The sequence below is a fragment of the Dongia sp. genome, from assembly GCF_041909655.1.
Taxonomy (GTDB): domain Bacteria; phylum Pseudomonadota; class Alphaproteobacteria; order Dongiales; family Dongiaceae; genus Dongia.
Map to the genome: position 1 here is coordinate 515076 of NZ_JAYRDA010000001.1, position 113729 is coordinate 628804.

General features: G+C 62.2%; 104 protein-coding genes, 2 tRNA genes and 1 other RNA gene (2 of these 107 cut by a window edge). 61 read left to right on the forward strand and 46 right to left on the reverse strand.

Annotated features, from left to right (window positions below; genetic code table 11):
* On the forward strand, window positions 1-1423 hold the 3' portion of the coding sequence (locus tag ACE3PR_RS02260) for an NAD(P)/FAD-dependent oxidoreductase (RefSeq protein ID WP_374367696.1). 41 nt of this gene lie to the left of the window's left edge; 1423 of the gene's 1464 nt are visible here — the last part of the coding sequence; the start codon falls outside the window, past its left edge; it ends in the stop codon at window positions 1421-1423.
* Window positions 1420-2814: a sensor histidine kinase gene (locus ACE3PR_RS02265; protein WP_374367698.1), complete on the forward strand. Its 1395-nt coding sequence runs from the start codon at window positions 1420-1422 to the stop codon at window positions 2812-2814. The genes ACE3PR_RS02260 and ACE3PR_RS02265 overlap by 4 nt, the downstream gene beginning before the upstream one ends.
* A 6-nt stretch (window positions 2815-2820) precedes the next feature.
* On the opposite strand, the gene ACE3PR_RS02270 is transcribed toward ACE3PR_RS02265, so the two are convergent.
* From ACE3PR_RS02270 to ACE3PR_RS02305, 8 genes are all read right to left on the reverse strand, one after another.
* Window positions 2821-4008: a class I SAM-dependent rRNA methyltransferase gene (locus tag ACE3PR_RS02270; RefSeq protein ID WP_374367700.1), complete on the reverse strand. Its 1188-nt coding sequence runs from the start codon at window positions 4006-4008 to the stop codon at window positions 2821-2823.
* A gap of 51 nt (window positions 4009-4059) precedes the next feature.
* Window positions 4060-5841, reverse strand: a complete 1782-nt coding sequence (gene ggt / locus ACE3PR_RS02275) for a gamma-glutamyltransferase (RefSeq protein WP_374367702.1) — start codon at window positions 5839-5841, stop codon at window positions 4060-4062.
* 63 nt (window positions 5842-5904) lie between these two features.
* Window positions 5905-6735 (reverse strand): ABC transporter permease, encoded by an 831-nt coding sequence (locus ACE3PR_RS02280; protein WP_374367704.1) that lies wholly within the window; start codon window positions 6733-6735, stop codon window positions 5905-5907.
* A 7-nt stretch (window positions 6736-6742) separates the two neighbouring features.
* Window positions 6743-7981, reverse strand: a complete 1239-nt coding sequence (locus ACE3PR_RS02285; RefSeq protein WP_374367706.1) for an ABC transporter permease — start codon at window positions 7979-7981, stop codon at window positions 6743-6745.
* Between the two features lie 84 nt (window positions 7982-8065).
* Window positions 8066-9109, reverse strand: coding sequence for an ABC transporter substrate-binding protein (locus ACE3PR_RS02290; protein WP_374367708.1), 1044 nt, complete (start codon window positions 9107-9109; stop codon window positions 8066-8068).
* A 178-nt stretch (window positions 9110-9287) separates the two neighbouring features.
* The gene (locus ACE3PR_RS02295) at window positions 9288-10382 is read right to left on the reverse strand and encodes an ABC transporter ATP-binding protein (RefSeq protein WP_374367710.1); all 1095 of its coding nucleotides are present in this window, start codon (window positions 10380-10382) and stop codon (window positions 9288-9290) included.
* Between the two features lie 239 nt (window positions 10383-10621).
* Window positions 10622-11845, reverse strand: a complete 1224-nt coding sequence (gene hemA / locus ACE3PR_RS02300) for a 5-aminolevulinate synthase (RefSeq protein WP_374367712.1) — start codon at window positions 11843-11845, stop codon at window positions 10622-10624.
* A gap of 1 nt (window position 11846) precedes the next feature.
* Window positions 11847-13232, reverse strand: a complete 1386-nt coding sequence (locus ACE3PR_RS02305; RefSeq protein ID WP_374367714.1) for an aspartate aminotransferase family protein — start codon at window positions 13230-13232, stop codon at window positions 11847-11849.
* 174 nt (window positions 13233-13406) lie between these two features.
* On the opposite strand from ACE3PR_RS02305, the gene dapB reads away from it, so the two are divergent.
* A complete protein-coding gene (dapB, locus tag ACE3PR_RS02310; protein WP_374367715.1) occupies window positions 13407-14222 on the forward strand; it encodes a 4-hydroxy-tetrahydrodipicolinate reductase in 816 nt (271 codons plus the stop codon).
* On the opposite strand, the gene ACE3PR_RS02315 is transcribed toward dapB, so the two are convergent.
* The 3 genes from ACE3PR_RS02315 to ACE3PR_RS02325 are packed head-to-tail and all read right to left on the reverse strand — an operon-like array spanning window position 14219 to window position 18466.
* A complete protein-coding gene (locus ACE3PR_RS02315) occupies window positions 14219-15019 on the reverse strand; it encodes a ferritin-like domain-containing protein (protein WP_374367716.1) in 801 nt (266 codons plus the stop codon). The two genes, dapB and ACE3PR_RS02315, sit on opposite strands and share 4 nt — an antisense overlap.
* The gene (gene bcp, locus ACE3PR_RS02320) at window positions 15019-15486 is read right to left on the reverse strand and encodes a thioredoxin-dependent thiol peroxidase (RefSeq protein ID WP_374367718.1); all 468 of its coding nucleotides are present in this window, start codon (window positions 15484-15486) and stop codon (window positions 15019-15021) included. Before bcp ends, ACE3PR_RS02315 begins: the two co-directional genes overlap by 1 nt.
* Window positions 15476-18466 (reverse strand): bifunctional [glutamine synthetase] adenylyltransferase/[glutamine synthetase]-adenylyl-L-tyrosine phosphorylase, encoded by a 2991-nt coding sequence (locus ACE3PR_RS02325; protein WP_374367719.1) that lies wholly within the window; start codon window positions 18464-18466, stop codon window positions 15476-15478. The genes bcp and ACE3PR_RS02325 overlap by 11 nt, the downstream gene beginning before the upstream one ends.
* Window positions 18467-18601: 135 nt before the next feature.
* Here ACE3PR_RS02325 and ACE3PR_RS02330 point away from each other — a divergent pair, with 135 nt between their 5' ends.
* Entirely contained in the window at window positions 18602-21838 is a 3237-nt protein-coding gene (locus ACE3PR_RS02330) for an AsmA-like C-terminal domain-containing protein (protein WP_374367720.1), read from the forward strand.
* Window positions 21839-21866: 28 nt separating this feature from the next.
* The gene (locus ACE3PR_RS02335) at window positions 21867-23525 is read left to right on the forward strand and encodes a bifunctional UDP-sugar hydrolase/5'-nucleotidase (RefSeq protein ID WP_374368077.1); all 1659 of its coding nucleotides are present in this window, start codon (window positions 21867-21869) and stop codon (window positions 23523-23525) included.
* Window positions 23526-23593: 68 nt separating this feature from the next.
* Here the strand turns inward: ACE3PR_RS02335 and ACE3PR_RS02340 are convergent, their stop codons facing one another.
* From ACE3PR_RS02340 to ACE3PR_RS02355, 4 genes are all read right to left on the reverse strand, one after another.
* The gene (locus tag ACE3PR_RS02340; RefSeq protein WP_374367722.1) at window positions 23594-24391 is read right to left on the reverse strand and encodes a xanthine dehydrogenase family protein subunit M; all 798 of its coding nucleotides are present in this window, start codon (window positions 24389-24391) and stop codon (window positions 23594-23596) included.
* Between the two features lie 14 nt (window positions 24392-24405).
* Complete coding sequence (locus ACE3PR_RS02345; RefSeq protein ID WP_374367723.1) at window positions 24406-26781, reverse strand: xanthine dehydrogenase family protein molybdopterin-binding subunit; 2376 nt, start codon at window positions 26779-26781, stop codon at window positions 24406-24408.
* A gap of 2 nt (window positions 26782-26783) precedes the next feature.
* On the reverse strand, window positions 26784-27254 hold the full coding sequence (locus tag ACE3PR_RS02350; protein WP_374367724.1) for a (2Fe-2S)-binding protein: 471 nt from the start codon (window positions 27252-27254) through the stop codon (window positions 26784-26786).
* A 201-nt stretch (window positions 27255-27455) separates the two neighbouring features.
* A complete protein-coding gene (locus ACE3PR_RS02355; RefSeq protein WP_374367726.1) occupies window positions 27456-28082 on the reverse strand; it encodes a carbon monoxide dehydrogenase subunit G in 627 nt (208 codons plus the stop codon).
* A 113-nt stretch (window positions 28083-28195) separates the two neighbouring features.
* Between ACE3PR_RS02355 and ACE3PR_RS02360 the strand changes: the two genes are divergently transcribed.
* Window positions 28196-28657: a DUF192 domain-containing protein gene (locus ACE3PR_RS02360; RefSeq protein ID WP_374367728.1), complete on the forward strand. Its 462-nt coding sequence runs from the start codon at window positions 28196-28198 to the stop codon at window positions 28655-28657.
* Window positions 28658-28663: 6 nt separating this feature from the next.
* On the opposite strand, the gene ACE3PR_RS02365 is transcribed toward ACE3PR_RS02360, so the two are convergent.
* From ACE3PR_RS02365 to ACE3PR_RS02380, 4 genes are all read right to left on the reverse strand, one after another.
* Window positions 28664-29320 carry an O-methyltransferase gene (locus ACE3PR_RS02365; protein ID WP_374367729.1) on the reverse strand — a complete coding sequence of 219 codons (657 nt, stop codon included), beginning with the start codon at window positions 29318-29320 and terminating at the stop codon, window positions 28664-28666.
* Between the two features lie 13 nt (window positions 29321-29333).
* On the reverse strand, window positions 29334-29564 hold the full coding sequence (locus tag ACE3PR_RS02370) for a hypothetical protein (RefSeq protein ID WP_374367730.1): 231 nt from the start codon (window positions 29562-29564) through the stop codon (window positions 29334-29336).
* Window positions 29565-29751: 187 nt separating this feature from the next.
* A complete protein-coding gene (locus ACE3PR_RS02375) occupies window positions 29752-31134 on the reverse strand; it encodes a glutamine synthetase family protein (protein ID WP_374367732.1) in 1383 nt (460 codons plus the stop codon).
* A 36-nt stretch (window positions 31135-31170) separates the two neighbouring features.
* Entirely contained in the window at window positions 31171-32535 is a 1365-nt protein-coding gene (locus tag ACE3PR_RS02380; RefSeq protein ID WP_374367734.1) for an aspartate aminotransferase family protein, read from the reverse strand.
* Window positions 32536-32678: 143 nt separating this feature from the next.
* Between ACE3PR_RS02380 and ACE3PR_RS02385 the strand changes: the two genes are divergently transcribed.
* Both ACE3PR_RS02385 and ACE3PR_RS02390 read left to right on the forward strand, forming a co-directional pair.
* Entirely contained in the window at window positions 32679-33449 is a 771-nt protein-coding gene (locus ACE3PR_RS02385) for an SDR family NAD(P)-dependent oxidoreductase (RefSeq protein ID WP_374367736.1), read from the forward strand.
* Window positions 33450-33543: 94 nt separating this feature from the next.
* Window positions 33544-34206, forward strand: a complete 663-nt coding sequence (locus tag ACE3PR_RS02390; protein WP_374367738.1) for a phosphoribosyltransferase — start codon at window positions 33544-33546, stop codon at window positions 34204-34206.
* Here the strand turns inward: ACE3PR_RS02390 and phnN are convergent.
* The gene (gene phnN / locus ACE3PR_RS02395; protein ID WP_374367740.1) at window positions 34203-34757 is read right to left on the reverse strand and encodes a phosphonate metabolism protein/1,5-bisphosphokinase (PRPP-forming) PhnN; all 555 of its coding nucleotides are present in this window, start codon (window positions 34755-34757) and stop codon (window positions 34203-34205) included. The two genes, ACE3PR_RS02390 and phnN, sit on opposite strands and share 4 nt — an antisense overlap.
* 149 nt (window positions 34758-34906) lie before the next feature.
* Between phnN and ACE3PR_RS02400 the strand changes: the two genes are divergently transcribed.
* Both ACE3PR_RS02400 and ACE3PR_RS02405 read left to right on the forward strand, forming a co-directional pair.
* Window positions 34907-36400 (forward strand): thymidine phosphorylase family protein, encoded by a 1494-nt coding sequence (locus ACE3PR_RS02400; RefSeq protein WP_374367741.1) that lies wholly within the window; start codon window positions 34907-34909, stop codon window positions 36398-36400.
* A gap of 65 nt (window positions 36401-36465) precedes the next feature.
* Entirely contained in the window at window positions 36466-37305 is an 840-nt protein-coding gene (locus ACE3PR_RS02405) for an SDR family oxidoreductase (protein ID WP_374367742.1), read from the forward strand.
* On the opposite strand, the gene ACE3PR_RS02410 is transcribed toward ACE3PR_RS02405, so the two are convergent.
* Together ACE3PR_RS02410 and ACE3PR_RS02415 are read right to left on the reverse strand one after the other, a co-directional pair.
* On the reverse strand, window positions 37250-38173 hold the full coding sequence (locus ACE3PR_RS02410; RefSeq protein ID WP_374367744.1) for a DMT family transporter: 924 nt from the start codon (window positions 38171-38173) through the stop codon (window positions 37250-37252). The two genes, ACE3PR_RS02405 and ACE3PR_RS02410, sit on opposite strands and share 56 nt — an antisense overlap.
* Window positions 38174-38288: 115 nt before the next feature.
* Window positions 38289-38741: an Lrp/AsnC family transcriptional regulator gene (locus ACE3PR_RS02415; protein WP_374367746.1), complete on the reverse strand. Its 453-nt coding sequence runs from the start codon at window positions 38739-38741 to the stop codon at window positions 38289-38291.
* A gap of 108 nt (window positions 38742-38849) precedes the next feature.
* Between ACE3PR_RS02415 and ACE3PR_RS02420 the strand changes: the two genes are divergently transcribed.
* Window positions 38850-40073: an MFS transporter gene (locus ACE3PR_RS02420; protein ID WP_374367748.1), complete on the forward strand. Its 1224-nt coding sequence runs from the start codon at window positions 38850-38852 to the stop codon at window positions 40071-40073.
* On the opposite strand, the gene ACE3PR_RS02425 is transcribed toward ACE3PR_RS02420, so the two are convergent.
* The 5 genes from ACE3PR_RS02425 to ACE3PR_RS02445 all read right to left on the reverse strand — a co-directional run bounded on the left by ACE3PR_RS02425 (window position 40043) and on the right by ACE3PR_RS02445 (window position 44283).
* The gene (locus ACE3PR_RS02425) at window positions 40043-40333 is read right to left on the reverse strand and encodes a DUF1330 domain-containing protein (protein WP_374367749.1); all 291 of its coding nucleotides are present in this window, start codon (window positions 40331-40333) and stop codon (window positions 40043-40045) included. The genes ACE3PR_RS02420 and ACE3PR_RS02425 overlap by 31 nt on opposite strands.
* Before the next feature lie 29 nt (window positions 40334-40362).
* The gene (locus ACE3PR_RS02430; RefSeq protein WP_374367751.1) at window positions 40363-42585 is read right to left on the reverse strand and encodes an LPS-assembly protein LptD; all 2223 of its coding nucleotides are present in this window, start codon (window positions 42583-42585) and stop codon (window positions 40363-40365) included.
* 224 nt (window positions 42586-42809) lie between these two features.
* Window positions 42810-43628 carry an SDR family NAD(P)-dependent oxidoreductase gene (locus tag ACE3PR_RS02435; protein WP_374367753.1) on the reverse strand — a complete coding sequence of 273 codons (819 nt, stop codon included), beginning with the start codon at window positions 43626-43628 and terminating at the stop codon, window positions 42810-42812.
* Window positions 43612-44094 (reverse strand): MarR family winged helix-turn-helix transcriptional regulator, encoded by a 483-nt coding sequence (locus ACE3PR_RS02440; RefSeq protein WP_374367755.1) that lies wholly within the window; start codon window positions 44092-44094, stop codon window positions 43612-43614. The genes ACE3PR_RS02435 and ACE3PR_RS02440 overlap by 17 nt, the downstream gene beginning before the upstream one ends.
* Window positions 44095-44193: 99 nt before the next feature.
* Window positions 44194-44283, reverse strand: a tRNA-Ser gene (locus ACE3PR_RS02445).
* A 142-nt stretch (window positions 44284-44425) separates the two neighbouring features.
* Between ACE3PR_RS02445 and ACE3PR_RS02450 the strand changes: the two genes are divergently transcribed.
* From ACE3PR_RS02450 to rsfS, 9 genes are all read left to right on the forward strand, one after another.
* On the forward strand, window positions 44426-45445 hold the full coding sequence (locus ACE3PR_RS02450) for a hypothetical protein (protein WP_374367757.1): 1020 nt from the start codon (window positions 44426-44428) through the stop codon (window positions 45443-45445).
* A gap of 151 nt (window positions 45446-45596) precedes the next feature.
* Window positions 45597-45911 (forward strand): 50S ribosomal protein L21, encoded by a 315-nt coding sequence (rplU, locus tag ACE3PR_RS02455; protein ID WP_374367759.1) that lies wholly within the window; start codon window positions 45597-45599, stop codon window positions 45909-45911.
* Window positions 45912-45946: 35 nt separating this feature from the next.
* The gene (rpmA, locus tag ACE3PR_RS02460) at window positions 45947-46219 is read left to right on the forward strand and encodes a 50S ribosomal protein L27 (RefSeq protein WP_374367761.1); all 273 of its coding nucleotides are present in this window, start codon (window positions 45947-45949) and stop codon (window positions 46217-46219) included.
* A 100-nt stretch (window positions 46220-46319) separates the two neighbouring features.
* A complete protein-coding gene (locus ACE3PR_RS02465) occupies window positions 46320-46754 on the forward strand; it encodes a bleomycin resistance protein (RefSeq protein ID WP_374367763.1) in 435 nt (144 codons plus the stop codon).
* Window positions 46751-47809, forward strand: a complete 1059-nt coding sequence (gene obgE / locus ACE3PR_RS02470; RefSeq protein WP_374367765.1) for a GTPase ObgE — start codon at window positions 46751-46753, stop codon at window positions 47807-47809. The genes ACE3PR_RS02465 and obgE overlap by 4 nt, the downstream gene beginning before the upstream one ends.
* Window positions 47810-47844: 35 nt before the next feature.
* On the forward strand, window positions 47845-48987 hold the full coding sequence (proB, locus tag ACE3PR_RS02475; protein WP_374367767.1) for a glutamate 5-kinase: 1143 nt from the start codon (window positions 47845-47847) through the stop codon (window positions 48985-48987).
* A 10-nt stretch (window positions 48988-48997) separates the two neighbouring features.
* Window positions 48998-50281 carry a glutamate-5-semialdehyde dehydrogenase gene (locus tag ACE3PR_RS02480; protein WP_374367770.1) on the forward strand — a complete coding sequence of 428 codons (1284 nt, stop codon included), beginning with the start codon at window positions 48998-49000 and terminating at the stop codon, window positions 50279-50281.
* A 2-nt stretch (window positions 50282-50283) separates the two neighbouring features.
* Window positions 50284-50907 (forward strand): nicotinate-nucleotide adenylyltransferase, encoded by a 624-nt coding sequence (locus tag ACE3PR_RS02485; RefSeq protein WP_374367772.1) that lies wholly within the window; start codon window positions 50284-50286, stop codon window positions 50905-50907.
* 93 nt (window positions 50908-51000) lie between these two features.
* A complete protein-coding gene (gene rsfS, locus ACE3PR_RS02490) occupies window positions 51001-51609 on the forward strand; it encodes a ribosome silencing factor (protein ID WP_374367774.1) in 609 nt (202 codons plus the stop codon).
* Here rsfS and ybaL read toward each other — a convergent pair.
* Window positions 51606-53318: a YbaL family putative K(+) efflux transporter gene (ybaL, locus tag ACE3PR_RS02495; RefSeq protein WP_374367777.1), complete on the reverse strand. Its 1713-nt coding sequence runs from the start codon at window positions 53316-53318 to the stop codon at window positions 51606-51608. The genes rsfS and ybaL overlap by 4 nt on opposite strands.
* A 211-nt stretch (window positions 53319-53529) precedes the next feature.
* Here ybaL and ACE3PR_RS02500 point away from each other — a divergent pair, with 211 nt between their 5' ends.
* Window positions 53530-54420 (forward strand): DMT family transporter, encoded by an 891-nt coding sequence (locus ACE3PR_RS02500; RefSeq protein ID WP_374367779.1) that lies wholly within the window; start codon window positions 53530-53532, stop codon window positions 54418-54420.
* Window positions 54421-54517: 97 nt separating this feature from the next.
* Entirely contained in the window at window positions 54518-56104 is a 1587-nt protein-coding gene (locus ACE3PR_RS02505) for a peptide chain release factor 3 (protein WP_374367781.1), read from the forward strand.
* A gap of 9 nt (window positions 56105-56113) precedes the next feature.
* On the opposite strand, the gene ACE3PR_RS02510 is transcribed toward ACE3PR_RS02505, so the two are convergent.
* Complete coding sequence (locus ACE3PR_RS02510; protein WP_374367783.1) at window positions 56114-56410, reverse strand: DUF2218 domain-containing protein; 297 nt, start codon at window positions 56408-56410, stop codon at window positions 56114-56116.
* Window positions 56411-56424: 14 nt separating this feature from the next.
* Window positions 56425-57027: a PadR family transcriptional regulator gene (locus tag ACE3PR_RS02515; RefSeq protein ID WP_374367785.1), complete on the reverse strand. Its 603-nt coding sequence runs from the start codon at window positions 57025-57027 to the stop codon at window positions 56425-56427.
* A 169-nt stretch (window positions 57028-57196) separates the two neighbouring features.
* On the opposite strand from ACE3PR_RS02515, the gene ACE3PR_RS02520 reads away from it, so the two are divergent.
* Window positions 57197-57400, forward strand: coding sequence for a heavy-metal-associated domain-containing protein (locus ACE3PR_RS02520; RefSeq protein ID WP_374367787.1), 204 nt, complete (start codon window positions 57197-57199; stop codon window positions 57398-57400).
* On the opposite strand, the gene ACE3PR_RS02525 is transcribed toward ACE3PR_RS02520, so the two are convergent.
* The 4 genes from ACE3PR_RS02525 to ACE3PR_RS02540 are packed head-to-tail and all read right to left on the reverse strand — an operon-like array spanning window position 57397 to window position 61855.
* On the reverse strand, window positions 57397-58038 hold the full coding sequence (locus tag ACE3PR_RS02525; protein ID WP_374367790.1) for a putative metalloprotease CJM1_0395 family protein: 642 nt from the start codon (window positions 58036-58038) through the stop codon (window positions 57397-57399). The genes ACE3PR_RS02520 and ACE3PR_RS02525 overlap by 4 nt on opposite strands.
* A gap of 43 nt (window positions 58039-58081) precedes the next feature.
* Window positions 58082-59140: an ABC transporter ATP-binding protein gene (locus ACE3PR_RS02530; protein WP_374367792.1), complete on the reverse strand. Its 1059-nt coding sequence runs from the start codon at window positions 59138-59140 to the stop codon at window positions 58082-58084.
* Window positions 59128-60864 carry an ABC transporter permease gene (locus ACE3PR_RS02535; protein ID WP_374367794.1) on the reverse strand — a complete coding sequence of 579 codons (1737 nt, stop codon included), beginning with the start codon at window positions 60862-60864 and terminating at the stop codon, window positions 59128-59130. Before ACE3PR_RS02535 ends, ACE3PR_RS02530 begins: the two co-directional genes overlap by 13 nt.
* Window positions 60854-61855: an ABC transporter substrate-binding protein gene (locus ACE3PR_RS02540; protein WP_374367796.1), complete on the reverse strand. Its 1002-nt coding sequence runs from the start codon at window positions 61853-61855 to the stop codon at window positions 60854-60856. The genes ACE3PR_RS02535 and ACE3PR_RS02540 overlap by 11 nt, the downstream gene beginning before the upstream one ends.
* A gap of 169 nt (window positions 61856-62024) precedes the next feature.
* Here ACE3PR_RS02540 and ACE3PR_RS02545 point away from each other — a divergent pair, with 169 nt between their 5' ends.
* Window positions 62025-63113: an MBL fold metallo-hydrolase gene (locus tag ACE3PR_RS02545; protein ID WP_374367798.1), complete on the forward strand. Its 1089-nt coding sequence runs from the start codon at window positions 62025-62027 to the stop codon at window positions 63111-63113.
* Entirely contained in the window at window positions 63110-63643 is a 534-nt protein-coding gene (locus ACE3PR_RS02550) for a histidine phosphatase family protein (protein WP_374367800.1), read from the forward strand. Before ACE3PR_RS02545 ends, ACE3PR_RS02550 begins: the two co-directional genes overlap by 4 nt.
* Before the next feature lie 3 nt (window positions 63644-63646).
* On the opposite strand, the gene mtgA is transcribed toward ACE3PR_RS02550, so the two are convergent.
* Entirely contained in the window at window positions 63647-64372 is a 726-nt protein-coding gene (gene mtgA / locus ACE3PR_RS02555; protein WP_374367802.1) for a monofunctional biosynthetic peptidoglycan transglycosylase, read from the reverse strand.
* Window positions 64373-64500: 128 nt separating this feature from the next.
* Here mtgA and ACE3PR_RS02560 point away from each other — a divergent pair, with 128 nt between their 5' ends.
* Window positions 64501-64983 (forward strand): MmcB family DNA repair protein, encoded by a 483-nt coding sequence (locus ACE3PR_RS02560; protein WP_374367804.1) that lies wholly within the window; start codon window positions 64501-64503, stop codon window positions 64981-64983.
* Between the two features lie 6 nt (window positions 64984-64989).
* Here ACE3PR_RS02560 and ACE3PR_RS02565 read toward each other — a convergent pair whose 3' ends face one another.
* The 3 genes from ACE3PR_RS02565 to ssrA form a co-directional block, all read right to left on the reverse strand.
* The gene (locus ACE3PR_RS02565) at window positions 64990-65205 is read right to left on the reverse strand and encodes a hypothetical protein (RefSeq protein ID WP_374367806.1); all 216 of its coding nucleotides are present in this window, start codon (window positions 65203-65205) and stop codon (window positions 64990-64992) included.
* A gap of 506 nt (window positions 65206-65711) precedes the next feature.
* Window positions 65712-66227, reverse strand: a complete 516-nt coding sequence (locus ACE3PR_RS02570) for an SspB family protein (RefSeq protein ID WP_374367808.1) — start codon at window positions 66225-66227, stop codon at window positions 65712-65714.
* A 130-nt stretch (window positions 66228-66357) separates the two neighbouring features.
* Window positions 66358-66725: a transfer-messenger RNA gene (gene ssrA, locus ACE3PR_RS02575) on the reverse strand.
* Between the two features lie 127 nt (window positions 66726-66852).
* Here ssrA and thyX point away from each other — a divergent pair.
* Window positions 66853-67791, forward strand: coding sequence for an FAD-dependent thymidylate synthase (gene thyX, locus ACE3PR_RS02580; RefSeq protein WP_374367810.1), 939 nt, complete (start codon window positions 66853-66855; stop codon window positions 67789-67791).
* Window positions 67784-68356 carry a murein L,D-transpeptidase family protein gene (locus ACE3PR_RS02585; RefSeq protein WP_374367812.1) on the forward strand — a complete coding sequence of 191 codons (573 nt, stop codon included), beginning with the start codon at window positions 67784-67786 and terminating at the stop codon, window positions 68354-68356. Before thyX ends, ACE3PR_RS02585 begins: the two co-directional genes overlap by 8 nt.
* On the opposite strand, the gene ACE3PR_RS02590 is transcribed toward ACE3PR_RS02585, so the two are convergent.
* Both ACE3PR_RS02590 and ACE3PR_RS02595 read right to left on the reverse strand, forming a co-directional pair.
* Window positions 68357-69556: an aminotransferase gene (locus ACE3PR_RS02590; RefSeq protein ID WP_374367814.1), complete on the reverse strand. Its 1200-nt coding sequence runs from the start codon at window positions 69554-69556 to the stop codon at window positions 68357-68359.
* The gene (locus ACE3PR_RS02595) at window positions 69553-71514 is read right to left on the reverse strand and encodes an acetoacetate--CoA ligase (RefSeq protein ID WP_374367816.1); all 1962 of its coding nucleotides are present in this window, start codon (window positions 71512-71514) and stop codon (window positions 69553-69555) included. Before ACE3PR_RS02595 ends, ACE3PR_RS02590 begins: the two co-directional genes overlap by 4 nt.
* A 177-nt stretch (window positions 71515-71691) precedes the next feature.
* Here ACE3PR_RS02595 and ACE3PR_RS02600 point away from each other — a divergent pair, with 177 nt between their 5' ends.
* Together ACE3PR_RS02600 and ACE3PR_RS02605 are read left to right on the forward strand one after the other, a co-directional pair.
* Entirely contained in the window at window positions 71692-72681 is a 990-nt protein-coding gene (locus tag ACE3PR_RS02600) for a DMT family transporter (protein WP_374367818.1), read from the forward strand.
* Window positions 72678-73562 carry a DMT family transporter gene (locus ACE3PR_RS02605; protein WP_374367820.1) on the forward strand — a complete coding sequence of 295 codons (885 nt, stop codon included), beginning with the start codon at window positions 72678-72680 and terminating at the stop codon, window positions 73560-73562. The genes ACE3PR_RS02600 and ACE3PR_RS02605 overlap by 4 nt, the downstream gene beginning before the upstream one ends.
* Here ACE3PR_RS02605 and ACE3PR_RS02610 read toward each other — a convergent pair.
* On the reverse strand, window positions 73559-73930 hold the full coding sequence (locus ACE3PR_RS02610) for a YkvA family protein (RefSeq protein WP_374367822.1): 372 nt from the start codon (window positions 73928-73930) through the stop codon (window positions 73559-73561). The two genes, ACE3PR_RS02605 and ACE3PR_RS02610, sit on opposite strands and share 4 nt — an antisense overlap.
* A 155-nt stretch (window positions 73931-74085) precedes the next feature.
* On the opposite strand from ACE3PR_RS02610, the gene ACE3PR_RS02615 reads away from it, so the two are divergent.
* On the forward strand, window positions 74086-74757 hold the full coding sequence (locus ACE3PR_RS02615) for a tetratricopeptide repeat protein (RefSeq protein WP_374367824.1): 672 nt from the start codon (window positions 74086-74088) through the stop codon (window positions 74755-74757).
* Between the two features lie 10 nt (window positions 74758-74767).
* Here ACE3PR_RS02615 and ACE3PR_RS02620 read toward each other — a convergent pair whose 3' ends face one another.
* Entirely contained in the window at window positions 74768-75730 is a 963-nt protein-coding gene (locus ACE3PR_RS02620; RefSeq protein WP_374367826.1) for a GlxA family transcriptional regulator, read from the reverse strand.
* 90 nt (window positions 75731-75820) lie between these two features.
* Here ACE3PR_RS02620 and ACE3PR_RS02625 point away from each other — a divergent pair, with 90 nt between their 5' ends.
* Complete coding sequence (locus ACE3PR_RS02625; protein WP_374367828.1) at window positions 75821-76264, forward strand: DUF488 family protein; 444 nt, start codon at window positions 75821-75823, stop codon at window positions 76262-76264.
* Between the two features lie 12 nt (window positions 76265-76276).
* Window positions 76277-76873 carry a LysE family translocator gene (locus tag ACE3PR_RS02630; protein ID WP_374367830.1) on the forward strand — a complete coding sequence of 199 codons (597 nt, stop codon included), beginning with the start codon at window positions 76277-76279 and terminating at the stop codon, window positions 76871-76873.
* A gap of 3 nt (window positions 76874-76876) precedes the next feature.
* Here the strand turns inward: ACE3PR_RS02630 and ACE3PR_RS02635 are convergent, their stop codons facing one another.
* From ACE3PR_RS02635 to ACE3PR_RS02645, 3 genes are all read right to left on the reverse strand, one after another.
* The gene (locus ACE3PR_RS02635) at window positions 76877-78844 is read right to left on the reverse strand and encodes an ATP-binding protein (RefSeq protein ID WP_374367832.1); all 1968 of its coding nucleotides are present in this window, start codon (window positions 78842-78844) and stop codon (window positions 76877-76879) included.
* An 80-nt stretch (window positions 78845-78924) separates the two neighbouring features.
* The gene (locus ACE3PR_RS02640) at window positions 78925-79344 is read right to left on the reverse strand and encodes an OsmC family protein (protein WP_374367833.1); all 420 of its coding nucleotides are present in this window, start codon (window positions 79342-79344) and stop codon (window positions 78925-78927) included.
* Between the two features lie 21 nt (window positions 79345-79365).
* A complete protein-coding gene (locus ACE3PR_RS02645) occupies window positions 79366-80481 on the reverse strand; it encodes an Mrp/NBP35 family ATP-binding protein (RefSeq protein ID WP_374367835.1) in 1116 nt (371 codons plus the stop codon).
* 255 nt (window positions 80482-80736) lie between these two features.
* Here ACE3PR_RS02645 and hflK point away from each other — a divergent pair, with 255 nt between their 5' ends.
* From hflK to ACE3PR_RS02660, 3 genes are all read left to right on the forward strand, one after another.
* Window positions 80737-81912: an FtsH protease activity modulator HflK gene (hflK, locus tag ACE3PR_RS02650; RefSeq protein WP_374367837.1), complete on the forward strand. Its 1176-nt coding sequence runs from the start codon at window positions 80737-80739 to the stop codon at window positions 81910-81912.
* Window positions 81909-82793: a protease modulator HflC gene (gene hflC / locus ACE3PR_RS02655; RefSeq protein ID WP_374367841.1), complete on the forward strand. Its 885-nt coding sequence runs from the start codon at window positions 81909-81911 to the stop codon at window positions 82791-82793. Before hflK ends, hflC begins: the two co-directional genes overlap by 4 nt.
* 185 nt (window positions 82794-82978) lie before the next feature.
* On the forward strand, window positions 82979-84478 hold the full coding sequence (locus ACE3PR_RS02660; RefSeq protein ID WP_374367843.1) for a DegQ family serine endoprotease: 1500 nt from the start codon (window positions 82979-82981) through the stop codon (window positions 84476-84478).
* Window positions 84479-84481: 3 nt separating this feature from the next.
* Here the strand turns inward: ACE3PR_RS02660 and serB are convergent, their stop codons facing one another.
* The gene (serB, locus tag ACE3PR_RS02665; protein WP_374367845.1) at window positions 84482-85387 is read right to left on the reverse strand and encodes a phosphoserine phosphatase SerB; all 906 of its coding nucleotides are present in this window, start codon (window positions 85385-85387) and stop codon (window positions 84482-84484) included.
* On the opposite strand from serB, the gene miaA reads away from it, so the two are divergent.
* From miaA to ACE3PR_RS02790, 25 genes are all read left to right on the forward strand, one after another.
* Window positions 85386-86396 (forward strand): tRNA (adenosine(37)-N6)-dimethylallyltransferase MiaA, encoded by a 1011-nt coding sequence (gene miaA, locus ACE3PR_RS02670; protein ID WP_374367847.1) that lies wholly within the window; start codon window positions 85386-85388, stop codon window positions 86394-86396. The genes serB and miaA overlap by 2 nt on opposite strands.
* Window positions 86397-86510: 114 nt before the next feature.
* Window positions 86511-88271, forward strand: a complete 1761-nt coding sequence (locus ACE3PR_RS02675) for an acetolactate synthase 3 large subunit (protein WP_374367849.1) — start codon at window positions 86511-86513, stop codon at window positions 88269-88271.
* 92 nt (window positions 88272-88363) lie between these two features.
* Complete coding sequence (ilvN, locus tag ACE3PR_RS02680) at window positions 88364-88864, forward strand: acetolactate synthase small subunit (protein ID WP_374368079.1); 501 nt, start codon at window positions 88364-88366, stop codon at window positions 88862-88864.
* Window positions 88865-88925: 61 nt separating this feature from the next.
* Window positions 88926-89945, forward strand: a complete 1020-nt coding sequence (gene ilvC, locus ACE3PR_RS02685) for a ketol-acid reductoisomerase (protein ID WP_374367851.1) — start codon at window positions 88926-88928, stop codon at window positions 89943-89945.
* Window positions 89946-90073: 128 nt separating this feature from the next.
* Window positions 90074-90610, forward strand: a complete 537-nt coding sequence (locus ACE3PR_RS02690; protein WP_374367853.1) for a PAS domain-containing protein — start codon at window positions 90074-90076, stop codon at window positions 90608-90610.
* Between the two features lie 388 nt (window positions 90611-90998).
* Window positions 90999-92042, forward strand: a complete 1044-nt coding sequence (locus tag ACE3PR_RS02695) for a rod shape-determining protein (protein WP_374367855.1) — start codon at window positions 90999-91001, stop codon at window positions 92040-92042.
* 193 nt (window positions 92043-92235) lie between these two features.
* Window positions 92236-93138, forward strand: a complete 903-nt coding sequence (mreC, locus tag ACE3PR_RS02700; protein ID WP_374367857.1) for a rod shape-determining protein MreC — start codon at window positions 92236-92238, stop codon at window positions 93136-93138.
* Window positions 93135-93653, forward strand: a complete 519-nt coding sequence (locus ACE3PR_RS02705; protein WP_374367859.1) for a hypothetical protein — start codon at window positions 93135-93137, stop codon at window positions 93651-93653. Before mreC ends, ACE3PR_RS02705 begins: the two co-directional genes overlap by 4 nt.
* Window positions 93654-93662: 9 nt before the next feature.
* On the forward strand, window positions 93663-95585 hold the full coding sequence (mrdA, locus tag ACE3PR_RS02710; protein WP_374367861.1) for a penicillin-binding protein 2: 1923 nt from the start codon (window positions 93663-93665) through the stop codon (window positions 95583-95585).
* 39 nt (window positions 95586-95624) lie between these two features.
* Window positions 95625-96788, forward strand: coding sequence for a rod shape-determining protein RodA (gene rodA / locus ACE3PR_RS02715; protein WP_374367863.1), 1164 nt, complete (start codon window positions 95625-95627; stop codon window positions 96786-96788).
* Window positions 96789-96924: 136 nt separating this feature from the next.
* Window positions 96925-97000 (forward strand) — tRNA-Lys (locus ACE3PR_RS02720).
* A 156-nt stretch (window positions 97001-97156) separates the two neighbouring features.
* On the forward strand, window positions 97157-98728 hold the full coding sequence (locus ACE3PR_RS02725; protein WP_374367865.1) for a rhodanese-like domain-containing protein: 1572 nt from the start codon (window positions 97157-97159) through the stop codon (window positions 98726-98728).
* A gap of 87 nt (window positions 98729-98815) precedes the next feature.
* The gene (locus tag ACE3PR_RS02730; protein WP_374367867.1) at window positions 98816-99880 is read left to right on the forward strand and encodes an ABC transporter ATP-binding protein; all 1065 of its coding nucleotides are present in this window, start codon (window positions 98816-98818) and stop codon (window positions 99878-99880) included.
* A 54-nt stretch (window positions 99881-99934) separates the two neighbouring features.
* Window positions 99935-100939: an extracellular solute-binding protein gene (locus ACE3PR_RS02735; RefSeq protein ID WP_374367869.1), complete on the forward strand. Its 1005-nt coding sequence runs from the start codon at window positions 99935-99937 to the stop codon at window positions 100937-100939.
* Between the two features lie 26 nt (window positions 100940-100965).
* Window positions 100966-102690, forward strand: a complete 1725-nt coding sequence (locus ACE3PR_RS02740) for an ABC transporter permease (RefSeq protein ID WP_374367871.1) — start codon at window positions 100966-100968, stop codon at window positions 102688-102690.
* Between the two features lie 258 nt (window positions 102691-102948).
* Window positions 102949-103722, forward strand: coding sequence for an FCD domain-containing protein (locus tag ACE3PR_RS02745; RefSeq protein WP_374367873.1), 774 nt, complete (start codon window positions 102949-102951; stop codon window positions 103720-103722).
* A 179-nt stretch (window positions 103723-103901) separates the two neighbouring features.
* Window positions 103902-105317: an MmgE/PrpD family protein gene (locus tag ACE3PR_RS02750; RefSeq protein ID WP_374367875.1), complete on the forward strand. Its 1416-nt coding sequence runs from the start codon at window positions 103902-103904 to the stop codon at window positions 105315-105317.
* A 27-nt stretch (window positions 105318-105344) separates the two neighbouring features.
* Window positions 105345-106451, forward strand: coding sequence for an AbrB family transcriptional regulator (locus ACE3PR_RS02755; protein WP_374367877.1), 1107 nt, complete (start codon window positions 105345-105347; stop codon window positions 106449-106451).
* 30 nt (window positions 106452-106481) lie between these two features.
* Window positions 106482-107564 (forward strand): isocitrate/isopropylmalate dehydrogenase family protein, encoded by a 1083-nt coding sequence (locus ACE3PR_RS02760; RefSeq protein WP_374367879.1) that lies wholly within the window; start codon window positions 106482-106484, stop codon window positions 107562-107564.
* Window position 107565: 1 nt separating this feature from the next.
* Window positions 107566-108642, forward strand: a complete 1077-nt coding sequence (locus tag ACE3PR_RS02765; RefSeq protein WP_374367881.1) for a tartrate dehydrogenase — start codon at window positions 107566-107568, stop codon at window positions 108640-108642.
* A gap of 12 nt (window positions 108643-108654) precedes the next feature.
* The gene (locus ACE3PR_RS02770; RefSeq protein WP_374367883.1) at window positions 108655-109773 is read left to right on the forward strand and encodes a mandelate racemase/muconate lactonizing enzyme family protein; all 1119 of its coding nucleotides are present in this window, start codon (window positions 108655-108657) and stop codon (window positions 109771-109773) included.
* A 13-nt stretch (window positions 109774-109786) separates the two neighbouring features.
* Entirely contained in the window at window positions 109787-110956 is a 1170-nt protein-coding gene (locus tag ACE3PR_RS02775) for a mandelate racemase/muconate lactonizing enzyme family protein (RefSeq protein ID WP_374367885.1), read from the forward strand.
* 77 nt (window positions 110957-111033) lie between these two features.
* Window positions 111034-111804 (forward strand): sulfite exporter TauE/SafE family protein, encoded by a 771-nt coding sequence (locus tag ACE3PR_RS02780; RefSeq protein ID WP_374367887.1) that lies wholly within the window; start codon window positions 111034-111036, stop codon window positions 111802-111804.
* 128 nt (window positions 111805-111932) lie between these two features.
* On the forward strand, window positions 111933-112715 hold the full coding sequence (locus ACE3PR_RS02785; RefSeq protein ID WP_374367889.1) for a phosphosulfolactate synthase: 783 nt from the start codon (window positions 111933-111935) through the stop codon (window positions 112713-112715).
* A 4-nt stretch (window positions 112716-112719) separates the two neighbouring features.
* Window positions 112720-113729, forward strand: the 5' portion of a protein-coding gene (locus ACE3PR_RS02790; protein WP_374367891.1) for an MmgE/PrpD family protein. The gene runs 385 nt beyond the window's last position; the window shows 1010 of its 1395 coding nt (coding positions 1-1010); its start codon is at window positions 112720-112722; its stop codon lies beyond the right edge, outside the window.

Sequence of the window (113729 nt, forward strand, 5' to 3'; positions counted from 1 at the left end):
GTTGTCCGCGGATATCTGTGTAATTGGGGCTGGCGCCGGTGGGCTGACGGTCGCCGCTGGTGCGGCGCAATTGGGTGCCAGGGTCATCCTGGTGGAATCCGGCGCTATGGGCGGCGATTGCCTCAATCACGGCTGCATTCCCTCGAAATCCCTGCTGGCGGCGGCTCACGTTGCCGCTTTGGCGCCGCGGGCGCGGCAATTCGGCATTCGTTTCGTACCGCCCGAAATCGACCGCGCCGCGTTGGCCGGACATATCCAGGATGTCATTGCCGGCATCGCGCCCCATGATTCCGTGGCACGCTTCGAAGGCTTGGGCGTGACGGTTCTCAAGGGCCATGCCAAATTTACAGCACCCGACATTCTTTCGGTCAGGGCGGCTCGAATTACTGCGAAAAGATACGTCATCGCGACGGGCTCGCGACCCAGCATCCCGCCCATTCCCGGCCTTGATCAAGTCTCTTATCACACCAACGAAACCATTTTCGGCGAGACGGCGCCGATCGACCACCTGCTGGTGATCGGTGGCGGCCCGATCGGTGTCGAACTGGCACAAGCCCAGGCGCGCCTTGGTGCCAAGGTCACCCTGGTCGAGCTTGCCCGCCTCCTACCCAAGGACGATCCGGATCTGGTCGGCTGCGTTCGGCGCGCCTTGATCGCCGATGGCATCGATCTGCGCGAGGGAAGCGGTGTCGTACGAGTAGCCAACGGCAGCGCCCCTGGAACCATCGACCTGCATATTGCCGACAATCTGGGGGGAAGCGAGGTGGTGAGGGGCACCCATCTGCTGATCGCCGTTGGACGGCGACCGGTCACCGAGGATCTTGGGTTGGATATTGCGGGCGTCGAGGTCGTCAAAGGGGCGATCAAGGTTGATCGGCGTCTTCGCACCAGCAACAAGCGAATCTATGCCATTGGCGATTGCGCCGGTGGACCGGCCTTTACCCATGTCGCTGGTTATCACGCCGGCATTGTTCTTCGGAATATCCTTTTTCGCCTGCCTGCCAGGGTGAATGCGGATCTCATACCTTGGGTCACCTTCAGCGAGCCGGAGCTTGCTCAAATCGGGCTTTCGGAAAGTGCGGCGCGCGCGCGTTTCAGGGATGTCCGGGTCGAGCAATTGGCCTTCACGGCCAATGATCGTGCCAGGACGGAGCTGCGTACCGATGGGCTCATCAAGATTGTCCTGCGTGCCAATGGCCATATCCTGGGCGTTGGTATCGCCGGCCCGCAGGCGGGTGAATTGCTGGCGCCCTGGTGTCTGGCCATGGCGCGTAGGCTCAAGCTCTCCGCGGTTGCGGGCCTTCTGCTCCCATATCCGACGCTGTCGGAAATTTCCAAGCGCGTTGCCGGCAATTTTTATGCGCCCCGCCTATTTGGTGCCGGCGTCCGTGCGATCGTACGCGGCTTGCTGCGGTTGGCATGAGCGGGGAAGAGATCAAGCTCCCGAGTTTCGGCCGCGGCCTCTCGGCGCGGGTCCTGCTGCTGACGATTCTCTTCGTGATGGTCAGCGAAGTTCTGATCTATGCACCGTCGATCGTCCGATTTCGTCTCGATTGGCTCGAAGAAAAGCTGAACATGGCGCATCTCGCGGTTCTGACGCTTGAGGCGACGCCGGACTACATGATCGATCCTGAGCTTGAGGTTCGCTTGCTTTCTCATGTGGGGGCGAGATTGATTGCCTTGCGCAGTGCCGATGGCAAGAATCTCATGTTGCGCGGGTCCTCTCCACCCATGCTCGTACAGGCCACGATCGATCTTGCCGATCGTGGCTTCCTGCAATTGGTCGAGGACGGGATCGATACCTTGCGCCAGTCGCGCAACCGGTTGCTGCGGGTCAAAGGCTATTCGCCGCGCGCTGCTGACGTCATCGTTGATATGGTCATCGACGAATGGGCCTTGCGCGAAGCCATGGTCGCCTATTCCTGGCGAATTCTGGGGTTGTCGGTGGTCATTTCACTGATCACGGCGGCCCTGGTCTTCACGGCTCTGCAATGGTTGATCATCCGGCCGATGCGACGCCTGACCCGGGGAATGGTGGCTTTTCGCCAGGATCCGGAAGTGGTTCCGCCGAGCTTTGGCACCACGCGGCGTGGCGATGAAATCGGCCTTGCCGAACGCGAATTCGCCGAGATGCAGGCCAAGGTTCGCATGGCTCTCATTCAGAAAGCGCGTCTGGCCGCACTTGGCACGGCGGTTACCAAGATCAATCACGATCTTCGCGGAATTCTGGCTACAGCGCGCCTGGTCACCGACCGATTGGCGGAAAGCGACAATCCCGAGGTGAAGCGCGCGGCGCCGGCATTGGTGAGGTCGCTCGACCGCGCCGTCGAGCTCTGTTCCGACACCCTCAATTTCACCCGCGAGGGACCGCCCCGGCCGACCCTGGCCAGCGTTCCCCTGCATGAACTGGTTGACGAAGTGGGCGAGAGCCTCGCAAGCTTGCTGACGGCCGGCAAGAATTGGTCCAACGACGTGCCGGCCGATGCGCTGGTGAAGGCGGATCGCGGTCAGCTTTTCCGGGTGCTGCGCAATCTCGGCGAGAACGCCTTTCAGGCCGGTGCCGAGAACATCTCGATCGGCTATCGTATGGGCGGCGGCTTCGTCGAGATCGATTGCAAGGATGACGGCCCAGGCTTACCACTCAAGGCAAGGGAAAACCTGTTCGTGCCGTTCAAGGGCTCTGCCAGGGCCGGGGGGACCGGGCTCGGCCTTGCCATCGCGCGCGAATTGATGCGCGCCCATGGTGGCGATCTTCGCCTGCAACAGGCTGAGACCACGGGCGCGCTGTTTGTCCTTACTCTGCCGATCCGCTGATCGCCTTCATTCGATGGCGAAGGTCAGGGCCTTGAGATAGGCGCTCTCCGGCAAGCCGGGATGCACCGGATGATCCGGGGCAGCACCCGTATGATAGAGCAGACGCGCATGCCGCCCGGTCTCCTGGATGCCACGATGCGTCTGGCGCAGGAACTCATCCGCCGGCATGTTGTGCGAGCAGGAACACAGCATCAGTATCCCGTCCGGGGCTACGCATTGCGCAGCAAGGCGCGCGAGTTTCCGGTAGGCCTTTGCTCCCTGATGGAAATCCTTGCGCGACTTTACGAATGCCGGCGGATCCGCCACCACGATGTCAAAGCGCTGGCGCGCCGTAGACATTTCAGCAAGGGCCTCAAAGGCCTCTGATTGCCGCGTCTGCAATTGGTCGGCGACGCCGTTGATCACAGCAGCGCGCTTGGCCAGCGCCAAAGCGGGCGCACTCCGGTCAAGCGCCAGCGCCGATGTAGCACCCGCACGGAGGGCCTGGATCGCGAAACCACCCATATAGCAATAGGCGTCGAGCATCGTGCGGCCGGCGGCGAGGCGCGCAATCAGGGCACGGTTGTCGCGTTGATCATAGAACCAGCCGGTCTTTTGTCCGGCACGTGGATCCGACAGGAACTCGGCGCCATTTTCCTGCAGGGCCACGGCATCATCCAGCGAGCCTTTCAGAAGATGACTCGCCGGTGCCAGCCCTTCCAGCTCCCGCGCCGGGCCGTCCCCGCGTACCAGGATCACGCGCGGATTGAACAGTGCATCGATAGCCGCACCGAGATGGGGAATCTGTTGTTCCATGCCGGCGCTGGAAACGTCGATCACGAAGACATCGCCATAGCGGTCGATGACGCAGCCCGGCAATCCATCGGCTTCGGCATGAGCCAGGCGATAGAAAGGAACGCCGATCATCCGCTCGCGGAGTTTCCAGGCCCGTTCGAGGCGCGCCTGCCAGAAGGCGGCATCGATGACGGCCGCGGGATCGCGGGTGATGAGGCGTCCGCTGATCAGGGATTTGGGATTGAACAATGCAAGGCCAAGCGGCCTGCCGTCGGCATGGCGCAAGGTCACGATGCTGCCCGGCGCGATCGCCTTTACCTCGGGCGACATCTGCAATTCATTGGAATAAACCCAGGGATGCCCACCCAGGATGCGGCGGTCTTCGCCGGCTTTGAGGTGGATCGTCGGGCGTTTGCTCATCGGGTTTTCCTAAGATGTCGTTGAATCGGCGAAATGGCCTGGAATTCGGAATCAATCGGCCAGCGCCACGCCTTCGCGGCGCGGGTCACTGGCGCCCAGCAACCGATCATCGCGCAGAAGGATGACATTAGCACCGCTTTCCAGCGGCTGCACCTTGATCACATGGCCGCGCTCGGCGAGGGCCTGGGCCAGCGCATCCAGTCCGGAATCTCTTTCGATCAAGGTCGGCCCGTTGCGGTTGAGCACATGTGGCGCGGCGATGGCCGTATATGGGTCAAGCTGCCAATCAATGAGCCCGACCAGGGCCTGGACGACATAGCCGATGATATTTGGTCCGCCCGGCGATCCGAGCGCCGCAATGAGGTCACCGCTTTCCCGGTCGAAGACAAGGGTCGGTGCCATCGACGAACGGGGTCGTTTGCCCGGCTCTACTCGATTGGCGGCGGCGCGGCCGCGGCTTGCCGGCAGGAAGGCGAAATCGGTCAGTTGATTGTTGAGCAGGAAGCCGTCCACCATCACATGGCTGCCGAATGGGCCTTCGATCGAACTCGTGAAGCTGATCGTATTGCCGGATTCATCGACCACCGACATATGGCTGGTGGATGGCATCTCCGGCAGCAGAATGCCGGGCGGCATCGCGCCGATCTGTGCTGCGTCTGCCGGGCGCCCGGGTTCGGCCTCACCCATGGCTTGCGAGGGATCGATCTCGGCGGCCCGTGCCGAAAGATAATCATCGCTCAACAGCCTCGCGACGGGAATGGTCGCAAAGGCCGGATCGGCGACGTAGCGTCCGCGATCGGCAAAGGCAAGGCGGCTTGCTTCGAGGATGAGATGCGTGGCGTCCAAACTATCTGCCGGCAAGGATGCGAGGTCGAAATGGCGCAGCATCCCGAGAATTTGCAATACGGCAAGCCCGCCCGAGGACGACGGGCCCATGCTGCAGACCCGCGCTGCGTGATAGTCGAGGCAGAGCGCCGCCCTGCGTTCGGGCCGGTAGGCCGCGAAATCCTCTTGGCTGAGATCGCCCGCACGCGGCACGGCCTGATGAACGGCGGCCACGATATTCTGCGCGAGGCGCCCACGATAGAAGGCGTCGGCGCCCTCATCGGCGATCTCGCGCAAGGTGCGGGCGAGATCGAGATTCCGCAGCTTCGCACCAGCAGCCAGGGGCGTCCCGTCGGGCTTGAAGAAATAGCCGCGGGTCGTCGGCTGTCGGGCAAGCAATTCATCATCGGCGATGGCATTCGCCAAGCGCGCCGAGATGGGGAAGCCGTCTTCGGCAAGTGCTATGGCCGGCTGGAACAGGTCGCGCCAGGGCAGGATGCCATGGTCGCGATGCGCCATCTCCAGCATCCGCAACACGCCCGGGACGCCAACCGACAGGCCACCCGGCGCTGCCTCGCCGAAGGGCAGGGGTTGGCCATCGCTGCCGAGGAACCGATCTGTCCTGGCCGCCGCCGGTGCCGTCTCACGCCCGTCATAGCTCTCGATAGCGCCCTTCGAAGCGTCGTAATGCAGCAGATAGCCGCCGCCGCCGATGCCGGAGGATTGGGGCTCGACCAGTGTCAGGACCATCTGCATGGCAATTGCCGCGTCGATGGCGCTGCCGCCACGGCGCAGAATGTCCCGGCCGGCTTCGGCGGCAAGGGGATGGGCGACGGCCACCATCTGCCGCTCGCCTATGATGACCTTGCCCGAAATCCCGGTCGAAGGTGCGGGGATAGATTCCTGCGTGGCGCAGCCAGCCAGCAGGGCCGCAGCCATGCCGGACAAGGCCAGGCAACGACCGAGGCGCCGGCGCAGACCGGCAATGTCTTGGATAATCTGGGACATGGCGCTGTCTTACCGGTCGACCGGGGGCGCTGCAAGCCCCGCCGGCGGACAGCCGGGAATGGCCTAGCCGCTGATGCCCCGGAGGCGCTCCGAGCGACGGCGCAGCAATTCCACCGTCACCAGCATCACCGCCGCCGCCACGACCAGCATGGTTGCCGCTGCGGTGATGGTCGGGCTGATCTGCTCGCGGATGCCGCTGAACATCTGCTTGGGCAGGGTCCGCTGATCGGGGCTGGCGATGAACAGCACCACCACCACCTCGTCGAAAGAGGTGATAAAGGCGAACAGGGCACCGGAGATCATGCCAGGGAGGATGAGCGGGAAGGTGATCTTGCGGAACACGGTCATCGGCGAAGCGCCGAGGCTGGCTCCGGCACGGTTGAGCGATTGGTCGAAGCCAATAAGAGTCGCCGTCACGGTGATGACGACAAACGGTGTCGCCAGGGCCGTATGCGCCAGGATGATGCCGAAATAGGTGTTGTTGAGCCCAAGATTGGCAAAGAAGAAATACATGCCGACGGCGGTGATCACGACCGGGACGATCATCGGCGAAATCAGGAACGCCATGACCCATGCGCGGTACGGAAAATTGGCGCGGGCGAGACCGAGGGCGGCGAGCGTGCCCAAGGTCATCGACAGCGCCGTCGCGGCGATGGCGATGATGAGCGAGGATTTCAGGGCGTCGAGCCAGCGCGGATCGGTGAAGAAGTCCTCGTACCACTTCATCGACAGGCCCGGCATCGGGTAGGTGAAATAGGGCTCTGAATTGAAGCTCAGCGGGATGATCGCGATGATCGGCGAGATCAGGAACAGCAGCACCATCGCACAGATGAGAACGAGGGTGATGCGCCACAGGCGCTCGAGTGGGGAGGCATAAGGTGGCAAATTCAGCATGGCGCGATTACCCGAGCTTCATTTTGTCGATGCCGACCAGACGATTGTAGACGGCATAGAGGATCAAGGTGGCGAACAGCAGAACGGCGCCCAGAGCCGACGCCTGGCCCCAATTGAGTTCGCGGTTGGTATAGAGCGCCACGAAATAGCTGATCATCTGATCGGTCGGCCCACCCACCAGCGCCGGCGTGATGTAATAGCCGAGGCAGAGAATGAAGGTCAGCAAGCAACCGGCCGCGATTCCCGGCATCGTCTGCGGAAAGTAGATCCGCCAGAAGGCGAGGAACGGACCCGCACCCAGGGACCGCGCTGCGCGGACATAATTCGGCGAGATCGTTTTCATCACGCTGTAGATCGGCAGCAGGGTGAAGGGCAACTGGATATGGGTCATCGCGACGATGGTGCCAAATCGGCTGAAGATGAGCTGCAGGCGTTCGTCAGTGAGGCCCAGCCACAATAGCAGGTCATTGACCGGACCTTCTGTCTGCAGCACCACAACCCAGGCGGTGGTGCGGACCAGCAACGAAGTCCAGAATGGCAACAGCACCAGGATCAGCAGCAGATTACTGTGCCGCGGCGGCAGTGTCGCCAGCAGATAGGCGAGCGGAAAGCCGAGCAGCAGCGTAGCTATGGTGACGGTCGTGCTGATACCAAGTGTGCGGATAAAGACGTCGACAAACAATCGCTGATCGGCCGCCACCTGGACGATCTCGTCCTTCGGGCTCCATTGCAGATCGACCGCTTTCAACAAATAGAAACTTGTCGCCCGATTGCCGGCGCGCTGGATGACCGTCCAGGTCTCGGTCTTTCCCCAGAGCGGGTCGAGTGCCAGGAACGCTTCCTTGTAGGGTCCCGCTTCCATCTTCTCGGCGGCGCGGCCTGCCTGCAGCATCTTGCTGCGGGTGCCGGGAATTTCGTAGTTGAGGCGTTTGCCGATAAGGCCGGTCGCTTTGTTTTTCTGCGTCTCGCGCAGATCCTCCGCGAAGGCGGTAAAGACCGGCTCGCCCGGCAAATCTATCCCGTTCCAGTCAGCCAGCGCCGCTACCGTCCGTGGCATGTTGTCGGCGATTTCCGGGTTTTCAACAGCGCGCGTCATCAGGATGACGATCGGCATCACGAAGACGATCAGGATGAACAAAAAGAGTGGCAGAACCAGGCCCAGTGCGCGCAGTCGCTGCATGCGCTCCGCGCGGCGCAGTCGCGATTTCAGTGAGGTTTTCTCGATGTCAAACGTGCTGACGCTCATCGCGTGTGCTGCTGCCCAAATCTGATCGGATCGGAAAAAAGAACCGGCGGGAAGCGAACTTCCCGCCGGGGTCGAACGTGAACCTTACTGCGCCAGCCAGGTATTGAAGCGGGCGCGCAGTTCTTCGCCATTGTCACCCCAGAACTGGGGGTTGAGCGGAATGGCCGCGGCGAGGTTGTCCGGATGCGTCGGCAAGGTCTTGGCCAGTTCCGGATCCACCAGGGCAACGGCGTCGATATTGGTCGGGCCGTAGGGGATTTCCGGCGCCAGCGCCGACTGGACTTCAGCCGAGGTCGCGAAGGCCAGGAATTCATAGGCCTTGTCGAGGTTCGGCGTGCCCTTCGGAATCGCCCAGAGATCGAGATCCGGCGACATCGCATCCCACACGATCTTGAACGACTTGCCTTCCTTGATCGCGTTGGCGATACGGCCGTTCCAGGCCGAGGTCATGACGACTTCGCCATCGGCCAGCAATTGCGGCGGCTGCGCGCCGGCTTCCCACCACACGACCTGGCTCTTGATGGTGTCGAGCTTGGCGAAGGCGCGATCGACACCTTCCGGGGTGCCGAGCACGTCATACACTTCGCCCGGCGCGACGCCATCGGCGATGAGGGCCCATTCGAGGTTCACGAACGGGTTCTTCTGCAGCGCGCGCTTGCCCGGGAATTTCTCCAGATCAAAGAGGTCGGTGATCTTGGTCGGGCCATCGGCCAGCTTGGCTGCGTCATAGGCAAAGACCGTGGCGTAAACGTCACTGCCGATTGCGCATTCCAGCGCCGCGCCCGGGAGGACATTCGCCTTGTCGATGATCTTGGTGTAGTCGAGCGTTTCGAGAACACCTTCGTCGCAACCTTGCAGGGCAGTCGGGGTGTCGACGCTGATCACGTCCCAGCTCACCGTCCCGCTTTCCACCATGGCGCGGATCTTGGCTACTTCGCCGTTATATTCTTCTTCCTTGATCGTGGCCTTGTCTTTGAACGGCTCGAAGATGGTCTTGCGCTGCGCTTCCTGATAGGCACCGCCCCAGGATACGACCGTCAGGCTGTCGGCGGCATAAGCCACCGTGGCAAAGGCGCCGGCGGCGACCAAAGCCGCGACCGAGCCCTTTATCATCGTATGCTTTTTCATCTGTACGTACCTTCCCTGCATGCCCAGCCGAAGTTCTGCTTTCGGTCTAAGAGCACAATGCTACCGCTCGCCTTCCCGGGATCCCGGCCGGAGCGGTGTTAAGTCCGGGCCCGGTAGCCAATTTGACAACTGCCCGATAGTGGCAAATGCCGCCATCGGTGGTCCAAACACAAACGCGTCAGAAAGCGTCGAGAGCGCGGCAATCCTCCGGCTTCCAGCCGATCCGGACCTTTTGGCCCGGCGCCAGGCTGGGGACACCTTCTGCATTGGGTACTTTGATGATGAATTCTGAGCTGCCCAGAACCGAAACGCGGCAGCGGGTATGGTCGCCGAGATAGATCAATTCCTGGACCTCGGCGTCGAACTGGTTGCTGTAGCGATCCCCCTCGGGATTGATGCGAACGCGTTCGGGGCGCAATGACAGGGTCGTGGGGCTGCCGACATTCTTGACGCGGATCGGCGTTGCCTTGACTTCGCCGAAGCTATCGATCGCGACCGCGCAGGAATTGCCGTTCATAGCCGAGACCTTGCCGGTCAAACGGTTGTTCTCGCCAATGAACTGCGCGACGAAGGAGTTTTCCGGCTGCTCGTAGAGCGCGCTCGGGCGGGCCAATTGCTGGATGACACCGTCATTGAACACGGCCACCCGGTCCGACATGGTCAAGGCTTCTGACTGGTCGTGCGTGACGTAGACGATCGTGACGCCGAGGCGCTCATGGATGTGCTTGATCTCGATTTGCATATGCTCGCGCAACTGCTTGTCGAGGGCACCCAGGGGCTCGTCCATCAGTACCAGTTTGGGGTCGAATACGAGGGCGCGGGCAAGGGCGACGCGCTGCTGCTGGCCGCCGGAAAGCTGCGCGGGCCGGCGCTTGCGCATCTTCGGCAGCTGCACCATGTCCAGCGCGCGCTCAACTTTTGCGGTGATCTCGGCTTTCGGCACTTTGCGAACCTGCAGGGGGAACGCCAGGTTCTCTTCCACCGTCATATGCGGAAACAGGGCATAGTTCTGAAACACCATGCCGATATTGCGCTTGTGCGGTGCGACATTGTTGATTTCGACCTTTTCCATCTCGATGCGGCCATGGGTCGGCACTTCGAAGCCGGCCAGCATCATCAAGGTCGTGGTCTTGCCGGAGCCGGACGGCCCCAAAAGGGTCAGGAACTCCCCGCGCTCAATCGACAGATTGAGGTTCTTAACGACGAGTGTCTCGCCGTCATAAGTCTTTTGAACATCTGAAAAAACGACAAACGGATCCGTGCTCGTTCCCATCGCCCTAAAACTCAGCCCCCGCTCAGTAACCCTGACAGGTCACCTGTATGGTCGTTTTTGTGTGCGCCATGTTGCAGCGCCAACGGCTTTTTCACCGCCATCCGCGTTTAAAGCACCTACACTTGATGAGTCAAATGTAAAACGCCGGCAATGGCATAAGCTGGGTGTATGCAGGGCATATCCCGCGGCTATGCAGAATGGTGAGGCGAACATTTTCGCGCGTATGCCGCGTTGCACCCTTAGGCGGCGATAGGTAGGTAGAGATCCTGCCAGACGCGCCGGAGGGCCATTACCAAAGCTTTTACAAGCACATCATCATGATAGGGCGTTGGCGTCAGCCGCAACCTTTCCGTGCCGCGCGGTACGGTTGGAAAGTTGATCGGTTGGACATAAATATTGTGGTGCTCAACTAATAACCTTGCCGCCGCGCGGCAGGAATCCGCATTGCCGACCATGACCGGCACGATATGGCTGACACTGGGCATGACCGGCAATCCGGCTTCGGCCAGGAGTTGTTTCAGCAGGGTCGCCTGTCGCTGATGCCTGAGGCGCAGTTCGTCCGCGGCAATCAGCCGGTTCAGACTGGCACGCGCGCCGGCGGCGATGACCGGTGGCAGGGCCGTGGTGAAAATGAAGCCTGGGGCGAAGCTCCGGACAAAATCGACGAGCAGTGCCGATCCTGCGATATACCCGCCCATCAGGCCGAAAGCCTTGCCGAGCGTACCCTGGATGACGTGCAGGCGATGCGATTGCCCGTCACGCGCGGCGACGCCGGCACCTTGCGGGCCATAGAGGCCCACGGCATGCACCTCATCGAGATAGGTGAGGGCGCCGAATTCCTCGGCCGCGTCGCAAATCTCGGCGATGGGGGCGATGTCGCCATCCATCGAATAGACACTCTCGAACGCTATCAGCTTGGGCCGGTCCGCGGGAGCCGCGGCCAGAAGTTCGCGCAGATGGCCGACATCGTTATGGCGAAAAATCTGATACTCGGTGCGGCTGTTGCGGATGCCGGCGATCATCGAGGCATGATTGTCCGCATCGGAGAAGATGATGCAGCCGGGAATCTGGCGGGCAAGGACGCTCAAGGCCGCTTCGTTGGCGACGAAGCCGGAGGTAAAGGTGAGGGCGGCTTCCTTGCCATGCCAGGCGGCGAGCTCGCGTTCGAGTTCGACCAATTCATGGCTGGTGCCCGAGATGTTGCGGGTGCCGCCAGCGCCGGTGCCAGAGCGGGCGATGACAGCCTGCATCGCGGCGATCACCGTTTCGTCCTGGCCTTGTCCCAGATAATCGTTGCTGCACCAGACGGCGACATCGCGCGGTGGGGAATCTGGGTTTGAGCGATAGAGGGCGTGCGGAAACCGGCCGGCCACGCGTTCGATATCGGCGAAGACGCGATAGCGGCCCTCGCTTTTGAGAGCATCGAGCCGGGCGGCGAACAGGGCCTGGAAGTCGGTACTCACGTCAGCAATGTCCTTCACGCTTCAGCCAGGCCGTGGTGTCGTCCAGCGCGCGGCTGAAGCGGGCGAACATGTCGCCAATTTGCGCCTCGGTCGAAATCAGCGGTGGGCAGAAGCAGATTGAATCCACCACGGGGCGAACGATCAGACCATGTTCATGAGCCAGGCGAACAAGGGTTGGCCCCACGGTAAGTTTGGGATCAAAGCTCTCATGGCTGGCCTTGTCCTTGACCAGTTCGATGGCGCCGACCAGGCCCACATGGCGGACCTCGCCCACGAGTGAATGGTCGGCGAACTTCCGCATCTCGCGTTGGAATACTGGCGCCAGTTCACGAGCCCTGTCGACGATCTTGAGGTCTTCGTAGATCTTCAGTGTTTCAAGGGCGATTGCCGCCGACAAGGGGTGTCCGGAATAGGTCAGGCCATGGGCAAAGCTGCCCAGGCGGTTCGAGTGATCGCGCAGGCCCTCATAGACGCGCTGATTGATGAGGATCCCGGCGATCGGTGCCTGAGCGGCCGACAATTGCTTGGCCGTGGTGATGATGTCCGGCTGCAGGCCGAAGGTCTGCGTGCCCCACCAATTCCCGGTGCGGCCAAAGCCGCAAATCACTTCGTCGGCGACCAGCAGGATGTCATGCTTTTTCAAGATCGGCGTGATCTTGGCCCAGTAGGTTTCCGGCGGAATGATAACACCGCCCGCACCCTGCACGGGTTCTGCGAACATCGCGGCGATCGTCTCCGGACCCTCGGCCAGAATCAGTTTTTCCAGATTTTCCGCGCAGCGCGTCGCAAAATCGGCAGCACTCTCGCCCATTTCGCCGAAGCGATAGTGATGCGGGCAATCCGTGCGCAGGATGCCGGGGATCGGCAGATCGAAATCGGCGTGAATCGCGGGAAGCCCGGTGAGCGAGCCGGCGGCGATGGTTACGCCGTGATAGGCCTTCACACGCGAGATGATCTTTTTCTTTTGCGGTCGGCCGAGCGCGTTGTTGAAATACCAGATCATCTTGATCGCGGTATCATTCGCTTCCGAACCGGAATTGCAGAAATAGGCTTTCGACATAGGTACCGGGGCAAGCCCGACGAGCTTCTCGGCGAGTTCGACCGCGGGTGCTGCAACCTTCTGGGTGAAGGTATGATAGAAGGGCAGGGTTTCCATCTGCCGCTTCGCAGCCTCGATGAGGCGCGGTTGCGGGCCAAAGCCGAGCGCGCTGCACCACAGGCCCGAGAGGCCGTCGAAATATTCCTTGCCGTCTTCGGTGTAGATGAACGGGCCGTCACCGCGCATGACGACGAAGCCCCCGTCCTGCTCGTTCTTCAAGGCGTTGGTATAGCCATGGAAGTGAAAGGCGCCATCGCGGGCGGCAAGCGAATTCGGTCTCGCTGACATGATCTCGTTCCGGACTAGAGAGTGCCGCCGCGCAGCATCTCTGGCGGCTGGCTCTATGACTCGCATGCCAATATCCTATGCGGCATGATGTAAGTCAAAGCCGGGGCAGGCCCTCTGGATGGGGCAAGCGGTCGCACCCGGTCATAAATTGGTCGTTTTAAGAAGGGGTTAGTTATGTCACTTCGTATTTGCATCGGCGGTGCCACCGGCTGGACGGGCAAGGCCTTGGTCGCCGGGGTGATCGCCGCCGCCGATCTTTCGCTCTCGGGCGCTGTCGCGCGCAAATCGGCGGGCCAGGATGCCGGCTTGCTCGCCGGCCAGGATTCCCTGGGTCTGGCGGTAGCAGCCAGCGTCGAAGCTGCGCTGAAGGCCGAGCCCACGGATGTCTATATCGACTACACACATCCTTCCGCGGTGAAGGCGAATGTGTTGAAGGCGCTGGACCTGGGCGTCCCGGCTGTGATCGGCACGTCTGGCCTCGCTGCGGCCGATTACGACGAGATCGCAAATGTGGCTGATCGGCAGGGGCTTGGCGTGGTGGCCAGTGGCAATTTCTCGATTACGGCCAGCTTGCTCACGCGCTTTTCCCTGCTCGCGGCGCAACATGTACCGGATTACGAGATCATCGATTACGCCAAGGCGACGAAACCTGACGTGCCCTCCGGCACTGCGCGGGAATTGGCCGAACGCATGGGGGCCATCCAAAAGAGCATTCCCGGTCACCCGATCGACCAGATCATCGGCCCCAGGGAGACGCGCGGCGCCGATATCGGCGGCGGCCGGGTGCATGCGGTGAGGTTGCCAAGCTACGTCCTCGCGGTCGAGACCATTTTCGGCAAGGATGGCGAGCGCCTGACCATTCGGCACGACGCCGGCACGTCGGCCGGTCCCTATGTCGCCGGTACGCTGCTGGCCGCGCGGCGCGTGGTGGCGCTCAAGGGTCTGGTGCGTGGCCTCGACAATCTGCTGTTCGGCCCGTTGCCCGCTTAGGTATCCTTGGCAAGAGGCGCATAGAATGCGGCCGAGAAGCCGGCCGCGTCGCGTGCTTCGGTGTTGAATGGCGGTTTCAGGTGGCCGCGGAAATGCCGGCGGACGAGATCCTGCCAGGTGGATTGCGGATCGAGGCCGCGCGCCGATGCGACATGGTCGAACCATCTTTTGCCGATGGCCACATGGCCGATCTCGTCGCGATAGATGATCTCCAGCGTATCGGCGCTTGCAGCATCCCCGCCGCGCCGGAGCTCTGCGATCGTGGCGGGCGAGACGTCGAGGCCGCGCGCTTCCAGCACCAGCGGCACGATCGCCAGACGGGCGAGAAGGTCGTGGGCGGTCTCGGAGGCTGCCTGCCACAATCCGTCATGGGCGGGGAGGTCTCCATAGACCATCCCCAATTCCCGCAGGCGCGCGGCCAGAAGGGAAAAGTGCAAGGCTTCTTCGTCACCCACCCGGATCCAATCCTCGAGGAAGGCGCGCGGCAAGCTGTCATCGGCGAAGCGCGCAATCATGTCCCAGGCGAGATCGATCGCGTTGAGCTCAATATGCGCCAATGCATGCAGCAGGGCGACGCGCTTCTCCTGATTGCCAGTGGCCTTGCGTCGTGGCATGTCGCCGGGACGGCACAGTACCGGTCTTTCTCCGCGCGCCGGCCGATCCGGTGGGATCGCCTTGCTCCGGAAAGCAACGCCGCCTTCCCGCCATGCCGCGGCAAGACTTCGGGCACTTGCCGCTTTGGCATCGGCATCCGCCGTCGCGAGAACGCGGATCGCTTCCGGAACCAGATCGAGCATCAATCGAGCTTCTTGATCGCCTTGGCGACTTCCTCGACATGGCCGGGCACTTTCACCTTGCGCCAGATGCCGCGCAGCACGCCCTTGCCGTCGATGAGAAACGTGGCGCGCTCGATACCCATGTATTTCTTGCCATACATGTTCTTCTCGACCCAGACCTCATAGGCCTCGGTCACCTTGCCGGTCTCGTCAGAGCCCAGGGCAAAGTTGAGATTGTGTTTCTTCTTGAACTTGTCGTGGCTTTCGACGGAATCTCGCGACACGCCGATAACGACTGCATCCAGCTTCTTGAAGGCGGGCAGGTTATCGCGGAATCCGCAGGCCTCCGCCGTGCAGCCGCTGGTATCGTCCTTGGGATAAAAGTAAAGGACGACGTTCTGGCCTTTGAGAGTGCTCAGTGAAACCTTGCCGCCGCCATCCGTCTTCATGCTGAAGGCCGGTGCCTTGTCGCCTATCTCAAGAGCCATTGCCATCTCCTCCGCTCTCCAGTGAATCAATCTCGAAGATTGTATTGAACAGGGCGAACACTTCAGCTTCCCGCTCCAGAACCAACGCCTTTAATGCGCTGAAATCCGGCTCGCTGGCACTCTGCGCCAGTTGTCGCTTGGTCGGTTCACTGAGCCTGTGATCGTCGAGGCGTTCATCGAGCACCAGGCGGATGACCTGCTGCAAACGATGCCATAATTGCGCCGTGCTGATCAGCTTGTCCCCGGCGACCAAGTCAAGCAAGCCACGGTCGCGCATCCGTCCCAGAGCCAGGACGGGATCGCCGGCAATGATCTCCGGATAGTCAACGGCATGACGCAGGATCAGGTATTGCGAAATGAAGTCGATATCGATCTGCCCGCCACGGCAATGTTTCAGATCCCAGATATCGTCGGTCCGATATTGCTGCGCCATCCGGCGGCGCATATCCAGAATGTCGGCCCGCAATTTGTACGGATCTCGTCGCTGACAGATCACGCGGGCAAGAGATGCCTGGATCTCGGCGCCGAAGGTAGGATGGCCGGCAATGAACCGGGCACGCGTCAGCGCCATATGCTCCCAGGTCCAGGCTTCTTCCAACTGATACTTCTCGAAGGGTGCCAGACCGCTCGCGATCGGCCCCGAATTGCCGCTGGGGCGCAGCCTCATGTCCACCTCGAACAGGCGACCCTCACCGGTCTGTGCGGTGATGGCGCTGATCAGCCGCTGCGCCAGGCGCGCATAATACTGGATCGGCGGCAAGGGCTTGAGGCCGCTCGATTGTGCGGTATCCCAATTCTCTACATTCGACGGTATGTCGTAGATGAAGACGAGGTCGAGATCCGAGGTCACCGTCATCTCGCGGCTGCCGAGCTTGCCAAGTGCCAGCAAGGCGAGACCGCGGCCCGGCAGCTTTCCATGTTGCTGCTCGAACTCGGCGACAACGCGGGGGAAGAGAGCCGCCAAAGCGCAATCTGCGACATCGGAAAGCAGGGGCCCCGCGGTATCGCCGTCGAGCGATCCGCGCAGCAATCTGACGCCGATCTGGAATTGCTGATCCTTGGTCCAGCGCCGCAGGATGTCGAGCGCGTCCTGGAAATCCTCGGCGAGATCCAATTGCCGCTCGAGATCGGTGGCAAGGGCCGCGGGATCGCTGCAGGCATCGTAGAGCCCGGCGGCAAGGACGCCGTCCAGCAAGGCCGGCCGCCGTGCCAGTTGCTCGGCCAGGAAGGGGGCCATGCCCATCGCTTCCGCAATGAGGTCGAGAAGGGCTGGGTTGGAATAGAGCAGAGCGAAGAATTGTACGCCCGCCGGCAATGCCCGCAGGAAATCGTCGAAGCGGCGGAACGCGGTATCGGGATCGGCCGTGTTGCTGAGGGCGGCCAGCAGACGGGGCATCAATTCGGTGAGCAACTCGCGGGCCCGGGCACTGCGTGTTGCCCGGTAGCGGCCGTGATGCCAGGCGCGAATCTGGGCGGAAACGGCGCTGCCGTCGGTAAACCCCATGCGCTCCAGCGTCAGGACCGTCTCGGGATCGTCTTCGGTCCCGGTAAAGACCAAGCTGCCGGTAACGCCGGCTTCGGCTGCGCCCAGGCTCGGCGCTTCTTCGAACAATTCGGCGTAATGGTCCTCGACCCGGCCAAGATGGAAACGAAGCGTGGCTTCGAATTCGGCCGTATCGGTATGCCCATTGAAGAGGGCAACGCGGTCCAAAGCCGGGCCGTAATCCGGCAGGGTCTGGGTCTGCTGGTCATCGATCATCTGTAACCGGTGCTCGACCTGCCGCAGATAGCGATAGGCGCGGATAAGTTCATCCGCCACGCCGCGGCTGCATTTGCCCACCTGGACCAGCCCCTCGATGGCGCCGCAGGTCGTGCGCTGCCGCAATTCCTTGGCGCGCCGGCCCCAGATCAGTTGCTGCGTCTGGGCAAAAAATTCGATCTCGCGGATACCGCCGCGACCGAGCTTGATATTGTGGCCGGCCACGGCGACATGGCGGTGCCCTTTGACCGCATAGATCTGGCGCTTGATCGAATGGATGTCCTGAATGGCGGCGAAATCCAGATGTTTGCGCCAGATGAAGGGGCGCAGACGATAGAGGAACAAGGCGCCCGCTGCCTGGTCGCCAGCAACGACGCGCGCCTTGATCATGGCGGCGCGCTCCCAGTTCTGGCCCATACCTTCATAGTACGTCTCGGCAGCCAGGGTCGAAATGACCAGGGGCGTCGAGGCAGGATCCGGCCGCAGACGCAGATCGATGCGGAAGACATAGCCTTCCGCGGTCCCGTCCTGGAGAATCCGAACCAGATTGCGGGCCAGGCGCACGAAGCATTCCTGCACCGTCTTGCGACCGGTATATTGGATCTTTTCCCGCTCAAACAGCAGGATAAGGTCTATGTCGCTGGAATAGTTGAGTTCGCGGGCGCCAAGCTTGCCCAGCCCCAGGATGATGAAGCCGCTGTCGAGTTCCGGATCGTCCGGGTTGGTCAGGGTGATTTCGCCTGTCGCCGCCAATTGGCGGAGCAAATGGCAGAGTGTGGCGGAGAGGGTCGTTTCGGCAAACCGGGTGAGTGCCGCAGTCACTTTTTCGAGCGTCCAGAGGCCGCTGACATCCCCCGTCGCGACGATCAGCGCAACCTGTCGGCGCGCTCGCCGAAGGGCACTCATCAATTCGCTTTCCGTCAGGTTTTCCAATGCCTTGGGTGTGACAGCGGTCACGACATTGTTAAAGACAGAATCGACATCCTGCGATAAAAGTTCCAGGAATGTCTTCGGCTCGGCGAGCAAGCAGCGGCCCAGAAAGGGAGAATTTCCGCACAAGGCTGCCAGAAGGGCCGCGGCAATCGGCGATGATTGCAGCAGGGCTGCTTCTTCGGGTGTCAGGATTTGCGCCAATTGTTCCAAGTGCAGATCGACTTGGCGCTGGTCGCTGGCGCGCGGCAAGCTGGCGGGATTGATGGCGGCAAGCGGTGAGATGGTCACGGGAGTGCTTCTGGCATGGGCAGGGACTAGCGAGAGAGTGATGATGCGGCGCGCTCCGGTCAAGCAAATGCATAGATGCCAGATATTGCCGATGGGCAATTCCCTTGGCCGCAACCCCCTAGGAGTCGTCGGCCGTTGATCCGTCGTACCGCAAAGATCACGCTGGAAGTCCTTGGCGCCATCCTGGCTGGCGCCGCGATTATCCTTGCATTTCTGACCTGGCGACTGACGCAAGAAGGGCCGATCCATCTGCGTTTCCTGTCCAGCTATGTCGAACAGGCGCTGCTGCACAGCGATCAACCCTATCTCATCGCGATCGATGACACTGTGCTGACCTGGGCGGGATGGGATCGGGCGCTAGACGTGCGTGCGATCAATCTGCGCGTGCGCGACCGCGACGGCCGGGAACTTGCCAATCTGCCGGAGGTCTCGTTCACTTTCAGTGCACGGGCGCTGTTGAAAGGCCTTATCGCGCCCTCAAAGATCGAGATCATTGGTCCGAAATTGACGCTTGTGCGCAATGCCGATGGGTCGATCGCCTTTGGTCCGGGCGGGATCATCTCGGCCGAGCCTGTGGCGCAAAGCGGTGATGGCAGTTTCGAGGCCCTGTTCCTGTTCGCCAATGATATGCTGGGACCGCCCGATTACAGCAAGCCGACCGGCTATCTCACCTCGGCGGCGATCCTCAATGGGTCGGTGCAGGTGATCGATCAGGTAACCGGTCTCACCTGGCAGGCAGAAGGCTTCGGTGCCGAGGCGCGGCGCGATGTAAATGGTCTCGTTGGCGACATGTTTGCGGCGCTGCCGCAATTCGGTGATCCGGCCATCCTGAGCGCCAGCCTCTCCTACCACCGCGATACGCGCGTCTTGCGGCTGGAATCGACGATCGGTGCGCTGCAGATGTCGTCGCTTGGCCTGGTTGAACCCGCTCTTTCCGAACTGTCGACGGTCGACCTTGCCGTTTCCGCGAAAGTCGCCACCTCTATTCGTATATCGGCAAATCATATCGGCGATGTCGGCGTGATCGATTTTAGTCTGGGCAGTGGCGCGGGCGCGCTCGATTTGCCGGCCTGGCTCAAGCAGCCTCTCGCGATTGAAGGGTTGCAGGCGCAAGGTCGCATCGATCGGCGCAACGATCTGATGTCGATCGATGCGGTCGACATCGATCTGGGTGGACCGCGCATCCATGCCCGTGCTCAGTGGCAGGGTGCCTTCACGGGGAAAGCGTGGGATGGCGGCACGCCCTTGCTCGCCGCCGCATTGCGCGTCACGCAATTGCCCGCGGAAAAGCTGGATCCCTACTGGCCGGAAAATGTGGCATCCGATACCCGCGCCTGGGTGGTGCCCAACATACCGGCGGGCACGGTTGAGGAAGCAAGTGCTGAAATGCTGCTGCGCTTGCCGCCCAGCGGTGAAGGCATCACCGTGCAATCGGTCGACGGCATCCTCAAGACCAGCGACCTCACCGTCCATTATCTGCGCCCGATGCCGCCGATCACCAAAGGGGTCGCAACCGCCACCTTCGACGACAAGGTTTTCCGCGCCAGCATTCAAAGCGGCGAGGTCGGCAATATCAAGGTAACTGGCGGCAATCTCGAAATCACGGGACTGGATGTTGAAGACCAGTTCATCAAGATCGGTGGCGACGTCGCGGCGCCACTCACGGATGCCCTGGCGCTTCTCGATCATCCGCGCCTCGGCTATGCGGCCAAGCTCGGCATCGATCCGACGACAGCGGGCGGGTCTGCCAAAGCCAATATTTTCTTCGACTTTCCGGCGGCGAAAAACCTGACCTTCGCGGATGTCAAGGTGAAGGTCGCTGCTGAACTTGCCGATGTAAAGATCGCCAAGATGCGCTTTGGCCAGGACGTCACTGATGGCCAGCTTGCCATCGCGCTTGATCAGAGCGGCATGAATATCAAGGGGCCTATAGTCTTTGCCGGGGCGCCACTGCAACTCGATTGGAGCCAAACCTTCACCGATGATGCGGCATTCGACGAACGCCTGCATGCGATAGGACCGGTGACCAGCGATCAATTGGCCGCCTTGGGGTTCGATTACCGCACCTGGGTCAATGGACTTTGCCAATGCGATATTGTCTACACGACCTATGCCGACGGACGCGGCAAGCTTGAGGGAAAATTTGGCCTCGATGCTGTCGTTGTCGATGTCCCCGCTGCCAAATGGCGCAAAGAGAGTGGCGTTCCAGGCAACGCGGAATTCGTGCTGGAAATGTCGGGCGATCGTCCGGTTTCGATGCCGGCCTTCTCGGTGAATGCCGGCGATTTGATCACAGGCGGGGCGGTCGTCTTCGATGCCAATGGCGACATGTCGCGCGTCACCTTGCCGAATTTACAACTCGGCCGCTCGCAACTGAGCGGTGTTGATGTGGAACTGCGGCAAGGCTGGACCTTGGCGACAGTCAGCGATGGCTATCTCGATGCAGAACCGTGGATGGAGGATGACGAGTCCCTGACGCCGGAGGAATTGGCGCAAAGCGGTCCGCAACAACAGCGACCCTTTACGCTCAAGGGCAAACTCTCCGGACTCCGGATGGGCGAAGATCAGGAACTGACCAATGCGACCATCGAGGCTGTTCACGATCCCTTTTGGTGGGACCTCGTCACGTTCCAGGCGACCTTGCCGGGTGGCGCACCCATCACCTTCGACTACCGGCCCGGCGAGCCGGGCGAGCATACGCTCAACATAGCGACCAGCGATGGCGGCGGTGCACTGCGCGTGCTGGGGCTCTATGATTCTGTTGAGGGCGGCACATTGTCGATTACGGGCAAGGTGAAAGACGATCAAGCTTGGCGCCCCTTGCGCGGACGGATCGACATGTCCTCCTTCCGGCTCGTCAACACACCGTTTATCGCGCGTTTTCTCACCGTGGCGACCCTGACCGGGGTCGTCGATGCCGTCACCGGCGAGGGCTTCCTCTTTGGCGGAGCGACCGGTCGCTTCGTGAAGACTCGCGGAGCCATCGACGTGCGGCGCTTTCGCAGCGCCGGGCCATCCATCGGCATGACGGCGCAGGGCAAGATCGACCTCGATCGCAACATGGTCAATGTCAAGGGAACCCTGGTGCCGGCCTATGCTCTCAACAGCGTGCTGGGCAATATTCCCTTGATCGGCCCGCTGATCCAGGGTGGCGAGGGAGAGGGGCTTTTTGCCGCCACCTATCAGGTGAGCGGCGATCTCGATGAGCCCAAGATCGACGTCAACGAATGGTCAGCCCTGGCGCCTGGTTTCATCCGTAACTGGTTTACTGATGACGGCACCGATCTGCCCGACGAATACTCGGACGAGCCGGCGACGCCGGCACCGGCTGTTGATAAGCCCGTCACGCCCGGCAAGCGCCAGAATGATTGAGAGGAGACGTGTCATGCGGTCCGATCGAATGTTCCGCTGTTTTCTTCTTCTGGCACTGACGGCTTGCGCCCAGCCGGTAAAAGAGAGCGGAACGGTGCCGCTTCGGATTCTCTCTTTCAACGATTTTCATGGCCAGATCCAATCGGAAAATCCAAGCCCTGGGAAGCTTCCCGTCATGAACGGGGGCGTTGAAGAAATGGTCGATGCCGGCGGTGCTGCTTACCTTGCCGGACTGATTGCGCGGGAGAGAGCAGAGCATCCGAACCATATCCTGGTGAGTGGTGGCGATCTTACGGGCGCCAGCCCCTTGACCTCCGCCCTGTTGCAGGATGAGCCCACGATCCGTGTCATGAATCGCATCGGACTGGACCTCAACGTCGTCGGTAATCATGAATTCGATTATGGCCGGGCCGAATTGTTGCGCAAAGCCGAGGGCGGCTGCTTGGAACCAGATGATTGCCGCCAGGGTCCATTCCAGGGTGCCGCGTTCGATTATCTCGCTGCCAATGTTGTCGACGAGGTGACCGGTGCGCCCTTTTTCTCGCCCTATGCCATTCGGGAATTCGACGGCATTCCCGTGGGATTCATCGGCGTGGTGACGGATGAAACGCCGTTCATTGTCTCCGCCGCCGGCATTAAGGGGCTCAAATTCCTGGACGCGGCTGAAACGCTCAACCTATATGCCGCCGAATTGCGCAGTCGCGGCGTCGGCGCCATCGTCGCTGTCATGCATGAGGGGGCTTCGGTACCTGCCGATATCGCGACAGACGGATCGCCTTGCATCGGCATGGTAGGCGCCCTCACCGATATGGTAGAGAAAACGGATGATGACGTCGACCTCTTCATCACCGGCCATACGCATCAGAGTTATGCCTGCCGCCTTGACGGCCGATTGGTGATCCAGACCGCGAGCTACGGTCGCATGTTGAGTGTGACCGATCTGATGCTTGACCGGGCCAGTGGCGACGTCGTGTCGGCGGCGGTGAAGAACCTTCCCGTCACACGTGATATTGATCCCGATGCCGAGATTGTGGCGGAGGTCGCCGGCGCGGAAGCGGCGACGGCGCCAATCCGTGCCCAGCCGGTGGCCGAGTTTTCCGGCCAGGTTCTGCGTTTGCCGGATGCCAACGGAGAATCCGCGCTGGGCGACGTCATCGCCGATGCGCAATTGGCGTCGGCAAAGCTTTTGGGGGCCGAGATCGCCTTCATGAATCCCGGCGGCATTCGCCAGGATTTGCCCAGCGATCCCGCAGCCGGTCCCGCAGTGACGTTAGGCGACCTCTTCGCGGTACAGCCCTTCGGCAACAATCTTGTGGCGATGGATCTGACGGGGGCTGAAATCAAGCTGTTGCTGGAGCAGCAATGGATTGACCAGCCTGAAGACCGCCGACCGCGCATGTTGCAGATATCGGACGGGTTCAGCTATTGCTTCGATGATCGCCGGGCTGACGGCGACAAGATATTGGCATCCACCATGAAGCTGGGTGGATCGATGATCGACCCAGCAAAGACCTACCGCATTGTCGTCAATTCTTTCCTCGCGGATGGGGGAGATCGTTTCACTGTCCTCAAGAATGGCGGTAACCGCTCTCAGGGAGAGGGCGATCTCGATGCCTTGCGGGCCCATCTGACATCGGGCGGCGATGTGCCGCTGAAGCCGCAATCCCGTATCTGTCGCGCGAGCTGACGGCGATCTCTACTGAAGCAAACGGGCGGGGTGTTTCCCCGCCCGTTCACCCGGTCGGAGGTAACTTCCTACATTGCCGCGGCAACCGCGCGGGCCGAGAGAACCGGGATGAGGTGCGCCCGATACTCCGCTGTCCCATGCAGATCGGCATTGAGATTTGCAGGTGAGATCTTGGCGCCCTTGGCGGCTTCCGGAGTGAAGCTCGAGGCCAGCGCTGCTTCGACTTCCTTGGCTCGGAAAACGCCTTCCTGTCCGGCGCCGGTCACCGCGACGCGGACGCCGCTCTTGGTTTTGGCGACGAAGATGCCGACCAGGGCGAAACGCGAGGCCGGCTGCACGAACTTCTCATAAGCGGCCTTTTCGGGCTTCGGGAAATGCACCGCGGTGATGAGTTCGCCATCTTCCAGCGCCGTCGTAAACAAGCCCTGGAAGAAATCATCGGCCTTGATCTCGCGCTTGTTGGTGCGGATCGTGGCGCCCAAGGCAAGCACCGCCGAAGGATAGCAGGCGGCTGGGTCGTTGTTGGCCAGCGAGCCACCGATCGTGCCCCGGTTGCGTACCTGCCGATCGCCGATATGCTCGGCGAGATAGGCGAGGGCCGGGATGGCGCTCTGGACGACGCTGGAGGCGGCCACCTCGGCATGGGTCGTCATGGCGCCGATGGTGATGCCGTCACCTTCCGTCTTGATCCCCTTCAAATCGGCGATGGCACCGAGATCGATGAGATCGCTGGGTTCGGCGAGGCGTTGGCGCAAGGTCGGCAACAGTGTCTGCCCACCGGCGATGATCTTGCCGTCGCCGGCACTGCCCAGCGCCTTGACGGCATCGGCAACGGAAGCCGGGCGATGGAGTGCAAAATTATGCATGATTTCTTCTCCCCTTATTCCGCAGCCTTGGCGGTACCGGCGTTCTGGATCGCCTGCCAGACCTTGAGCGGTGTTGCCGGCATCGACATGTCGTTGACGCCTACCGGCAGCAACGCGTCCAGCACCGCATTGATCACCGCCGGTGGCGAGCCGATGGCGCCCACTTCACCCACACCCTTGGAACCCAGCGGGTTGTGGGTGCACAGGGTGCTGTGGGTTGAAACGTCAATGCTCGGCACATCGTCGGCCCGGGGCATGGTGTAATCCATATAGGAGCCCGTCATGAGCTGGCCGGATTTCTCGTCATAGACGCAATTCTCCAGTAAGGCCTGGCCGATGCCCTGAACCACGCCCCCATGGACCTGACCTTCGACGATCATCGGATTGATCACCCGGCCGATATCGTCGACGGCGGTAAACTTCACCACCTGCGTGACGCCGGTATCCGGGTCTATTTCGACCTCGCAGATATGGGTGCCGCCGGGATAGGTGAAATTGAGCGGATCGTAGAACGCCGTTTCTTCCAATCCCGGTTCCAATTCGGTGATGGGATAGTTGTGGGGCACATAGGCAGTCAAAGCTACCTGGCCGAAGGTCACCTTTTTGTCGGTGCCCTTGACCGAGAACTCGCCGTTCTTGAATTCGACATCCGCAGCGGCGGCTTCCATCAGATGGGCGGCGATGCGTGTCGCCTTGGCGATGATCTTGTCCATCGCCTTGACGATCGCCGAGCCACCGACCGCCAGCGAGCGCGAGCCATAGGTTCCCATGCCGAAGGGGATCTTGTTGGTGTCGCCGTGGCTCACCTCGACGCTTTCGAAGGGCACACCTAACGTATCCGAGACCAATTGGGCAAAGGTCGTCTCATGGCCTTGGCCGTGACTGTGGGTGCCCGTGAACACCGTCACCGATCCGGTCGGATGCACGCGGACCTGGCCGCATTCATAGAGGCCGGCGCGGGCACCTAGGGATCCGACCACGGCCGAGGGCGCGATGCCGCAGGCTTCGATATAGGTCGAGATACCAATGCCGCGCAGCTTGCCGCGCTTCTTGGCTTCCGCCCGCCGCGCCTCGAACCCGGCCCAGTCGCTGCGCTTCAACGCGATGTCTAGGGTCGAGAAGTAATCGCCGCTGTCATATTGCAAGGCAACGGGGGTCTGGTAGGGGAAGGCATCCTTGGGGATGAAATTCCGCCGACGGATATCGACCCGGTCGATGCCGGTCTCGCGTGCTGCCTTTTCGACAAGCCGTTCGAGCAGATAGGTTGTTTCCGGCCGGCCGGCACCGCGATAGGCATCGACGGCAACCGTATTGGTGAACACGGCCTTCACCTCGGCATAGATCGCCGGCGTCGTGTAGACGCCCGCCAGCAAGGTGGCCGAGAGATAAGTCGGCACGCAGGGGGCGAAGGTGGAAAGATAGGCACCCATATTGGCCTTGGTCGCGACGCGAAGGGCGAGGAATTTGCCGTCCTTGTCGAGCGCCAGTTCCGCATGGCTGACATGGTCGCGGCCTTGCGCGTCCGAAATGAACGCCTCGGAGCGATCCGAAGTCCATTTGATCGGCCGGCGCACTTTTTCGGAGGCCCAGGTCACCAGCGCTTCTTCAGAATAATGGAATATCTTCGAGCCGAACCCGCCACCCACATCCGGGGCCACGACGCGCAGCTTGTGCTCGGGAATCTGAAGCACGAAGGCGCCCATCAGCAGGCGGATCACATGCGGGTTCTGGCTGGTGGTGTAGAGCGTGTATTCGCCGGTCGCCCGGTCATAATCGCCGATCGCGGCGCGTGGCTCCATGGCATTGGGGGCGAGACGCTGGTTCACGATGTCGATCTTGGTGACATGATGCGCCTTGGCAAAGGCCGCGTCGACCGCCGCCTTGTCGCCGATATGCCAGTCGAAACAGGTGTTGTTCTTGGCATCCGGCCAGACCTGCGCAGCGCCGGGCTTGTCGGCGTCACCGGTCGAGACGATGGCCGGCAATTCCTTGTAGGTGACGTCAATGGCTTCGGCGGCGTCGCGTGCCTGGGCCAAGGTCTCGGCGACGATGAACGCAACCTGGTCGCCGACATGACGCACGCGATCCTTGCACAGGGGATAATGCGGCGGCTCGATCATGGGGCTGCCGTCCTTGCTGTGGATCTGCCAGCCGCAGGGAACGCCGCCCTTGTCGTAATCGGCGCCGGTGAATATGCCGACCACGCCCGGCATGCCTTTCGCCTTCGCCGTGTCGATCTTCACGATCTCGGCATGGGCGTGGGGCGAGCGCAGGATATAGGCATAGGTTTGGCCCGGGCGGACGATATCGTCGGTATAGGTGCCGCGGCCGGTGAGAAAGCGGAAATCTTCCTTGCGCTTCGGCGAAGCGCCGATTCCAGTATCGGCCATCGTTACCTCCCCCGCGTCGCGTCAGCGCCGGCTTGCACCGCCTTGACGATGTTGTGATAGCCGGTGCAGCGGCAGATATTGCCTTCCAGACCAGCGCGGATTTCGGCTTCGCTCAGACCCGCCTTGCGCTTCACCAGATCGATGGCGCTCATCACCATGCCCGGCGTGCAGAAGCCGCATTGCAGGCCATGGTGGTCGCGAAAAGCTTCCTGCATCGGATGCAGGGTATCGCCAGTGGCAAGGCCTTCGATGGTGGTGATGGCAGCGCCGTCTACTTGCAGCGCCAACACATTGCACGACTTCACCGCCTTGCCGTCGACATGCACGGTGCAGGCGCCGCATTGCGCGGTGTCGCAGCCGACATGCGTGCCGGTAAGAGCCAGGTTTTCGCGCAGAAAATGAACGAGCAGTGTACGCCCCTCGACTTCGGCCGAGACAGGCTTGCCGTTCACCGTCATTTTAACGGTGGGCATTCAGATCCTCCCATGAGTTGCTGTGGCTTGACACCACTAGCTGCCTTTTGCGTTCGCTAGACCGCCGGCAATTTCAACGTCGACGGTCGAGATCGCATGAGAGAATTAAGCTGACGCCCCCGAAAGAATGTCAAGTTCTAGAATGATGACTAGACCAAGGTCGATGATCCTGGTTGCCTATTTTCTCATCATTGATGTCGGTCAGTTTCGAGTGAAGGCATAAAGTATCGCGCCGACGACGACCACCAGGCCGCCGATCCAGATAGCTGGGTGCAATCCCTTTTGCGCTGCAGCAGCATTCTCGGGTGGCGTCTCTGCAACCGATGCGGCACCCCCGTCTGCGCTTGCATCTGGCGCCAGCGTTTCGCCCGTTGGCAAACCACCCGCCTTGCTCTCGACACTGGCGGCGAAGGCGCTGAAGAAATCGTCGGCCATTTTCTTCGCCGTACCATCGATAAGGCGCGAACCGATCTGCGCCAGCTTGCCACCGATCTGGGCCGAGGCTGTGTATTTCAGGATCGTGCCACCACCGGGCGCTTCCTCCAATTGGACTTTGGCACCACCCTTTGCAAAGCCGGCGGCGCCACCCTGGCCTTCGCCAGAAATGGTATAGCCCTTGGGCGGGTCGAGGTCGGAGAGGGTGACGCGACCGCCGAACTTGGCTTTGACCGGCCCGACTTTCGCAACCACGGTGGCCTTGAAGCCATCGCCGTCCTTGACCAGTTCCTCGCAGCCGGCAATGGCGCCCTTCAGCATTTCGGGGTCGTTGAGAGCGGCCCAGACCGCCTCGCGCGGTGCCTTGATCGTGTATTCACCCGACATGTCCATGCGGCGGTCTCCTCCTGATCTTTGGCCATCATAGAGGCGGGTAGGTTTCGGCTTGTCAACCGCATCGACGCCCGCCAAGGTCGGTGCCAAATCAACAGACGGTCGGGATCGATATGCGTTCGCTACTTGCATGGTGCCTTGGATTCTGGGTTTTGGCCGCCGGCTCCGGCTCCGGCCTCGCCGCGGACAAGGTGCTGCTCACAATCCAGGCCGGTGGCAGCACCTATCGCTTCGAGGTCGAGATTGCCGACGACCCGGCCGAACGATCTCAGGGCCTGATGTTCCGCGAGCAATTGCCGCCCAATGCCGGCATGTTGTTCCTCTATCCGGACGAGCGGCCACGGACCTTCTGGATGAAGAACACGCCTTTGCCGCTCGACATCATCTTCATCGCGGCCGATGGCCGGGTTGTTTCCATTGCTGCCGAGGCGAAACCCTTCGACGAGACACCGCTTGGCTCCCAGGCACCGGCTCAGGCCGCCCTGGAGATCCAGGGCGGATTGGCGGCACAGCTTGGTATCGGCCCAGGCGCCAGGGTGACATGGCCGCCTCAGGAATCTGCGCCCTTGCCCTGAGGGCGTTCAGCGTTTGCGGATGATGGTGAGCCCGTCGGCGATCGGGAGCAGGCAGAAATCGACCCGCTCATCCGTCTTCACCTTGGCGTTCAAGGCGCGCAAGGTCGTGGTCTCCTGATCGTTTTCCTTTGGATCGGCGACATCGCCGCCCCAAAGAACATTGTCGATCAGCAGCACGCCGCCCGGCCGCAGCAGGGCGAGGACAGCTTCGTAGTAATGTGGGTAGTTGTTCTTGTCGGCATCGATGAACGCCATGTCGAAGGTCCCGGCTTCCGCCTTCTGCATTCCGGCAAGGGTATCGAGCGCCGGACCGAGGCGCAGGTCGATCTTGTCGGCGACACCGGCCTTGGCCCAATAGCGGCGAGCGACATCGGTGAATTCCTTGCTGACGTCGCAGCAGATGAGGCGCCCGCCGGCGGGCAAAGCGCGGGCGACGCTGAGGCTCGAATAACCCGTGAAAGTGCCTATTTCCAGGGCTTTCCGCACACCCGCGATCTGGGCAAGGAGAGCCATGAACTGGCCCTGCTCTGGCGCGATCTGCATGACGCCGTTCGGCATCCTGGCGGTTTCGGCGCGCAATTCCTGCAACAATGCATCGTCGCGGAAGCTGAAATCGAGCAGATAGCGATAGAGCTGATCGGTAACTTGAAGCTGCTTGCCCATGCGGCGGGAGCGCTTAGGCCGTCTTGTTCGGCAGGCGCACGTACTGGCTTCCGGATTCCAGCGAACTCTGCGCCACGGTCTTGCGCCGGGATTGGTCCTGCACGCAGAAGATATGCGCGTAGGGCGTGCCATCGATACCGTTGAAGACCGAGGCGACTTCCCAGGTAATGAGGTTGGTATCGGCCGATTTGTACCGGTTGCCGACGACGACCCGATTGTCTTTTTTGGAACTGAACAGGCCCATGTAAAATGCTCGTCTGGCAGCGATCGTTAACAAGGATTGGCGCGAATGAGCTCGATCGCAACCTTTGATCAGCTCGGAATCGCCCGCCTATGACCTTGATTCGGGGGCGAAGTTATCATCTGGAATCGGTGGGAACAAGGTCGCGGGTGCCCTCTGGGTCATCTGAGGGCACCCGTGGCTGCATTTGTCACGCGTTACGCAGGTACCAAGCGTAGTCCAGTTCCGTGACACGGGCATTAAAGCGGTCATATTCCGCTTGTTTGACCGCACCATAGACATGATGGAAGCGGGTCCCGAAATAATCCTTCATGCGCTCTGACCGGGTGAACAGGTCGATGGCTGCCTGCCAATTGGTGGGCAAGGTCCAGCCCATTTCCTGGGCTTTGGCATAGCCATTGCCCTCTACCGGGGCGCCTGGATCGAGTTTTTGCTTCAGTCCCCAATGGATCGCGGCCAGCATGGCCGCCACGGCGAGGTAGGGATTGGCGTCGGCGCCGCAGATGCGATGCTCGATATGCCGCGACTTCGCAGGCCCTGCCGGCACGCGGAAACTCACCGTACGGTTGTTGATCCCCCAGGTGGGAGCTACCGGCGCATAGGAATTGGCGCGAAAGCGGCGATAGGAATTTGCATTCGGGGCAAAGACGGCCATGGATTCATTGAGCATCGCTTGCATGCCGCCCACGGCCTGGCGCAGCAGGGGGCTGCCGGCCGGGTCGTCGCTGCCGAAAGCGTTGCTGCCATCCGGATTGGCGAGGCTAACATGCAGATGCATGCCGGATCCCGCGATGTCGCTGTGGGGTTTAGCCATGAAGGTTGCTTCGAAGCCGTGGCGGACGGCAACGCCCTTTACCAGGCGCTTGTACTTGATCGCCTCGTCGCAGGCCTGCAGCGCATCCGCACGGTGACGGAGCCCCAGTTCCAATTGTCCCGGCGCATATTCCGAAATCGCGGATTCCAGCGGCAGGCCGATTTGCTCGCCCATGGCGTAGACGTCGCGGAAGAAGGGCTCGAAATCGTCGAGTTCGCGCAGGCCGTAGACCTGGATATCCCAGGGGCGGTTGCCGGTAACGGCCGAGGCCGGCGGCTGCCTGCCGCCATCCGGGCGGTTTTCACGGTCGACCAGATAGAATTCCATCTCGCAGGCGATGACCGGTGTCAGATTGAATTCCTTGAACCGGTCGATGACGTTTTGCAGCACATGGCGCGGGTCGACATCGCAGGGCGTCCCGTCCAGTTCATAGACGCTCAGCATGAGCTGCGCGAAATCTGGGCCCAGCCAGGGCGCAAGCGTGAGGCCGCCCGGTGCCGGCTTGCCGAGCCGGTCGGCATCGCCATCGGTCCAGACCAGGCCGGATTCCTCGACGTCCATTCCCGTGACGTCGAGTGCCAGCATGGTGCCGGGGAGGAAGCGGGCATATTCGTAGATCGGCCGGATGTCATGGCGCAGCAGGTTTTTGCCGCGCGGCACCCCGGATTGGTTGGTGAAGAAAATCTGCACGAACTTGACTTCCGGATGCTCCGCCAGGAACGCATCGCAGGCGCCGGTCTCGGCCACTCGGTTATTCATAATGTCCCCCAAAGGAAAATTGTGCGGCGCCCATGTTCAGGCTGCCAGTTCGTCCAGGCAGTTGCCGATCGTCGACACCAGGCGGTTGACCTGTGCCTCCGTCGTAACCGGACTGACCAAGGTCATGTTGTGGAAGGGTGCGATCAGCAGGCCGCGATTGAGCAGATAAAGGTGTACGGCAAGTTCAACCGGCCCATGCATCGCCGCCTGCGCCTCGCTGCCATTGCGCGGTCGCTCGGGTGCACAGACGAACTCGGCGCGCGCTCCCACATTCGACACATGCCAGGGAATATTGCGCCGCTTGATCTCGCCTTCGATACCGCGTGCCAGCTTCTCGGACAGCGGCAGCATATGCTCATAGGCGGCCGGAATCATCACCTGTTCGAGATTGGCGCGCATCGCCTTGAACTGCAGGACATTGGCCGACAAGGTGGTGCCCATGCCGCTATAGCCGGATCCCGCTTCCGTTTCCGCCGCGCGCATCCGTTCCGCGATCTCGGCCGTGCAGCCGAATACGGCGGCGGGCAGGCCACCTGCGACCGGCTTCCCCAGCGTGAGGAAATCGGGCTTCAGGCCATGGGACCGGGTATAGCCGCCATACCCGGTGGAAATGGTATGGGTCTCGTCGATCACCAGCAAGGTCCCCGTCTCGCGGCAGAGACGCTGCACGTCGTCGAGAAAGCCCGGCTGCGGCAAGACCATGCCGATATTGGTAAGTGCCGGCTCGGTGATGACACAGGCGACGTCGCGATCCTTGAGTGCTTTTTCGAGCGCCGCCACATCATTGAACTCGACGACTTTGCTGTTGACTGTGAGATCATAGACCTGGCCGATCAAGCCTGGGCGGTGGATCTCCTTCCCGTCCTTCAGCCGCACAAACGTATCGTCGACCGCGCCATGATAGGCGCCGTGAAACACCAGGATCTTCGGGCGTCGCGTGATGGCCCGGCACCAGCGCAGCACAAAGCGATTGGCATCGGTCGCTGTCGTCGTCACCTGCCAGAAAGGCAGACCGAACATGCGCTCAAGAGCAGCGCCGACGGTGATGATGTCTTCGGTGGGCAGCATGTAAGTGAGGCCACGTGACGCCTGTGCGGCAATCGCCTTGGCGACCGGTTCCGGCGAATGCCCGAACATCGAGCCGGTGTCACCGAGACAAAAATCGTCGTAAACGTGGCCGTCAGCGTCGGTGAGGTTCGCACCTTTGGCATCGGCGACGAAAAGCGGGAAGGGTGTCGACCAATCCAGCATCCAGTGGTGGGGGACGCCTTTGACCCAGTTCTTGCGGGCGTCTAGCCCGAGCTGCCGGGAAATGGGGTTGGATTGGATGTAACGGTCGGTTTCTCGCTTGATCATCGCGTCGACCTGCTTTTTCGGCAGGCCGGCTTCCAGTGATGCCATGATGCGTGCACTTGCCCCTTTCGCTGTTTCTGAGCGCGCCATTGATAGCGACTGCCCGGCAGGTTAATCAAGGGGGCGCCGCGCGAATAAACGGCGGCGGGGCGTAAGTCCTTGAGCCATATAAGATGCGGGAGGTAGGAGGCATGCTGAATTTTGATGGCCGGGCGGCGTTGGTAACCGGTGCCGGCAGTGCGGATGGGATTGGTTTTTCCATTGCAAGGACACTGGCAAAAGGCGGCGCGCGCGTTGCCATTACCTCGACAACGAACCGCATCCACGACCGGCTACGCGATCTCGGTGATACCGGGCGACACGCTGCATTCGTTGCGGATCTTACCGTCGAGGCTGAAGTAACCCAACTCATCGCACAAGTGAGCAAGGCCGTCGGAAAGATCGATATCCTGGTCAACAACGCCGGCATGATCCAGACCGGCAAGCGTGAGAAATTTGCGCTCTTTCACAAAATCGCGGTTACTGATTGGCGCCGCACGCTCGACATCAACCTCGATACCTGTTTCCTGGTGACGCGTGCCGTGCTGCCGCAGATGCTGCGCCGCCAATATGGCCGCATCGTCAATATCTCATCGGTGACCGGTCCCATCGTCACCAATCCAGGAAGTGCCGGTTATTCCACCGCTAAGGCGGCGATGATGGGCCTCACCCGCGCGCTTGCCGTCGAGGTGGCCGGAAAGGGCATCACGGTAAATGCCGTTGGTCCCGGCTGGATCGAAACGGCGTCATCGGCACCATCCGAAATTGTTGCCGGCCAGCACACGCCGATCGGTCGGCCGGGACGCCCGGCCGAAGTTGCAGCGGCGGCTGCCTTTCTTGCCAGCGCCGAAGCCTCCTATATCACTGGGCAGATGCTGGTCGTCGATGGCGGCAACATTTTGCAAGAGAAGAAGGGGTCATAATATCATGCCGGACTTGACCCAGATCAGGCGCCACGGACCAGGATTGTGCTGAACTAAAAACACGGGTTTGATGCAATAGGGGAGGCTCGACGCAATGTTCCGAGATCGAACCGAAGCCGGTCAGCAACTTGCCGCAGCACTTGCCAAATATAAAGCGGACGATTGCATCATCTATGCATTGCCCCGGGGTGGGGTTCCTGTTGCGTACGAAGTGGCGAAGTCCCTAGGGGCACCCTTGGACATCATCCTGGTGCGCAAACTGGCGGCGCCTTTCGAGCCGGAACTCGCGTTGGGCGCCATCGTCGATGGTCCGGAACCGGAAATCGTCCTCAATGACGAGATCGTCGCGCATCTTCATCCCACCGAAGAATTGCTGCGTCAGGCCGCCGAGCGGGAGTTGAAGGAGATTCGGCGGCGTCGGCAGATCTATCTCTGTGGGCATGCGCCGCTCTCGGCCAAGGATCGCAACATCATCGTGGTGGATGACGGCCTGGCGACAGGGGCCACGGCGCGTGCTGCCCTGCGTGCCTTGCGTCGGCAGGGGCCTAAGCGCATGGTCCTCGCCGTGCCGGTAGGACCGCCCGATGTCGTCGAAGAGATCCGGGCCGAGGTCGACGATCTGGTCTGCCTCAGTCTGCCCGCGGATTTCAATGCGGTTGGTGCCCATTACCGTGACTTTCCCCAGGTCTCGGATGCCGAAGTCGTGGCACTGCTTGGTGCCTGCCGCGAGATGGTTGGGCGGAAGCAGGAAAATTAGCGCGTTAGCAGGGCAAGAAATTGTTCGCCGGCGGTCGCAAGGTCACCTGCATTGCTAATAACACGCAAAGCCGGATGGGTAGGCCGCTGCATTTGGCTGCGCTGCAGGCGTTCCTCGATTGCCATGGCATTTTCCCGGCCGCGTGCCAGCAAGCGCTGGCGCAGAATGTCGGTCGGGGCATCGATCAGGATCGGCAGGATGTCGCTCGCATCCAGCAGTGTCGCGAAATGTGCGCGCGATCCGCTCACCACCACGTCGAGGCCGGCTCGACGCCAGATCTCCACCTCCACGCCGATGCCGTAGCGGAGGTCGTGCGCCGGCCAATCGAATTGAAAGAGGTTTTTGCTTTTCCGCAGTTCAAACTCGGCATCACTCAGGGAAACGTAGTTCTCATGACCAAGTTCAGCTGGGCGAGTCACATAGCGGTGGCTGAAGATGACATTGCGGGTCGCTTCAAGATGCGTACGGGCGTAGCCCATGACCGCGTCCTTGCCCACGCCCGAAGCCCCCATGACATAGATAAAGCGGCCATCCGTCTTTTGTTCTCTCATGACAGCGTTCCCTGCTCTTGCAATGCGTCGTCTTGCAATGCGCCAGAAATAGCGCATCCTGCCCGTTGTGGCTTGATCCAGGTCAAGTCGACGGCATCCTGCCTTCGGTAATCATTGTAGATTGCTGAAAGATCTATAAGGGAATTTCCGTGCTCAAGCTGAAGCCGATGGCGATTGATACCTATCGCGAGAACGTCGCCTATCTGTCGCGCGATTGCCCGCTCTATCGGGCGGAAAAATTCCAGGGTCTCGCCAAGATCGAGGTCTCGAAAAACGGCCGCTCGATTCTGGCTGTGCTCAACATCATTGATGATTCCAGCCTGCTGGGCGCCGATGAGCTTGGCCTTTCGGAATCCGGTTTCCGGCAACTTGGTCTGCCCGCCGGTGAAGTGGTGAAGGTGGCCCAGGCCGCCCCACCTGCCAGCCGCGAGGCGGTGCGGGCGAAGGTGCTGGGACAAAGTCTCTCGGCCGCCGATTTCGAGGCGATCATCCGCGACATCGCCGCCAACCGCTATTCAAAAATGGAGATCGCCGCCTTTCTCATCGCCTCGGCGAGCTTCCTCACCACCGACGAAGTCCTCAGCATGACCCGGGCGATGGCGGCGGTGGGCAGCCGGTTGACCTGGCCCGATCGGTTGGTCGTCGACAAGCATTGCATCGGCGGCGTTCCCGGCAATCGCACTTCGATGATCGTGGTGCCGATCGTGGCTGCCCATGGCCTGACCATTCCCAAGACGTCTTCGCGCTCAATCACGTCGCCAGCGGGAACAGCCGACACCATGGAAGTGCTGGCCCGGGTCGAGATCGATATCGACGAGATGCGTGACATCGTCGGTCGTGCGCATGGCTGCATTGTCTGGGGCGGTCACGTAAATTTGGCGCCGGCCGACGATATTCTCATTTCCGTCGAACGGCCGCTCGGTATCGATACGCGCGAGCAATTGGTGGCGTCGATCCTTTCCAAGAAACTCTCCGCCGGATCCACCCATCTTGTGATCGACATTCCGATGGGGCCGACCGCGAAGGTCCGCTCGCATACCGATGCGATTCGCCTGCGTAAACTCTTTGAATTCGTCGGCGATCAGCTCGGCCTCACCGTCCGGGTCGAGATTACCGATGGGACCCAGCCGGTAGGAAATGGCGTGGGACCTGTGTTGGAAGCGCGCGACGTGATGCGCGTGCTCGAGCGTGATCCCCTGGCGCCCGGCGATCTCCGCAGCCGGGCACTCCTGCTTGCGGGCCATATTCTCGAATTCGATCCGAATCTGCGCGGTGGCAAGGGCCACGAGCGAGCCAAGGAACTCCTCGATTCCGGTGCCGCTGCCAGACAGATGGCGGAGATCATCGAGGCTCAGGGACCGCCGCCCGCGAGCCCCATTCTGGGTACGCTAAAGCAGGATGTCATCGCGGACGCCGACGGCACCGTCGCCGCGATCGATTGTTATCGCATCGCGCGCCTGGCCCGACTTGCCGGGGCTCCCACGGATAAGGGGGCCGGGATCGATCTCTTCAAAAAGGTCGGCGATCCGGTACAGAAGGGCGAGCCGCTTTACCGAATTCACGCGGCACATCCTACCGATTTCCGCTTTGCCGGCGAGATGGTGGCCGAGGATCCGGGTTATCACCTTACACCATCGCGCTAGCCAATCTTGACTCAGGCAAGATGGTTCCCTAGCCCTTTCACGTGAGACAGAAGGGGAAAAATCTCATGTTCAGGAACGATCTTCTCGCCGGCAAACGCATCCTCATCACCGGTGGTGGGACCGGCATCGGTCGTTCCATTGGCCGGCGCTATCTGTCGCTCGGAGCGGAACTGGTGATTTGCGGCCGGCGCGAGCCGGTTCTGGCGGAGGCGGCTGAGTCGCTGCAGCATGAAACCGGTGGCAAGGTCGCGTTCAAGGCATGCGATATCCGCGAGGCTGCGCAGGTCGAGGATCTGCTTGGCTGGGTCTGGCAGAATGGCCCGCTGCATGGTCTGGTCAATAATGCGGCCGGCAATTTTATCGCCCAGAGCGAAACGCTGAGCCCGCGCGCCGTCGACGCCGTCCTCGGCATCGTGCTCCACGGCTCTGCTTATATGACGCTCGGCTGCGGCAAGCGCTGGCTGGCGGAAGGCAGGCATGCCAGCGTGCTCTCGATCATCACGACTTATGCCTGGACAGGCTCCGCTTATGTCGTGCCCTCGGCGATGGCGAAGGCCGGCGTCTTGGCGCTCACGCGCTCGCTTGCGGTGGAATGGGGCGGGCGCGGCATCCGCCTGAACGCGATCGCGCCGGGTCCGTTCCCGACCGAAGGCGCCTGGGAACGCCTGGTACCGAAGCCGGAACTGGCCGCGGCTTTTGAAGCGAAGAATCCGCTTCATCGCGCCGGCCATCATGACGAACTTGCTAATCTTGCTAGTTTTCTGATGGCTGACGAGACGGGCTACATCAATGGAGAGGTCGTCACCATCGATGGCGGCGAATGGCTTCAGGGCGCCGGGCAGTTCAACTTCATCGGCGGGATGATGTCGCCGGCGGATTGGCAGAAGTTGCGGCCGAAGAAGTGACGCGGCTGGTCGTCGCAACCCAGATGCCGACGAAGACCGTGACCACACCAATCACCAGATTCCAGCGGATCGGCTCGTCAAGCAGCAACGCGCCGAAGATCGCCGCCGTCACCGGATTCACCGTCACGGAGATGGCGACGCGGGTGGGGGTCGTGCGGCTGAGCGCAAAGGTCCAAAGGAAGAAAATGAACGCCCCGCAAACGATGCCGAGATAGAGAATGGCGCCCCATTCCACCGCGCCGAACGTCGCAAGCGGAGCGAAGCCACCACGCCAGCCGGCCACCAATAGCAAAGGAACTTCGCCGAACAGCATGGCAAGCGCGGTTGCGGCGACCGGGCTCGATCGGTTGGTAAAGGGACGTGACCACACGTTGTAGAGTGCCATGCAGAGCGCTGCCCCCACCATCAGGAGATCGCCGCGCCAGGCACCGGCCGGAGCATAGGCGATGCCGCTGACCAATGCGATGGCCACACCGCCCATGGCGATGACGACGCCGGCGGTCTTGCGTGCGGTCAGAGCCTCGATCCCCAAACCCGCCCCCACGACCATGGTGAGAAGCGGCAGGGTCGCGAGTGCGAGAGCGCCACGCGCAGCATTGGTGTACGCGAGCGATGCGTTGAACAGGATCGGGAAGAGACAGAAGAACAGGAAACCGAGGCCGGCGATGCCCGGCCAATCCCTGCGGGCTGGCCAGCGATCACGGCGCCAGAGCGCGACTAACCCCAAGAGCAGGCAGCCGATACCGAAACGCAAGGCGCCCAAAGTTACCGGGTCGGTATGGTGGATGACATAGCGCGTGGCACCGATGGCCGTGCCGCCGAGGCCGCTCGACAGCACGGCTGCCAAGACACCGATGATCTCGCCCAATCCCTGCTCCTGTGCTCGATCGGATCCGGATTTCGACCATAGGGCGGATCAGGCGCCGTGGAGAAACGCGTTTGCGCGATGGGCGCCGGCAATATCTGCAGGGATTGCCCCGGGCTCACTGGTTTGCGAGTTCGGCCCGCACATTGCGCTCCAGATAGGTGTTGAGCGCGATATAGGAGCGCGTCCCCTTGATCCCCGGAACGTCGTAGATTTTCTTCAGCAGCTTTTCCAGGGCCTGGGTGTTCTCGCAGCGGACTTTCAATATCATGCAGGTATCGCCGGCCACCGCATGGATCTCCTCGACCCGCGGGTCTTCGCCGAGTGCCAGCAATTCGGGCGTCTTGCCCCAGCCCTCGGTATTGACGTGGACATAGGCAAGGAGCGGGCGATCGATGGTTTCCGGCGCGATCTCGATCGTGGTGCGGCGGATGACGCCCTGGGCCTTCAATTTTTTCACCCGCTCGAACACGGCGGGGGCGGAGAGGCCGAGTCGGGCGCCAAGGTCGCGATAGGCGATGGTCGCATCCTCGGCCAAATGGGCTAACAGGGTTCGGTCCAGTTGATCCATCGATGGCTGCTCATGAATGGGGTTAAAGGGGTATTATTCTGCGTTTGAAAGTAATTATCTAACATGATACGGCATTTTCCATTGGTATAGAAACAAGGTTCTGAAGCCGTGACGCAAGAAATTGGTTCCCCCGCTCCCGGATCTGCGCCGGGATCAACGCCGGCGCGCGACCTCACCATCCTGATGGTGGGGATCGCGACCGTCGGGCTGCAGGCATTGATGCTCTCGCCCATGCTGCCGGACATGGCAGCGGCCTTGCACGCCACGGCACGCGAAATCGGCTTTGCCACGGGCGCCTATGGGCTCGGCGTCGCTCTCTCCGCGCTGATCGCCGCGCCGCAGCTCGGGCGTTGGCGCAAGGTGCCGGCCCTGCGCACGGCCTTCCTGATCATGGCCTGCGGCCTGGCGCTCTGCGGCATCGCCTGGGATTGGCGCGTCCTGGTCGGGGGCCAGGCGCTGACCGGTCTTGCCGCCGGCATCGTCTTGCCCGGCACCTATGCGCTGGCGGCGGAACTGTCAGCGCCCGAAGCACGCTCGCGCGCGATCGGCAAAGTGATCTTCGGCTGGTCCGTGGCGATGGTGGCCGGCATTCCGCTGGCGGCTCTCTTTGCCGATCTCGTCGATTGGCGCGGCACCTTCGCAACGGTGAGCGCCGCCTGCCTCTTCATGGCGATGTTGCTGGGCCGTATCTCGCCGACCTCCGGCACCATCGTGACGAATGCCGCCAGCTATGCCGAGGCACTCCGTGTGCCGGGCATGAAGCTCTGTCTCGTTGCAACCTTTGCCTACATGATTGGATTCTACCAAACTTATACCTTCGTCGGCGATTACGTGCGGCATCTGCACGATGCGGGCGCCTGGCTGGGTGGCGTCGTAGCGGCTTCCTATGGCCTGGGCTTCGGCGCGGCCGTTCTGTTCAACGCCTGGCAGGATCGCCAGGGACCTGTGCGGCTGATGGCCTTGGCGTTGCTGGCGGTCGGGCTCAACTACCTGATCCTGCCCTTTGCTCTGCTGGAATTCTGGTCGACGCTGACCTATCCGTTCCTGTGGGGACTCGCCAACCATATCTGCATGAACGTGCTGGTCTCTTTCATCGGCGGCGCCCCGGCGGCTGAACGCAGCACGGCGATGGGCCTGTTCTCCTTCATCACGTATCTTGCGGTCGGTATGGGCGGGGCGGTCTATGGAGCCGTCTATGCGCAGGTGGGCTTCATGCCCGTTTCCTTTGCTGCCATGCTCGGAATGGTTCTCGCCGCCATTCTGGTGGCGGGGTTCCTCAAAAAGGCCGTCGCCCCGCGATCTTACGAAACGCCGTCGGCGAGGATGAACTGACAGCGTGTGGCGTTGAGGCGATGGGGCAGGATGCGCTGATAATCCGGCGAGTTGTACCAATCCTCGGCAGCCTTGCGCGAGGGAAACTCCAGCATCGCGATTCGTTCGAAAGGCATCTCGCCTTCAAGCACGGTAAAAGTACCACCACGGACCAGAAAACGACCCCCATGGGCCTCGATGGTCGGCATCACCTGGCGGCGATAGGTCTCGAACATCTCCGGATCGTCGATATGCTCATAGACGATGCAATAGGCTTTCATGGTGCCATCCTCGCTGCCGGCGGTGGGCCTCAGTTGCCCGTGCCGATATTGCCAAGATTGGTAAAACGGAATTGCACGAAGGCCGTGAAATCGCCATTAAATTCGTCGCGATCGGAATCATCCGGCTGGTAGAAGACGGAGAAGGTCGCGCCGAAGCACTCGTCCTGATACTCGATCTCCGAGCGGAACAGCGAGAATTCGTCGTCCTCCAAGCTGTAGCTCGAACCGGCGCTCAATTTCCAATACTCAAAGTACTCGCTGGTGACACCGAGATAAATTTCCTCGTCGTCGTTCCAGGGGCTCGGCTGGTCCGAGTAGCTATAGCCGCCATTGATCTTGAGATCCTCATTGCCGACCGAGGCGCTGGCAACTTGGCGCCGCATCTCGCCGTTGTCGGTATCGAACTCGAAATCGTAGGCGGCGCTAACCCATGATTTCGGCGAGATGGCCAAGCGGCCGACCACGGTCGACAGATCGTCATCGACGCCGGAATCGTTGTAGTTGCTGGTCGAATCCCCCAGGAAGCGCAGGCTCTGCCCCACGAACACCTCGGCGCTGCCACCTTCGTTGAAATAGCCCAGCCACTGCAGGCCATAATTCACGCGCGAGCCATTGTCGACGCGGTCATTGCCGGAATAGCGATCTGGATCAAAAAGGCGCGTCGTATCCCAGGCGAGATCCGCGCTGTCTTCATTGGGGATATTGCCGGTGTTGCAGCAATCCGGCGCGAACACCAACTGTGCGATGGGTTGGAAAATCTGGGTGATCGATTGGCCGGGGCGCACGAAAGGATAGCGCCATTTCAGGCTGCCCTGTGGAAAGACGCGACCAACCGTATCGTCGATCGCATCCGAGCCGTCGGGATCCACCAGATCTGAATCTGGATCGGTGCCGTTGACGACATAAAGATCGCTCTGCAGGGAGAAGTTGAGTTCGTAAATGTCGCCCAGCGGGCTGGTATAGGGCAGCTTCCAGCTCGGCTTTGCCGAGAGGCGGAAGTACTCGCGGCCATCTTCGCGAAGGATATTTGCCGTGCCGAGGTTGAGGCCCCAATAGGAACCGAAAGAATCCGGCTCGCTGACGTAATTATAGGAAATCGAAGGCAGGACGATCGGCGCGTTCTCGTCGTCATAGCGATTGCCGCGCGCGCGGTTGGGCCGTTCCTGCTTCTTGCGCGTGGTCTGGAAACCCATTGCGCGCGCCTCGAAATAGGACCGCCCGAAGAAACCTTCCGTCCATAATTCGTTTTCGATCCAGCGCGGCGAGCCCAGATAATACTGCCGCAAGTAAGTCTTGTCGGTGGCTGCTTTCAGATTACCGCCCCAACGCCAATCGCGATTGATCTCGAACAAGCCAACCGCCGCCGCGTGACCACGGAAGTCGTTGTTCTTCTCGATATCGCGGTCGTCATCGCCCTTGCGGTCTTCCATCGTCGCCGAGCCCTCGAGCTTGATGGCGCCATCGCGGAAACGTTCGCGGTATTCGAGAAGGCCGACGCCGGCGGCCGGATCCGGATCGCCGCCGACGCGAACGATCGGTGTCACCGTGATGTCCCTGTCCGTTCCCAGAGTGACGAAATAGGGCTGTGCGATCTGGAAACCGGAATCACCGGAGGAAAAACGGAACTTGGGCTCGAGCAGGCCCGAGGCACGGGTGACGCCCGGCGCCGGGTGCTGGAAATAGGGCGTCCAGAAGACGGGCAGGCCGAACATTTCCATCCGGGCATTCTTGTAGGTCACCGTTTGGGCGACGTCGTCCTGTACGGCGCTGTTCGCCTTGACCTGCCAGATCGGCTGGCGCGACGGGTCTTCCTTGCAGGGGAGGCACGGCGTGTAGACCGCGTTCTGAAGTTGCAGCACATTGCCGTTGATGCGCTGCGCCGACGAAGCGGCAAGGCGGGAATCATCCGCGAGCAATGCGCGGAAGTCCTTGATCAGGCCATCATCCATGTCCTCGGAGACGTCTGCATAGGAGCCGAAGATCGTGTCGCCGGAGGGCAGCAGGATGGCCACATTGCCGCTGGCGGTCAGCGTCTTGGTGCGTTCGTTATAGGTGAGGACATCGGACATGACGATCTTGTCGTCGCGCTGCATCTCGACATGTCCACGGGCGACATAGAGGCCGAAATCCTCGTCGTAGCCCACCTCGTCGGCAACCAGATGTGTCCGATCGTCGGCTTTGGCGCCACCGCAGATGACGACGGTAAGCGCTACTGACATCAGCAGCGCGCGCGATGGACTGATACGCTTCAAACCACGACCCCCAAGAAGCTGACCGGACGACCCTGTCGAACCAATTGTCTCTCGGTCGGTAAACCGACTCGTTGCGCCCAAACTAGCACGCAAATTGGTCAATGCCATAGGGTACTTAGTGGCTATCCGGAGATCGCCTGGCAGCATGATGCGTGCCTGTCGCCGAGACCCGGTTTTCCGGTCGTTCCGGTGGATTGTCCACCTTTGTTCCGCTTCCTGGCGCCTCAGGCCGCCAGGAAGCCACCATCGGTGCAGAGCGTGTGCCCGACCACAAAGCTCGCTTCCCCGGACAAGAGCCAGCATACCGCGGCGGCCACCTCCGCGGGGTGACCCATGCGCCGGAGCGGCAAGGCGGCCGCGACTTGACGCATGTCGGCGATTCCGGACGAAAGCATCATGTCCGTGACCACTCGGCCCGGCGCCACGGCATTGATGCGAATCCCTTCTTGCGCATATTCCATCGCAGCCGAGCGAGTCAGTGCGACGGCCGCGGCCTTGGAAGCCGAATAGAAGGCGAGGCCTGGATTGGGATTGCGAATGCCACTCACGCTGGTGTTGTTGACGATGGCGCCGCCGCCATGGGCACGCATCGCCGGAATCTGATGGCGCAGGCAATGGACAATGGCGCGCACATTGGTATCGAAAACCTGTGTGAAAGTGGCATCGGATTGATCGGCGAGGGCGGCACGCTTTTCCTGGAAGCCGGCATTGTTGAAGGCGGCGTCCAAGCGCCCGAAGCGCTGCAAAATGGTTGCGACCAGATTGGCGACATCTTCCTCGCGCGTGACATCGGTGGAAACGAACAGGCCGATCGAGCCGGAATCGGATATTTCCGCGGCGGTTGCCGCACCGATAGCCTGTCGCCGGCCGGCAAGAATGACGGCGGCGGCGCCTTCCGCCGCCATGCGAAGGGCAGTCGCGCGGCCGATCCCGCTGGCGCCGCCGGTGACCAGACAGATCTTGCCGGCAAGGCGTCCGCCGGCTGCCGTGACCGGCGCCGGGCCGGCGAGGGCGCTCAGCGCGGCTTCATCCATCGGCGTCATGAAGCGATCCTTTTGCCTGGTCTCTTCGGCTGGCCTTGAGCGCGTCCGCATAGGCGCCAAGATGGACGGCGAGATCCCGCCGTGCCCCCGGCTTCATGGCGCCCAGCGCTGCGCTTACCTGGCGTCTCGCGAAGTCGTCGATCCGGCCGAGTGTGGCGCGCCCTTTCGCCGTCAAGGAAAGGGGCTTGGCCCGCCCGTCCGTGGCGCTTGCCCCTTCGGTCAGTTCGCCGCGTTCGACGAGCTTGCGCAGCATCCGGCTGATGCTCGATTTCTCCAGGACCAGGATGTCGCCGAGCTCGCGTGCGGTCATCGATTTGCGCGCCCCGATCTCGATCAGCGCATGCACCGCCGAGGGCGGCAGGTCGGTTCCGGCGAGTGTCGGTCGCATGAAACCAAGCTCGCGCACCAGACGGCGAGATGCCGCGCGAATGCGGTCGATGTCAGCGTCGCGTCTGGGGCCAGCCATCGGGTTATCCATATAGTTGTATTATACAACTATATGGCCGAAGCTGTATGACTGCAAGCGCCATGGCATGCGGCAATGTACGGGATACTGGCAGATGGATGGCGGAGGGGGTGGGATTCGAACCCACGGTACGCTTGCACGTACAACAGTTTTCGAGACTGTCCCAATCGGCCACTCTGGCACCCCTCCGCAGGGGATCATGAGATCCGGGCCGGCTGAACGGCGCGGAACCTAACGAAGTGAATCGGTCTTCGCAAGTCCGGCTTGACCCCACCGGGTCTCGCCATCGATCTTAACGCGATGAATGCCTTAACCATGAAGCGTGGGCCACATGCCCGATAGCGACCTGCCCGAAATTGCGCTGGTCGATCTTGGCCGAAACAGCCTCGATCATCTTGCGGTGCTGGCACCGGAGAAAGTGGCTCGGCTGGCGGCGGCGGGGCGAGCCTTGGTGACAGGCCCGGTTCAAGCCGCCATGGATTGGCGCTCCAGGGCCTGGCTTGCCGGCAATGTGACCCCCTATCGTGCCGAAATTGACCGGATCGCCGACATTCCGGGCATTTCGGGCGTCTACGCCCTCAATCTCAGCACGGAATGGGCCTGTTCCAGCATGGTGAATGGCGGACGGTTGATGCGGGTGCTGGATTGGCCGCTCAATGGACTTGGCGCCGAACTGACCGTGACCCGTCACGACGCGGTGGTGGGCGCCTGGTGGCAGGCGACCTGGCCGGGATTCGTCGGCGTTCTCACCGGCCTGGCGCCCGGCCGCTTCGCCGCGGCCTATAATCAGCCACCCATCCGTCGCACCACCGGTGTGAAAGCCCTCGATTGGGGCGTGGAAAGGTTGCGGGTGCATCGCCGCCGGGCTGTCCCGCCCACGCATCTTCTCCGCCAGGTATTTGAAAAGGCGCAGGATTTTGATACGGCGATGCGGCTTCTCCACGACACGCCGCTTTCAATCCCGGCGCTGTTCAGCCTCACGGGCGCCGACGGCCGAGCGCTGATCATCGAACGGCTGGAGGAGAAGGCCCGTTTGCGGCCAGGACCGGTCGCCATCTCCAATCATTGGCCCGACCTTGCCGGCTCGCCCACTTGGCCGCGCGGCTGGCCGCGTGGCGTGGACAGTCCAGGGCGTTTCCGGGATGCCTGTGCCCTGGCGCGGGGACTTACGGGTCTGCCAGCGGATTTTGACTGGCTTAAATACCCGATTCTCAATAAATTCAGCCGCTTGGCGGTGATGGCGGATTGCCGGGCCGGAAGCTTCAGCGTCCTCGGCCTGGAGCAGGATGGCGTAACTGCCCGCCCGGCGACCCAGGTTTTGCAGCTCCAGGGCCTAAAACCAGGGGCTTAGGCCGGTTCGGAACCTGGCCGAATCCGGTTGACAGGCGGGGGCGATAACGTCTATTTCCCACCTCGAACGGGTCGCCCTTCGGCGGCCCGAAGTTTTTGGCATGCGGCGGAAGGAATGAAGGTTCGTTCCAGGCGCCCATAGGACGGCAATCATGTTCGCAGTGATCAAGACCGGCGGCAAGCAGTACAAGGTCGCCACCAACGATATCATTCTGGTCGAGAAGCTTGAGGCCGAAGAAGGCGCCAGCGTCTCGCTCAACGAAGTGCTGATGCTTGGCGAAGGCGGCAACATCACCGTGGGTTCGCCCGTGGTGCAGGGCGCCTCGGTCACCGCCAAGGTCATCGAGCAGCGCAAGGGCGACAAGGTCATCATCTTCAAGAAGAACCGTCGCCACAATTACCGCCGCAAGCGCGGCCATCGTCAGTTCGTGACGGTGTTGAAGATCGAAGGCATCAAGGCCGCCTGAGGGCGCGCCTGATCCGATTTTAGGGAGAGACCCAAATGGCACATAAAAAAGCCGGTGGTAGCTCGCGTAACGGCCGCGATAGCGCTGGCCGTCGCTTGGGCGTCAAGAAGTCCGGCAGCGAAGCCGTGATCGCGGGCAACATCATCGTCCGTCAGCGCGGCACCAAGTTCCACCCCGGCCAGAATGTCGGTATCGGCAAGGATCACACGCTCTTCGCCAAGGCCGAGGGCCGGGTGACCTTCAAGACGGGCACGGGTGGTCGTACCACCGTTTCCGTGTTGCCTGTGGCGCGACCGGCGGCCGAATGAGCATCGGCGCCCGGTAACGGGCGCGGCCATTCGCTGAAGTGTTTGAAAAGGGGAATGGCGGAACCGCCATTCCCCTTTTTGTTTTGCACAAGACTGAACCATGAAACCGCAAGAGATCGACTTCAACGCTTTGGTGCCGGAACTGCTGTGCCGCGACTTTGCGGCGAGCCGGGCCTTCTATGTCGATTTGCTCGGCTTCAAATGCCTTTATGACCGGCCCGAGCATGGCTTCGCCTATCTCGAGCGCGGCCGGGCGCAGATCATGATCGAACAGATCGATGATCAGGCATCCTGGCAGACGGGCGTGATGGAGGCGCCCTTCGGCCGCGGCATCAATCTGCAGATAGAGGTTTCCGATCTCGCCGATATGGTTGTGCGCTTGCGGGCTGCTTCGGTCGATCTCTACCGCGAACCCTACGACGCCTGGTATCGCGTCGATGAATACGAGACGGGACAGCGCCAATTCCTGGTGCAGGATCCAGACGGATATTTGCTGCGCTTCTGCCAGCATCTCGGTGAAAGGCCGATCCAATGAAATTCCTCGACGAGGCCAAGATCTTCGTGAAATCCGGTGACGGCGGCGCTGGCTGCGTCTCGTTCCGGCGCGAGAAGTTCATCGAATTCGGCGGGCCGGATGGCGGCAATGGCGGCCGTGGCGGCGACATCATCGTCGAGGTCGTGCCGAATCTGAACACGCTGATCGATTATCGCTACCAGCAGCATTTCAAGGCGCGGCGTGGCTATCACGGCATGGGCAAGCAGCGCACCGGCCAGGATTCCGAGGACATCGTCATGCGCGTGCCCGTGGGCACGCAGATCTTCGACGAAGACAAGGAAACCTTGCTGTTCGATCTCACCAAGCCCGGCGAGCGAATCGTGCTGTGCCGCGGTGGCGATGGTGGCTTCGGCAACGCGCATTACAAGACCTCGACCAATCAATCGCCGCGCCAGGCGGGACAGGGCTGGCCGGGAGAAGAGCGCTGGATCTGGCTGCGCCTCAAGCTCATCGCCGATGCGGGGCTGGTCGGCCTTCCTAATGCCGGCAAGTCGACCATGCTGGCGGCGGTCTCGCGCGCCAAGCCGAAGATCGCGGATTATCCCTTCACCACGCTGAAGCCGCAATTGGGCGTGGTCCATGTCGACGAGCGCGAATTCGTCATGGCCGATATTCCCGGCCTCATCGAAGGCGCGCATGAAGGGGCCGGGCTCGGCACCAAGTTCCTCGGCCATGTCGAGCGCTGCCGCGTGCTGCTCCACCTGGTCGACGGCACCGAGGAGGATGTGGCGGCGTCCTACAAGACGATCCGCAAGGAACTGAAATCCTACAGCGCGGAACTTGCCGAGAAGCCCGAGATCCTGGCGCTCAACAAATGCGATGCGCTGACCGAGGAAGAGATCGAGGAAAAAGCCGCGAAGCTCAAGAAGGCTGCCAAGCTGAAGAAGGGTCAAGTAGTCTACCGGATTTCGGGTGCTGCCGGTATCGGCATCACCGAATTGATGCGGACGCTGCTCGGCGTCATCGATTCCGAGAAGGCGCGCGAGGCGGCGGAAAGCCAGGATATGAGTCAGGGGATCGAGATCAACGCCTGATAGTTCAGGAAGTCGCATGAGGGGGATGCGCGTCGATGAGTGAGAAGAAGAAAGTCCAAGCCAAGGATCGGTCGTTGGCGGGCGCAAAAAGGGTGGTCGTGAAGATCGGCTCTGCCCTGCTGGTGGATGACGAGACCGGCGGTATCCGGCGCAAATGGCTGGATGCTCTGGCCGACGACGTCGCCGCCTTGCGCAAGGCGGGACAGGAAGTGGTGCTGGTCTCATCTGGCGCCATCGCCGTCGGGCGCCGGCATCTTGGTTTGGCCGAAGGCGTGCTGCGCCTCGAGGAAAAACAGGCCTCGGCGGCGACCGGCCAGATTCGCTTGGCGCATGCCTACCAGGAAACCCTCGCGCGCCACGGTATCACCGTGGCGCAAGTCCTCCTCACACTCGACGACACCGAAGAGCGCCGCCGGCATTTGAATGCGCGCTCGACCCTCAACACCCTGTTGCAATTCGGTGCCGTCCCCGTGATCAACGAGAACGACACGGTTGCGACCAGCGAGATCCGCTTCGGCGACAATGACCGCCTCGCTGCCCGCGTCGCCGCCATGATCAGCGCCGACACACTGGTGCTCCTTTCCGACATCGACGGCCTCTATACCGCCGATCCCCGCAAGGACAAATCAGCGAAACTCATCGGCGAAGTGACCGAGGTGACGGCCGAGATCGAAGCCATGGCCGGGGCGGCGCCCACTGGCTATTCCTCAGGCGGCATGATCACCAAGATCGCCGCGGCACGCATCGCCATGTCGGCCGGTTGCCGCATGGTGATTGCCAGCGGCAAGAAAATGAACCCGCTCCAGACGATCCTGGATGGTGGCACCTGCTCCTGGTTCCTGCCGCCGAGCGGCCCCAAGACCGCGCGCAAAAGCTGGATCGGCGGATCGCTGAAGGCCAAGGGCAAGCTCGTCGTCGATGACGGTGCGCTCAATGCCTTGCGCGGTGGAAGGTCATTGCTGCCGGCCGGTATCGTCGGTGTCGAGGGCCGGTTCGAGCGCGGCGATGCCGTGCTGGTGGTCGACGCACAAGGCAACGAGATCGCCCGCGGCCTCGCTGCCTATGACGCGGCGGACGCCAAATTGATCATGGGCCACAAATCCAAGGAGATTGCGGCCTTGCTCGGTTATCGTGGCCGTGATGAGATGATTCACCGGGACGATCTGGTGGTGAGCTGAGAGGGTTCTGATGACGGCGCTCAAGAAGGACATGGCTGGCGATCCCTTGCTGGCGGAAATGCTCTCGCTCGGCCGCGCGGCAAAGGCCGCGGCGGCGAAGCTCGCCATGGCGCCGCGCGAGAAGAAGGATCTCGCCCTGAAAGCGATGGCTGCCGAGATCCGCGTCCAGGCGCCGAAGATTCTGGCCGCCAACGAGAAGGATATGGCGGCTGCGCGCGCCAAGGGCCTCGGTGCCGCCTTGCTGGACCGCTTGCTTCTCGATCAGAAGCGCATCGAGGGCATGGCGGAGGGCCTTGAAGAGGTAGCGCTTTTGCCGGACCCCGTCGGTCGCAGCCTTGGGTCCTGGGACCGGCCGAACGGTTTGAAGATCGAGCGTGTCTCCGTGCCCCTCGGTGTCATCGGCATCATCTATGAGAGCCGCCCCAACGTCACCGCGGATGCTGCCGGCTTGTGTCTCAAATCCGGGAATGCGGCCATCCTGCGCGGTGGCTCGGAGAGTGCTCACAGTGCCGGCGCCATTCTCGATTGCCTGCAGGAGGGGCTCTGCGCCGCCGGTTTGCCCAAGGCCGCCGTGCAGCGTCTGCCCACCACCGACCGCGCCGCCGTCGGCATCATGCTGGGTCTCACCGAATATATCGACCTCATCATCCCCCGGGGCGGCAAGGGGCTCATTGAGCGCGTCGCCAATGAAAGCCGCATCCCGGTCCTGAAGCATCTCGACGGCATCTGTCATACCTATGTCGACCGTGCCGCCGATCCGGAAATGGCGCGGAGGATCGTCGTCAATGCCAAGATGCGCCGCACCGGCATTTGCGGTGCCACGGAAACGCTGCTGATCGATCGCCCGGCCCTCAAATTTGCCAAGCCGATCCTCGACGATCTCATCAAAGCCGGCTGCGAGTTGCGCGGCGATGCCGATATCCAGGCGCTCGACAAGCGTGTTTCGGCGGCGACGCCGGAAGACTGGGACACCGAATATCTGGATGCCATCCTCTCGGTGAAGGTGGTCGAGGGGGTGGGCGAGGCGATTCAGCATATCGCCCGCCATTCCTCGCATCATACCGAGGCCATCGTGACCGCCGACGAGCCAACGGCGATGCGCTTTCTCAACGAAATCGATTCCGGCATTGTGATCTGGAACAGCTCGACCCAATTCGCCGATGGCGGCGAGTTCGGCATGGGAGCCGAGATCGGCATTTCCACCGGCAAGCTGCATGCCCGCGGCCCGGTCGGGGCCGAGCAACTCACCTCTTATAAGTATGTGGTGCGCGGGAACGGCCAGGTGCGGCCTTAAACGTGGTCACCATCGCGCGCAAGATCGGCCTGCTGGGCGGTTCCTTTAATCCGGCGCATGAGGGCCACCGTGACATCAGCCTTGCCGCCTTGTCCTATCTTGGCGTCGATGAGGTCTGGTGGCTGGTGGCGCCGCAGAATCCCCTGAAAAGCAGCCGCGACATGGCGCCTTTTGCGATTCGCCTGGCCGAGGCGAAACGGGTGGCGGCGCATCCCCGCATAAGGGTGACCGATCTCGAGATGCGCTTCGGGACGCGCTATACCGCGGACACGCTTAAGCGCCTGCAGCATCAGTTCCGCGCCTACCGCTTCGTCTGGCTAATGGGTGCCGACAATCTTGCCGGAATGAATGCCTGGAAGGACTGGCAACAGATCTTTCATCTTGTGCCAATTGCGGTTTTCGACCGCCCGACATATACTTATCGTGCATTGGCCGCATTGGCGGCACGGCGATTCGCCTGTTTTCGGGCGCGGGAGCAAGCGGCCCGAACGCTGGTCACATCGCCACCGCCGGCGTGGACATTCGTGCATCATCGGCTGAACCCGATTTCAGCTACCGAGATCCGCCGCAAGCGGAAATGGGGCGAAACGGGTTGGCGGGCGGCAGGACCGGCGGCGCCCAGATGAGCAGTTTGGTTCAATGCAACACAGCAATAACGCCGATCTTGGAGGATCGCAGCCATTTCTGAAAAGAACAACGCGGGGCGCCGGAAGTCCGCAGTGAAATCGACCGGCAAATCTACCACTGGCAAGTCAGCACCCAAGGCAAAGAAGAGCGCTGCCAAGAAGGCCGCCACCAAGTCCGCCGCCGCGAAGAAGGCGGTGCCGGCAAAGAAGGTGACGGCCAAGACGGCGCCTAAAACGAAGACCAAAGCGGTCGCCAAAAAGCCCGTCGCCACCAAATCAGCCAAGATATCCAAGCCGAAATCTGGTGCCGTTCGCAGCAATGCCGCTGCGGCCGCCATTGCCGATCCGCGGCGTTTCGATCTGCTGAAGATGGTGGAGAAGTCGCTCGATGCCGACAAGGCTGAGAACATCGTCCATGTCGATCTTGCCGAGAAATCCGCCATCGCCGATTTCATGGTGATTGCCACCGGGCGTAACACGCGTCAGTTGGCTGCCATGGCGCAGCATGTTGCCGAGAAACTCAGCAAGGCCGGCATCAAGACCGTCAATATCGAGGGCCTGAGCCAGGGCGATTGGGTGCTGGTCGACGGTGGCGACATCATCGTGCATCTGTTCCGGCCCGAGATTCGTACGCTCTACGGCCTGGAAAAGATGTGGGGGATCAACCTGCCGACGCCGGAAGCGCTGCAAGCCGTCGGCTAGGAAGTCGCCGGGCTTTCACCGGTCGGTTCGCCTGCTGGCTGCCGCCGCAGATGGCGGTAGGCCTTCTCCAGCATGCCGCTTGCGATGGCTTCCGAGCCGATGACGATACGGTCGGCGCCATTCTGCCGCAGATGATCCACTTCTTCGGCCGAGAAGGCGCGGGCAATGATTTTCAGATCCGGGTTGGCGGCGCGCGCCTGTTCCACCGCTTGACCGGCCTCGAAGGCATTGTCGATGGCGACGAACAGGCGCTTTGCTCCCGCCATGTTTGAAGCCTCGATGGCGATCGGGCTCGCCGCGTTTTCGACGATCACCTCAATGCCCTGCTCCCGCAGCCGTTTCACGGCGCTCGCGCGGTCCTCGATCACCAGGAAGGGCAGCTTCTCCCGCGTCAGATAATTGACGATGGCTTGGCCGACGCGCCCGCCGCCGACAACCACGGTATGGGCATCGAGCGTGGTGCGCCGGGTCTGCTCGACTTCGACATCTGGCCCACGGGCGTTCCCCGCATCTTCGCGCTCACCGCGGTACTTGTCGATCAGTGCAAAGAGCACCGGATTGGCAAGAATCGAAATGATTGCACCGGCGAGGATGAGGTCGCGCCCTTCCGAGGACAGCAGATTGAGATCGACGCCGAGGGCTGCCAGGATGAACGAGAACTCACCAATCTGGGCAAGGCTCGCCGAAATGACGAATGCCGTGCCGGGCGGATGCCGGAACAGCCGGACGATCGCGAAGGCCGCGACCGATTTGCCGAAGATGATGATGAAGACGGTGGCGGCGACCAGCAATGGGCTGCGCAGCAGGATCGACGGGTCGAACAGCATACCGACCGAAACGAAGAACAGCACGGCAAAGGCATCGCGCAACGGCAGGGATTCTTCAGCGGCGCGGTGGCTGAGTTCTGATTCTGCCAGCACCATGCCGGCAAAAAAGGCGCCCAGGGCGAAGGAGACGCCGAACAGGGCCGAGGCGCCGAATGCGACACCCAGCGCGATCGCCAGCACGGCCAGGCGGAACAATTCGCGCGAGCCGGTATGGGCGATGTAATGCAGCAGCCAGGGAATGACCCGGCGCCCCACCACCAGCATGAAGACGATGAACCCGGTCACCTTGCCGATGGTGATCCCGAGCTGGAGCCATACGTCGCCGATCGCGACACCGTTGCCGCCGGCCTCGCCATTCAATACACCAGCCAAAGGTGGCAGCAGGACCAGGGTGAGGACCATGGCGAGATCCTCGACGATCAGCCAGCCCACGGCGATGCGGCCCCGCTCGGTGTCGACGATATGCCGCTCCTGCAAGGCGCGCAGCAGCACCACGGTGCTGGCCACCGACAAGGCGAGGCCGAAGACCAACCCTCCGCCCATCGACCAGCCGGCGGCCATGGCCAGACCGAGGCCCAGCAATGTGGCAAAGGCGATCTGGATGACGGCGCCGGGAATGGCGATCGCTTTGACCGAGAGCAGGTCTTTTAACGAGAAATGCAGGCCGACGCCGAACATCAGCAGAATGACGCCGATTTCGGACAATTCCAGGGCGAGGTTCTGGTCCGCGACGAAACCCGGCGTGAAGGGGCCGACCAGCACACCTGCCAGCAGATAGCCCACCAGCGGCGAAATGCGCAGCCTGTGGGCCAGCGTGCCGAAGACGAAGGCGAGGGCGAGGCTGCCGACGATGGTGGCAATGAGCGGCGTGGCGTGGGGCATGATTTCACGTCGCAATTGGTTGCAGGATGGGGGAATGAACCTCGGGCCAGGCGGCGGGCTCGCTCTCAGAAATGCGCATTCCATGGCGGGATGTCAACCGATGCTATGCAATTCCGGGCTGCGGGAGCGTCACAATCTCGGCTACTCAGCCCATCTGTCCTTGTTTACTCTGCCGGAACCAGCATCCCGCTTTTGGTCCGGAACCGCTCCCATGCTCGCTCATCGCGGCGTTTGGCTCGCCTTCATCGCCTCCGCCGCCTTCTCGATGAAAGCGATCTTCGTCAAGCTCGCCTATCTCTACGGCGTCGATGCCGTTCTGCTGCTGGCTCTGCGCATGACCTTCTCCCTGCCGGTGCTGCTGGGGGCCGCGTGGTGGACCGGGCGGGGTGCCGCGGCACCGATCAGCCCTCGGGATTGGCGCGCCATCCTGTTCCTGGGTTTCGTCGGCTATTACCTCTCCAGCCTGCTCGATTTTCTGGGCCTGCAATACATCTCGGCCGGTCTTGAGCGCCTCATCCTCTTCCTCTATCCCACCGTCGTCGTGCTGATCTCGGTCTATCTCCTGAAGAAGCCGATCACGACGCGTGCCATGGGTGCCATGGCGCTTTCCTATATCGGCATCGCCATCGCCTTCGTGCACGACGTCCGCGTCACCGGCGACCAGGCGGCGACGCTGATCGGCGGCGGCCTCGTCTTCATGTGCATGATCACCTATGCGATCTACCTTGTGGGGTCCGGTCAGATGACGGCACGCCTCGGTTCGACGCGCTTTGCGGCGCTGGCAACCACAGTGGCCGCCATCTCCTGCATCGGCCATTTCCTCATCCAGAGCCCACTCACGGATGCCGTGAGCCAGCCCTGGCAGGTTTATGCCTATGCCCTCGCCATGGCGATCGTCTCGACCATCCTGCCGATCTTCCTGACCGCCAAGGCGATCCAGCTGATCGGTGCCGCCAAGGTCTCGATCATCGGCTCGGTCGGTCCGGTCGCCACGATCTTCTTCGCCTGGCTGTTCCTGGGCGAAAGCGTGTCGCTGGAGCAGATTCTGGGTGGGGCCTTCGTGTTGGGTGGCGTCATGCTGGTGAGCTCAAAAAAGGCCTGAATAATCAACGGCATCGATTTACGCGCGGGCGTGCGATTGGAGTGGAAAATCCCGCCAAAAGCCTTAGATTGCGGCCAAATCCCACTTTGAGATCGACATGGCCAATCTGCCCAACGAAGTCTCGCGGCGCCGCACGTTCGCGATCATCGCCCATCCCGATGCCGGCAAGACAACGCTCACCGAAAAGCTGCTGCTGTTCGGTGGCGCCATTCAGCTGGCGGGTGCCGTCAAGGCACGCGGCGAGCAGCGGCGCGCACGCTCCGACTGGATGAAGGTCGAGCGCGAGCGCGGCATTTCCGTTACCGCCTCGGTGATGAGTTTCGAATACAAAAACTGCGCCTTCAATTTGCTCGACACGCCAGGCCACGAGGACTTCTCGGAAGACACCTATCGGACGCTGACCGCTGTCGACAGCGCGGTCATGGTGATCGATGCCGCGAAAGGCATTGAGTCACAGACCCTGAAGCTGTTCGAGGCATGTCGTCTCAGGGACGTGCCGATCGTCACCTTCATCAACAAGATGGACCGCGAGGGCCGCGAGCCGATCGACCTCCTGAGCGAGATCGAAGAACAGTTGGCACTCGACGTGACGCCGGCTTCCTGGCCCATCGGCATGGGCAAGACCTTCAAGGGTTGCTTTGATCTCTTGAAGGACCGCCTGTTTCTGTTCGAACGCGGCGGCAAGCAAGGCGACGACAATATCGAGATCAAGGGGATCGATGATCCCGCACTCGATCAGCATTTGAAACCGGATGAAGCATCACGCCTGCGCGAGGATGTCGAGATGGCGCGCGGGTTGATGAAGCCGTTCGACCTCCAGGCCTATCGCGAAGGCCATCTCTCACCGGTCTATTTCGGCTCTGCCGTCAACAATTTCGGCGTCGGCGAGTTGCTGGCCGGTCTTGCGGAAATGGCGCCGCCGCCGCGCGTGCAGCACACGACCACGCGCGACGTTGAGCCGACCGAGGAGAAGGCCAGCGGCTTCGTGTTCAAGATCCAAGCCAATATGGATCCCAAGCATCGCGATCGCATCGCCTTCTTCCGTCTCTGTTCCGGCCAGTTCCAGCGCGGCATGAAAATGCTGCACGTCCGGTCCGGCAAGCAGATCAATCTCCACAACCCGGTCGTGTTCCTGGCCCAGGATCGAGAGATCGCGGAAGAGGCCTTTGCCGGCGACATCCTCGGCATCCCCAATCACGGCAATCTCCGCATCGGCGATACGCTGACCGAAGGCGAGGCGCTGCACTTCACCGGCATCCCCAGCTTCGCACCGGAATATCTGCAAAGTGTCCGCGCCGACGATCCCTTGCGGGCCAAGCATCTCGGCAAGGCCCTTGAGCAATTGGCGGAGGAGGGGGCTGCCCGCGTCTTCCGGCCGGAGATCGGCACCGATTATATCGTCGGTGTGGTGGGCGCCCTGCAGTTCGAGGTGCTCGCAGACCGCATCCGCACGGAATACGGCCTCCCCGTGCGCTTCGAGCCCACCAGCCTTCACACCGCGCGCTGGGTGGAAAGTGACGATCCTGTGGCTCTGAAAGCCCTTATGGACGAGACCCGGGCCAGCATGGGCAAGGATCACAACGGCGATCCCGTCTTCCTGGCCCGCAATGCCTGGCATCTCGACCGCGCGCAAGCGGATCACCCCAAGGTACGGTTCCTCAAGGTGAAAGAGCAGCCGCACTGAGCCGATCTGCTAAGCGTTGTCGCGTTTCCAGGTGATCTCCGGCGGTTCGCGGAAGGCAAAACGCAGGAGATGGCTGGCGATCACCTCCTCCATGCGTGCCAGCGATTCCGCATCCGCCGCGCTCACGGTCATCGCCAGTAGATCATTGCCGACAGCGAGTTCGCAAAGGCCGAAGGGAAATTCGATTCGGCCGGTTTCCGCGTCATGGCTGGCCGGAATCTTGTGGGCGAAATGCTTGCACAATTGGCCCATGTAACGTGCCGGCGCGCTTGTCGCGACGCGGGCGATGGAAGTCAGTTGCGACATCTGATTGGCTTTCTTCAAATCTCTTCGATCGCTTGCGCAGCCTGGTCCAGCGCTGCGGCAATGGCGCGGTTCTGCTCCTGGGTGAGTCTCCCTTGCGAGAGCCGCAGGCGCAGGGCCATCTTCAGGTTTTCCATACCGCGCAGGATCTGCGGGGCCGGTCCGCCGCCCTGGGCGGCATGGGTCTCCTCGATCCGCCGCAGGATGCCGGCGATCGCGTCGCCGTTCTCGGCGAGATGCGCCTTGCCGGCATCGGTGACGGCATAGAGCTTCCTGTTGCCCTCGACCTCGCTCACCGTGGCATAGCCCGTTTCCTCGAGCAGAGTCAGGGTGGGATAGACCACGCCGGGGCTCGGGGTGTAGGCGCCGGCCAATTTTTCTTCGATCGCCTTGATCACCTCATAGCCATAGCGCGGCTTCTCGGCGATCAGATGCAGGATGACGAGGCGCAAATCGCCATGATCGAAGACGCGGCCGAACTTGCCGCGCCCGAAGCCGTGGCGCCCTGGGCCGCCATGACGGCCGCCGAAGCCGTGATGCCGGCCGGATTTATGCCCCATATCCCAGTCATCGCGGGCGTGCCGCTTTTCGGCGTGGTTGCATAAGTGTTTGAAAAACATAGTAATCCTTCTCTTTCTGTCTTATTGACAGTATTTAGATATATCTAAATATGATCTGTTTCAAGGAGTGCTTGCGAAAATTTCCGGTACGGCCCCGGCCACGCCTTGACCTTCCCACGATGGGAGGCCCCATATTCCGGTCATTCCTTACCCGGCGGAGATCACGGTCATGTTGAATTTGAAGGTTGACGGCATCACCTGCGGCGGCTGTGCCAGTTCGATCAAGAAAGCCCTGGCGGCTGCGGCCCCGGGGAGTGAGGTCGAAGTCGATATCACCGCTGGCAAGGTCAAGGTTTCAGGCGCAACCGACCGCGCCAGGGTTGTGACAGCGATCGAGGACGCAGGTTTCGACGTCGTGGGCGACGCCGCCTAGATACGCTGATCGGCGATGGCACCAAAGAGTTCGCGGGCGAGATTGGCGGCCTCTTCGCTGGCCTCGGCATTCTTCTGTCCATCGCGATAGGCACGTTCCGCTTCCCGCCGTTTTTCCACGTCCGAAGTGGTAGTGCCGCTTTCCTGTGCCGCAAGGCTCGCAGCAGCGCCGGCCACCGCCGCGAAATCGCCCGATGACGGCGATTGCACGGATACGGCCGCGGCCTGTACGCGTCGCAGAGCCTTTTCCTGATCTTCTCCGGATGCCGCGCTGCCCAGGCGGATCGGCACTTTGCCTTCCACCGCGTACATCTTGCCATCGGGCCCGCGGCGGAATGTGTATTGCGGCTCGCCGGCATATTGCCCGGCGGTCGCAGCATGGCGCTCCTCCTCATTGCGGACCGCGCGATCGCGCTGCTGCAATTCGGCGATGATGCGCTTTTCTTCAGGGCTGAGCTGGCCGGGAACATTGCTGGCGGCATTTGTCGTTCCCGATGGCCGGGCGCTGGCATCGGTCGGCGCAGCCTGCTCCCCCGCCAATTTGCGGACGAGATAGCTCTGCGTACCGGCCGGCCCGCCGGGCACGCGGGCAATGACCTGGCCTTGGCCGCCATTGATGATGCTGCCGATCGTGGGCATGGCACGATATTGTGCCGCGACATGCCGGCAGAGTCATGGTTAATCAGGTATGGGGCAGGACCCAGCCGTCTTCGATAACCAGGGTGACTTCGCTGTCCAGAGCCGCCGCCTGATGCGCCGGCACGACCGCCCGGAGCATGATGTCCGATACGGCGGCGTCGATGGCGACATTGGCGCCCTGGAAGGTGACGGATCGCACCAGGGCCGGAATACCGACCTCGCCGTGCCGGGCGAAGCGCAAGGCTTCCGCCCGCAGGCAGGCGCGGCGGATGCCTGGGCGCAGATCCGCGGGGCAGCGCAGGATGGTTTCATGATCCATGATCCGGGCGCGGCAGGTGCCGTCGCTTGCTACCGACAGAATCTCGCAGGGCACGATCATGCCGCGGCCGATGAACCGGCCGACATCGGCATCAGCCGGTTCCTGATAGAGGGCCGCCGGTGCCGCCACCTGGCGCAATTCGCCGCCCATCATCACGGCGACGCGGTCGGCCAAGGCGAGTGCTTCTGATTGATCGTGCGTGACATAGATCATCGTGGCGCCGGTGCGGGCATGAAAAGCGCGGAATTCGTCCTGCATCGATTCCCGCAGATGTACATCGAGATTGGCGAGCGGTTCGTCGAGCAGGATCACGCTGGGATGCATGGCCATGCAGCGGGCAAGCGCCACGCGCTGCCGCTGTCCACCCGAAAGAGCTGCCGGCATGCGATGGCCGAGCTCGCTCATGCCCACCATGGCGAGCGCTTCCTCGACCAGGCGTTTGCGCTCCGGCACTGCGATGCCGCGGACCCTGAGCGCGAAGGCGACGTTCTCGGCGACATTCATATGCGGCCACAGGGCGTAGGACTGGAACACCATGCCGATGCCGCGCTCTTCCGTCGGCACATGATGGCTGCCCGAGGACAGCGTCGCACCACCCACCGTAATGGCGCCGCTATCCAGCCGTTCGAATCCGGCAATGAGGCGCAGCAAGGTCGTCTTGCCGCAGCCCGACGGGCCGACCAATGCCACGAACTCGCCGCTCTTGATGTCCAGACTGACACCGGCCAGGGCCTTGCTGCTGCCGAACAGTTTCTCGGCGCGGTCGATGACTATGCTTGCCATGGCAAAACTCCATAGGGAAGGCGACGGGCCAGCAGGCTTGCAAGGCCGGCTGCGGAAAGCGTCACCAGCAGCGAGAGCACCGAGGCAGCGGCGGCGGCCGTCGCATTGCCCTCGTCATAAAGATTGAAGATCATGACGCCGATCGTTTCCGTCCCGGTGCTCCACAGCAAAGCGGACACCGTGAGCTCGTTATAGGCACTCATGAAGATCAGCAGCGCCCCGGCGATGGCGGCGGGTGCCGCCATGGGAAAGATGATCGTCGTCAGCCGCCGTATCAGCCCCGCGCCCGCGACCCGGGCCGCGTCTTCCAGCGCCGGATCCAACTGCGCCATCCCGGCGATGGTGGGCCGCAATCCAGATGCCAGAAAGCGCGCCAGATAGGCGATAAGGATGATGGCCGCCGTGCCATAGAGGCTGACGCCGATGATCGGCAGCGGCTTCAGGAAAGTAAGGATCATGGCGATCGAAAGCACGATGCCGGGGAGTGCGAAGGGGGCATCCGCGATGGCGCTCAGCACCTGCGCGGGACGTGACCGCCGGCAGGTAATGAGGTAGCCGAGCGGCAAACTCACCAGCAGCGAGGCCGCGGCGGCGGCGGCGGCCAGCCAGAGCGAATTGACCAGCGCGCGCCGCACGGCATCGTTGGCAAAGGCCGTCGCGTAATGCGCCCAGGTCATCGTTTCAAGATCGAGAGCAACGCCCAGTGCCTGCACCAGCGAGGTACCGACCAGCGCCAGCAAGGGCAGCACGGCGATAAAAAGCAATGTCACCCAGAGCACCATTTCCACGAGGGGGCGCCAGCGGCCGAGACGATAGACGGGGCCTAAAGCCGTGAAGCCGGTCACCGTCACATGACGCCGGCCCGACGCGAGAAACTGCACCAGCAGGCCGGCGGCGGCCAGCAAAGCGAGGATCATCGAGAGGGCTGCCACATCGCCCAGCACCTTGGGGCCGAAGCCGCTCAGGCGCTGATAGATGAGGGCGGTCAGCATCGGATAGCGGCCGGGAATACCAAGGATGGCGGGGATACCGAAATTGCCGATGGCGCCGACAAAGGCCAATGCCGCGCCGGCGATCAGGGCCGGCCGCAGCAGCGGCAGAATGATCGCCAATATGACACGGGCGGGTTTTGCGCCGGCCGCCTGCGCTGCTTCGATGAGGTCGCGCGGCAAGCCGCGCAGCCCGGCCCGCACTGCCAGAAACACCATGGTCGAATGTTCGATACCCATGAGAAGGATGATGCCTTCGCGGGAATAGAGCCAGTTGCGGGTGCCGGGGGCCGGGGCAAAGCCGAGCGGCCCCAGGATGGTGCTGGCCGGGCCGGTGAGTTCCAGCCAGGCCAAAGCCGTGATCTGCGCCGGAATCAACATCGGCAGCAGCAGCGTGAAGACCAGGGGCGCCCGCAGCCGCACATCGGTGAGGCCGATGATCAGGGCGAAGGCCGTGCCGATGACGATCGAGACCAGCACCGAGCCGAGGCTTGCCTCGATCGAATGCCAGGTCGCGATGCGCGCGGCCCGCGAGGTAGCGATTTCCCAAATGAAGGCGATCCCGCCGCTCTCTCCGCCCAGCGCTTCCATGAACAGGCGCGCCAGCGGCAGGACGCACAGAACGCCCACGTAAAACGCCGCAGCGGCGAGCAGGAGATGCTCGCCGCTGGGTCTCAGCCTGGAAATGAGGCGCCGCCGTGGGGTGGCGGCGTGCGCCGCTGGATCAGCCGCCATAGAGATCCGCGAAACGCTTCTTGGTCTCTTCCGTGCCCTTCAGGAGAACCGCCGGATCGGTCGAGATGATTTTGAGGCCGGCGGGGTCCGGATAGCCGGCAGGCGGCTCGATCCCTTTCACCAGCGGGAAATAGGCCTGTGTCACGGCATCCTTCTGCGCGTCGTCCGAGAGCTGGTAATCGATGAACTTCTTCGCGGCGGCGACATTCTTCGCGGTTTTCAGGATACCGACCGGCTGGTTGATCGCGGTCACACCTTCGGCCGGGAAGACGAAATCGACCGGCGAACCTTTCGTCTTCTGATCGAAGGCCATGTATTCGACGATGACGCCATAGGCTTTCTCGCCACGGGCCACCGCGTCGCGCACGGCACCGTTGCCCTTGACCGCGATGGCGTCGTTATCGGCCAGCTTCTCGAAATATTCCCAGCCGAATTCCGGCTGTGCCGCCATGGTGCCGACGTGAATCACCGCTGCGCCTGAATAGAGCGGGCTCGGCATGATGACCTGGCCCTTGGCATCCTCGCTCAGCAGGTCCTGCCAGGATGTCGGCTTCGGTTTGCCGGCGGCCGTGTTGTAGATGATGCCGGTGGTGATCAGCTTAGTGCCGAAATAGGTCTTGTCCTTGTCGTACTGACTTTCTGGCAGACGCGAGACATCGGCCTCGCTATAGGGCTGCAGCATGTCCTGCGCCTTGAGGTCGTCCATGGTGACGCTGTCGGCCACCAAGAGAACATCGGCTTTCGGCTCGCCCGCGGCCATTTCGGCCTGCAGCTTGTTCATGATCTCGGTGGTGCCGGAGCGGAACATCTCGATTTCGATGCCGGGATTGACCGCCTTGAACTTCTGCAGCACCGCTTCCATCTGCTCGGCCGGCTGGGAAGTATAGAGAACCAGCTTTTCCTGGGCGCCGGCAATCCCGGCGAAAGTGGTGCCCGCGACGATGGTCATGACGCTCGCCGCAAGACGGGCGCGGATGGCAGAAAGGCGCATAAGATGTCTCTCCATTTGCTCCGACTAGGCTGCGGGAAAAGACCATGTTATGGCTGTTCCGTCGCCGGCCGCGACGATAGGCAAGGGGACTTCCCGTCGCAATGAAGAATGCGCGTTGCGCCGCACAAAATCATCGGATTGTCATAAACGTGATGATTGCCGGAACGACATGAGCATGCGTTTTCAAGCCATCTCCGGGACGGGCCGCAAAGGACCGGCCTGCTTTCTGGTCGAAGCCAGCGGGCGCCGCCTGTTGCTCGATCTGGGGCAGGGACCGCAGCGCGGCTTGCTGCCGCCTGTCGCGCGAATCGGCGATCCTGTCGACGCGTTGCTCTTCAGCCATCAGCACCCGGATCATATCGGCGGCCTTGGACTCTACGATGAGATTGGCCGGCCGCCGCTTGTTGCAACGGCGCCGGTGGCGCGGGCCATCGCCGCGGCCTTCGACCTCACCAGTCAGACGGTGCCGCTCGGCGAGCGCATCGAGTATCCGGGGGTTTCGGTCGTGACCGGCCGCTCCGGTCATGCGCCGGGGGGAATCTGGCTGCATCTCGGCACGCCGGATGGCAGCCTGCTCTATATGGGTGATCACTGCGCGCATTCTGCGCTCTACGCCTATGATGCGCCGCCACCGGCCGATGCCGTGATCATCGACGGCTCCTATGGTCTCGACGACACCGCGCAATCGCAGCGCCGGCAAGATCTCTTCGTGCATCTCGATCGGCCGGTATTGCTGCCGGCACCACCCGCCGGCCGCGCGGTCGAGATGGCGCTGGAATTGATGCGGACGGGCAGGGTGCCACGTCTTTGTCCAACAGTGCGCGAGGCGGCGCGGCGCATGGCCGCCGACGATCATGCCTGCCTGCGGCCAGGTGCGCGCGCGGAGGTGCAGCGCCTTGCCGAAACTGTGCCCGAAGCGGGCCCGATCGATGCCGTCACTATCGCCGCCGGCGCCGATCTCGAGGGCGGGCCTGCCGCGTCCCTCGCGGAACAATGGCTCCAGGCCGGCGAACCGATCATCTTCACCGGCTATGTGGCGGAAGGCACGCGGGCCGCCGATCTCGTTGCTGCCGGTCGGGCACTTTCCCTGCGCTGGAACGTGCACCCGATCCTTTCCGAGTTGCGGGCGCTGGTGGCGACCCTTCAGCCAAAGATGCTGGTCCCCGCTTTTTCGCGCACGACGCTGGCCGAATGGCGCCCGCATTTCGAAGGCACTCATCTGACTTTCGCCGGCGACATGACCGAGATTCCTGCATGAGTTTCAGCTATCCGTTCTACTTCCTCCGTCACGGCGAAACCGATTGGAACCTTGCGCGCCGCGTCATGGGGCAGACGGATATTCCCTTGAACGAGACCGGCCTCTGGCAAGCAAGGCGGGCGGCGGATTTGCTCCATGGCGAAGCGATTGCTGCGATCTGGAGTTCGCCCCTGCAGCGCTGCAAGGCAACGGCGGAGCTCGTCGCCGCCAAATTGTCGTTGCCGGTTTCCATTGCTGATGGCCTCAGCGAACGGCATTGGGGAATCTATCAAGGTGGGCCGCAAGATCGGCGGCCGTTACGCGCCAAGGCGCCGGAGGGTGGTGAGACGCTGGCCGACTTCGCGCAGCGCACGCTGGCCGCGTTCGGGGATGCCACTGCGACGGGCCCATCATTGATCGTGGCCCATTCCGGCTCGTTCCGGGTGCTGATCCGGGCGCTGGGTCTCACTGATGCCGATGCGCCGGTCGCCAATGCGCGCCCCCTGCGTATTGAGGGACCTGGCCGGATCACGCCGCTCGGTACCGACTGAAATCTATTCCGCCGGCACTGCCCTGACGCAAGGATCGCCGGTCGGGTCCGGCACATCGTTCATGCGTGCCTGGATCGTGCCGGCGCGGCTACGGATGTAGCTGGTGGGCTTTGACGCGGACCAGCGAATGGGATTGGGCAGGACCGCCGCCAGCAAGGCGGCTTCGCGCCGCGTCAGATCCTTCGCCGTTTTCCCGAAATGCGCCTCCGCCGCGGCCTCGGCGCCATAGATGCCGGGGCCGAACTCGACGACATTCATATAGACCTCAAGAATGCGCTTCTTGGTCCAGGTGAGTTCGATGAGGCCGGTGAAATAGAATTCGACGCCTTTGCGGATATAGGAGCGATCCGGCCAGAGGAACACGTTCTTGGCGGTCTGGTTGCTGATGGTCGAACCGCCGCGGATGCGTTTCCCTGCCTGGTTCCGCTTCCACGCCTTCTCGATCGATTCCCAATCGAAGCCGCGATGCTGGCAGAATTTGGCGTCCTCGGCGGCGATGATGGCGCGGGGCAGGTGGGGCGAAATGTTGTCGTAGGCTTCCCAATCCTTGTGGATCCAGTTCCCTTCCAACACGCGCAGCAGCATCAGCGGGGTAACCGGCGGCGGCAGCCAGGCATAGACCGCGGTGAGCAGGACCGAAATCAGCAGAAAAAGCCCGAGGATACGGGTGAAGAGGCGCCAGAGACGACGAATCAAGCCCGGTTGTCGGCCGTTCCCTGCAACGCTCATCCCGGACCCTTCGCCCCCGCATCCTGTCCCACCCTGAAATATCTGTCCGGCACCCGTCCGGCAAGGGCGGCAGATGATGGACAAACCAGGAACAAGACGGCAAGCTGGGATGAATGGGAGGAAGGGTCATGGCCGAGATCGCGCCGATCGACATGCTGACCGACATGCTGAGCGAACCGCCGGTTGCCCTGGATATTGCGCGGGGCGTGATGCGTCTCTTCGAGGATCTCGGCTACGCGGCCCTGGCCGAATTTCCGCTGCGGGTCCGGCGCCGGGCCGATATCGTCGCCCTCAACGCCGCCGGCGAGATCATCATCGTCGAGGTGAAATCATCGCGGGCCGATTTCCGCGCTGATCAGAAATGGCCGGAATATCGCGCCTTCTGCGATCGTTTTTTCTTCGCGGTGGCGGCCGAGTTTCCGCGCGACATCCTGCCCGAGGATTGCGGGCTCATCGTTGCCGACCGCCATGGCGGCGCGATCCTCAGGGAGGCACCGGCGATGCCGCTCAATGGCAATCGCCGGCGCGCCCAGATCCTGCAGATAGCGCTCTGCGCCAGCCAGCGCCTGGCTCGGATCACCGAACCCCGGATCACCGAACCAGGACCCTGACTGGGTTTAGACCCGGTCCATATCCAACCCGATATCGCGCCGCAGATGCGGCGACAACCGGGTCAGGTTGAGTGGTGGTGGTCGGTCCCTCCACCTGCCTTCACCGCCTTCGCGGTGCTGGGTGCCGTCGCGTCTGGCGTGGGTGGTCAAATCGGTGCCATCGCGGCCCGGGTTCAGCCATCGACCCAGCATCAGGTTCCACAGATTGAGATTGATCGGCATGTCACGTTTCCTTCTTGGGTTTGAATTGTCCTGGCTGACGGCAAAGTTCATCCGTTCCGTCGAACGCACCAAAAAGGGGCGAACGGCCGGCGGCCAGATCGGGGTTTGTTGTGAGTGAGAATCGCCTTGGCCTGGCGCTGTCCTTGGAAGGACAGAAGCTGGCGCGTGGTCTGATGCCTTGAGAGTTCCGGAATGGCGTCGGGCCTACAGCAAGCCTCGCAAGCGAGGCAGCCGAAGGCGGCGAAGTTATGCCGACGTTACGCGGTTGGAGTTGAGAAAAGTCCGGAGAACAAGGGAATCATCGACGCGCCTTCAGCGCGTCGGCCGAGGCGAATCTCAGGCTGCGGTGCAGCTGTTTCGGTGGCGTTGAGTCATTCGACGGTCCTCCTCCTTGTTCGAGAGGTGGCGGCAAAATAGGTGCGACGTTTCACCGCGTCAAGCGCGGAAATAGTATCGCGACAATTTCGCGGGATGCGTCGGTACGAAGGTGGCGGAAAGCCTGGGGTTTACTGCTGCTTTTTACGGAAAGCGTCGAGCGCCACCACGGTGGCGCTGCTGGCCGCTGCATCCGACTCGCCGTCGGCTCCCGGGCGCTGATCGGCGAGTGCCGGCTTTGCGGCCGGTTTTTCCAGCGCCAGGGTGGGCTCCGCCGCATCTGCCTCATCGCCTTCCAGCAATTCATCATCGTTCTCGGCTTCGCCGGAATCGAATTGCAGCGCGAACTTCACCGATGGGTCGGCAAAGCTCACGATGGTGTTAAAGGGGATGTGCAGCGGCTCGTGTTTGCCACCAAAGCTCAGGGTGACCGTGAAGCTCTCATCGGCGACATGCAGATCCCAGAACTGATGCTGCAGGACGATGGTCATCTCGCGCGGGTATTGTGCCTTGAGGTGGCCGGGAATGCGGACCGTCGGATTGTCGGTGCGGAAGGTGATATAGAAATGATGATCACCGGGCAGCCCGCTCAGGGCAGCCTCGGTCAATGCGCGCCGAACAACCCCGCGCAACGCATCCTCGACCATCTGGTCATAGCGCAACCAATCCTTCGCCATTTTGTAGTCCCGTCTCCCACCATCATGCGCCCGATCCCGGCTGATTATAGCCCCCGCCGTGCCACTGCCTGTACCATGACTGTGCCGGCACCGGAAATCAGGTGGGGGGCTTTCTGTTGCCCGGCGCCCCCCGGGTACCGCGTTCTCGTTAGCTACTTACAGCCCGTTAGGGATGTTAGGCAGCCATACGGAGATCGGATGCAACGTTGTCGTTGGCATCTCTAGGTTCGGCCCGATAACGGCGGGTACCATACCGAGCAAAAGCCATGTCTTTACCGCGCACGTCGATCCTATTTCGCCCCCATGGATCCCTCGCTCTAGCCCTAACCGGCTGCGGCGCAAGGATTTATGGTGGAGGCGCCGGGTACCGCCCCCGGGTCCGTAACGCTTATTCCACAAGGCGTTTATCGCCATAGTCGGTTGCCCGACATCCCTAATATAGGCGCCGCCGCCGAGATGTGAAAGGCCCGCTTCGATATGGGTGCATACCCTTGTTGCGGACCTCGGTTCCCGGTAAAACGCCCGACCGGTCCGGAACGGGAGCTTCCCGAGTCGGAATCCGGCATTTTGACCCCGACTTCAGGCAGGAACCGGCATGGCTCTCTCCCCCGAGCAATTGGCGCAGATCGAGGAACAGCGCGCGGAACAGCGCCCGACCCGCCGCGCCGTCGCCCCGGCGCTGGAGGAGATTCTCTATGAGGCCATCCCGGTGCTGGATCACGGCCTCGTCCGGGTCATCGATTACATGGGCGATGATAACGCGGTGGTCCAGGCCGCCCGCGTCTCCTATGGCCGCGGCACCAAGAAGGTTTCCGAAGACCAGGGGCTCATCCATTATCTGATGCGTCACCGCCACTCGACCCCGTTCGAGATGTGCGAAATCAAGTTCCACGTGAAGATGCCGATCTTCGTGGCGCGGCAATGGATCCGCCACCGCACGGCAAACGTGAACGAATATTCGGCGCGCTATTCGATCCTCGACCGGGAATTCTATATTCCGGCGCCGGAGCATCTCGCCGCGCAATCCGCGGTCAACCGACAGGGTCGCGGCGACGTGCTTCAGGGTGCCGAGGCGCAGCGCGTGCTGGATCTCTTGAAGGCGGATTCGACCCAGGTCTATGACCATTACGTCGACATGCTGAACGAAACCGAAAGCGGCGAGCCGGTCGATGCCTCGCGTCCCGGCCTGGCGCGCGAACTCGCCCGCATGAATTTGAGCCTCAATTTCTATACCCAGTGGTATTGGAAGATCGATCTCCACAATTTCATGCATTTCCTCTCGCTGCGTGCCGATGCCCATGCGCAATACGAGATCCGCGTCTATGCCGAGGCGATGCTGGATGTGCTGAAGCGCTGGGTCCCGCAATGCTACGAGGCTTTCGTGCAGCATCGCCTGGGTGCCGCCACCCTGTCGAAGAATGCGCTTGCGGTGGTGAAGCGCCGCCTCGCCGGTGAAAAGGTCACTCAGGAATCGAGCGGTCTCGGCAAACGCGAATGGACTGAGTTGCAGGCCTTGCTCGACTCCCATGACTGACATCACGGCGGCAGAGATTTGGCTGGAGGCCGTACCGCGCAATAGTGCGCGGCCACGCCGGTTCCATCGCCTCTTCGCTGTGCTGACGATGGTGGCGCTCGTCCTGGCGGCGATCTTCGTTCTCGCCGGTCCGGTCACCGCTTTCGCCATCGGTCCGATCGACAAGGTGCTGGTCGACAAGAGTGCGCGGTCGCTTTCACTCCTGCGCGATGGAGAGGTCATTTTTTCGACCGCCGTGTCGCTTGGCAAGAAGCCCGCCGGTCAGAAGCGCGCCGAAGGCGATCAGCGCACGCCGGAAGGCAAATACCGCCTCATCTGGAGCAACCCGGACTCGACGCATTACCGCTCGATCCTGGTGTCCTACCCTTCCAAGAAGCAGGCGGCGGCCGCGGCGGCCAATGGCCAGGATCCCGGCGGCGGCATCATGATCCACGGCCAGCGCCAATGGTGGCGCTTCCTCACCCGCTCGGCCCTCACCGATGGCTGCATCGGCGTCAGCAATTACGCGATGGATGTGGTCTGGAACGCGGTCGAACTCGGCACGCCGATCGAGATCCGGCCTTAATCACCAAGCCTCATCCACCGCATCGGCCGCCAGCCGTGCGGCGATTTCCGGCATTTTCGTGGCGTCCACATTGGCAAAGGCGATTCGGAGATAATCCTCCTGGCCCGGCCCGAACATCGACCCAGGAAGAGCCAGCAAATTCTGCTTGTCCGCCAATCGCCGCGCCACGTCCGTCGCCTTGCGGCCGCGATGCGGGTGCTTCACATAGGCGAAATAGGCGCCGGCACTCACCACTTCATAGCCGAGATCGTTGCGGGTGAAGGCATCTCGCAAAGCCGCCAATCGGTCCCGCATCAGCTTCGTGTTGCCATGGCGCCAATCATCGAGGGCTTTGAGGCCATGGATGGCCGCGATCTGGCCGATGCGCGGCGCGCAGATGGCGACACAATCCATCGCCTTGCCGATCTCTTCGATCAGCTTCGGATCGGCGACGATGGCACCCACCCGATAACCAGTGAGGCAGAACACCTTCGAGAAACTGTAGAGATGGACGAGATGTCCCTCCCAGCACGGTGTGTGGAAGAGCTGATGCGGCGGCTCGTCATGGGGCATGAAATCGCGATAGGTCTCATCGAGGATGAGTGCGATTCCGGCCCGCTTGCAGAGTTCCAAGGCCGCCAGCAGGTATTCCGGCGGATAGACCGAGCCGGTCGGATTGTTGGGCGAGATGAGGACGAGAGCGCGTGTCTTTGCGCTGATCACCGCCTCGATCTCCATAAGGTCGGGCAGGCCACCGGCCTCCGGGCGGAAGCCGACATGGCGCGCCGTCACGCCGATCATTTCCAGCCACATCTGGTAATTGAAGTAATAGGGGAGGGGCAGGATGATCTCGTCGCCCGCCTTCGCAAGTGCCGCCGTTGCCAGGCAATAAGCCTGATTGCAGCCCGCCGTGATCATCACATTCTCGGCCGTGACCGAAGGTTTCTCGCCAAGGCCGAAGCTGCGGCCGATATCCGCGGCAAGGGCCGTACAGAGATCGGGGAGACCCGTGATGTCGGTATAGCGATGGGTCGAGGGATGCTGGAGAGCCTCGGCCATGTGCTGCGTCAGCGCCGGCGGCGGCGCGTAACCCGGCACCGCTTGGCAGACATCGATGAGCGGTTTTTCCGTCGGGAAAGTGCGGCCTTCGATCCAGCCTTGTGCTTCCGCAATGGGTGGAGCGGCGACCCCGGCGAGCCAGGGATTGGCGTGAAGCGTCAAGATTTGAGCTCCGCAATATTGGCGTAGAGGGCGAGCGCTTCCGGATTGGCGAGCGCTTCCTGATTTTTCACGGCACGGCCATGCACCACGTCACGGACGGCAAGCTCGACGATCTTGCCGGATTTGGTGCGCGGAATGTCGGTGACCGCGATGATCTTCGCCGGCACATGGCGCGGCGTCGTATTGGCGCGGATCTGGTTGCTGATCTTTTTCTTCAGTTCCTCGGTCAGCTTCACGCCCGGCCGCAGCCGCACGAAGAGCACGACGCGCACATCCGATTGCCAATCCTGGCCGATGACGATGCTCTCCAGGATTTCTGGCAATTGTTCGACCTGGCGATAGATCTCGGCGGTGCCGATCCGCACGCCGCCGGGATTGAGCACGGCGTCCGAACGGCCATAAACGACGATGCCGTCATGCTCGGTCAGTTCGACATAATCGCCGTGATGCCAGATATTGGGATAACGCTCGAAATAGGCCGCCTTGTAACGCTTGCCGCCTTCATCGTTCCAGAAGCCGACCGGCATGCAGGGGAAGGGAGCGGCACAAACCAGTTCGCCTTTCTCGCCCTTCACCGGCTTGCCGTTCTCGTCCCAGACCTCGACCTTCATGCCGAGGCCGCGCATCTGGATCTCGCCGCGCCAGACGGCGCCGGTGGGGTTGCCCAGCATGAAACAGGAGACGATGTCGGTGCCGCCCGAGATCGACGAGAGACACACATCCTTTTTGATGTGCTCATAGACGTAATCGAAACTCTCCGGCGCCAAAGGCGAGCCGGTCGAGGCGATCGTGCGCATGCTGGCAAGATCATGGGTGCGGATGGGATCGATGCCGGCCTTGGCGCAGGCATCGATGTATTTCGCCGACGTGCCGAAGAAAGTGCATTTCTCCGCCTGGGCGTAATCAAAGAGAATGTTGCCGTCGGGCGCGAAGGGCGAGCCGTCATAGAGCAGTAAAGTGGCGCCCGAGCCCAATCCCGAGATCAGCCAGTTCCACATCATCCAGCCGCAGGTGGTGAAGTAGAAGACCCGGTCGCCCGGCTTCACGTCGCTGTGCAGGCGATGTTCCTTGAGGTGCTGCAGCAGCGTGCCGCCCTGGCCATGGACGATGCATTTTGGAACGCCCGTCGTGCCGCTCGAGAACATGATGTAGAGCGGATGGTTGAAATCGACCCGTGTGAAGCGGAGGTCCGCGCCGGCATTGGCGGCGATCACGTCATTGATGTTGCGGCCGTTCGGGACTTTGCTGACGTCGGGATTCTCGCTGATATAGGGAATGACCAGCACTTCTTCGACGCTGGGCAGCTTCGCCAGGAATTCGGCGGCGCGGCCCAGGCTGTCATGGCTCTTGCCGTTATACCAATAGCCGTCGGCGGTGATCAGCACCCTGGGTTCGATCTGGCCGAAGCGGTCGAGGACACCCTGGACACCGAAATCCGGCGAGCAGGAGGACCAGACGCAACCGATCGAGGCCGCGGCCATCGCAGCGATGAAACTCTCCGGCATGTTCGGCACGAAGCCGGCGATGCGGTCGCCCGCTTTCAGCCCCATGCCACGGAAATGAGCGGCGAGAGCGGCGACCTTGTCATGCACATCCCCATGGCTGAGGCGACGCTTCACCTTGTCCTCGCCCCAGAAGACGATGGCGTCCTGGTCGTCACCCGGTTTCGAGAAGCGCAGGATGTTTTCGGCGATGTTGATCTTGGCTTCGGGGAAGAAGCGGGCGCCCGGCATTTTGTCGCCGTCGGCCAGCACGACATGGCCGGGACCGTCGCCGATCACCTCGCAGAAGCGCCACAGCGACAGCCAGAACTTCTCGCTTTCGTTCACCGACCATTGCCAAAGCTCGGTGCTGTCTTTCAGGCTGACCTGCCAGTCCCGCGCCACCTGGGTACGAAACTTGGTCATGTTGGCGGCCGCGATCACCTCTTCGCTGGGCTGCCACAGCAATCCGTCCATCACTCTTCCCCTCGTTACCGCGCCGCAACAACGGCCCAAACTGCCCGGCCTTGCGGAAAATGCAAGGCTTGGCCGCGTTGTCGAGCCTTTTTATTGCCCTGATAGGCCCTTACTGTGCCTTTCGGGCGCATCTTCCGGGCCCGCGCACCTCCTGGCAAGACGATTCCCGACATCAACATGACAAGTTTCGACCAGATCAGACGTCGCATCCCGGATCCCCTCTTGGCGGCGCTCCTGGCCCTGGGCGCCTGCATTTTCTTCGCCCTCCTGAGCGCCACGGTGAAGCATCTCTCCACCGAGCTCCATGGCTTCGTGACCGCCTTTTGGCGCAACCTCTTCGGCTTCGTTTTTATGATCCCCTGGCTGTGGCGCCATGGCTTCGGCAGCCTCCGGACCGGCCGCTTCGGCACCTACCTTTTCCGCTCGTCGATCAGCGTCGTCTCGATGATGTGCGGCTTCACGGGTCTCGCCTTTCTTCCCATTGCGAATGCGACCTCACTCAGCTTCACCGCGCCACTCTTTGCCACCATCATGGCGGCCCTCATTCTCAAGGAGCGGGTCCGCATCCGCCGCTGGTCGGCGACGCTGCTTGGTTTCTGCGGCGTGCTGCTGATTCTCCAGCCCTGGTCCGGCGACAGTTTGGCCGGGATCGGCATCGGCGAAGGGTTGATCATCGTCAGCGCCTTTCTGACGGCCACGGTGACCATCATCGTCAAGACACTATCGCGTTCGGAAAGCTCGCAGGCGATTGTCACCTATATGGTCTTGCTCGCCACACCGCTGGCCCTCGTCCCCGCCACGTTCGTCTGGTCCTGGCCCAGCCTCGAAGCCTGGCCTTATGTGGTGGCGCTCGGTCTCTTCGGCACTTTGGGCCATCTCTGCTGGACTCATGCCTTCGCCCTTGCCGATGCCTCCGCGATCGTGCCTTACGATTATTCGCGCCTCATCTTCACCGTGATCCTGGGCGTGTTCTGGTTCGGCGAGCACCCGGATACCTGGTTCTGGATCGGCTCGGCGGTGATCATCGGCGCCGGCATCTATATCGCTCAGCGCGAAGCCTTCCTTCGCCATGCCAAGGCGACCCAGGCGGCCGCGACCCAGGCCACGGCGGATAGCGCCCAGCCCGGCACGGCGCCGGTCCTGCCGACGAAGGACGATGCCCGATGAAGGCTGCGTTCCTCGCTCTGCCGGGAAATGCCCGGGGCTGCATCTGGATGGCGCTCTGCGGTCTCGGCTTTTCCGTCATGGCGGCCTTCGTGAAGCTTGCCGGCACGGCCGGGATCAACACCTTCGAGATCACCTTCTTCCGTTGCCTGTTCGGCTTCGTGGCTCTCTTTCCCTTCATTCTGCGGGCGGGGCCGCAGGCGCTTCACACCCAGCATATGAAGGCCCATGTCTGGCGTTCTGTGCTGGGTATTGTCGCCATGGCCTGTGCCTATCTCGGCATCGCCAAGCTGGAGCTCGCGACCTATACGGCGCTCAGCTTCACCAAGCCGCTCTTTGCCGTGGTGCTTGCAGTCTTCATTCTAAAAGAAGACGTGCGCTGGCGTCGCTGGGCGGCGACCTTTGTCGGGTTCCTGGGCGTGCTCGTAATGATGCGGCCGGGAAGCGGGGCGTTCGATGCCTGGGCGCTGCTGGCCTTGGGCGACGCCTTTTCGATCGCCATCCTGATTACGATCCTCAAACGTCTGCCGGCCAGCGAAACGCCGCTCGTCATGCTGTTCTATTACGGCATCATCGCCACTGCCTTGGTGGCACCCCCGGCGATCTGGTTCTGGCAATGGCCGACGCCCCTGCAATGGCTGCAGCTTTGCATCATCGGCGCCACGGGCGCCTTGTCGCAATATTGGTGGATCCTGGCCTTCAAGGCCGGCGAGGCTTCGGTGGTGGCGCCGTTCGATTACCTGCGCCTGCTCTTTGCCGGTGCGATCGGCTTCTTTGCCTTCGCCGAGCTTCCCGATCGCTGGACCCTGATGGGGGCCGCCCTCATCATCGCCAGCACGATCTACATCGCGCAGCGCGAAGCGCGCCGGCGCAACGAATCTTAGGTCTCCAGCATGGCGATGGCTGCCGCGGCCTTCTCACGGTGTTCCGGCGTGATGTGTTTGGCAACCGTCTTGACCGCGCCATAGAGCACCGTCGCGTCATCGGCGAAACCGAACAGGGCGATGAAGTCCGGGATGATGTCGACCGGCAGAACGAAATAGGCGAGCGCCCCCATCAGAACGGCGCGGACCTGGAACGGTGATTTCGGATCGAGGGCGCAGTAATAGGCGGCGACCAGATCATTGAGGAACGGGACCTTGGCGGCGAGGCGACGGATCTTGGGCCAAAAACCGCTTTCCACCCGGGCGCGGTCGCGCTCGAATTTCCCGGTATCGGCCGGGCCGGACGTCCCATCGGTCGCTTCAGACATTGCTCGCTTCCTCCAGATAACGCCCTCCAAATGGTGTGGGATCGTGCTGCCTGCAAGACCCGCCCTGCAAGACGCGCTCTGTGACTTGGCCCGGATCGTGCTATTTTCGGGACATGATGCGATCTCAGCACTTGGCCCGCCCCATCTGGTGGCCGATGGCCTTGTTTATCCTGGTTCTTTTGGCCATGGCCGTGCCGGCGCATGCCCAGGACGCGGCAGATATTGCCGACCCGACGGTGCAACCGGTCGGGCCGCCGCGCCAACTGATTCTGTCCGATGCCGCCATTGACCGGCGCGCCTGCAAGCGTCCGGTGATTGTCGACGATGTGCCCTATACCTGGGACCCGCTGGAGAAAGGCGTGGACGCCGCCTGGGCCGCCTATACGGCCGGCGATTTCGCGGTATCGATTCCGGTCTTCAAAAAACTTGCCGATGTGGGGCATCCGGTTGCCCAGCGGCTTATGGGAATCGTTTATTATTTCGGCCAGGGCGTGCCGGTCGATTACCGCATGTCCTTGAGCTATTTCGAGAAGGCCGCCAATCAGGGGTGCTTTGCCGCTTATGCGCCGACGGCGCAGTTGTACGAGCGCGGCGAAGGTGCGCTGCTCGATCCCGGCAAGGCCTATGTCTGGTACAACATCGCTGTTGCTCATCTGCCTGAAAGCAAAGAGCGGATTGACATGATCAAGTTGCGCGAAGCGGTGGCCGCCTTCCTCACGCCGGCGCAACTGGAAGCGGCGCAGAAACGCTCTCTCGCCTTTGCACCCAAGCTCACCGTGCCGCCGGACATCGGCGATCTGCCGGAAGATTTCTTCAAGCAACCTTAATCGGCCAGCCTTAATCGGGCAGCCGCAATTCACGCACGCCGCGCCCCAGGCGCTTGCGCAGCAGGCTGCGCAAGGTGACGCCGTCGGCATAACCGACCAGGGCGGCGATCTGCTCCAGGCTTTGCTCGCTGGTCTTGAGAAGGTGCACCGCGCGCTCGACGCGCAAATCCTGAAAACAGGATAGTGGGCTTTTGCCCAGGACCTGCTGCATCCGGCGCGCGAGCGTGCGCTTGCTGGTGCCGATCGCCTCGGCGGCATCGTCCAGTGAAAAGCCTTCCGCCAATCGCCCGCGTGCCCAGCGCTCGAACTTCTCTACCAGGGGGTCGGCATGAGAGAGATGATCGGCGATGGCATAAGCCGATTGAGCCGGCCGTGAATCGACGATGAGATAGCGCGCGACGAGCCCGGCGAGATCGGGGCTCGCCTGACGCACCAGCCACAGCGCCAGATCCATATGGCTGAGGGCAGCACCCGCGGTCACGAAGCTGCCGGATTTCACCAGCATCCGCGCATCCTCCAGCAAGACGTCAGGGTATCGCTGCCGGAAGAGCGGTGCCAGCCACCAGGTCGTGGTGGCCTTCTCACCCTCAAGCAATCCGGATTCTGCCAGCACGAAGGTGCCGATACAGGCGGCGGCGATATGTGTGCCGGCCGCTGCTCCTTGCCGCAGCGCCGCCACCGCATCGTGCACATCGGGGCGTTGCAAGGCCGGTATCAGTGCCTCCGGCATTTTGTATCCGATCGCCGGCACCACCAGCCAATCCGCCGCCGCGGGATCGAAGCTTTCGGCGAGCGGCACGGCGAAGCCCTGGGCCGTGCGGATCTTGCGCCGGGGACCGACGATGGCGACTTCGAATGGCGCCACATCCAGGGTCAGCATGGCGGCGAGCTCGTTGGCGGTGGTGAAGACGTCGAGCAGTGCCGCCAAGCCGGTGTCGAAGACGCCATCCAAGGCCAATATCTGAAGCTTCATGGCAACAATGATACCCAAAATGTCAATATTGCCAATAGGCGAACGGCATTGCGCCGCCCATCATGAAATCCATTGCGAAAGGGTAACGTCATGAAGATCGAAATCGCCACGATCGGTTTCACCAAATCCACGGCCGAACACTTTTTCGATCGGTTGAAACAGGCAAAAGTGCGCCAGGTGATGGATGTGCGGCTTCACAATACGTCGCAGCTCGCTGGTTTCGCCAAAGCCGACGACCTCGCTTTTTTCCTGAAAGAAATCTGCGGTGCCAATTATCTCCATCAGCCCCTGCTAGCTCCGACCGAGGAAATTCTCAAGGGCTTCAAGCAGGAAAAGGGCGCCTGGGAAGTCTATCAGAAGCAATTCATGAAACTGATGGCGGCGCGCCAGGTCGAAAAGGCGTTGACGCCGGCCATGTTCGATCATGCCTGCCTGCTCTGCTCGGAGGCGACACCGCATCATTGTCATCGGCAATTGGTCTGCACCTATCTCAACAACAAATGGGGCGGGGCGCTCCATGTCACGCATCTTTAGGGGGGAATGAGCATGACATTGGAAACGCTGCTTGCTCTTTCGGTCTTCGCCTTCGTGACGTCGATTTCGCCGGGGCCTAGCAATTTCATGCTGCTGAGTTCGGGGGCGAATTTCGGCTTCAGGCGCACCTTGCCGCAGGTCTTGGGCATCACGGTGGGCTTCAAGCTCCTGCTGCTTGGCGTCGGCTTGGGGCTGGGGGCCCTGCTGATGGCGTTTCCCCCACTGCATCTTGCCCTCAAGATTGCCGGTGGGGGCTACCTCCTTTATCTCGCCTGGCGCATTGGCATGTCGCGGGGCATGTCCGCGACGGATGCGGTGACGGCGCGGCCGCTGACGTTTCTGGAATCCGCCGCGTTCCAGTGGATCAATCCCAAGGCCTGGGTGGTGGCGATGACGACGATGGCCGTCTATACCAGCCCAGAGGCACCGTTCCACTCGGTGCTCCTGATTTCCATTGCCTTCACTCTCGTCAACTTCCCGGCCGTGTCGAGCTGGGCCGGTTTTGGCGTTGCGCTGCGCGGCTTCCTGGCTGATCCCGAGCGCTTGAAATGGTTCAACATAACCATGGGTTTGTTGCTTGCGGCGACGCTCTGGCCCATGCTGGCCTGAGGCTCACCCGCGCGGCAGGGCGATTTCCACCTGAGTGCCGGTACCGGGTATGCTTGTGATGGAAAGCGAGCCGTTCATCGCTTCGACCAGCCGCTTTACCAGGGTAAGGCCGATGCCTGAACCCCCGACCTCGGCGCGCATGGGATCGCCAAGTCGAGTGAAGGGTTGCAAGGCACGTTCGATTTCCGTCGGTGACATGCCGATGCCGTTATCGGAGACACGGAAAACAATCTCGTTGCCGCGATCCTCGCTCCCCATCGTAATCCGACCGCCCTTGCGCGTATATTTTGCTGCATTGCTGGCGAGGTTGAGCAGTGCCTGGCGCAACAGGCGCCGATCGCCACGGCAAGTGCCGGTGGCCTGGTCGTCGAAAACCAGTTCGTGCTGGTGCTCGCGTGCCAGGGATTCGACGATGGTGCGGCAATCCTTGATCACGTCGCTGGGTGCCAGCATTTCGATCTTGATTTCGAGATGGCCGGATTCCACGGCCGAGAGGTCGATGATGCCGCCCAGCAGATCGGCGAGATGCTTGCCGCTCTCATGAATTTTGGTGATGTAGTCGAGATATTGCGGATTGTCGATCGGTCCGAACATCTGGCCTTTCATGACGTCGGAAAAACCGATAATCGCATTGAGTGGCGTGCGCAGTTCATGGCTCATCGTCGCCAGAAACTCGGATTTTGCGCGGTTGGCCGTCTCTGCGCGTTTCAGCGCCTGGACCAGCCGCAACTCCGCCTGCTTGCTGCCCGAGATATCGATGACATAGCCACCGATGGCAATGACCTTGCCCTGCTGGTCGATGACCGGGAACTTGATCTCGCGTTCGTATTGGTAGGTGGCGCCGCGCGGCGAGTGCCGTTCCGTTCGCACCACTTCCCCCGCCATGGCGCGGGCATCGTTGGCCCTCAAGTCGTCCAGCATATCGGTTTCGAAGAAATCCGCGGCGCTCGCGCCGACATAGGGACGATCGCCGACGCGGAAGGCATCGCGTGCTTCCGCGTTGAGGTCGATGTAATGCCCCTCGGTATTCTTCACATACATCGCGATCGGAGAATGCTCCATGAAGGCGCGCAGCAGGTCGCGATTGCGGTTCGATTCGCGCTCCAGGCGCCGGCGCCGCTCGGCGTAGATGGCGACGATATAGAGCAGGCTGCCGCACAGCAGGGCGATGGCTATGACCATCACGCGCTGCCGATCCAGTGACCAGATGTCCAGGGTAGGGGCCACTTTGCGCGCGCCCAGCAGCCAATCCCCATCCGGAAAGACAATCGGCACCGTGACGGGATCTTCCGCGAACACGGTTGGATCGCCGAACAGCACCTCCGGCGCTAAGCTCGAATTGCGGTTGCCGCGAATGGCGATATCCAGGCGCGTCGCAGCTTCGTCGATGCCGGTCGCTGCCAATACCCCCTCCAGCCGAAGCGGGATGCTGATGGTTCCCCAATAGGCTTGGCTGCCATCGGCGCGCTGCATCAGGATCGGCGTGCGCGTGATGATCGCCCAGCCGCCCTGCACCAGGTTGACCGGGCCGGAAATGTCCGGTCGGCCGGATTCCATCATGCGCGCAAAGGCCGGCCATTGGTCCGGACGGTCGCGCAGATTGACGCCGATCGTGCCGGCATTTTCTGCTTCGGGACAGTTAAACGTGATGACCGTGCCGACCACCAGCGAGATGTTGCGGATCTTCCGCTCGTCCTTCATCAGGATGTCACAGGCCGCGTTGAACTCCGCCCGCGACATGCTGCCCCGGACGGCAATCACCGCGGCAAGGCCGCGTCCCAAATGTTCGCTGGCTTCAATTTCGGCGCTGAGCCGGCCGGCCAGAAAATTGAGTTCGCCTTCCAGCTGCTTGTTCGCCGCCTCGGTACGGTCGCGATGCAGAACGACCTCACCGGCAACGAAGATGGCGCCGGCGATAGCGACCGCGGTCAGAACGATCAATCCTCGTTTGAGGCCGATTTTTGCTGTCACGCCGGCACGTCCAAAGAAATGCGCCTCTTACATTGGGGCAGGCGTGGCGCCCGGAGTCAACCGCCGGGCGGCATGCGGCGTCAGACGGCCTCCACAATCTCGAAGGAATGCGTGATCGTGGCGGTCTTGCCGATCATGATCGAGGCCGAGCAGTACTTCTCTGCCGACAGATCGATGGCGCGCTGGACGGCATCCGGCTTCAAGCCCTTGCCGGTCACGACGAAATGCATGTTGATCTTGGTAAAGACTTTGGGCGGCGTCTCGGCGCGTTCGGATTCCAGCCGGCAGACGCAGCCGCGCACGTCATTGCGGCCCTTTTGCAGGATGGTGACGACGTCGACCGCAGTGCAGCCGCCGGTGCCGATAAGAACTAATTCCATGGGTGAGGGCGCGGTCGTGGGGTTGCCGGCCACCAGCGGCGCATGCATCAGCAGGCCATGGCCGCTGCCGCTTGTCGCGGCGAAGACACCGCCCTCAATCCAGGTCACGCTGGCTTTCATGATCGATCTCCGGTGGCGGTGTTACTGCAGGACGATGCGCGGGGCCGCGCGCTGCGGTGTTTTTTCAAGCTTGTTCCAGACCTTCGCGGCGATCTCGCCATAGGCCAAAGCGTGCGGCGAAGTGGGATCGCTGGCGACGATCGGCCGGCCCTCATCGGAGGTCTCGCGGATCTGGATGTCGAGCGGGATGTCGCCCAGGAATTCGACGCCGGCTCTGTCGGCTTCGCGCTTGGCGCCGCCATGGGCGAAAATCTCGCTACGATGGCCGCAATTGGGGCAACTGAAATAGCTCATGTTCTCGATGATGCCCAGCACCGGCACATCGACCTTCTTGAACATGTTGAGGCCCTTCTTGGCATCGAGGAGGGCGATGTCCTGCGGGGTTGAGACGATCACGGCGCCGGCCAGCGGCACCGATTGCGCCATGGTGAGTTGGGCGTCGCCGGTGCCCGGCGGCAAATCGCAGACCAGGATGTCGAGATCGCCCCAGTTCACCTCGCGCAGCAATTGCGTGATGGCGCTCATGACCATCGGCCCGCGCCAGATCATCGGCGTGTCTTCCTCGACGATGAAGCCCATCGACATGACCTTGACGCCGAAAGCGACCTTGGGCTCCAGGGTCTTACCGTCGCGGCTCTCCGGGCGGCCGGAGAGGCCCATCAGGCGCGGCTGCGAGGGGCCGTAGATATCGGCATCCAGCAATCCGACCCGAAGCCCCAGCGTGGTGAAGGCGAGGGCAAGATTGGTGGCCGTGGTCGATTTGCCGACACCGCCCTTGCCGCTGGCGATGGCGATGATGTGTTTGACGCCCGGCACCAGCGCCTTGCCGCCGCCCGGGCGGCCTGCCGGCGTTGCGGCGGGGGGCGCCTGGCGGGCTGGCTGGCCGGCGCCCTTATGCGCGGTCAGGACCGCGGTCACGGACAGGATCCCCGGCAGCTTCATGATTGCGGCCTCGGCGGCCTTGCGCAGGGGTTCCATCTGGGCGCCCTTGGCTGGGTCGACCTCAATTGAAAAGCCGACATGGCCTTCTCGCAGCACCAGACCCTGAACCATGCCGCGGCTGACGATATCGCCGCCATTGGGAGCTTCTATGGCGGCGAGTGCCGCGCGAATTTCGCTTTCGGTGGTGTTGGCCATGCTTGAAATCCCTTACGTTGGCCCCGATATAAGCCGCGCATGTGGGCCGTGTGCGGAAATCGCGACATTTGGCGCGATTCCGGCATCGATTGCGATGCCGCGGCGGCTGTCATATAAGGCTTTGGCACGATCAAAGGAAGAGTGCCCGGGAACGGGTTCAGGGAGATGGCGCCGTCTCATGGCGCCTTTAACAGACAGGTCGGCGATCGAACAGGTCGGCAACGGCCGATAATGTGACCAGATTTGAGGATCCTTATGGCGTGGAATAATCAGGGCGGCCCGTGGGGCAACGGGCAGAGCCCGTGGGGGGGACGCGGCGGCGGTAGCGGCGGGGGTGGCAATCAGCCTCCCGATTTCGAGGAAATGATCCGCCGCGGCCAGGATCGCATGAAAAACTTCCTGCCGGGCGGCTTCGGCTCCGGTCGCGCCATTCTTCTCATCGTCGCCGTGGCCATCGTGCTGTGGCTGCTCAGCGGCTTCTACGTCGTCAATCCGGGCCAGGTCGGCGTCAATATCGTCTTTGGCCGCTTCATCAGCCAGACCACGCCGGGCCTCCGGTGGAACTGGCCGGCGCCGATCGGATCTTCCGAAACGCCGGATGTGTCGACGCGTTACAGCGTCACCGTGGGCTATCGGACGGAAGTGGCTGGCGGGCCGAAGCGTGCGATCCCTGAAGAAAGCCTGATGCTGACCGGCAATGAGAACATCATTGACCTTCAAGCCACGGTTTTCTGGCGCATCAAGGATGTCGAGCAATACCTCTTTGGCTTGAGCGACCCTGCGACCAGTGTCAAGAATGCGGTCGAGGCCGCAATTCGCGAGATCATCGGCCGCTCCAGCTTCGAATATGCCATCACCCAGGGCAAAAGCGCCGTCGAATCCGAGGCTCGAATCCTGGCTCAGCAAATGCTGGACAGCTACAAGCTGCCGGGTGCCACGAACGGTGCCATCAGCATCGAGCAATTGTCGGTGGAGCAGGTGCAGCCGCCGGCCGAAGTGATGGATTCCTTCCGCGACGTGCAGAAGGCGCGCGCCGATCGTGACGCGGCCATTAACGACGCGCAGGCCTATTTCAACCAGGTGACCGAGGAAGCAAAGGGGCAGGCCGCACAATTGGTGCGCCAGTCCGAAGCCTATAAGGCCGAAAAAGTCTCGATCGCCCAAGGTGACGCGGAGCGCTTCATCTCCATCTACGAGGAATACCGTCAGGCTCCCGCGATCACGGAGCGGCGTCTCTATCTCGAAACCATGGCGCGCATTCTGTCCAACATGAACAAGATCCTGATTGACCCTTCCAGTGCCGGATCCGGGGGCGCTGTGCCCTATCTGCCGCTGGATCAATTGTTGAAGAACCGCCCGGCAGCGCGGGATTCCAGCGAAATTCAGCCGTCGACCTCGTCGACCGGTAGCCCGACGGGAGCCTCGCAATGAACCAGGGCAAGATTGTCGCCATTGTCGTTGTCGTGATTGCCATCGCGATCGGCCTTTACAGTTCCACCTTCATCGTGCCGCAGGCGGAAAGCGCCATTGTGCTTCGGTTCGGTAATCCTCAGGCCGTGATCGAGCAGCCGGGACTGAAGTTCAAGGTGCCGATTGCCGATCAGGTGCTGACCTTCGACCGACGCGTCCGCAATTTCGAGGCGCCGATTGCCGAATTGCCGACGCGCGACCAGAAGTACATCGTCGTCTCCGCCTTCGTGCGCTATCGCATCAAGGATTCACTGACCTTCTATCGTGTCGGCCGCACCTATGCGAACGCGGAAAGCCAGATCCAGAGCGTCCTGTTGGCGACCTTGCGCAGCGTTATCGGCAACGTGCCGTTGACCGATACCTTGACGCCGAAACGTGCCGACATCATGCGACAGGTGAAAGAGGAACTGACCCGTCAGGCAGCCGAACCCTATGGGATCGAAATCGTCGATGTGCGTTTCAAGCGCGTTGACCTTCCCGTCCAGAACAGCGAGGCCGTTTTCAACAGCATGCGCACCCAGCGCGCGCAGGAAGCTGCCGGCATCCGTGCCGAAGGTGCGCGAGAAGCGCGTGAAAAGCGGGCCGAGGCGGATAAAGAACGGGTGGTGCTGGTTGCCGATGCTCGTCGTCAGGCCGAAATCCTGCGCGGTCAGGGCGACGCCGAGGCCATCGGCATCTATAACGCAGCCTTCGGCAAAGACGCCGCCTTCTTCGATTTCTATCGTTCCTTGCAGGCGATGCAGGAAGGTTTGGGCGGCGATACGACCACCTATGTCGGCCCGCCGACCGGCGATTTCTTCCGCTATTTCGGTGTCGAAAGCGGGAAACCCGCGACCGAATGACCTTGTTGATCTCCGGCCGGATGGGCCGGTACTCATGACGTAGAAAACCGATCGGGCGATTGTCCGGTCGGTTTTTGCGTTATACTGACGAAATCGGAATTTCTGTGGCAATCTGCCGGCACTTGGCTACCGTATTCCCGTTGGATACGCCCCAGGCAGACTTGATTGAAACGAGGATCGACAACATGAAGAGCCGACGCCCAGCACGCGCCATCGCCCTTTCCCAGGCCCGGCCGCAAATCTGGCAATTCCGCGCGCTCGGCCTTGTTCTCCTGGTGCTGCTGATGGCGCTCCTGGCGGGTGCCAAGCTGGCGGCGGCGCGCTCGGCGCCGGAAAGTTTCGCCGACCTCGCCGAACAGACCCTGCCGGCGGTGGTCAACATCTCCACCACCCAGACCGTCTCCGCCGACAGCCAGGTCCAGGATCTCGACGAGATGTTCCGCGAGTTCCTCGACCGGCAGGATGGCGAGACGCCGCGCCCGCGCAAGGCGACCTCGCTGGGTTCCGGCTTCGTCATCGATGCTACCGGCTATATCGTCACCAACAACCACGTCATCGAGAACGCGGAAGAAATCACCGTCATCACCCATGACAACGAGGAACTGAAGGCGACCCTGGTCGGCCGCGACGAGAAGACCGATCTGGCGCTGCTCAAGGTCGAAACCTCGAAACCGCTGCCGGCGGTGAAATGGGGCGATTCCGATGAATTGCGCATTGGCGATTGGGTGCTGGCCATCGGCAATCCCTTCGGCCTTGGCGGCACCGTGACGGCGGGCATCGTCTCGGCGCGCCAGCGCGACATCAATGCCGGTCCCTATGACGATTTCATCCAGACCGATGCCTCGATCAATCGCGGCAATTCCGGCGGCCCGATGTTCAACATGGCGGGCGAGGTGGTCGGCATCAATTCGGCGATCTATTCGCCGTCTGGCGGGTCGGTCGGTATCGGCTTCTCGATCCCGGCCAACCTTGCCAAGGGCGTCATTGCCCAGATCAAGGAATTCGGCCATCCGCGCCGCGGCTGGCTGGGGGTCCGCATCCAGACCGTGAGCCCCGAACTGGCCGAAGGCCTGCGGTTGCCCGCGGCGAAGGGTGCCCTTGTCTCCAGCGTCTCGACCGATGGCCCGGCCGACAAGGCGGGCATCCGCCAGGGCGACGTGATTCTGGAATTCGACGGCCGTGAAGTCTCGGACATGCGCTCATTGCCGCGTCTGGTCGCCGATACGCAGTTTGGCAAAAAGGTTCCGGTCTCGATCTGGCGTCAAGGCGCCAAGACCACCCTTACCGTCGAGCTGGGTGAATTGGACGAGCAGGCCGAAGCCGCGGCCCAGACCACGCAGCCCGGCGGCGAGCCGGAAACGGCGGAACAGGGCAAGGGCGACCGCATCGATCTCCTGGGCCTTGATGTCGGCCGCATCAACGACGCCTTGCGCGAAAAATACGATCTTCCCGAGAATGCGGAGGGCGTCGTCATCCTGACCGTCGATCCCAACAGCACCTCGGCCGAGAAGGATCTCCGTCCGGGCGACATCATCGCCGAGGTTGACCAGAAGGCGGTCGCCACCCCGGCTGATGTCCGCGACCGCGTGAAATCGGCCCAGGATAACGGCTATCGGCTGGTCACCCTGCTCATCAACCGCCAGGGCGATTTTCAATGGGTCGCCGTGAAGATCGGCAAGAGCTGAGGCTTAGGCCACGAACTCGCTCTGCCGGTAGCCCATGAAATAAAGCAGGCCGGTAAGATCGGCGTGATCGAGCTGGCAGCGGATGGCAGCCTTGACCTTGGCCTTGCCGCGATAGGCGCAGCCGAGGCCGGCAGCGGATAGCATCGGGATGTCGTTGGCGCCGTCACCGATGGCGGCCGTGGCGCTCATGTCGAGGCCGAGTTTCTTGGCCAGATGTTTCAGGCGGCCCAGCTTGCCATATTCACCCTCCGGATCGACGATCGGCGAAATGAGTTTGCCGGTGGTCTTGCCGTCCTTCATCTCGAAATCATTGGCGATGTCGGCGAAGAAGCCGACGCGGTCGCGCACCCGGCTGGTGAAATAGCGGAAGCCGCCGGAGACGAGGGCGGTATAGGCCCCGTCCGCACGCAGGGTCCGGATGAGGGTGGTGGCGCCAGGTGACAGCTCGACCTTGGCATAGGCGGCCGCGAGCTCGGTCTCGGTGAGGCCTTTCAGCAATTCGGCGCGGGCGATCAGGCTTTCGGTGAAGCTCATTTCGCCGTTCACCGATTTCTGGGTGAGGGCATCGATCGCCGCCTTGTCCTTTACGAAGACCGAAAGATCGTCCAGCGTCTCGCCGGTGACGATCGTGGCGTCCATGTCGCAGACCAGCAGGCGCTTCTTGCGTCCGAGCACCGGCTGCGCATAACAATCGATCCGGCGGCTCTGCAGCAGCGAACGGGTGATGTCCTGCGCGGCCGCCGCATCGATCTGCCGGAAGCCGATATCGCAGGCAAGATCCGGGGCCAGCCAATCCGGCTCTGCCGGCGCGGCGCCGGCGCCGGCCAGGGCGGCACGGATGGCGCGGATAATGCCGGAATCGAGATCGGGTCGATTGGGCGCGGAGACGAGGGTCAGAACGAGGCTCATGATTTTGGGGCGTATAGAGGAAAGCGTTGGGCTCGACAAGAGTGCCCCTGCCGGCGAGAGCGGGCCGGTCTTGGTCCTGGCCGGGCCGACCGCCAGCGGCAAATCCGCGCTGGCCCTCGACATCGCCGAAAGTCTTGGCGGCGAAATCCTCAACGCTGATTCCATGCAGGTCTATCGCGACCTGCCCATCCTCACCGCGCAGCCGCCGCGGGCCGACAAGGCGCGGGTGCCGCACCGCCTTTACGGTTTCCTGGATATCGACGATGCCTGCGATGCCCAAAGATGGGCCGAATTGGCGGCGGGCGAAATTGCCGACATCCACCGTTTGGGCAAGCTGCCGATCGTGACCGGCGGCACCGGGCTCTATCTGCGGGCATTGGTCGCCGGTTTCTCGCCCCTGCCGGACATCCCTGTGGACATCCGCGAGACCGCCCGCGCCGCCATCGCCCGGGAGGGCGGGGTGGCGATCCATGCGCGTCTCCAGGCACATGACCCCGTCATCGCGGCGCGCCTTGCCCCCAACGATCAGCAGCGCATCGCCCGTGCCTGGGAAGTCTGGCTGGCGACCGGCAAGCCGCTCTCCTGGTGGCAGGCCCAGCCACCGGTACCGCCCACCCGGCATCGTTTCGCGACGATCGTCCTGTTGCCCGACCGGGCGCAGCTCTATGCCGGGATCGATGCCCGTTTCTTGGGGATGCTGGCCCATGGTGCCCTCGACGAGGTGCGGGCGGCCGAGGCATTGCCGGCTGCCAGCGCCGCCGGGGGGCGCAAGGCCTTGGGCTATGCGGAACTGGCGGCCTGGGCCAGGGGCGAGATCGACCGCGAGACGGCGATCCTCGCTGCCCAGCAGGCCAGCCGCCGCTATGCCAAGCGGCAGATGACCTGGTTTCGCCACCAAGTGCCTTCCGCGAATTTTATATCGCCTGACCTGCCAGCTATGAAATTTTCGCAAAGTTATACGACAGAATTGCGCCACAAAATTCGCGATTTGTGGTTGACCCTCTCATAGCCAGACACTAAGGTCCGCCTCGCCGCAGTGCGATAAACGCCCTGCGATTGGTATTTTTGTGCCCGAAAAGGGCGCGTTTTTTGGCGGCGCAAGCAAGAGCGCGAGGATCGGATCATGGCAGCGGAACCCATCAGCGGTGCGGAAATCATCGTCAAAGCGCTGATTGACCAAGGGGTTGAGGTCATTTTCGGCTATCCCGGCGGGGCCGTCTTGCCGCTCTATGACGCGCTCTTCAAGCAGAACAAGGTGCGACATATTCTTGTGCGGCACGAGCAGGCGGCGGTCCACGCGGCCGAAGGCTATGCCCGCTCGACCGGCAAGGTCGGGGTCGTGCTGGTGACCTCGGGTCCCGGTGCCACCAATGCGGTGACCGGCCTCACCGACGCCCTCATGGATTCCATTCCGCTGGTCTGCCTGACCGGTCAGGTGCCCACACATCTCATCGGCAATGACGCCTTCCAGGAGGCCGACACCACCGGCATCACCCGGCCCTGCACCAAGCATAATTACCTGGTGAAGTCGGTCGAGGATCTGTCGCGCAAGGTCCATGAGGCGTTCTATGTGGCGCGTTCCGGCCGTCCTGGCCCGGTCGTGATCGACCTGCCGAAGGACGTCCAGCAGGCGAAATACGAATACGTCAATCATGCCGGCCAGCGTCACCGCTCCTACAACCCGCAGCAGAAGCCGGAACGCAATGCGGTCGAGAAGGCAGTCGAACTGATCGCCAGCGCCAAGCGTCCGCTCTTCTATATCGGCGGCGGCTGTATCAATTCGGGTCCGCTCGCCTGCAAGATGCTGGTGGATTTCATCCGCCTGACCGGCTTCCCCTGTACCCAGACGCTCATGGGCCTCGGTGCCTTTCCGGCATCCGATCCTTTGTCGCTGGGCATGGTCGGCATGCACGGCATGTATGAATCCAACCTCGCGATGCATGATTGCGACGTGATGATCAATATCGGCGCGCGTTTCGACGATCGCGTCACCGGCCGCCTCAATGCCTTCTCGCCGGGCTCGAAGAAGATCCATGTCGACATCGATCCCAGCTCGATCAACAAGAGCGTTCGCGTCGACATTCCGGTCGTGGGCGATGTCGGCCATGTGGTCGAAGAGATGATGCGCATCTGGAAGGCGCGCCAGATCAAGACTGATCAGAAGGCGCTCGCCGCCTGGTGGGACCAGATCAACAAATGGCGCAGCCGCGACTGCCTCAAATACAAGACCTCCGACACCATCATCAAACCGCAATTCGCGCTTGAGCGCCTCTACGCGGCGGTGAAGGACAAGGATTTCTACATCACCACTGAAGTGGGCCAGCACCAGATGTGGGCGGCCCAGTTCCTCAAATTCGAGAAGCCGCATCGCTGGATGACCTCGGGCGGCCTCGGCACCATGGGCTACGGCCTGCCGGCGGCCTATGGCGTGCAGGTGGCGCATCCGGACGCGCTGGTGATCGACGTTGCCGGCGAAGCCTCGATCCAGATGAATATCCAGGAAATGGCGACGCTGGTGCAGTATCGCCTGCCGGTGAAGATCTTCATCATGAACAACAAATGGATGGGCATGGTGCGCCAGTGGCAGGAATTGCTGCATGGTGGCCGCTATTCGGAATCCTACAGCGATGCCTTGCCCGATTTCGTCAAACTCGCCGAGGCTTTCGGTGCGTCGGGTCTGCGCGCCGAAAAGCCCGCCGATCTTGATGGCGTGATCAAAGAGATGATCGATATCAAGGGTCCGGTGATCGTCGACGTCGCGGTTGATGAAAAGGAAAATTGTTTCCCGATGATTCCGTCCGGCGCGCCGCACAACGAAATCCTCATCGGCCCCGATGACCAGAGCGCCAAGCCGGTCTCGGAAGAGGGCATGGTGCTGGTCTGATGAGCGGCGCGATCAGGCGTCAATTGGGGGTTGTCTCGGGCGTGTCGGTTCCGGCCGATATGCGTGGTGGGGAGCAAGCAAGCGTGAAAGATATGACGATCGAACGCCATACCATGTCCGTGCTGGTCGACAATGAGGCCGGCGTCCTCGCCCGTGTCATCGGATTGTTTTCGGGCCGGGGCTACAATATCGAGAGCCTGACCGTGGCCGAGGTCGATGCGGCACAGCATCTCTCGCGCATCACCGTGGTCACCTCGGGCACGCCGATGATCATCGAGCAGATCAAGAACCAGCTGCAGCGCCTGGTTCCCGTGCACAGTGTCACCGATCTCACCGTCGAAGGCCCGTCGCTGGAGCGCGAGATGGCGCTGGTCAAGGTCGTCGGCACCGGCGAGAAGCGCGTGGAATCCCTGCGCATCGCCGACATCTTTCGCGCCCGCGTGGTCGATTCCACGATCGAGAGCTTCGTCTTCGAGATGACCGGTTCGACCGAGAAGCTCAATGCCTTCATCGGCCTCATGCAGCCCTTGGGGCTGGCCGATGTCTCGCGCACAGGCATCGTCGCCATGAAGCGCGGTACTGAATCCAACTGATGGGGCGATGCCCCGGCTGATCGGGCCAAGCCCGGGACTGTTTCACTGAAAGGGAAAGACCATGCGTGTTTATTACGATCGTGACGCCGATGTGAACCTGATCAAGGGCAAGAAGGTTGCCGTGGTCGGTTTCGGCAGCCAGGGCCATGCCCATGCGCTCAACCTCAAGGACAGTGGCGTGAAGGACGTGCGCGTGGCGCTGCGTCCCGGTTCTGCGACGGCGCAGAAGGCGACCTCGCAGGGTCTCGAAGTGATGACCCCGACCGAGGCTGCGAAATGGGCCGATCTGGTCATGATCCTCACCCCCGACGAATTGCAGGCGAAGCTCTATGCCGACGAACTCGGCCCCAACATGCGCAAGGGTGCTGCGATCGCCTTCGCCCACGGTCTCAACATCCATTTCAAGCTGATCGAGCCGCGCGCCGATCTCGACGTCATTATGATCGCCCCCAAAGGCCCCGGCCACACCGTGCGCGGCGAGTATGTGAAGGGCGGCGGCGTCCCCTGCCTCGTCGCCGTGGCGCAGAACCCCAGCGGCAATGCCCTGGAACTCGCCATCTCCTATGCCAGCGCCATCGGCGGTGGCCGTTCGGGCGTCATCGAGACCAATTTCCGCGAGGAATGCGAAACCGATCTCTTTGGCGAGCAGGTCGTCCTCTGCGGCGGTCTGGTGGCCCTCATCCAGGCCGGTTACGAAACCCTGGTTGAGGCTGGCTACGCTCCGGAAATGGCCTATTTCGAGTGCCTCCACGAAGTGAAGCTGATCGTCGACCTGATCTATGAGGGCGGCATCGCGAACATGCGCTATTCGATCTCGAACACCGCTGAATACGGCGATTACGTGACCGGCCCGCGCATCGTCACCGAAGAGACCAAGAAGGAAATGAAGCGCGTCCTCGAGGACATCCAGTCCGGCCGCTTCGTGCGCGACTTCGTGCTCGAAAATGCCGCCGGCCAGCCGAGCTTCAAGGCGACGCGCCGCCGCCAGGCCGAGCACAATATCGAGGAAGTGGGCGCCAAGCTCCGCGCCATGATGCCGTGGATCGCGAAGAACCGTCTGGTCGATAAGGCCAAGAACTAAACCAAGATCAATTGATGATGCCGAGCGGCCCCGGAAGGGGCCGCTTTTTTTCGTATTGGTGGTGGAGATCGCTCGCCCGAGGCGTGCGGCTCATTGCGCATCGCTTGGCCAGATGGCAGGCTTGCCCCATGATGATGCCCGAAATCGACGCCCTCCCGGCGCCCCTTCAAGAGACGCCTTTCCGCACGCTCTATGAATTGTGGCGGGCTGCCTGTCGTGCCGGCAAACTGCCGTCGCGGGGCGATTTCGATCCCACCGATCTGCCGCCACGTCTCCTCGCCCAGATCCTGCTCTTCGATTGTGTTCAGGCCGTGCAAGGCTGGCGGTTTCGCTTCAGGGTTGCGGGTACCGCCTTCACGGATCTAATCGGTGCCGAGGCGACCGGCCGCTTTCTCGATGAGATTGCGCCGCCCGAACGCACCCAGCCGGTCCAGACGGCGCTGGAAACGGTCACCGAAAAGGGGCGGCCGGTTTATCTGGAAAGCCGCCTCACTTTGGTGAACCGCGATTTCGTCCGCGTGCGCCGGCTGGGCCTCCCGCTCGCACGAGATGGCGTGAACGTCGATATGGTGCTGGCGATCTTCGCCGCCATCCCGCGCGATCCGGATGAGTTCTTGAAAGACGGGCTGGCCGAGCCGGTCGACGAGCAGCGCTTCATTCTCTGACCGCCTCATTGACGCCACGTTCGCGTGTCGTGATGAAGACGTACGAATGCTGTGACGGTTGCCCCCGCCCGGGGCTATCGCGGCCACTTCCTTGGAAACGTGTCACAAATCCTCTTGTCGCCAATTCGGACGGGCGGTAAAAGCAAGCCCGGACCGGGCCGCGCGGGCCTCCCGGAGTCGGGCGCATTGGGGCTGCTAAGGCATTATAAATCCTAGGGTTTTTGCTGTTGGCGGAGATCTGCGCCAGATCCTGGTGGGAAGTATCTTGGGGCAAGCCGAAGCAATCGACGTTAATCGGGTGGCAATCCTTCCGGTTGTATGCGTTGAGAGTGCCGGGTGATCCGGTGAGAGTTGAAACGCCGCGCGTGACGGCAAGCAGGTGGTGCTGATGTTATCGAAGCTGATGGGCATGTTCTCCGCCGATATGGCGATCGACCTCGGTACTGCGAATACGCTGGTCTATGTAAAGGGGCGCGGCATTGTGCTGAATGAGCCCTCCGTGGTGGCGATCGCCGATGTGAAGGGCAAGAAGCATGTCCTCGCAGTGGGCGACGAGGCCAAGCTGATGCTCGGCCGTACGCCCGGCAACATCCAGGCCATCCGGCCGCTGCGTGACGGCGTCATCGCCGATTTCGAAGTCGCGGAAGAGATGATCAAGCATTTCATCCGCAAGGTGCACAACAACCGCCGCTCCTTCGCGCGTCCGCAGATCATCGTCTGCGTGCCGTCGGGATCGACCGCGGTTGAGCGCCGAGCCATCCAGGAATCGGCCGAATCCGCCGGTGCCAGCAAGGTTTACCTCATTGAAGAGCCCATGGCGGCGGCGATCGGCGCGGGGCTCCCGGTGACCGAGCCCACCGGTTCGATGGTGGTCGATATCGGCGGCGGCACGACGGAAGTGGCCGTCCTCAGCCTCGGCGGCATCGTCTATTCCCGCTCGGTCCGCGTCGGTGGTGACAAGATGGACGAAGCCATCATCGCCTATATCCGCCGCAACCATAATCTCCTGGTCGGCGAAGGTTCGTCCGAGCGTATCAAGAAGGAAATCGGCTCGGCCTGCCCGCCGGAAGACGGCGAGGGCCGGATCATGGAGATCAAGGGCCGCGATTTGATGAACGGCGTGCCCAAGGAATTGGTGATCACCGAGCGCCAGGTGGCGGAAGCCCTGGCCGAACCGGTCGGTGCCATTATCGAGGCGGTCAAGGTTGCCCTCGAACACACGGCGCCGGAACTTGCCGCCGATATCGTCGACAAGGGCATCGTGCTGACCGGTGGCGGGGCGCTGCTCGCCAATCTCGATTTCGTCCTGCGCCACGCCACGGGCCTGCCGGTCTCGATCGCCGATGACGCGCTCTCCTGCGTCGCGCTGGGCACGGGCCGTTGCCTGGAAGACATCAAGGCGCATCGCCACGTCCTCATAAACATGTATTGAGGCCCCGGCACGGGGGCGAGAGCGACTTTTTTGGCAAATTCTGTCGAAAATACCCCTGCTTGGTAATTGCGCTTTAACCTAGCCTGTGGAAAAATGCCCTAAGTGATTGATTGGCCACGGCTGATGGCTGAATCTTTGACCAATCACATCACTTTGTAGCATTTGATCGGTCACACTCTAGGAGGCTGCATCGGTGAATAAGCGTACGGGAGCGATCGGGGCCGCTGCGGTCTCCCGGTCCTGGACCCATCGTTTCACCTTCGTTCTCCTGGTTGCCCTAGCCTTCGGACTGATGCTCATTGGCAAGCCGGATTCGGTTCTCGTCAGCCATGTGCGGATGCTCACGATCGACCTGGCGGCGCCAGTGATTAATGCCGTGTCACGCCCGATCGATGCCGCGCGCGAGACCGCTGGCGATGTGCGCGACTATCTGGCGCTGAAGGCCGAAAACGAATCTCTTCGTCTGCAGAATGAAACGCTGATCGAATGGCAGCGCGTCGCGCGCGAGCTTCAGGCCGAGAATGCCAATCTGCGCGAGATCCTCAACTTCCAGCCCGGACCGCGCGCCAGCTTCATCACCGCCACAGTGGTTGCCGATACGACGTCGAGCTATGTTCGCTCGCTGATCGTGCTGGGTGGTCGCCGCGCGGGGGTTACAAAGGGGCAGGCTGCCGTCACGGGTGCCGGTCTTGCCGGCCGCGTGCTCGAAGTCGGCGAACGCTCGGCGCGGATCCTGCTGCTGACCGACATCAACGCCCGCGTGCCCGTGGTTGCCGAGCGTAGCCGTGATCAGGCCGTGCTCGCCGGGCGGAATTCCGATCTGCCGGAACTCCTTTATCTGCCGCGCGACAGCGACGTGAAGGTCGGCGACCGTGTCGTGACCTCCGGGCAGGGCGGCGTCTTTCCGGCGGGTCTGCCGGTGGGCGAGGTGGTTTCGGTCGAGAATGGCCGCGTTGAACTGCGGCCCTATGTGGATTTCAGCCGCCTTGAAGTCCTCCGCATCATCGACTTTACCCTGCCGGGGATCCTGCAGGAGGATCTGGGCGTCGACACCACCAAGGCCCTGGAACCTCAGCAGGGCGGATCGGGCCAGTGATCCGACCGACTTTCGGCCAGCAATTGGATACCGCCTGGCGGGCGGCATTGCCTGTCTCCTTGACGATATTGCTGCTGTTCGTGGCGCTCCTTTCCTGGCATCTCCCCAAGCTGGGGACGATCGGTGCGGCCTGCGTCATGGTGTCGGTCTTCTTCTGGTCATTGCATCAGCCGGGTTTGATGACCATGTGGGGCGTGCTGGCGATCGGCCTGGTCCACGACCTCCTGACCCTGGCGCCGTTCGGTGTTGGCCTTCTGGTTCTGCTTATCGTCCATGGCGCGGCCCTGTCGCGCCGGAAAGCGGTGATTGGCTTGCCGTTCTTTCTCATCTGGATGGTTTTCGGGCTGGTGGCGGCCGGAGCCGCGATCTTGACCTGGCTGCTGGTTTCGTTCCTGCAGGAACAATTTGTCGACCCGAGCGAGGCCTTGCGCCTGTTCCTCTTGGCCTTCACCTGCTATCCGCCGCTTGCCGCCTTCTACGCCTGGATCGAGCGGCGTTTGCTGCCGAGCGCCTGAGCAAAGACCATGGCAGGATCCAAGCAACAGACCCAAAACCAGAACAAGGTATTCTCGCGCCGGGTGGCGATCCTGGGTGGGTTGCAGGCGACGCTGGTCGGCGCGCTGGTGTCGCGGCTCTATTACCTTCAGGTGGTCGAAGCGGACAAATACCGGCTGCTCGCCGAAGAAAATCGCATCAATGTGCGCCTGCTGCCGCCACCGCGGGGTCTCATCCTCGATCGTTTCGGTGTGCCGCTGGCCGCCAATTTCCCGAATTATCGCGCCATCCTGGTAGCCGAGCAGACCAAGGATCTCGAGCAGACGCTGGGCGATTTTGCCCGGCTCGTTCCCTTGTCCGAGCGCGAGCGTACCAAGGTGATGCGTGAATTGAAGCGCAACCGCGCCTTCACGCCGATTCCGATCAAGGAGGATCTGACCTGGGAGCAGATGAGCCAGGTCGAACTCAATCTTCCCGAACTGCCCGGCATTTCCATCGAGGAAGATCAGAAGCGCTATTATCCCTTCGGCGGTCTTACCGCGCATATCCTTGGTTATGTGCAGACGCCCAACGAAAAGGAAGTAGCCGAGGATCCAGATCCGCTTCTGACCCTGCCGGGCTTCCGCATCGGCCGCAACGGGCTTGAGAAGGCCTATGACGAGGCCTTGCGTGGCTCTGCCGGCCGTTCCGCCATGGAAGTGAATTCGGTCGGCCGCGTCATCCGCGAATTGTCGCGTGACGAGGGCAAGCCCGGCAGCGATCTCGTGACCACGATCGATATTGGTCTCCAGGAATTCGCCCAGCAGCGCCTCGCCGCCGAGCAATCCTGTTCGACCGTGGTGATGGATATCTTCACCGGCGAAGTTCTTGCCATGGCCTCGACGCCGAGTTTCGATCCGGCGGCCTTCTATCGCGGCATCACCTCGCCGGAATGGCAAAGCCTCAATGCCGACATGTTCCGGCCCCTGACCAACAAGACCATTTCCGACGGCTACGCGCCGGGGTCCACTTTCAAGACGATGACGACCCTGGCGGCGCTCGAGGCCGGCATCAATCCCAATTTCAGCGTGTTCTGTCCTGGCCACTACGTCTTTGGGCCGATGCGACTGCATTGCTGGAAGAAGGGCGGTCACGGCCATGTCGACATGCTGGACGCGCTTCAGCATTCCTGCGACGTCTATTATTACGACATCGCCCGCCGCATCGGCGTCGATGCGATTGCCGCAATGTCGCGCCGCTTTGGCTTGGGTCAGCTTACCGGCATCGATTTGCCTGGCGAACGACCCGGGGTTATCCCCGATCAGGCCTGGAAATTGGGAACTCTGGGCGAGAAATGGTATCCTGGTGAAACCCTGGTCGCAGGCATCGGGCAGGGCTTCATCCTCACCTCGCCCTTGCAGCTTTGCGTGATGACGGCGCGTATCGCCAATGGCGGCTATGCCGTGACGCCGCACATCTTCAAACGCTATGGCGCCTCGTCCCCGCCCAGCACCGATCCCACGCTGGCTGCCGCCCAGGCGGGGCGGGCCGATGCCCTCGGCTATCCGTCGATGGGGCTCAACCCGGAACATCTCGCCATCATCCGCCGCGGCATGGATCTGGTCACCAACGATCAGCGCGGCACGGCCTATCGCCGCCGCATTGAAATTCCCGGCATGGAGATGGCGGGCAAGACCGGCACCAGCCAGGTGCGCCGCATCACCATGGCCGAACGCTCGACTGGTGTGCGCAAGAACGAGGATCTGCCCTGGCAGTTCCGCGATCATGCCTTGTTCATCGCCTTTGCCCCTGTGCACCAGCCGCGTTATGCGATCTCGGTCGTGGTCGAGCATGGCGGTGGCGGCTCGACCAATGCCGCGCCGATCGCCCGCGACATCCTGGTCGAATGCCAGCGCCGCGATCCGTCGCGCCGCAACCCGAATGCCGAAGGCGGCCGCCGGGAGATGCCGTGATGGCCGCGATCTTTCTCCAGCAGCGTTTAGGGGGCTGACATGTTCATCATGACCCCGATGGGCCGCAATCAGCAGAAGAAGCTCACGCTCACCGAAAAGCTGCTGGGCCTCAATTGGAGCCTGGTGCTCCTGGTCTCGATCGTGGCCTCGATCGGCTTTGCCATGCTCTATTCCGCCGCGCACGGCAGTGCCGAGCCGTGGATGGATGCGCAGATGAAGCGCTTCGGGCTGGCGCTGGTCGGCATGGTGATCCTCGCCTTGATCGATCTGCGCCTTTACATGCGCTTTGCCTATGCCTTTTATCTGGTGGCTTTCGTGCTGCTGGTTTATGTCGAATTCTTCGGCGAGATCGGCATGGGCGCCCAGCGCTGGATCAATCTTGGCTTCATGCAATTGCAGCCCTCCGAAATGATGAAGATCGCGTTGGTCTTGAGCCTTGCGCGCTTCTTTCACGGTCTCGATTGGGACACGATCGGCAAGCCCTGGGTGTTGATTCCGCCCCTGGCCCTGGTCCTGGCGCCCGCTGGCCTCGTCATGAAACAGCCGGATCTCGGCACCGCCGGCACGCTCATCATCTGTGGCGGCGCCATGTTCTTTGCTGCCGGCGTGCGCTGGTGGAAATTTGCGATTGTGCTGGTGTTGGGAATTGGCGCGGCCTATTTCGCCTGGAACTCCGATCTGCTGCACGATTATCAAAAGGCGCGCATCTTCACCTTCCTCGATCCTGAATCGGATGTGCGCGGTGCTGGCTATCACATCATCCAGTCGAAGATCGCGCTGGGGTCCGGCGGAATCTGGGGCAAGGGCTTCCTCCAGGGAACCCAAAGCCATCTCGATTTCCTGCCCGAACGGCAGACCGATTTCATCTTCACCATGTTCGCCGAGGAATGGGGCATGGTGGGCGGCGTGGTGCTGCTCGGGCTCTATTCGCTGCTGGTGACCTATGGCGTCATCATCGCGCTCCGCTGCCGCAGCCAGTTCGGCAAGATGCTGGCCTTTGGCCTCAGCTTCAATCTTTTCACCTATTTCTTCATCAATACCGCCATGGTCATGGGCCTCATCCCGGTGGTCGGCGTGCCCCTGCCGCTCATTTCCTATGGCGGCACCGCCATGATGACCGTGATGGCCGGATTCGGCCTCATGATGTCGGCCTATCTGCACCGTGACGCCAAGCTCAGCCGCAACGGTCGCGAGGAAAACTGAGCACCTCGGAAAGGCCTGTGGAATCGGCATTTTCATGAGGCTGATCAGCTATTTAATTTTGTTATCGACAGGCCGGGGAGCGTTTGCTATACCGCGCGCCGGTCAGGGCAATACCCGGCCTTCCGCCTATTCGGGCGGGCGCATAGCTCAGTTGGTAGAGCAGCTGACTCTTAATCAGCGGGTCGTAGGTTCGAGTCCTACTGCGCCCACCAAATTCCTCCGCGATATCAATCTGTTGCCTCCAGGGATGGAGCCGCTGCCGGGTGGTTTTCTGGTGGTGTCGTGGTTTGCTGCCAAGGGAGGGCGGCTTGACGCTGCGGCCGCCTTCCTCGATAGAGTTGCGCCCTCAATGACAGGGCAGGCAAGGCATGACCGCGTTCATCTCGGCAAGCACCCTCAAATCCTGGCTGCATGACGGCGCCGAGATCGCTCTCTTCGATCTGCGGGAGGCTGGGGAGTATGGCGGCGGCCATCTCTTCTATGCCGTATCGCTTCCCTACAGCCGTATGGAGATAGATTTGCCGCGCCTGGCGCCGCGCCGTTCCGTGCGCATGGTGTTTCATGGCGAGAGCGACGAGACTCTGGCGATACGAGCAGCGGCACGGGCAAGCGCGCTCGGCTATGACGACATCCATATTCTCGCCGGCGGTGCGGTTGCCTGGGCGGCGGCGGGCCATCCCTTGTTCAAGGGCGTCAATGTCGTCAGCAAGGCCTTCGGCGAATTGGCCGAACATGCCTATGGGACACCGGCGCTAAGCGCGCCCGAACTGGCGGCACGACTGGCGCGAGGCGATAACATCGTCGTGCTGGATGGCCGCCCGTTCGACGAATATCGCAAGATGAGCATTCCGGGTGCCATCTGCTGTCCCAACGGGGAGCTAGGCTATCGCGTCGGGGCCATGATCACCGATCCCGCGACCACCATCGTTGTCAATTGCGCCGGCCGCACGCGCAGCATCATCGGCGCACAGACCTTGCGGCATCTGGGGCTGCCCAATCCGATCTATGCCTTACGGAACGGCACCATGGGCTGGCGTCTGGCCGGCTACGATCTCGATCACGGCAAGACGTCGCGCTATCCCGCCATCGCCGATGCCAAGGCCCATCTTGCCTTATCGGGGCAAGCCGACGCGTTGGCGAAAAAGTGGAGCATTGCCCGGATTGGCATGGCCGAAGCCATTCGGTGGCGCGCGGATCCAACACGCAGCACCTATCTGCTCGACGTAAGAACCGCCGAGGAATTCGAGGCCGACCATGTGCCGGGCGCTGTGCATGCGCCGGGTGGACAGCTTGTCCAGGCCACCGATCACTGGCTGGGCGTTCGCCGGGGCCGCGTCATTCTCATCGATGATGCACGTATCCGCGCGACCACGACCGCGATCTGGCTGCAGGCCATGGGCTGGGAGGTGGCGGTCCTTTCCTGTGACAGCGCACAATGGCCCTGCCTCGACGCGGTGAGGTCACCGTTTGACTCATCGTCGGCGCTCCCGCGCGTTACCGCCGATCACCTGGGCGATGCCACCATCCTCGATCTGCGCTCCAGCCAGGATTACCGCGCCGGGCATATCGCCCATGCGCGCTGGGCGATCCGGTCGCGGATCGAGGCCGCGCTCCCCAATCTGCCGGAAAGTCGCTCGATCGCCCTCGTCGCCGATCAGCCCGAGATTGCGCAGCTCTTCGCCCAAGATCTGCCGGTGTCGCTGCGGGCGCGGTGCTCTCTGCTCACCGGCGGCATCGCTGATTGGCGCGCGGCGGGGCAGGAAATCGTCGCGACACCCGATCAGCCCACGGACGCGGAATGCATTGACTATCTTTTCTTCGTGCACGACCGGCATGCCGGCAATCTCGCCGCCGCGCGGCAATACCTCGCATGGGAGACGGGTCTCGTCGCCCAGCTAGATGAGCTGGAGAAGGCTGCCTTCCGCCTCGCACGGGAATAATCATCCAGTTTATTGTTGACAATCTTCTGACGACATCTCACTCTCGCTCTAACGGGTCGAAGAATCCGCTTGTTGTCGGGAGGAATAATGGCGTTCGTAGAGCTGGTCGGCTTGACGAAGCAATTCGGCCCTTTGGCCGTGGTCAACAAAGTCGATCTTTCCATTGAAAAAGGCCATCTGGTCTGCCTGCTGGGCCCATCGGGCTGCGGCAAGACCACGACCTTGCGCCTCATCGCCGGTTTCATCGAGCCGAGTGGCGGCGAGATCCGCGTGGGCGGCAAGCGCCTCTCGGCGCCGGGGGCGAGTGCGCCCCCAGAGGCCCGCAACATGTCCATGATCTTCCAGAGCTATGCGCTCTGGCCGCATATGACGGTCTTCGAGAACGTCGCTTACGGCCTGCGCCTGCGCAAAATGTCGCGTGACGAAATCCGCTCCCGTGTCGATGAAATCCTCGCCGCCACCAAGCTCTCGATGCTGGCCGAGCGCTATCCGGCCGAGCTTTCCGGCGGCCAGCAGCAGCGCGTTTCTCTGGCGCGCGCCTTGGTGATCAAGCCGGAAACGCTGTTGCTAGACGAACCGCTTTCCAATCTCGATGCCAATCTGCGCGAGGAAATGCGTTTCGAAATCCGGCGGCTGCATGACGAATACCGCTACACCACGGTCTATGTGACCCACGACCAATCGGAGGCAATGACCACCGCCGATACCATCGTCGTGATGAATCAGGGCATCATTGAGCAAGCGGGCTCGCCCGAAGACATCTATCAGCGGCCGCGCTCCGAATTCGTTGCGCGCTTCATCGGCGGTACCAACATCTTCAAGGGCCGGCATGTCGGCGAAGATGTGGTCGCCTGCGAGGGCGGATTGACCTTGCGTTGCGGCAGTGGCGAATTCGCCACCGGCGGCGCGACAGCGGTTTCGGTGCGCCACCACGACATCATTCTTTCTTCCGAAAAGCCGGCAGTGGAGGCGAACTGCATCGCCGGCATGGTGACGCGCCAGATCTATCTCGGCTCGCATCGGGACTACCTCGTGAGCATTCCAGGCGGGGAAACGGTGCGGACAGTCGCACCGGTCAACGTCGCGATCCCGGCAGGCCAACAGGTTTGGCTCCACTTCCCGCCGGAACATTGTCGGGCACTCGCGCATTAGGAGGAAGAAGCCATGTGGGGAAGAAGTGTAGGCTTGGTCGCCCTGGCGGCGGCTATGGCCTGGAGCGTCCCGAACGGGGCGCTGGCCCAGGACGGATACGAGATCACACCGGAACTGATCGAGGCGGCCAAGGCGGAAGGTGCCGTGGTCTTCTATACGGCGACGGATGTGACCGTTGCCGAAAAGCTGGCGAAGACTTTTGAAGAGGAATATCCGGGCGTCAAGGTGCAGGTCGAGCGCTCGGGCTCCGAGCGCGTGTTCCAGCGCATCGGCCAGGAAATCAGCAGCGGCATTCACGCGGCCGACGTGATCGAGACCTCGGACGCTGTGCATTTCCAGCTCTTCAAGCATGAAGGCTGGCTGGCATCGGGCCTTCCTGCCAATGCCACCAAGAACTGGCCGAAAGAGGAAATGGATCCCGATGGCCAGTTCGCGGCCTACCGCGCGCATCTATCGGTAATCGCCTATCGCACCGACATGGTGAGCGCTGAAGAAGCGCCGAAGAGCTTCGCCGATCTCCTCGATCCGAAGTGGAAGGGCAAGCTGGTCAAGGCCCATCCCGGCTATAGCGGCACGATCATGACCGCGACCCATGCGCTGACCAAGGCGCTGGGTTGGGAATATTTCGAGAAGCTCGGCCAGCAGGATGTCATGCAGGTGCAATCCTCGACCGAGCCGCCGAAGAAGTTGGCGCAAGGTGAGCGCGCGGTACAGGCCGACGGCAATGAATACAACGTCTTCCGCCTGAAGGAAGAAGGCGTGCCGATCGAGATCGTCTATGCGGAAGAGGGGACGCCGTTGGTGGTCGGGAACGCCGCTGTCCTCAAGGAAGCGCCGCATCCCAACGCCGCCAAGCTGTTCTATGCCTATCTGTTCTCGGTCGAGGCACAGCAGCTCAACAGCGATTTTGGTGGCCTGCGCTCCTTCCATCCGGGCGTCAAGGAAAAGGAAGGCCGGACGCCGATCAAGGACATCAAGCTGATGCTGCCGGATGCCGCGGCGCTTGAGACGGAAATGCAGACCATCAAGTCGAAATACGAAGAATATTTCGGCACCTGAGATCAGCGAAACTTAGAGACAGGCTCATGACCAGCATTGCCCAAACAAACGGCCAGGCTTACGGATTGAAACGCGGTATCGATTTTTCGCGGCCGGTCTTCATTCTGCTGGCGGCACTTCTGGGTGTGCTGGTCATCCTGCCTCTGTTCTGGCTGCTGGTTTACAGCTTCACCGATGCCGAGCGCAATTTCACGCTCGACAATTTCGTCAGCCTGGTCACGGACGGTGCCATGCGCCGCTCTTTTGGCCTTGCCATCGGCATGGCGGCCGCAGTGGGTGCGATTGCCTGCGTGATCGCCACGCCGATGGCATGGCTGGTGGCGCGGACCGATCTTCCCTGCCGGCGCTTCGTGCGCATGCTGGTGACGGCCTCGTTCGTGACACCACCTTTCCTGGGTGCGATCGCCTGGGAAATTCTGGCCGCCCCCAATAGCGGCATTCTCAACATCGTCTATCGCTGGCTGTTCGGCCTTGATGCGGGGGCCTATCTCTTCGACATCTACACCTTCACCGGTCTCGTCTTTGCGATCGCTTGCTATACTTTTCCTTACGTCTTCACCTTGGTCGCCAATGCGCTCGACCGCGTACCCTCCGATCTCGAGGATGCCTCGGCGATCCTCGGCGGCAACTGGATGACGACTCTGCGCCGCATCACTTTGCCGATGGTGGTTCCGGCGATGCTGGCCGGCTCGCTCATCGCCATCCTGCAGGCGCTCACCATGTTCGGCTCGCCCGCCATCCTCGCGCTGCCGGCGGGCTTTCATGTGATCACGACCAAGATTTGGAGCCTGTTCCAATATCCCCCGCGCCTGGAACTCGCCGCCGCGGCCGCCATCCCGCTGCTGCTGCTCACCATCCTGCTGCTGCGGGGGCAGAAATGGATCCTGGGGCGCAAGGGCTATACCGTCCTCGGCGGCAAGAGCGGTGCCCCGCGTATCACCGAGCTCGGTAAGCTCAAATGGCCGGCCATCATTTTCGTCGGCGGCATTCTCAGCCTGACGGTCATTCTTCCCTATGCGGCTATCCTGAAGACCGCCGTCACCGAGACGATCGCAGCACCCTTGACCTGGGATTCGCTGACACTGAAGCATTTCAACTTCGTGTTTTTCGAATTCTCGGCGACTCGCCTCGCCATGTTCAACACATTGCTTCTGGGCGTTCTCACCGCCACGATCTGCACGGCGATCGCGCTTGTCGTCTCCTATCTGGTCTCGCGGCGCCTCGTCTTCGGGGCCGGCATTCTCGGTGTGCTGGCGACGGCCCCAGTCGCCATCCCCGGCATCGTGCTCGGCGTCGGCCTGTTCCTGAGTTATGCCAATCCCACTTTCATGCTCTATGGCACGCTCTGGATCCTGCTGATTGCCTTCCTCACCATCGAAATGCCGGCGGGCTATCAGCAGCTTTCTTCGGCCTTCCAGGGCATCCACCCGGAATTGGAGGAAGCCAGCCGCATCCTGGGCGCCTCGCGCCTGAAGGCGCTGTGGCAGATTACGGCGCCCTTGCTGCGGACCAGCGTCGTCGCCACCTGGTGCTTTGTCTTCATCGGCACGATCCGCGAATTGTCGGCCACGATCTTGCTGACCACGGCCAACACCAAGCTGGTCTCGGTGATCATCTATGACCTCAATGAAAGTGGCGATCTTGGCGCCATCTCGGTCCTTGGCCTGCTGCTGCTGCTGGTCTCCTTCACCGTGGTCTTTATTGCCAACAAGATGCCGATCGGGGCCGGCCGGCTCTCGCCCAGAGGCTAGGGGCGGGACGATAGGAATGGCGTTAACTACTGATGCCGGCAGCGGAAAATCGGCTGCCGGCTGACTTGCCGGGAAGGCAGGAATTTCCATCCCCGGTGGACCGAATCGACAGTTGACGATTTTCGATTGTCGCGGCGTCGGCTATGCTGTTGCCCAAGCGAATCATATGATCCCCCAGGGGTCATGATTTGGGCTCCGGGCGCCGTGTATCGGATGTGGCGGGGTGGTGCTAGAAACAATTCAACGGCGCAATCTTCGATGGCCAAGAAGCCCGGTATTCCAGCAGATTTCTCCGCAATCGATTTTTTGCGCACCCGCTCGCTGTCGAGTGTCGTGCAGGCTGAAATCGAGCGCATGATCGTCGATGGGGAACTCACCCCCAACGAACGGGTCAACGAGAATGCCCTCGCTCAGCAATTGCGCGTCAGCCGCGGTCCCATTCGTGAAGCCTGCAGCGCCCTGTCCGCGATGGGTCTCATCGAGGTTATCCCCAATCGCGGCTTTTTCGTGCGCGCCCTCAGCGATGAGGAGGCGCTCGACGTATCTCATGCCCGCGCCAGCATCTTTGCCTGCATGGCGATGGTTCTGGCCGAACGCGTGACCGATGCCGAGGTGGCGGTGCTGCGCGCTCTGGTGGACCGGATGGACGAAATTGTGCCGACCGGCGAGGTCAGCATCTATTATCCGGTCAATCTGGAATTCCATAGCCAGCTCGCCAAGATGAGCGGCAATCAGCGCCTGGCGCAGATCTATCTGGGCCTCGCGCGCGAACTCAACATCCAGCGTTATCGCGCGCTGTCCAGCGGCGATGTCCTGCATGTCTCCAATGCCGAGCATCGTGCCATCCTAGATGCGGTCGCCGCCCGTGATCCAGTCGCGGCCTTCAAGGCGGCGCGCGCGCATATCCTGAACGGCATCGTCCGGACGCGCCGCGCCGGCAAGGCCGCGACGCGTCAGCGCCGCGGCGAAGCACCGGCCAAGGAAGCGGCCAAGCCGCGCGGATCCCGTACCGCCACGCGGTCGCCCGCCTAAACTCAATCCACTGCGATCGTTTGCTGGGCTCTGCCCGGTTTTCGCTCCCGTTCCGTTTATTGTCGGCAGAAATATTGTTGACAATTTACAATATAGCCGCCACTCTCGGGTCCAAGGCTGAAGAAGAAAAACAGCATCCACTCAGCCAGTTAATCAGTTCCGAGATCAGGGGAAACAGAATGGATCAGCCAAGCGGACAGGACGTCCAACTCACCAAATATGTGGCCGAATTTGTCGTGGGCGCTAAAGCAGAGGCCTTGCCCTCGGATGTCGTGGCCCTGGGCAAAAAATCTATTCTGGACGGCATCGGCCTGGCTTTCTCGGGTGCCGTCGCGCGGAGCGGTGCGCTGGTGCGTCAGCATCTGGATTCACTCAATCTGGGCGAGGGCCCGGCGACCGTGATCGGCGGCAACCGCAAGGTGGCGCCTCGTTTCGCCGCCTTCGCCAACGGCGTCGGCATCCACGCCGACGATTACGACGACACGCAATTGGCCGTCGCCACCGACCGCGTCTATGGCCTGCTCACCCATCCGACCGCACCCGCCTTGCCGGCGGCCCTCGCCATGGGCGAGGCGCGCAAGGCCTCGGGCCGCGACGTGATGCTCGCCTACCATCTCGGCGTCGAAGTCGAATGCAAGATCGCCGAGGCGATCGACCCGCGCCATTACCAGACCGGCTTCCACGCTACCGCCACCTGCGGCACCTTCGCCGCGGCCGCGGCCAGCGCCAAGTTGATGGGGCTCAATGTCGAGGCGACGCAGCGCGCACTTTCCCTGGCCGGCAGCCAATCGGCGGGTCTGCGCGAGAATTTCGGCACCATGACCAAGCCCTTCCATGCCGGTCGGTCGTCGGAAAGCGGCGTCGCCGCAGCCGAGTTCGCGGCTTCCGGCTGGACCGCGACGGGCAAGATTCTGGAAGCCCCGCGCGGTTTCTTCCGGGCTGCCGGCGGCGGCTATGACCAAGGCGCCATCTACCGCAAGCTCGGCGCCCCCTGGACCTTTGCCGAACCCGGCATCTCGATCAAGCCGCATCCCTCAGGCTCGCTCACCCATCCCGGCATGACCGAGATGGCGCGCCTCATCCGCGAACACAAGATCGCGGCCAAGGACGTGAAGCGGGTGCGTGTCGGCACCAATTCCAATATGCCGAACGCCCTCATCCATCATCGCCCGACCGATGAATTGCAGGCCAAGTTCTCGATGGAATTCTGCATGGCCATCCTGCTGCTGAAGGGCCGCGCCGGCTTGAACGAATTCACCGATGAAGTGGTGGCGCAGCCGGATGTGAAGGCGATGATCGAGAAAGTCGATTTCGTCGTCGACGATGTGGCCGAGAAGGCCGGCTACCACAAGATGACCACCATCATCGATATCGAGCTCAATGACGGCCGCAAGATTTCCGGCCGCGCCGATTTCGGCAAGGGCAGCCCCGCCAACCCGATGAGCTATGACGAGGTCGCCGACAAGTTCCGCGAGAATACGGAATATGCCGGTGTCGCCAAGGCGACAGCGAACGAGATCGTCAATCTCGTGCGTGATCTCGAGACCCTGAAATCCATCGACCAGCTCACGCGCTTGCTGCTCAAGATCGGCTGACGCGACGGTTGCGGCGGAGCGCCGATCATGGCACAGCCCGACAGGCCTTCCGAGGATAAGACGTCCCGGCGGAAACTGCGCGCGCTGTTGCCATCGATCGCGGCGGGGCTCGTCATCGGCGCGCTGGGGAGTATCGGCGCGCGGCAGATCGGTCTGCCCCTCCCGAATCTTCTGGGCCCGCTGATCCTCTGCGCGATCGTTACACTGGCCGGCATCACGCTGACACCCTTGCCCGGCGGCCGCGAAATCGGGCAAGTCGTGGTGGGTCTTGCCATTGGCCTGCGGCTGCTGCCGGAAGTGCTGCAGACCATTCTGGGGCTGCTGCCGGCCATGATCCTGGCGACAATCGGCGTCGTCATCGTCACCATGGCAGCCGGGTTGCTGCTGCGCCACATGACCGGCATCGACCGCGCGACCGCCTATTTTGCAACGGCACCCGTGGGCCTTGCCGAAATGGCCTCGCTCGCCCATGCCCGCGGTGGTGCTGCCGACATCACATCGCTGGTGCACACCATCCGCGTCTCGGCGATGGTGACGGCGGTCCCGCTCCTGGTGACGTGGTTCGGCCGCGACGGCGGCATCATCACCCACCATGTCGGGCATCGCGGCGAATGGGTCGATCTCATTCTGCTTATGGCCATCTCGGCCGCCGCGGCTTTCTTCCTGAAGCGCCTGCGCCTGCCCAATGCATGGCTGCTGATACCGATCATCATCGGCGCCCTTGCGGCTGCCACCGGTCTTACCAGCGTCGGCATGCCGTCGCCCTTGCTGGTTGTCGCCCAGGTGGTGATCGGCATCTGGCTCGGCTGCCGCTTCCGTCGCGCCATGCTCACCAAATTGCCGCGTGTCACCATCGCGGCCTGCCTCACCACTTTGCTGTTGCTGATCGCAGCGGCGGCGGGTGCTGCGCTGCTCGCCAGTCTTACCGACGTTTCCTTTGAAACCAGTTTCCTCTCGCTGGCGCCTGGTGGCGTTACCGAAATGGTGCTGACCGCTTCGATCCTGCATCTCGACGTGCCGGTGATCAGCGCATTTCACCTCGTGCGCATTTTGTTGCTGACGTCGTTCAGCCTGGTGCTCTTCCGGGTGTTCGAGGCGATGTCACGGCGGCTGGATGGAACCGCGCAATCCTGATTATCGAGACAAAAGACAGAAGGACACAAGATGGCAACGTCAGATCTGGTGATCGGCATCCTCAACGGCGACGATATCGGCCTTGAAATCGTCCCGGCCTCGGTCGAGGTGGCGAAGGCCGCGGCAAGGAAGCATGGCCTGAATATCGATTGGCGGCCCACTCCGATCGGCCGTACCGCTCTCGACACGCATGGTTCGACCTTGCCGGACGGCACATTGCAGGCGCTTTCCAAGATGGACGGATTCATTCTGGGCCCGATCGGTCACCGCGAATATCCGAAAGGCCCTGGCGCTATCAACCCGCACCCGATCCTGCGCAAGCATTTCAATCTCTTCGCCAATGTGCGGCCGACCCGCTCCTATCCCGGTTTGGGTGCGATCTATGACGATATTGACCTCGTCATCGTGCGCGAGAACAACGAGGGTTTTCAGCCCGACCGCAACGTCGTCGCCGGTTCCGGCGAGTTCCGCCCGACCGAGGAAATGACGATTTCGGTCCGCGTCATCACCCGCACGGGCAGCGCCCGTGTCGCCCGCGCCGCCTTCGAGATCGCGCGGCAGCGCAAGAAGCGGCTCACCGCCGTGCACAAGAACACCGTCTTCAAGCTGGGTTGCGGCATGTTCGTCGAGGAATGCCATCGGGTCGCCAAGGAATTTCCCGACGTGGTGCTGGACGAAGTGATCGTCGATACCATGGCGATGCGCCTCATCCGCGATCCGCAGAGCTTCGATGTGGTGGTGACGACCAACATGTTCGGCGATATCCTGACCGACGAGGCGGCGGGTCTGGTGGGTGGTCTCGGCATGGCGCCGGGTCTCTGCATCGGCGAAGGCAATATCGCCATGGCGCAGGCGACCCATGGCTCGGCGCCCGACATCGCCGGCAAGGGTATCGCCAATCCCTATGCCATGATCGAATCGACCCGGCTGATGTTCGAATGGCTCGGCCACAATCGCGGCATCAAGGCGGCAATCGCCGCGGCGGATACGATGCAGCGCGGCATCGAAAAGGCGCTGGCGGATCCCGCGACACGCACGCGCGATATCAAAGGGAAGGGCGGCACGGCCGATATGACGCGCGGCATCCTGGCCGCGATCGAAGCGGAGAAATAAGATGGCAAAGCACAAAATCGCCGTCATTGGCGGCGACGGCATCGGACCGGAAGTGATCGAGGCGGGTTGCGAGGTTCTCGCAGTCCTTGCCGAGGGTGATAAATCCCTCACCTTCGATTTCAAGCGCTTCGATTGGGGCTCCGATTACTACCGCAAGAATGGCGTCATGATGCCGGCGGACGGGCTTGCTCAGCTGAAGCCCTTCGACGCGATCTATTTCGGTGCCGTCGGCGATCCGAACTTGCCTGATGATCTCACGCTCTGGGGGCTGCGTCTCGCGATCTGCCAGGGCTTCGATCAATTCGCCAATGTGCGCCCGTCGAAATTGCTGCCGGGGGTCGTCGGACCCTTGCGCCCGGATCTGGGCAGCGCCATCGATTGGGTGATCGTGCGCGAGAACAGCGAGGGCGAATATGCCGGCGTCGGCGGCCGCGCCCATCGCGGCCTGCCGATCGAAGTCGGCATGGATGTCGCCGTCTTCACCCGCGCCGGAATCGAGCGCATCTGCCGCTATGCCTGCGAGATCGCCCGTGCGAGGCCCAGGAAGAAGCTCACCATCGTCACCAAATCGAATGCCCAGCGTCACGGCATGGTGCTGTGGGACGAGGTCTGCAAGGGCGTGATCCGCGATTATCCCGATCTCTCGGTCGATTGGATGCTGGTCGATGCGATGACCCAGCGCATGGTCTCGAAGCCGGGCACCATCGACACCGTGGTCGCGACCAATCTTCACGCCGATATCCTGACCGACCTTGCAGCGGCCCTCTCCGGCTCACTCGGCCTTGGCGCCACGGCGAATATCGATCCCTCGCGCCAGAACCCCTCGATGTTCGAGCCGATCCACGGCTCGGCCTTCGACATCATGGGCAAGGGTGTCGCCAATCCGCTGGCCTCCTTCTGGACCGCCGCCATGCTGCTCGGACATCTAGGCGAGGAGAAGGCGGCTTCGCGTCTGATGGCCGCGATCGAAACCGTCACCGGCCGGCGCGAGGCGGTGCCGCCAGATCTCGGCGGCAAGGCCAATACGCGCCAGATGACCGATGCGGTGATCGCCGCCATTCGCGGCGCCAATGCCTGAGCGAGAGGCGACATGAAGATCAAGGACATCCGCGCGAGCCTCCACGGTTTTTCGATCGAGATTCCGTTGCTGGAAGGCCGCGTGCAGGGCTATGGCCGTGCCGAGCAGACCCATTTCGTCTTCTGCGAGGTCGAGACCGATGAGGGGGTCGTCGGCTATGGCCTTACCGGCCACTTTCTCGCGCAATCGGTGATCGTCGCGCTTGAAAAGCACATCCTCCCCGTGGTGCGCGACATGGATGCGCGGGATATCGAGCTCATCCACAAGACCATCTGGGCGCGGCTCAACCCGCGCGCCATGACCGGCACCATCTCCATGGCGCTCTCCTGCCTCGACATCGCGCTCTGGGACATCATGGGCAAGCAGCAGGGACGTTCCATCGCCGCCATGCTCGGCAATGCCCGGAAGGAAGTGCCGTGCTACATCACCTTCGGCTTTCCGCAATATGACCGCGAGCAATTGGCCGCCGCCGCGCGCCTTCATGTCGGGAACGGCTTCCGTGCCTTGAAATCGGTGGTCGCGGTCGACAAGGGCGGCTGGCGCGAGGATGCCAAGCGGACCCGTGTCATCCGCGAGGCCGTGGGTGCCGATATCGATCTGATGATCGATGCCAATTACCTCTTCACCCCGGTCGAGGCGAAGATGCTCTGCCGCGAGATCGAGGATCTCAACCTCACCTGGTTCGAGGAACCCTTGCAGCAGAACGATGCGCGGGCGCTGGCCGATCTCCGGGTAGCGACGCGCATTCCCCTGGCCGCGGGCCAGATGGAAGGGCATCGCTGGCGGCTCAGGGAATTGGTGCATCATCACGCTGTCGACATCCTGCAGCCCAATGTCACCTATTGCGGCGGTTATACCGAAGCTCGGAAGGCCGCGCATCTTGCCCAGACCTACAACCTGCCGATCGCCAATGGCGGCGGCTGGCCCATCTTCAACATGCATCTGATGGCCGGAATGATGAACGGCTGGTTTGTGGAATGGCATCTCGGCATGGTGGCGGTGGGCGAGACGTTGTTCACCGATGCGCCGAAGCCGGTGGACGGCATGCTGACCATCCCCGACCGGCCTGGACTGGGTCTGACCTTGAACCGTGATGCCTGGCGCGACACGCGCGTGGCGCTTGCTGCCTGAGAGGGACGAACTGATGAAGATCGTCGATATCCGCGAGGCGGTGATGCCGATCGCCTCCGACATCCGCAACGCCTATATCGATTTTAGCAAGATGACGGTGAGCGTCGTCGCCGTGGTGACCGACGTCATTCGTGATGGAAAGCCCGTGATCGGCTATGGCTTCAACTCGAATGGCCGCTATGCGGCGAGCGGCCTGTTGCGCGACCGCTTCCTGCCGCGCATCCGCGAGGCCAGGCAGGACGACATCCTCGATGCGACCGGCCGCAATCTTGATGCCGGCAAGATTTGGCGCATCATGATGAGCAACGAAAAGCCCGGCGGTCATGGCGAACGCTCGGTCGCCGTCGGCGTCGTCGACATGGCGCTCTGGGACGCCATCGCCAAGATCGCCGGCCAGCCGCTCTACCGGCTGCTGGCGGAACGCTATGGCGACGGCAAGCCGGACAAGGATGTCTTCGTCTACGCGGCCGGTGGCTATTATTATCCCGGCAAGGATAACAGTGCGCTGCAGGACGAAATGCGCGGCTATCTCGATCTCGGCTATGACGTCGTCAAGATGAAGATTGGCGGCGCGCCGCTCTATGAGGATCTGAAGCGAATCGATGCCGTGCTCAAGATTGTGGGTGAGGGCAGGCGTCTTGCGGTCGATGCCAATGGCCGCTTCGACGTCGCGACGGCACTCAGCTATGCCGAGGCGCTGCAGCCCTATGGCCTCTTCTGGTACGAGGAGGCGGGCGATCCGCTGGATTACGCTTTGCAGGCCGAACTCGCTGCCCATTACGACCGGCCCCTCGCCACCGGCGAAAACCTCTTCTCGCATCAGGACGCCCGCAACCTGCTGCGTTATGGCGGCATGCGGCCGGACCGCGACTGGCTGCAATTCGATTGCGCCCTCTCTTACGGCCTCGTCGAATATCTGCGCATTCTGGATCTCCTCGGCGAATACGGCTTCACCTCGCGCAATTGCATCCCCCATGGCGGCCATCAATTGTCGCTTAACATCGCAGCGGGTCTGAAGCTCGGCGGCAACGAATCGTATCCCGGCCTGTTCGCCCCCTTCGGCGGCTTTGCCGACGGCATCCGCGTCGAGAATGGCCGGGTCGGTCTTCCCGATATCCCCGGCATCGGTTTCGAGGCAAAGGCGGCTCTCATCGACGGCATGCGCCGCGCCACCGAAACCTGACGGTCACGAGATGGCTCGCGCAAAATCGCAACGCATGCTAAGCGATGCGGCCGCCGGGCCAGCCGAGGGGGAAGGGGATGATGGAATCTATTCTGTGGCAATTGCCGGTCGTCGACCTGCTCGTCATTGCCATCTCCGCCTTTGCCGCCGGCATTTGCAGTGGCATGACCGGTTTCGGCGGCGGTCTCCTGTTGCCGCCCATCCTGGCGCCGCTCCTGGGCGTGCAGCATGTGGTGCCGGTTCTCAGCGTCGCCATGCTGCTCACCAATCTGCACCGCTTCTCGCTCTACCGGCACAATGTCAATCGCCGCCTGACCGGCATCGTGCTCATCACCATGATTCCGGCCGTGATCCTCGGCACCTCGATCTATCTCAGCCTCCCTCACGATGCGATCGCCATCGTCCTCGGCGGCTTCCTCCTCCTGTCGATTCCGCTGGGGCGCATTCTCGCGGCGCGCAAGTTCCAACTGGGGCCGGTGGGCCTCGCCGGATTCAGCGCGGTCTTCGGCGTGATTTCGGGTACGACCTCGGGCAGCGGCGTGCTGATGGTGCCGGTCCTGCTGGGGGCCGGCCTCGCCGGCACCGCGTTTCTCGCGACCGATGCCGCCATCTCGATCGCCGTCAACCTCACCCGGGCGCTCGTTTTCAACCAGAGCGGCGATCTCCAATGGGGGATTGTCGTGGCAGCGCTCCTCATCGGCCTCTGCACCCTGCCGGGCAATTACCTCGCCCGCTGGATCCTGCGCCGCACCAGCCTTCGGGTTCATGCGCGGATCATGGAGGTGGTCGTTCTGGCGGGTGGGATTACGCTCCTATGGGGGCCGGTGAAGGCTGCTTTCGCGGGCTGATCAAGCGCCGGGCCAATCCGGGAATCGGTCGGTGCAGGGCAGGTGTGACGGCCACGCGATTGACACTGTTCAAGTTTTATATCTTATATAAGACTCAGTTTCAGCCGCGCCCGACATCCCTGGACGTCATGGACACATCCTTAGCAGACAAGGCCTTTCCCTTCATCCGCGTGGCACCGCGCCCGGCCAAGCCGCGTGTCGCCGGCCTCACCATCATGGCCGACCGCGGCATGGGCTCGCACGGCCTCGCCGATCTCCTCGAAACCGCCGCCGATTACATCGATGTCGCGAAGATGGGGATCGGCGCCTGGCGTCTCCTCAGTGAAGATTTGCTGCGGCGCAAGATCGATGCCTATCACCGTGCCGGCATCAAGGTCTTTCTCGCCGGCGATGCCAGTGAGGCGGCCTTCGTCCAGGGCCAGTCGCAGCATTTCTTCGAAACCGCAAAGGCGCTGGGCGCCGATGCCGTTGAAGTGTCGAGCGCGCAGGCGATCATGTCCCTGGCCGACAAATGCGCCCTCATCCGCATGGCCAGTGCCGCCGGACTCTCGGTCGTTGCCGAGGCGGGGCAGAAGGGCCAGGAAGATTGGACCAAGAGTCTCTCCTACGTGCTCCGTCAGATCGAAGCTTATCGCGAAGCCGGCGCCTGGAAGGTTCTGGTGCAGGCAGAGGGCATTTCCGAGGATGTCGACCGCTTCAAGGGCGAATTCGTGCTGGGAATCGCGGCGCGCTACGACGTCGAGGACCTGATTTTCCAGGCCAAGGACGCGGCGGCCCAGCTCTGGTACGTCTCCAGTTTCGGCAATGTCGTCAATCTCGACGTCGACGACCACCAGGTGCTGGATCTCGAATTGCTGCGCCGTGGCATCCGCAAGCGAGGTGTTTTCGGCCTCCTCGGCGCGATCGGGTGAGCCGATGACAATTGCCGCGCAAAAGACGGAAAGCACGGCCGACAGCGTTTCCGAGACATTTCTCGATGCCTTGATGCCGCGCGAACTCGGCGATCTGCCGAGGAAGGCGCTCGACGTGGCGGTCAACGATCTCTTCGACATGGCCGGCAATTGCCTGGCCGCGCGCCAGACCGATTACATGCGCGCACTCGTGGCAAGCTGCGAGGACAGCGGCATCTGCTCGGCAATCGGCCACGCAGCTCCCTTGCGCGCGGCGGATGCCGCGATGATCAACGGCACGGGCACCCATGGCGAGGATTTTGACGACACATTGGAAGGCGCCCCGATCCGCGTCGGCGCCATGGTCATTCCCGCCGCCTTGGCTGCGGGCGAGCGTTTCGGCGGCAGCGGCGCCGATACCCTGCGCGGCATCATCTTCGGTCTCGAGGCGATCTGCCGTCTCAACCATGTTGCCCCAGGCGCCATCCACAAGGCGGGCTTTCATCCCGTTGGCGTTATCGGCGCGCTGGGCGCTTCCATTGCCGCCGGCACCACCTTGCGCCTGACGCGGGCGCAGATGGTGAATGCAATCGGTATTGCCGGTTCGCTTTCGTCGGGTATTCTCGAATATCTGACCGACGGCGCCTGGACCAAGCGCCTGCATCCGGGCTGGGCCGCGCAATCCGGTCTCCGCGCCGCCTTGATGGCGCAAGCCGGCTATAACGGTCCCCGCACGGTGCTCGAAGGACCGCATGGCTTCTTCTCGGCCTTCGCGCATGGCGCCGCGCCGCGCTTCGGCTATCTTTCCGACCAGGTGGGCGAACACTGGCTGATGGAGGATATCGCCTTCAAACCCTATGCTTGCGGCACCATGATCCATCCCTATATCGATTGCATGATCCGCCTTGCCGCAAGCGGTGTTGCCGCCGACGACATCCAATCGATCACTTGCGAAACCGGCGAGGGCCTGGTCAATCGGCTGTGGGAACCCCTGGCCGCCAAACATCTGCCGCCCTCGGGCTATGCCGCGAAGTT

Excerpts from the sequence above, each read along its gene's own strand:
- ACE3PR_RS02265 (WP_374367698.1), top strand. The coding sequence starts at position 1,420 with ATGAGCGGGGAAGAGATCAAGCTCCCGAGTTTCGGCCGCGGCCTCTCG.
- ACE3PR_RS02270 (WP_374367700.1), bottom strand. The coding sequence starts at position 4,008 with ATGAGCAAACGCCCGACGATCCACCTCAAAGCCGGCGAAGACCGCCGC.
- ggt (WP_374367702.1), bottom strand. The coding sequence starts at position 5,841 with ATGTCCCAGATTATCCAAGACATTGCCGGTCTGCGCCGGCGCCTCGGT.
- ACE3PR_RS02280 (WP_374367704.1), bottom strand. The coding sequence starts at position 6,735 with ATGCTGAATTTGCCACCTTATGCCTCCCCACTCGAGCGCCTGTGGCGC.
- ACE3PR_RS02285 (WP_374367706.1), bottom strand. The coding sequence starts at position 7,981 with ATGAGCGTCAGCACGTTTGACATCGAGAAAACCTCACTGAAATCGCGA.
- ACE3PR_RS02290 (WP_374367708.1), bottom strand. The coding sequence starts at position 9,109 with ATGAAAAAGCATACGATGATAAAGGGCTCGGTCGCGGCTTTGGTCGCC.
- ACE3PR_RS02295 (WP_374367710.1), bottom strand. The coding sequence starts at position 10,382 with ATGGGAACGAGCACGGATCCGTTTGTCGTTTTTTCAGATGTTCAAAAG.
- ACE3PR_RS02305 (WP_374367714.1), bottom strand. The coding sequence starts at position 13,232 with ATGTCAGCGAGACCGAATTCGCTTGCCGCCCGCGATGGCGCCTTTCAC.
- dapB (WP_374367715.1), top strand. The coding sequence starts at position 13,407 with ATGTCACTTCGTATTTGCATCGGCGGTGCCACCGGCTGGACGGGCAAG.
- ACE3PR_RS02315 (WP_374367716.1), bottom strand. The coding sequence starts at position 15,019 with ATGCTCGATCTGGTTCCGGAAGCGATCCGCGTTCTCGCGACGGCGGAT.
- bcp (WP_374367718.1), bottom strand. The coding sequence starts at position 15,486 with ATGGCTCTTGAGATAGGCGACAAGGCACCGGCCTTCAGCATGAAGACG.
- ACE3PR_RS02335 (WP_374368077.1), top strand. The coding sequence starts at position 21,867 with ATGTTCCGCTGTTTTCTTCTTCTGGCACTGACGGCTTGCGCCCAGCCG.
- ACE3PR_RS02340 (WP_374367722.1), bottom strand. The coding sequence starts at position 24,391 with ATGCATAATTTTGCACTCCATCGCCCGGCTTCCGTTGCCGATGCCGTC.
- ACE3PR_RS02345 (WP_374367723.1), bottom strand. The coding sequence starts at position 26,781 with ATGGCCGATACTGGAATCGGCGCTTCGCCGAAGCGCAAGGAAGATTTC.
- ACE3PR_RS02350 (WP_374367724.1), bottom strand. The coding sequence starts at position 27,254 with ATGCCCACCGTTAAAATGACGGTGAACGGCAAGCCTGTCTCGGCCGAA.
- ACE3PR_RS02355 (WP_374367726.1), bottom strand. The coding sequence starts at position 28,082 with ATGGACATGTCGGGTGAATACACGATCAAGGCACCGCGCGAGGCGGTC.
- ACE3PR_RS02360 (WP_374367728.1), top strand. The coding sequence starts at position 28,196 with ATGCGTTCGCTACTTGCATGGTGCCTTGGATTCTGGGTTTTGGCCGCC.
- ACE3PR_RS02365 (WP_374367729.1), bottom strand. The coding sequence starts at position 29,320 with ATGGGCAAGCAGCTTCAAGTTACCGATCAGCTCTATCGCTATCTGCTC.
- ACE3PR_RS02370 (WP_374367730.1), bottom strand. The coding sequence starts at position 29,564 with ATGGGCCTGTTCAGTTCCAAAAAAGACAATCGGGTCGTCGTCGGCAAC.
- ACE3PR_RS02375 (WP_374367732.1), bottom strand. The coding sequence starts at position 31,134 with ATGAATAACCGAGTGGCCGAGACCGGCGCCTGCGATGCGTTCCTGGCG.
- ACE3PR_RS02380 (WP_374367734.1), bottom strand. The coding sequence starts at position 32,535 with ATGGCATCACTGGAAGCCGGCCTGCCGAAAAAGCAGGTCGACGCGATG.
- ACE3PR_RS02385 (WP_374367736.1), top strand. The coding sequence starts at position 32,679 with ATGCTGAATTTTGATGGCCGGGCGGCGTTGGTAACCGGTGCCGGCAGT.
- ACE3PR_RS02390 (WP_374367738.1), top strand. The coding sequence starts at position 33,544 with ATGTTCCGAGATCGAACCGAAGCCGGTCAGCAACTTGCCGCAGCACTT.
- phnN (WP_374367740.1), bottom strand. The coding sequence starts at position 34,757 with ATGAGAGAACAAAAGACGGATGGCCGCTTTATCTATGTCATGGGGGCT.
- ACE3PR_RS02405 (WP_374367742.1), top strand. The coding sequence starts at position 36,466 with ATGTTCAGGAACGATCTTCTCGCCGGCAAACGCATCCTCATCACCGGT.
- ACE3PR_RS02415 (WP_374367746.1), bottom strand. The coding sequence starts at position 38,741 with ATGGATCAACTGGACCGAACCCTGTTAGCCCATTTGGCCGAGGATGCG.
- ACE3PR_RS02425 (WP_374367749.1), bottom strand. The coding sequence starts at position 40,333 with ATGAAAGCCTATTGCATCGTCTATGAGCATATCGACGATCCGGAGATG.
- ACE3PR_RS02435 (WP_374367753.1), bottom strand. The coding sequence starts at position 43,628 with ATGACGCCGATGGATGAAGCCGCGCTGAGCGCCCTCGCCGGCCCGGCG.
- ACE3PR_RS02440 (WP_374367755.1), bottom strand. The coding sequence starts at position 44,094 with ATGGCTGGCCCCAGACGCGACGCTGACATCGACCGCATTCGCGCGGCA.
- ACE3PR_RS02450 (WP_374367757.1), top strand. The coding sequence starts at position 44,426 with ATGCCCGATAGCGACCTGCCCGAAATTGCGCTGGTCGATCTTGGCCGA.
- rplU (WP_374367759.1), top strand. The coding sequence starts at position 45,597 with ATGTTCGCAGTGATCAAGACCGGCGGCAAGCAGTACAAGGTCGCCACC.
- rpmA (WP_374367761.1), top strand. The coding sequence starts at position 45,947 with ATGGCACATAAAAAAGCCGGTGGTAGCTCGCGTAACGGCCGCGATAGC.
- ACE3PR_RS02465 (WP_374367763.1), top strand. The coding sequence starts at position 46,320 with ATGAAACCGCAAGAGATCGACTTCAACGCTTTGGTGCCGGAACTGCTG.
- obgE (WP_374367765.1), top strand. The coding sequence starts at position 46,751 with ATGAAATTCCTCGACGAGGCCAAGATCTTCGTGAAATCCGGTGACGGC.
- proB (WP_374367767.1), top strand. The coding sequence starts at position 47,845 with ATGAGTGAGAAGAAGAAAGTCCAAGCCAAGGATCGGTCGTTGGCGGGC.
- ACE3PR_RS02480 (WP_374367770.1), top strand. The coding sequence starts at position 48,998 with ATGACGGCGCTCAAGAAGGACATGGCTGGCGATCCCTTGCTGGCGGAA.
- ybaL (WP_374367777.1), bottom strand. The coding sequence starts at position 53,318 with ATGCCCCACGCCACGCCGCTCATTGCCACCATCGTCGGCAGCCTCGCC.
- ACE3PR_RS02500 (WP_374367779.1), top strand. The coding sequence starts at position 53,530 with ATGCTCGCTCATCGCGGCGTTTGGCTCGCCTTCATCGCCTCCGCCGCC.
- ACE3PR_RS02505 (WP_374367781.1), top strand. The coding sequence starts at position 54,518 with ATGGCCAATCTGCCCAACGAAGTCTCGCGGCGCCGCACGTTCGCGATC.
- ACE3PR_RS02510 (WP_374367783.1), bottom strand. The coding sequence starts at position 56,410 with ATGTCGCAACTGACTTCCATCGCCCGCGTCGCGACAAGCGCGCCGGCA.
- ACE3PR_RS02515 (WP_374367785.1), bottom strand. The coding sequence starts at position 57,027 with ATGTTTTTCAAACACTTATGCAACCACGCCGAAAAGCGGCACGCCCGC.
- ACE3PR_RS02520 (WP_374367787.1), top strand. The coding sequence starts at position 57,197 with ATGTTGAATTTGAAGGTTGACGGCATCACCTGCGGCGGCTGTGCCAGT.
- ACE3PR_RS02525 (WP_374367790.1), bottom strand. The coding sequence starts at position 58,038 with ATGCCCACGATCGGCAGCATCATCAATGGCGGCCAAGGCCAGGTCATT.
- ACE3PR_RS02530 (WP_374367792.1), bottom strand. The coding sequence starts at position 59,140 with ATGGCAAGCATAGTCATCGACCGCGCCGAGAAACTGTTCGGCAGCAGC.
- ACE3PR_RS02535 (WP_374367794.1), bottom strand. The coding sequence starts at position 60,864 with ATGGCGGCTGATCCAGCGGCGCACGCCGCCACCCCACGGCGGCGCCTC.
- ACE3PR_RS02540 (WP_374367796.1), bottom strand. The coding sequence starts at position 61,855 with ATGCGCCTTTCTGCCATCCGCGCCCGTCTTGCGGCGAGCGTCATGACC.
- ACE3PR_RS02545 (WP_374367798.1), top strand. The coding sequence starts at position 62,025 with ATGAGCATGCGTTTTCAAGCCATCTCCGGGACGGGCCGCAAAGGACCG.
- ACE3PR_RS02550 (WP_374367800.1), top strand. The coding sequence starts at position 63,110 with ATGAGTTTCAGCTATCCGTTCTACTTCCTCCGTCACGGCGAAACCGAT.
- mtgA (WP_374367802.1), bottom strand. The coding sequence starts at position 64,372 with ATGAGCGTTGCAGGGAACGGCCGACAACCGGGCTTGATTCGTCGTCTC.
- ACE3PR_RS02560 (WP_374367804.1), top strand. The coding sequence starts at position 64,501 with ATGGCCGAGATCGCGCCGATCGACATGCTGACCGACATGCTGAGCGAA.
- ACE3PR_RS02565 (WP_374367806.1), bottom strand. The coding sequence starts at position 65,205 with ATGCCGATCAATCTCAATCTGTGGAACCTGATGCTGGGTCGATGGCTG.
- ACE3PR_RS02570 (WP_374367808.1), bottom strand. The coding sequence starts at position 66,227 with ATGGTCGAGGATGCGTTGCGCGGGGTTGTTCGGCGCGCATTGACCGAG.
- thyX (WP_374367810.1), top strand. The coding sequence starts at position 66,853 with ATGGCTCTCTCCCCCGAGCAATTGGCGCAGATCGAGGAACAGCGCGCG.
- ACE3PR_RS02585 (WP_374367812.1), top strand. The coding sequence starts at position 67,784 with ATGACTGACATCACGGCGGCAGAGATTTGGCTGGAGGCCGTACCGCGC.
- ACE3PR_RS02595 (WP_374367816.1), bottom strand. The coding sequence starts at position 71,514 with ATGGACGGATTGCTGTGGCAGCCCAGCGAAGAGGTGATCGCGGCCGCC.
- ACE3PR_RS02600 (WP_374367818.1), top strand. The coding sequence starts at position 71,692 with ATGACAAGTTTCGACCAGATCAGACGTCGCATCCCGGATCCCCTCTTG.
- ACE3PR_RS02605 (WP_374367820.1), top strand. The coding sequence starts at position 72,678 with ATGAAGGCTGCGTTCCTCGCTCTGCCGGGAAATGCCCGGGGCTGCATC.
- ACE3PR_RS02610 (WP_374367822.1), bottom strand. The coding sequence starts at position 73,930 with ATGTCTGAAGCGACCGATGGGACGTCCGGCCCGGCCGATACCGGGAAA.
- ACE3PR_RS02615 (WP_374367824.1), top strand. The coding sequence starts at position 74,086 with ATGGCCTTGTTTATCCTGGTTCTTTTGGCCATGGCCGTGCCGGCGCAT.
- ACE3PR_RS02620 (WP_374367826.1), bottom strand. The coding sequence starts at position 75,730 with ATGAAGCTTCAGATATTGGCCTTGGATGGCGTCTTCGACACCGGCTTG.
- ACE3PR_RS02625 (WP_374367828.1), top strand. The coding sequence starts at position 75,821 with ATGAAGATCGAAATCGCCACGATCGGTTTCACCAAATCCACGGCCGAA.
- ACE3PR_RS02630 (WP_374367830.1), top strand. The coding sequence starts at position 76,277 with ATGACATTGGAAACGCTGCTTGCTCTTTCGGTCTTCGCCTTCGTGACG.
- ACE3PR_RS02640 (WP_374367833.1), bottom strand. The coding sequence starts at position 79,344 with ATGAAAGCCAGCGTGACCTGGATTGAGGGCGGTGTCTTCGCCGCGACA.
- ACE3PR_RS02645 (WP_374367835.1), bottom strand. The coding sequence starts at position 80,481 with ATGGCCAACACCACCGAAAGCGAAATTCGCGCGGCACTCGCCGCCATA.
- hflK (WP_374367837.1), top strand. The coding sequence starts at position 80,737 with ATGGCGTGGAATAATCAGGGCGGCCCGTGGGGCAACGGGCAGAGCCCG.
- hflC (WP_374367841.1), top strand. The coding sequence starts at position 81,909 with ATGAACCAGGGCAAGATTGTCGCCATTGTCGTTGTCGTGATTGCCATC.
- ACE3PR_RS02660 (WP_374367843.1), top strand. The coding sequence starts at position 82,979 with ATGAAGAGCCGACGCCCAGCACGCGCCATCGCCCTTTCCCAGGCCCGG.
- miaA (WP_374367847.1), top strand. The coding sequence starts at position 85,386 with ATGATTTTGGGGCGTATAGAGGAAAGCGTTGGGCTCGACAAGAGTGCC.
- serB (WP_374367845.1), bottom strand. The coding sequence starts at position 85,387 with ATGAGCCTCGTTCTGACCCTCGTCTCCGCGCCCAATCGACCCGATCTC.
- ACE3PR_RS02675 (WP_374367849.1), top strand. The coding sequence starts at position 86,511 with ATGGCAGCGGAACCCATCAGCGGTGCGGAAATCATCGTCAAAGCGCTG.
- ilvN (WP_374368079.1), top strand. The coding sequence starts at position 88,364 with ATGACGATCGAACGCCATACCATGTCCGTGCTGGTCGACAATGAGGCC.
- ilvC (WP_374367851.1), top strand. The coding sequence starts at position 88,926 with ATGCGTGTTTATTACGATCGTGACGCCGATGTGAACCTGATCAAGGGC.
- ACE3PR_RS02690 (WP_374367853.1), top strand. The coding sequence starts at position 90,074 with ATGATGATGCCCGAAATCGACGCCCTCCCGGCGCCCCTTCAAGAGACG.
- ACE3PR_RS02695 (WP_374367855.1), top strand. The coding sequence starts at position 90,999 with ATGTTATCGAAGCTGATGGGCATGTTCTCCGCCGATATGGCGATCGAC.
- mrdA (WP_374367861.1), top strand. The coding sequence starts at position 93,663 with ATGGCAGGATCCAAGCAACAGACCCAAAACCAGAACAAGGTATTCTCG.
- rodA (WP_374367863.1), top strand. The coding sequence starts at position 95,625 with ATGTTCATCATGACCCCGATGGGCCGCAATCAGCAGAAGAAGCTCACG.
- ACE3PR_RS02725 (WP_374367865.1), top strand. The coding sequence starts at position 97,157 with ATGACCGCGTTCATCTCGGCAAGCACCCTCAAATCCTGGCTGCATGAC.
- ACE3PR_RS02730 (WP_374367867.1), top strand. The coding sequence starts at position 98,816 with ATGGCGTTCGTAGAGCTGGTCGGCTTGACGAAGCAATTCGGCCCTTTG.
- ACE3PR_RS02735 (WP_374367869.1), top strand. The coding sequence starts at position 99,935 with ATGGCCTGGAGCGTCCCGAACGGGGCGCTGGCCCAGGACGGATACGAG.
- ACE3PR_RS02740 (WP_374367871.1), top strand. The coding sequence starts at position 100,966 with ATGACCAGCATTGCCCAAACAAACGGCCAGGCTTACGGATTGAAACGC.
- ACE3PR_RS02745 (WP_374367873.1), top strand. The coding sequence starts at position 102,949 with ATGGCCAAGAAGCCCGGTATTCCAGCAGATTTCTCCGCAATCGATTTT.
- ACE3PR_RS02750 (WP_374367875.1), top strand. The coding sequence starts at position 103,902 with ATGGATCAGCCAAGCGGACAGGACGTCCAACTCACCAAATATGTGGCC.
- ACE3PR_RS02755 (WP_374367877.1), top strand. The coding sequence starts at position 105,345 with ATGGCACAGCCCGACAGGCCTTCCGAGGATAAGACGTCCCGGCGGAAA.
- ACE3PR_RS02760 (WP_374367879.1), top strand. The coding sequence starts at position 106,482 with ATGGCAACGTCAGATCTGGTGATCGGCATCCTCAACGGCGACGATATC.
- ACE3PR_RS02765 (WP_374367881.1), top strand. The coding sequence starts at position 107,566 with ATGGCAAAGCACAAAATCGCCGTCATTGGCGGCGACGGCATCGGACCG.
- ACE3PR_RS02770 (WP_374367883.1), top strand. The coding sequence starts at position 108,655 with ATGAAGATCAAGGACATCCGCGCGAGCCTCCACGGTTTTTCGATCGAG.
- ACE3PR_RS02775 (WP_374367885.1), top strand. The coding sequence starts at position 109,787 with ATGAAGATCGTCGATATCCGCGAGGCGGTGATGCCGATCGCCTCCGAC.
- ACE3PR_RS02780 (WP_374367887.1), top strand. The coding sequence starts at position 111,034 with ATGATGGAATCTATTCTGTGGCAATTGCCGGTCGTCGACCTGCTCGTC.
- ACE3PR_RS02785 (WP_374367889.1), top strand. The coding sequence starts at position 111,933 with ATGGACACATCCTTAGCAGACAAGGCCTTTCCCTTCATCCGCGTGGCA.